This window comes from Sphingomonas parva (ex Maeng et al. 2020), assembly GCF_004564275.1.
In the GTDB taxonomy this organism is placed as follows: Bacteria; Pseudomonadota; Alphaproteobacteria; order Sphingomonadales; family Sphingomonadaceae; genus Allosphingosinicella; species Allosphingosinicella parva.
In genome coordinates this window covers 57672-151894 of sequence record NZ_SPDV01000010.1, presented here as the reverse complement: position 1 = coordinate 151894, position 94223 = coordinate 57672, and the positions used below count along the sequence as shown (strand labels likewise).

General features: G+C 68.4%; 75 protein-coding genes and 1 tRNA gene (1 of these 76 only partly in view). 36 read left to right on the top strand and 40 right to left on the bottom strand.

What is annotated here, in order from left to right:
* The 10 genes from E2493_RS07265 to E2493_RS21145 all read right to left on the bottom strand — a co-directional run.
* On the bottom strand, positions 1-389 hold a 389-nt coding region (locus tag E2493_RS07265; RefSeq protein WP_225421201.1), incomplete at its 3' end, for a hypothetical protein.
* Positions 390-403: 14 nt separating this feature from the next.
* Entirely contained in the window at positions 404-877 is a 474-nt protein-coding gene (locus E2493_RS07260; RefSeq protein ID WP_135085207.1) for a hypothetical protein, read from the bottom strand.
* Positions 874-2694, bottom strand: coding sequence for an OmpA family protein (locus E2493_RS07255; RefSeq protein ID WP_167737436.1), 1821 nt, complete (start codon positions 2692-2694; stop codon positions 874-876). The genes E2493_RS07260 and E2493_RS07255 overlap by 4 nt, the downstream gene beginning before the upstream one ends.
* Positions 2684-3253, bottom strand: a complete 570-nt coding sequence (locus E2493_RS07250; RefSeq protein WP_135085203.1) for a peptidylprolyl isomerase — start codon at positions 3251-3253, stop codon at positions 2684-2686. The genes E2493_RS07255 and E2493_RS07250 overlap by 11 nt, the downstream gene beginning before the upstream one ends.
* Positions 3250-4287, bottom strand: a complete 1038-nt coding sequence (locus E2493_RS07245; protein WP_225421200.1) for a hypothetical protein — start codon at positions 4285-4287, stop codon at positions 3250-3252. The genes E2493_RS07250 and E2493_RS07245 overlap by 4 nt, the downstream gene beginning before the upstream one ends.
* A 416-nt stretch (positions 4288-4703) precedes the next feature.
* Positions 4704-5315 carry a GyrI-like domain-containing protein gene (locus tag E2493_RS07240; RefSeq protein ID WP_135085199.1) on the bottom strand — a complete coding sequence of 204 codons (612 nt, stop codon included), beginning with the start codon at positions 5313-5315 and terminating at the stop codon, positions 4704-4706.
* A gap of 95 nt (positions 5316-5410) precedes the next feature.
* Positions 5411-6604, bottom strand: coding sequence for a mechanosensitive ion channel family protein (locus tag E2493_RS07235; RefSeq protein ID WP_135085197.1), 1194 nt, complete (start codon positions 6602-6604; stop codon positions 5411-5413).
* Positions 6605-6655: 51 nt separating this feature from the next.
* The gene (locus E2493_RS07230) at positions 6656-7756 is read right to left on the bottom strand and encodes a DNA topoisomerase IB (RefSeq protein ID WP_135085195.1); all 1101 of its coding nucleotides are present in this window, start codon (positions 7754-7756) and stop codon (positions 6656-6658) included.
* A gap of 70 nt (positions 7757-7826) precedes the next feature.
* Positions 7827-9263, bottom strand: a complete 1437-nt coding sequence (locus tag E2493_RS07225; protein ID WP_135085193.1) for a DUF5935 domain-containing protein — start codon at positions 9261-9263, stop codon at positions 7827-7829.
* Positions 9256-9426, bottom strand: coding sequence for a hypothetical protein (locus E2493_RS21145; RefSeq protein ID WP_167737426.1), 171 nt, complete (start codon positions 9424-9426; stop codon positions 9256-9258). The genes E2493_RS07225 and E2493_RS21145 overlap by 8 nt, the downstream gene beginning before the upstream one ends.
* 115 nt (positions 9427-9541) lie before the next feature.
* Here E2493_RS21145 and E2493_RS07220 point away from each other — a divergent pair, with 115 nt between their 5' ends.
* Positions 9542-11293 carry an asparagine synthetase B family protein gene (locus E2493_RS07220; protein ID WP_135085191.1) on the top strand — a complete coding sequence of 584 codons (1752 nt, stop codon included), beginning with the start codon at positions 9542-9544 and terminating at the stop codon, positions 11291-11293.
* Here the strand turns inward: E2493_RS07220 and E2493_RS07215 are convergent.
* Positions 11290-12237 carry a right-handed parallel beta-helix repeat-containing protein gene (locus E2493_RS07215; RefSeq protein WP_135085189.1) on the bottom strand — a complete coding sequence of 316 codons (948 nt, stop codon included), beginning with the start codon at positions 12235-12237 and terminating at the stop codon, positions 11290-11292. The genes E2493_RS07220 and E2493_RS07215 overlap by 4 nt on opposite strands.
* An 86-nt stretch (positions 12238-12323) precedes the next feature.
* Between E2493_RS07215 and E2493_RS07210 the strand changes: the two genes are divergently transcribed.
* Positions 12324-13526 carry a TIGR04063 family PEP-CTERM/XrtA system glycosyltransferase gene (locus E2493_RS07210; protein ID WP_135085187.1) on the top strand — a complete coding sequence of 401 codons (1203 nt, stop codon included), beginning with the start codon at positions 12324-12326 and terminating at the stop codon, positions 13524-13526.
* Positions 13526-14452 carry a hypothetical protein gene (locus tag E2493_RS07205; protein ID WP_135085185.1) on the top strand — a complete coding sequence of 309 codons (927 nt, stop codon included), beginning with the start codon at positions 13526-13528 and terminating at the stop codon, positions 14450-14452. Before E2493_RS07210 ends, E2493_RS07205 begins: the two co-directional genes overlap by 1 nt.
* A 19-nt stretch (positions 14453-14471) precedes the next feature.
* Here the strand turns inward: E2493_RS07205 and E2493_RS21140 are convergent, their stop codons facing one another.
* The gene (locus E2493_RS21140) at positions 14472-14642 is read right to left on the bottom strand and encodes a hypothetical protein (protein ID WP_167737435.1); all 171 of its coding nucleotides are present in this window, start codon (positions 14640-14642) and stop codon (positions 14472-14474) included.
* Positions 14643-14796: 154 nt separating this feature from the next.
* On the opposite strand from E2493_RS21140, the gene E2493_RS07200 reads away from it, so the two are divergent.
* The 5 genes from E2493_RS07200 to E2493_RS07180 all read left to right on the top strand — a co-directional run bounded on the left by E2493_RS07200 (position 14797) and on the right by E2493_RS07180 (position 24589).
* Positions 14797-15009, top strand: coding sequence for a hypothetical protein (locus E2493_RS07200; RefSeq protein ID WP_135085183.1), 213 nt, complete (start codon positions 14797-14799; stop codon positions 15007-15009).
* 43 nt (positions 15010-15052) lie between these two features.
* Entirely contained in the window at positions 15053-17050 is a 1998-nt protein-coding gene (locus E2493_RS07195; protein ID WP_135085181.1) for an autotransporter assembly complex protein TamA, read from the top strand.
* Entirely contained in the window at positions 17050-21273 is a 4224-nt protein-coding gene (locus tag E2493_RS07190) for a translocation/assembly module TamB domain-containing protein (RefSeq protein WP_135085179.1), read from the top strand. The genes E2493_RS07195 and E2493_RS07190 overlap by 1 nt, the downstream gene beginning before the upstream one ends.
* A gap of 73 nt (positions 21274-21346) precedes the next feature.
* The gene (locus E2493_RS07185; RefSeq protein WP_135085177.1) at positions 21347-21775 is read left to right on the top strand and encodes a PilZ domain-containing protein; all 429 of its coding nucleotides are present in this window, start codon (positions 21347-21349) and stop codon (positions 21773-21775) included.
* Between the two features lie 147 nt (positions 21776-21922).
* Entirely contained in the window at positions 21923-24589 is a 2667-nt protein-coding gene (locus E2493_RS07180) for an EAL domain-containing protein (RefSeq protein WP_135085175.1), read from the top strand.
* A 79-nt stretch (positions 24590-24668) separates the two neighbouring features.
* On the opposite strand, the gene glnA is transcribed toward E2493_RS07180, so the two are convergent.
* From glnA to map, 3 genes are all read right to left on the bottom strand, one after another.
* Positions 24669-26081, bottom strand: coding sequence for a type I glutamate--ammonia ligase (glnA, locus tag E2493_RS07175; protein WP_135085173.1), 1413 nt, complete (start codon positions 26079-26081; stop codon positions 24669-24671).
* 143 nt (positions 26082-26224) lie between these two features.
* Positions 26225-26563 (bottom strand): P-II family nitrogen regulator, encoded by a 339-nt coding sequence (locus tag E2493_RS07170; RefSeq protein ID WP_135085171.1) that lies wholly within the window; start codon positions 26561-26563, stop codon positions 26225-26227.
* A gap of 305 nt (positions 26564-26868) precedes the next feature.
* Positions 26869-27696, bottom strand: a complete 828-nt coding sequence (gene map / locus E2493_RS07165) for a type I methionyl aminopeptidase (RefSeq protein ID WP_135085169.1) — start codon at positions 27694-27696, stop codon at positions 26869-26871.
* A gap of 110 nt (positions 27697-27806) precedes the next feature.
* Here map and E2493_RS07160 point away from each other — a divergent pair, with 110 nt between their 5' ends.
* Positions 27807-28565 carry a competence/damage-inducible protein A gene (locus E2493_RS07160; RefSeq protein ID WP_135085167.1) on the top strand — a complete coding sequence of 253 codons (759 nt, stop codon included), beginning with the start codon at positions 27807-27809 and terminating at the stop codon, positions 28563-28565.
* Between the two features lie 39 nt (positions 28566-28604).
* Complete coding sequence (locus E2493_RS07155) at positions 28605-29006, top strand: hypothetical protein (protein WP_135085165.1); 402 nt, start codon at positions 28605-28607, stop codon at positions 29004-29006.
* 32 nt (positions 29007-29038) lie between these two features.
* On the opposite strand, the gene E2493_RS07150 is transcribed toward E2493_RS07155, so the two are convergent.
* On the bottom strand, positions 29039-29725 hold the full coding sequence (locus tag E2493_RS07150) for an HAD family hydrolase (protein ID WP_135085163.1): 687 nt from the start codon (positions 29723-29725) through the stop codon (positions 29039-29041).
* Between the two features lie 95 nt (positions 29726-29820).
* Here E2493_RS07150 and E2493_RS21135 point away from each other — a divergent pair, with 95 nt between their 5' ends.
* Both E2493_RS21135 and E2493_RS07145 read left to right on the top strand, forming a co-directional pair.
* Positions 29821-29976, top strand: coding sequence for a hypothetical protein (locus tag E2493_RS21135; RefSeq protein WP_167737432.1), 156 nt, complete (start codon positions 29821-29823; stop codon positions 29974-29976).
* 97 nt (positions 29977-30073) lie between these two features.
* Entirely contained in the window at positions 30074-30457 is a 384-nt protein-coding gene (locus tag E2493_RS07145) for an acyl-CoA thioesterase (RefSeq protein ID WP_135085161.1), read from the top strand.
* Between the two features lie 21 nt (positions 30458-30478).
* Here E2493_RS07145 and E2493_RS07140 read toward each other — a convergent pair whose 3' ends face one another.
* From E2493_RS07140 to E2493_RS07100, 9 genes are all read right to left on the bottom strand, one after another.
* Positions 30479-31003, bottom strand: coding sequence for a phosphoribosyltransferase (locus tag E2493_RS07140; RefSeq protein ID WP_135085159.1), 525 nt, complete (start codon positions 31001-31003; stop codon positions 30479-30481).
* A 61-nt stretch (positions 31004-31064) separates the two neighbouring features.
* On the bottom strand, positions 31065-31721 hold the full coding sequence (locus E2493_RS07135; protein WP_167737431.1) for a DUF4893 domain-containing protein: 657 nt from the start codon (positions 31719-31721) through the stop codon (positions 31065-31067).
* 104 nt (positions 31722-31825) lie between these two features.
* The gene (locus tag E2493_RS07130; protein WP_135085155.1) at positions 31826-32911 is read right to left on the bottom strand and encodes a 3-deoxy-7-phosphoheptulonate synthase; all 1086 of its coding nucleotides are present in this window, start codon (positions 32909-32911) and stop codon (positions 31826-31828) included.
* Positions 32908-33858, bottom strand: a complete 951-nt coding sequence (locus E2493_RS07125; RefSeq protein ID WP_135085153.1) for a prephenate/arogenate dehydrogenase family protein — start codon at positions 33856-33858, stop codon at positions 32908-32910. The genes E2493_RS07130 and E2493_RS07125 overlap by 4 nt, the downstream gene beginning before the upstream one ends.
* 343 nt (positions 33859-34201) lie before the next feature.
* The gene (locus E2493_RS07120) at positions 34202-34891 is read right to left on the bottom strand and encodes a 4'-phosphopantetheinyl transferase family protein (RefSeq protein ID WP_135085151.1); all 690 of its coding nucleotides are present in this window, start codon (positions 34889-34891) and stop codon (positions 34202-34204) included.
* A gap of 49 nt (positions 34892-34940) precedes the next feature.
* Positions 34941-38981, bottom strand: a complete 4041-nt coding sequence (locus E2493_RS07115; RefSeq protein ID WP_135085149.1) for a non-ribosomal peptide synthetase — start codon at positions 38979-38981, stop codon at positions 34941-34943.
* Positions 38978-40234, bottom strand: a complete 1257-nt coding sequence (locus E2493_RS07110; protein WP_135085146.1) for a cytochrome P450 — start codon at positions 40232-40234, stop codon at positions 38978-38980. The genes E2493_RS07115 and E2493_RS07110 overlap by 4 nt, the downstream gene beginning before the upstream one ends.
* 10 nt (positions 40235-40244) lie before the next feature.
* Positions 40245-42122 (bottom strand): non-ribosomal peptide synthetase, encoded by a 1878-nt coding sequence (locus E2493_RS07105; RefSeq protein ID WP_135085144.1) that lies wholly within the window; start codon positions 42120-42122, stop codon positions 40245-40247.
* 118 nt (positions 42123-42240) lie between these two features.
* Complete coding sequence (locus tag E2493_RS07100; RefSeq protein ID WP_135085142.1) at positions 42241-43524, bottom strand: SAM-dependent methyltransferase; 1284 nt, start codon at positions 43522-43524, stop codon at positions 42241-42243.
* Between the two features lie 315 nt (positions 43525-43839).
* On the opposite strand from E2493_RS07100, the gene E2493_RS07095 reads away from it, so the two are divergent.
* Positions 43840-44862 carry a membrane dipeptidase gene (locus tag E2493_RS07095; protein ID WP_225421199.1) on the top strand — a complete coding sequence of 341 codons (1023 nt, stop codon included), beginning with the start codon at positions 43840-43842 and terminating at the stop codon, positions 44860-44862.
* 75 nt (positions 44863-44937) lie between these two features.
* Here E2493_RS07095 and E2493_RS07090 read toward each other — a convergent pair whose 3' ends face one another.
* Positions 44938-47856, bottom strand: a complete 2919-nt coding sequence (locus tag E2493_RS07090; RefSeq protein ID WP_135085138.1) for a TonB-dependent receptor domain-containing protein — start codon at positions 47854-47856, stop codon at positions 44938-44940.
* Positions 47857-48332: 476 nt separating this feature from the next.
* A tRNA-Gly gene (locus E2493_RS07085) sits at positions 48333-48406 on the bottom strand.
* Between the two features lie 116 nt (positions 48407-48522).
* Here E2493_RS07085 and E2493_RS07080 point away from each other — a divergent pair.
* The 5 genes from E2493_RS07080 (at position 48523) to E2493_RS07060 (ending at position 53567) form a co-directional block, all read left to right on the top strand.
* Entirely contained in the window at positions 48523-49323 is an 801-nt protein-coding gene (locus E2493_RS07080; protein WP_135085136.1) for a DUF1499 domain-containing protein, read from the top strand.
* A 61-nt stretch (positions 49324-49384) separates the two neighbouring features.
* Positions 49385-49828 carry a MarR family winged helix-turn-helix transcriptional regulator gene (locus tag E2493_RS07075; protein ID WP_135085134.1) on the top strand — a complete coding sequence of 148 codons (444 nt, stop codon included), beginning with the start codon at positions 49385-49387 and terminating at the stop codon, positions 49826-49828.
* On the top strand, positions 49825-50961 hold the full coding sequence (locus tag E2493_RS07070; RefSeq protein WP_135085132.1) for an HlyD family secretion protein: 1137 nt from the start codon (positions 49825-49827) through the stop codon (positions 50959-50961). Before E2493_RS07075 ends, E2493_RS07070 begins: the two co-directional genes overlap by 4 nt.
* A gap of 1 nt (position 50962) precedes the next feature.
* Positions 50963-52519 carry a DHA2 family efflux MFS transporter permease subunit gene (locus tag E2493_RS07065; RefSeq protein ID WP_225421198.1) on the top strand — a complete coding sequence of 519 codons (1557 nt, stop codon included), beginning with the start codon at positions 50963-50965 and terminating at the stop codon, positions 52517-52519.
* A gap of 61 nt (positions 52520-52580) precedes the next feature.
* Positions 52581-53567, top strand: a complete 987-nt coding sequence (locus E2493_RS07060; protein ID WP_135085232.1) for an aldo/keto reductase — start codon at positions 52581-52583, stop codon at positions 53565-53567.
* Here the strand turns inward: E2493_RS07060 and E2493_RS07055 are convergent.
* The 6 genes from E2493_RS07055 to E2493_RS07030 form a co-directional block, all read right to left on the bottom strand.
* Complete coding sequence (locus E2493_RS07055; protein ID WP_135085128.1) at positions 53557-54378, bottom strand: class I SAM-dependent methyltransferase; 822 nt, start codon at positions 54376-54378, stop codon at positions 53557-53559. The two genes, E2493_RS07060 and E2493_RS07055, sit on opposite strands and share 11 nt — an antisense overlap.
* A gap of 81 nt (positions 54379-54459) precedes the next feature.
* Positions 54460-55464, bottom strand: coding sequence for an alpha/beta hydrolase (locus E2493_RS07050; protein WP_135085126.1), 1005 nt, complete (start codon positions 55462-55464; stop codon positions 54460-54462).
* A 332-nt stretch (positions 55465-55796) separates the two neighbouring features.
* The gene (gene rpsI, locus E2493_RS07045; protein WP_135085124.1) at positions 55797-56360 is read right to left on the bottom strand and encodes a 30S ribosomal protein S9; all 564 of its coding nucleotides are present in this window, start codon (positions 56358-56360) and stop codon (positions 55797-55799) included.
* Entirely contained in the window at positions 56360-56839 is a 480-nt protein-coding gene (gene rplM, locus E2493_RS07040) for a 50S ribosomal protein L13 (RefSeq protein ID WP_135085122.1), read from the bottom strand. The genes rpsI and rplM overlap by 1 nt, the downstream gene beginning before the upstream one ends.
* Positions 56840-57151: 312 nt before the next feature.
* Positions 57152-57487: a divalent-cation tolerance protein CutA gene (cutA, locus tag E2493_RS07035; RefSeq protein WP_225421197.1), complete on the bottom strand. Its 336-nt coding sequence runs from the start codon at positions 57485-57487 to the stop codon at positions 57152-57154.
* Positions 57484-58533 (bottom strand): COX15/CtaA family protein, encoded by a 1050-nt coding sequence (locus E2493_RS07030; RefSeq protein WP_135085120.1) that lies wholly within the window; start codon positions 58531-58533, stop codon positions 57484-57486. Before E2493_RS07030 ends, cutA begins: the two co-directional genes overlap by 4 nt.
* A 121-nt stretch (positions 58534-58654) precedes the next feature.
* Between E2493_RS07030 and E2493_RS07025 the strand changes: the two genes are divergently transcribed.
* The 8 genes from E2493_RS07025 to E2493_RS06990 all read left to right on the top strand — a co-directional run bounded on the left by E2493_RS07025 (position 58655) and on the right by E2493_RS06990 (position 68094).
* Positions 58655-59023: a MerC domain-containing protein gene (locus E2493_RS07025; RefSeq protein WP_191992976.1), complete on the top strand. Its 369-nt coding sequence runs from the start codon at positions 58655-58657 to the stop codon at positions 59021-59023.
* 90 nt (positions 59024-59113) lie between these two features.
* Positions 59114-59590 (top strand): Fur family transcriptional regulator, encoded by a 477-nt coding sequence (locus E2493_RS07020; protein WP_135085118.1) that lies wholly within the window; start codon positions 59114-59116, stop codon positions 59588-59590.
* A 96-nt stretch (positions 59591-59686) separates the two neighbouring features.
* Positions 59687-61612: a 1-deoxy-D-xylulose-5-phosphate synthase gene (gene dxs / locus E2493_RS07015; RefSeq protein WP_135085116.1), complete on the top strand. Its 1926-nt coding sequence runs from the start codon at positions 59687-59689 to the stop codon at positions 61610-61612.
* Positions 61613-61677: 65 nt separating this feature from the next.
* Complete coding sequence (locus E2493_RS07010) at positions 61678-62415, top strand: TlyA family RNA methyltransferase (protein ID WP_135085114.1); 738 nt, start codon at positions 61678-61680, stop codon at positions 62413-62415.
* 143 nt (positions 62416-62558) lie between these two features.
* Positions 62559-65099 carry a glycoside hydrolase family 3 protein gene (locus E2493_RS07005; RefSeq protein WP_135085112.1) on the top strand — a complete coding sequence of 847 codons (2541 nt, stop codon included), beginning with the start codon at positions 62559-62561 and terminating at the stop codon, positions 65097-65099.
* A 150-nt stretch (positions 65100-65249) separates the two neighbouring features.
* Positions 65250-66257 carry a LacI family DNA-binding transcriptional regulator gene (locus E2493_RS07000; protein WP_225421196.1) on the top strand — a complete coding sequence of 336 codons (1008 nt, stop codon included), beginning with the start codon at positions 65250-65252 and terminating at the stop codon, positions 66255-66257.
* On the top strand, positions 66254-67234 hold the full coding sequence (locus E2493_RS06995; RefSeq protein ID WP_225421195.1) for a Gfo/Idh/MocA family oxidoreductase: 981 nt from the start codon (positions 66254-66256) through the stop codon (positions 67232-67234). Before E2493_RS07000 ends, E2493_RS06995 begins: the two co-directional genes overlap by 4 nt.
* A gap of 14 nt (positions 67235-67248) precedes the next feature.
* On the top strand, positions 67249-68094 hold the full coding sequence (locus E2493_RS06990) for an RraA family protein (protein WP_318531684.1): 846 nt from the start codon (positions 67249-67251) through the stop codon (positions 68092-68094).
* Between the two features lie 9 nt (positions 68095-68103).
* On the opposite strand, the gene E2493_RS22040 is transcribed toward E2493_RS06990, so the two are convergent.
* Both E2493_RS22040 and E2493_RS06985 read right to left on the bottom strand, forming a co-directional pair.
* A complete protein-coding gene (locus tag E2493_RS22040; protein WP_263854059.1) occupies positions 68104-68238 on the bottom strand; it encodes a hypothetical protein in 135 nt (44 codons plus the stop codon).
* A 160-nt stretch (positions 68239-68398) separates the two neighbouring features.
* Complete coding sequence (locus E2493_RS06985; protein ID WP_135085108.1) at positions 68399-70624, bottom strand: beta-glucosidase family protein; 2226 nt, start codon at positions 70622-70624, stop codon at positions 68399-68401.
* Positions 70625-70798: 174 nt separating this feature from the next.
* Between E2493_RS06985 and E2493_RS06980 the strand changes: the two genes are divergently transcribed.
* From E2493_RS06980 to E2493_RS06965, 4 genes are read left to right on the top strand one after another with little or no spacing between them, the layout of a single operon-like run.
* Positions 70799-71941, top strand: a complete 1143-nt coding sequence (locus tag E2493_RS06980; RefSeq protein WP_135085222.1) for a fumarylacetoacetate hydrolase family protein — start codon at positions 70799-70801, stop codon at positions 71939-71941.
* 47 nt (positions 71942-71988) lie between these two features.
* Entirely contained in the window at positions 71989-72747 is a 759-nt protein-coding gene (locus E2493_RS06975) for an SDR family NAD(P)-dependent oxidoreductase (RefSeq protein ID WP_135085106.1), read from the top strand.
* Positions 72747-73619 carry an SMP-30/gluconolactonase/LRE family protein gene (locus E2493_RS06970; protein ID WP_191992975.1) on the top strand — a complete coding sequence of 291 codons (873 nt, stop codon included), beginning with the start codon at positions 72747-72749 and terminating at the stop codon, positions 73617-73619. The genes E2493_RS06975 and E2493_RS06970 overlap by 1 nt, the downstream gene beginning before the upstream one ends.
* Before the next feature lie 19 nt (positions 73620-73638).
* A complete protein-coding gene (locus E2493_RS06965; protein ID WP_135085102.1) occupies positions 73639-75558 on the top strand; it encodes a sialate O-acetylesterase in 1920 nt (639 codons plus the stop codon).
* Between the two features lies 1 nt (position 75559).
* On the opposite strand, the gene E2493_RS06960 is transcribed toward E2493_RS06965, so the two are convergent.
* Positions 75560-78322, bottom strand: coding sequence for a sensor histidine kinase (locus tag E2493_RS06960; protein ID WP_167737429.1), 2763 nt, complete (start codon positions 78320-78322; stop codon positions 75560-75562).
* 316 nt (positions 78323-78638) lie between these two features.
* Here E2493_RS06960 and E2493_RS06955 point away from each other — a divergent pair, with 316 nt between their 5' ends.
* Positions 78639-78968, top strand: a complete 330-nt coding sequence (locus tag E2493_RS06955) for a PspC domain-containing protein (RefSeq protein WP_135085098.1) — start codon at positions 78639-78641, stop codon at positions 78966-78968.
* Between the two features lie 137 nt (positions 78969-79105).
* Positions 79106-80074: a phosphatase PAP2 family protein gene (locus E2493_RS06950; RefSeq protein WP_225421194.1), complete on the top strand. Its 969-nt coding sequence runs from the start codon at positions 79106-79108 to the stop codon at positions 80072-80074.
* Positions 80075-80316: 242 nt separating this feature from the next.
* Here the strand turns inward: E2493_RS06950 and E2493_RS06945 are convergent, their stop codons facing one another.
* The 3 genes from E2493_RS06945 to E2493_RS06935 form a co-directional block, all read right to left on the bottom strand.
* A complete protein-coding gene (locus tag E2493_RS06945) occupies positions 80317-82098 on the bottom strand; it encodes an IlvD/Edd family dehydratase (protein ID WP_263854058.1) in 1782 nt (593 codons plus the stop codon).
* A gap of 72 nt (positions 82099-82170) precedes the next feature.
* A complete protein-coding gene (locus E2493_RS06940; RefSeq protein ID WP_135085093.1) occupies positions 82171-83574 on the bottom strand; it encodes a sugar porter family MFS transporter in 1404 nt (467 codons plus the stop codon).
* Between the two features lie 95 nt (positions 83575-83669).
* On the bottom strand, positions 83670-84779 hold the full coding sequence (locus tag E2493_RS06935; protein ID WP_135085091.1) for a LacI family DNA-binding transcriptional regulator: 1110 nt from the start codon (positions 84777-84779) through the stop codon (positions 83670-83672).
* Between the two features lie 168 nt (positions 84780-84947).
* On the opposite strand from E2493_RS06935, the gene E2493_RS06930 reads away from it, so the two are divergent.
* Complete coding sequence (locus E2493_RS06930; protein ID WP_135085089.1) at positions 84948-87398, top strand: glycoside hydrolase family 3 N-terminal domain-containing protein; 2451 nt, start codon at positions 84948-84950, stop codon at positions 87396-87398.
* A gap of 143 nt (positions 87399-87541) precedes the next feature.
* A complete protein-coding gene (locus tag E2493_RS06925) occupies positions 87542-88210 on the top strand; it encodes a DUF6445 family protein (RefSeq protein WP_135085087.1) in 669 nt (222 codons plus the stop codon).
* A gap of 18 nt (positions 88211-88228) precedes the next feature.
* Here E2493_RS06925 and E2493_RS06920 read toward each other — a convergent pair whose 3' ends face one another.
* Entirely contained in the window at positions 88229-90022 is a 1794-nt protein-coding gene (locus E2493_RS06920; protein ID WP_135085085.1) for a glycosyl hydrolase family 28-related protein, read from the bottom strand.
* Positions 90023-90425: 403 nt separating this feature from the next.
* Here E2493_RS06920 and E2493_RS06915 point away from each other — a divergent pair, with 403 nt between their 5' ends.
* Positions 90426-93818: a TonB-dependent receptor gene (locus E2493_RS06915; protein ID WP_135085083.1), complete on the top strand. Its 3393-nt coding sequence runs from the start codon at positions 90426-90428 to the stop codon at positions 93816-93818.
* A gap of 137 nt (positions 93819-93955) precedes the next feature.
* Positions 93956-94223, top strand: the beginning of a protein-coding gene (locus E2493_RS06910) for a tryptophan halogenase family protein (RefSeq protein WP_135085081.1). 1271 nt of this gene lie beyond the right edge of the window; only the first 268 of its 1539 coding nucleotides appear in the window; its start codon is at positions 93956-93958; its stop codon lies off the right edge, out of view.

The following is a 94223-nucleotide window of genomic DNA, read 5'->3' as shown; positions in this document are numbered from 1 at the left end:
TCGACGAACTGGTAGAAGGTCGGCGTGAAGCCCAGCTCGAGCATCGACAGCCGGGTCGGCACCCGGATAAGGCCGGTCGTCCCGGCGCCCGGTTTCTGATCGTTGATGATCTTGGTGAGCGCGCTCTTGTCGCCGCCGGTCATTGCCTCGTCCGCGGCGATATAGGCCTCGGCTTCCGCCACCGTCATCAGCTCGAAGCCGAAGAAGATCCGGCTGTCGTCGAACGTCTGGTTGCCCTTCTCGTCGTAGATGAGGCGCAACCCGCCCATCATCTCCGCGACCTCGATCGAGCTCGCGTCCAGCTGGACCTGACCCTCCGCAATGGCCAGTGCCATCTGTCGGATCATGTCGCCCATCGGGACGTTCAGTAGTTCCTGGCCGATTGCCATGTCGGTCTCCTTCCTCAGGCGGGAGCTTGTGGGGGTTCACTCAATTTGCGCAGGATCTTGTCGAGCTGGTCGGGCACCGGCAGCGAGACGAGCCGCGCCGCGATCGAGCTCGTCCCTTCTGCGCCGACCGAGAATTTGCGGGCGTAGGAGACGTTGACGGTGGCCGCCGCCATCACCACGCCGACGTTGACCCCGACGGTGGCGCCCGCGCTGATCGCGAAGTCGGTCGTCTCCGTCATCGAGAAGCTGAGCTTCGCCTCCACCGTCGCCTCGGTGAAAGCGTAGAAGGTCGGCGTGAAGCCGAGGGTGAGCAGATTGTAGCTCTCCTCGCCGATCTCGACCTCGCTGGTCGCCATCGCCGCCGCGGTCTTGATGCTGTTCTCGTCCAGCGCGCGCTGGGCGTCGGCGACGGCGATACCGAGGCGCTCGATGATCTGCGGCAGCGGCGCCGAGATCAGCTGCTGGGTGACGGAGACGGTCTCGGTCATGGCGTCGGCGCCGGCGACGGAGTGGGCGTCGGAGTCGGACTAGGAGCCGGCGTCGGGGTCGGCTCGAGGAACTTCTTGATCTCGTCCAGGAACTCGACGGGCGCCGGGACGGCCACCAGGCGGGCGGTGATCGAGCTGTTGCCGTTGACCGATTGCTCGAACTGGCGGCTGGTGCGGTAATCTACCGCGACGCCGACGGCGAGAGTGACGTTCGGCTTGTCCTTGCTGGCGGTCGGGCCCGCCGGCGTGATCGCGGCAAGCGGCTTCGTCACCGACGCGCCGTCCGCGGCGGAGAGCTTGATGTCGTCCGAGGAGAGGGTGAGCAGGTCGATCGTGACGACGTCGTCGGCCCTCGCCAGCAGCACGACCGAGCCGCGCCGGGTGGCGCGCGCCTTGTGGGTGTCGCTGCCGTCGTTGATCGCCTTGGCGAGGTTGAAGGCGAACGCCTGGGGCGAGCCCGCCGCGAAATTGTCGGTGCCGTTGTTGACCGCGTCGGGCTTGATGTCGATCGCGGTCAGGGGATCGCCGATCTTGAGCTTGGTCGCGTCGACGGCCTGGGCGGTGAACGCCCTCACCAGGATGAAGCCGTTGCCTTCGCCGCTGCTGGTCTTGTCCGGCAGCGGCGTCGCCTGCAGCTGGCTGGTATCGCTGTCGACGATGATGAACAGGTCCGTGCTGCCGGCCAGCGTGATCTCGGCGCGGCGGAACTGCGCATTGTCGGTGTTCTGCGGCGCATCGTTCCAATGCGTTTCGCCGCCGCTGGTGACCGACTTGATCTGTGCGTCGGTGACCTTGAACGCGCGAAGCTGCTTGGCGACGGCGTTGGCGCGGTTCTGGCCCAGGTCCTTGTTGTTCTTTTCCGTATCCCGGGTGTCGGCGTAACCGGTGATGTCGACGTTGAGATTGCCGGCCTGGATCAGCCGCGCGACGAGCTCGAGCTCTTCCAGCGCCGCCTTCTTGATCACCGAGCTGCCGGTGTCGAACAATGCGATACCGAGTGCGCCTGGAGCGTCCGGCGCGTTCGAGCTGCCGCCGGGATCGCGCGAGAGCTTGGCCTTGAAGCCGCCGAGCGCGTTGATCTGCGTCACCACCTTGCGGGCGTAGAGGAGCTTGTTGGCCTCGCTCGACACCTCGGTCGACTTGTCGGCGGCGAGGACGAACGTCTCCTTCTGATTGGGCGCCGGAGTCTCGATGATGCGGATGATTCCCGAGCTGCTCGCCGCGGTCGGCAGGAACGCGACCGCACCCGGCGTCAGGATCGGGTTCTTGGCGCTGGCCGGGTCGAGCTCGGCGGCGACCGATTTGTGCGTGCTGTTGACATAGGCCCGTTCGAACTTGCCGGTCGGGCTGCGCAGCTTGACGGCGAGTGCCTCCCCTGCGGCCTCGAGGTCGGCGCCGGCGGCATCGGTCTTGGTCCCGTCGACGGTGACGCTCGCCGGCAGCTTCTTCAGCGTGACCTGCGCCTCGCGTGCCTTGGCCGAGCCGGAGGTGCCGCCGCCGAGGCCGAAATCGACCTTGGCCCCGATCCCGAACGCGCTCGCCTTGCCCACCTTCATGGTGAGCTGCATCGAGACCGAGAGATCGGCATGCTGATAATGGTAGAAGGGCGGGGAGAGGCCGAGCTGGAGCAGCGACTTGTTGTCGAGGCCCTCCCGCTTCTCGGCATATTCGCCGATCTGGGAGATCGAGTTCACGTCGAGCGCCTTCTGCGCGTCGGCGATGCTCAGGCCCAGCGCCTTGATGAAATCGGCGACGCTCGCCTCGGCGAGAATCTGGCCGGGGGTCATCGTCTCGATCGGATTGACGTCATCCGCCATGGAAAATCTCCCTGCTCGATACCGGCACATCGATGGCGCGGGTGGCGTCGACCGTGTCGGGACGCACCGCCCAATAAGCGTGTCTGCGCTGCGCCTCCGCCAGCCGGCCCGGGCTGATCTCGAAGCCGCGCTTCATCCAGTCGAGCAGCAGCGCGGACAGGGGCTGCCCTTCGGGGCCGGCGAGCTCGATCACCTGCTGGAGGGTGGCCTCGGCCTCTGCGCGCAGGCCGGCCTTGAGCTGGGCGACGCCGACCCGCTCGAGCAGGGACGCGCGGTCGCGCCTGTGGAACGGCGTGTCTCCGGCCTCGGCGGCGGCATCCGCCGCGCGACCGGCCAGATCCTGCACGTTAACATGGTCGGAGAGATGCTCCAGGCTTTCGAGCACGCATTGAAGGTAATGGCGGCCGAACAGCTGCGGCGCCTGCGCGGAGTGTGCGAGGCGCAAAGCCTCGCGATAGCGGTTCAGCGCTTCCTTGTGCCTGCCGTTGACCGCAAGCAGCTTGCCGGCCTCCGCAATCCCCATGTGCAGCCGGTGACGGTCGGGATTGGGATCGTTCATGCCGCGCGATCCGGAGCCTGGAACTGGCTGACGTCGGCGCCGGCGGCTTCAAGGCGGTGCCGCGCCAGCCGGGCGCGCGGCGCGGGGAGCGGCGGGAGGCGGAGCGGCAGCGCCGCGGCCGTGTCGATGCCGAGCAACGCCAGCGCTTCCGGCGGCCCGCTGTCGACGACCAGCACCTGTTCGGCGAAGGTGGCGAGGCGGGCGGTCACCGCGAGTCCGTGGGCGGCATAATCGAGCAGCCGCGCCTCGACTCTCTCGTGGGGAATACCGTCCTCGACGACGACCGGAAGCAATCCGGCGAGCTCCGGAAGCGCCTCGGCGGGGACGCCGGCCAGCGTCTCGAGCGCCGCCGCGGTCGGCTCGTCCACCGCCGCGATGCCGGTCAGCACCATTTCGAAGCGGAGGAACGCCTGGTTGACCAGCCGCGCCCCGGGCGTTCCGGCCAGCCGTCGCCACAGCCGGTTCGAATCCTCGTGATTGAGGTCGAGCGCGACGAGCCCGCCGTTGTCGGCCGTGCCTGATGCGCCGACCACCGCCTCGACCGCGGCCCGGGTGCCGGCGTCGAGCCCGCCGGCGAACAGCGCGTAACGCGAGGTCGCCGGATCGGCGGTGGCGAGCCGCAGCGCGCCGGGCGGCAGGCGCCGCGCGAACGCCTCTACCGTCGCTGCGCTGACATTGCCCATGATCACGCCGGGCGGCGTCATCAGGAGTTCGAGCGCCTCTTCCTGCGGGAGGCCGAGGAACTCGGCGATCACGGCAGTGGCGGCATCCGCCAAGGCCGGATCGTCGATCTCGGCGGCAAGATCGAGCGCCGGGCCGGCGTCCAGCGCGCCGCCGCCGGGTACGATGTCGAGCGTCAGGCCGAGCTCGGCGAGGGAGGCGACCAGCCGACGGGCGGTGCCAGGCTCCAAGCCGGCGAGCAGCCGTGCAGGCGCGCGGTAGATTGCGGCGACCACCGCCTCGATCGGAACGCCGAAGAGCTCGGCCATCACGGATGCGGCGCGCGGCTTCGCACGGCCAACGTCGCGGATCACGATGTCGACGACGCCGGTCGACGTGCCCTCCGTGGCGGGACCGAGAGCCGGGGGGTGCCCGGGCAGGTCGCTTGTGCTGCGCGCATCCGCTGGGTTTCCAGGCCCTTCAGCCGATGCGATACTCAATTCTACCTGATCCATGCGACTAATTACCCCGCGCGCCGACAATAGCTCGTTGTTCCGGCGCATCCTTCAAAGGACGTCCGGGAATGTCATAGACGATGACATTCATCTATTGTCTGAAACTCGACAGGTCCCCGCCTGTGACTTCCCCAGCCGCATCAATTCGGCGCTGGACGAGCCACGTAGCTAGCCCATGATTATCATGAGGTCTGGAATGACCATAAGGCAGATTGGTCCAGAGTGGCGCCGCCTCGGTCCAACTTCACTCTGGCAAAGCAAATAGCTTCGCGGAATCAGACCTTTCGAACCGGCTGGCGAAGCAGCGTCCTCAGCTTCGAAGCGTGCGTCCGGCGGGGATCGCTGAGGTAGATCTCGTGGTGAGGGCCGGCGAAGCCGTAGCCCCCTTCAGGCATGATCTCGTCGTGCAGCCGCGCGAGCAATGGTCCTTCGTCGTCGTAGCTGCCGATGTGCAGCGCCTGCAGTGAAAGCCCCTCGTGCAGAGTCTTCAGCCGGAGCGTGGCGGAGACCTTGCCCAGCTTCGCCTCGCTCGCCGCCCTGGCGCGATCGAAATCCGCCTCTTCGACATGGTCGGGGACCATGATCATCATCGTCCAGTCCCATTCGTCCTTGCGGCGGGCCGTGAAGCTGGCCGGGTCCGTTGCCGACCAGAGACCCTCGAGAGGCGGCACGACGAAGTCGCGACGGCGTGCCTTGCAGGCGAACTTGATCGCAAAAGCGGTGGCGAACAGGCTCTGGACGGCAAGCGGATAGTCCGGGGTGCCGTTCGGATCACCATGACCGTCGGCCATCAGGTAGCGGACAGGCGGGACGTCGAGCGCCACGAAACGGCCGACCGGCGCCGTGAACAGCGGCTTGCGGGCCTTCTTGAGGTCGATCTTCTCCATCGCCGCCACCCCTTTCCCGCGGCGCCCGGCGGCACCGCTCCTGCTGCGGGCGCAGGGACATTGCCCATCCGCCGGAGCGGGGGCAAGCGAGGCGTTCAGGCGCCCGCCGCCGGCTCCGCGGCGCAGTCACCCTCGGCCAGCACCTTGACGTGCGGATAGGGCATCACGAGCTTGCCGTCCGGTGCCGCCGTGAAGGTCACCTGGGTTGGATAGGCGAACTCGACGCCCATCTCGGCGAAGCGGCGCATCATAGCGATCATGATCGCCTCGCGTACCGCCATGAACACGGCCATGTCGGCCGCGTCGACGTGGAAGATGAACTCGAAATCGATCGACGAGGCGCCGAACTGGAAGGCGTGGGCGCGGTCGAAGGCGGCCAGCGGCTGGCGCTCGACGATCGCCTTCAGCTCGCTCCCGATCTGCGCGATCGTGTCGGGCGGCGTCTGGTAGGTGATGCCGAACACCATGACGGCACGCCGCCGTTCGAGCTTGGCCCAGTTCTGCAGCTGCGTCTTGAGCAGCTCGGTATTGGAGACGACGATCTGCTCGCCGTTGAGCGCGCGGATCCGGGTGCTCTTGAGGCCGATCTTCTCGACGGTTCCCGTGAAGGTCGCGAAGGTGATCGTGTCGCCGCGCCGGAACGGGCGGTCGAAGATGATCGACAAGGCCGCGAACAGATCGCTGAAGATTCCCTGCGCGGCGAGGCCGATGGCGATGCCGCCGATGCCGAGGCCGGCGACCAGGCCGGTGACGTTGACGCCGAGATTGTCCAGGATGACGATGATGGCGATCGCGAACAGCGCGACCGTTACCAGCAGCCGCACGATCCCCATCGCGGAGGAGAGGGTGGAATGCTCGTCGTCCACGCCGGCGCGATGCTGGACGTAGCCGAGGATGAGCTCGCGGCCCCAGATCGCCGCCTGGATCGCCGCGGCGATGACGAACAGGAAGTGGATCGCGCCGAGGATCGCCGGCGGAGTCTCGGCGTGTTCGGCGACCAGCTCGAACGCCGAGAGGACGATGAAATAGCCTTTGGTTTGCACCACCACCCTGGCGAAGATCACCGGCCAATGCGCCTCGCCTTCGCGGGTCGTCATGCGCCGCACCAGCCGTGCGCCGAGCGCGCGCACGCCGAACAGGGCAAGCGCGATGAGCAGCCCGACCGTTCCGGCGATCAGAATGTCTACGGCGTTGTTCGAGATCCAGCTGCTCGCCTCGTTGGCAAGGTTGCCGGTGGTCTGGCTGAGGTTCTGCGCGGCTTCGCTGACGCCGTTGCTCTGGTTGCTCATGGGGGCGGCTTTAGCGGGAAGATCGGGCAGGGTCCAAGCGCGCGATGCGCGTCAGGCGGCCTCGGCTTCCGTCTTCCTCCGTGTCTCGGCCGCGACCTCGGCCTCGGCGGCGGCCTTGCTCTTGCCCTTGGCGCGCGACCGGCGCTGCACCTTCGCGTCCACCTTGACCTGCTCCTTGGGCAAAGCGTCGAGAAACTCGATCAGCCCGCGCTCGGCGGCCGACAGGTGGCGGGTGGCACGGGGCAGCTTCGTCTCGCCGATCGCCCCGGCATCCTTCGCCGCCTCGATCAGCGCCGGATGGACGTAGGACTTGCGGCTGATCGCGGGTGTGTTGCCGAGCGCCTCGGCGACCGGCTCGATCACGCTCTTGAGCTTGACCGTGCCGTGCTTCTCGATCCGCTTCAGCATCTCCTCGAACGCGATCACGCTGGCGCCCCAGGTGCGAAAGTCCTTGGCGGTGAAATCGTCGCCCATCGCCTCCTTGATATAGGCGTTGACGTCGCTCGAGGTGACCGGACAGACCGCGCCGTCCTCACCGAGATATTCGAACAGATTCTGCCCGGGCAGGTCCTGCGTCCGCTTGGCGATCCGGCTGAGGTTGCGATCGGCAATCGTCACCGTCCGCTTGATGCCATGCTTGCCCGTGTAGGTGATCTTCAGCCGCCCCCGCTCCACCCGGGCATGGCGGTTGCGCAGGGTCGTCGCGCCGAAGCTCTTGTTCTCCTTGGCATATTCCTCGTTGCCCACGCGCATCCGAGTTTCGTCGATCAGCCGCACGACGGCGGCGAGGACGGTCTCCCGCGCCGTGGGTTTGCCGGCGAGATCGGCCTCGACCCGCTTGCGCAGCTTGGGCAGCGCGCGACCGAAATGGGCGAGCCGTTCATATTTGCGGCTCTCCTGCTGCTCGCGGAAGGCGGGGTGATAGCGATATTGCTTGCGGCCGCGCGCGTCCCAGCCGACCGCCTGGATGTGCCCTTCGGGATTAGGGCAGAACCAGCAGCGCTCATAGGCCGGCGGCATGCCGACCGCGTTTAGCCGGTCGATCTCGTCGCGGTCGGTGATGCGGCTGCCGTCCGGCGCGAAGTACATCCAGTAGCGCCCCTGCCGCTTGCGCGTGATGCCGGGGCTGCTGTCGTCGACGTATCGGATCATCCCGCCCTAAGCGCCCCGCCGCGGGCTTCGTTCCGCCGGCGCGCGTGCGACGAGCCCCGGAAAGGCGCCCTCACACCGTCGCGGGCTGGTCGAGCGTGGTCGGACGCCCCCAGCCGCGCGCCTTCGCTCCGGCGCGTTCCGCCTGCTCGCGCCGGGCGACGACCAGGGCGAAGCCGGTCTGCACGCCGAGCATCAGCAGCACGAACGGAATGAGGGCGATGGCCGAGAACAGGGCGCCGACCAGATAGATGATCTGGAAGTGCTGGAGGGCCGTGGCGAGCGAACCGATCCACGCCTTGTCGCCTGCCGCTTTCGCATAGCGGCGGCGGATCCTCTCCATCTTCAGCAAGGCGGACGCATGGATGATCAGGAACAGGAGCAGGCCGGGATAGCCTTGCTCCCCCAGCATCTCGAAATAGGCGCTGTGCCAGGCGCGACCCTCGTCGACCAGCTTCATCTGGACGACGCGCTCGACCCCGCCCTCGTGGACGACCTGGGTCGTCTCCACCTCGAGCCGGTTGATGTGATAGGCCGCGAAACCGCCGCCGGTCGGATGCTCGCGGGCGAAGTCGATCGTCCATTTCCACACCGCGAGGCGCGAGCCGGCCGAGCTGTCGGAAGCATAGCCTTGGATGAGGCCCATCCGCTCCTGGAAGCTCTGCGGCAGCAGCGGCACCGACAGCATGCCGGCGAAGGCGACGAGGCCGAGGTAGACGAACCGGCGTTTGACGTCGCGCAGCATCAGCACGGCGAGCGCGGCGATGCAGACGAGGCCGGTGCGCGCCTCGGTGCCGATCGGGATCAGCAGGCAGGCGAAGATCAGGGCCCAGCAGAAGTATTTCATCATCAGACCGGGGCCGCGCGCGGTGCGCGTCGGCGGGATGCCGGCGGCGGTTTTCACCGCGGCCGGCGCCGGCGGGAAGATCGTGCCGTGCCGGGTGAACCAGACGATGATCGGCACCAAGGCGATCGCGAAGGTGGAAATGATGCTTCCTTCGTAGAGCCCGGTATTGTTGTCGACCATCAGGTTCAGCCGCCCGTAGCCGCCGCCGCCGGCGAGCGTCTTGATGCCGGCCGAGATGATGATCACGCCGGCCGAGAGGACCAGGAAGAGGAGGGCCGCCTCGATGCGCAGACGGGTGCGGACCACGAAGGGGAGGAAGGCGGCGAACAGCAAGGCCTTCCATACCCAGTCCCATTTGTGGAGCGCCGCCTCGGCGGGTCCCACCGCGTTCTGCGTGGTCCACCAGGCGTAGACGACGAGCAGCCCCGCCAGGGCCTGGAACAGGGTGATGCGAGTGCCCTTCTTGCCGTCGAGGAGCAGCCAGCCGCCGATCGCGAGGGCGGCGACGATCATCGACAGCGGCAGGCTGTTCAGCAGGTAATAAGAGATGCGCTGGGGCGAGACCGTGTCTACGTAGATGTAGGCGAGCGTGAACAGGAACGGCCGTCGCGCGCCGAGCGTCAGCAGACCGAGCAGGAAGAGGACGATGGCGACGTCACGCACGGTCGGCGTTCGCCTTTCCGCGCAGCTTCGCCCAGGCGGCGGCCGGGCCACGTGTCGTCTCCGCCGGCGCGCCGTCGTCGTCGAGATCGCGGCGGAAGAGGATCCGCCAGGCGCCGAGCAGCATCAGCCCGTGGGTCAGCGCCAGGACGAAATTGTCGATCACTCTCTCTGCCCTCGGCTGTCTGTCCCATGGCGGTGTAGAGGCGCGCGGTTGACGGCCCGTTAAGCCTGGCCGGCCGGACGCCAAATCTTAAGCTTCGCGCGCTAGGAGCCACGCCATGGGTGCCCTCTTCGTCGTCAGGACCAGCGACCCCGGATTCGCGGCTTCGGCGCTCGCCGGCGCCCGCGACCAGTTCGCGCGCCATGGCCTTGCTGCACCGGCCGAGCGTGCGGTGCCCGGCTGGCGCGTGCTCCACGCGCCTCACGTCCTCGGCGGACCCGAGACCTTCCTCGAGCAGGGCGAGGATTTCGTTGCGGTGGCCGGCACGCTGACCTGCGACGGGAGGATCGGGCGCCCGGCGCTCGCGGCGCTGCTCTCCATGGATCTTTCCCACGGGCCGGACTGGGCGCGGCTGGGCGGTCAGTTCGCCGCGCTCGTCCATCGTCGCGGACGAACCTTCCTGTTCACCGACTATTTCGCCGCCTTCCAGCTCTTCCGCGATGACGACGCGCGGCTCTTCTCGACTTCCTTCCTCGCCGCCGCGGGCGCGCTGCCGACCCTCAGCTTCGATGCCCAGGCGGTGTACGAAATGGCCTTCAACGTCGTGCCGATCGGCGACGACACCGTCTTCAACGAGCTGAAGCTGCTCGGCCCGGAGGCGATGGTCGAGCTCGGCCGCGACGCGGCGCATGTTCATCCCCTCGCCAAGCCGCTGCCGGACGCGCCGGTCGAAACGGCGGAGAGCGGCCGGATCGAGGCGCATCGCGATCGGCTGTCCGCGGTGGTGCAGGCCCATAGCGAGCCGTTCGGCGATCGGATCTGCTGCCCGCTGTCGGGCGGGCTCGATTCCCGCCTCGTCCTGGCCGCGCTGCGCGCGGCCGGCCGCAAACCCAACGTCTATGTCTACGGCCGCCCCGGCAGCGAGGATGTCGACATCGCCCTGAGGATCGGAGCGTCCCAGGGCTTCGAGGTCGAGTGGGTCGACAAGGGCGCGTTCCGCCGACTCCTACCCGACGCCTTTCCCGAGCAGGTGGAGCGCAACTTCCAGGACTATGACGGCCTGCCCGTCTATGGCGAGATCTTCGAAAGCGGCGCCAACGCCGCGGCGCGGGACGCGCGGCACCCCGGCGGCGCGCTCTCCGCCTCCGGAGGTTGCGGCGAGATCTATCGCAATTTCTTCTATCTGCCCGACCGGCCGGCGCCAGCGGCAGCGATAGCCCGCACCTTCTTCGCCCGTTACGACCGCCGCGACCTGACCGAAGCGTTCGGCGAAGCCGGCTTCCTCCGGGCTGTGGAGGACAAGATCCTCGCGGCGCTCGGCCGGCCCGGCGATCGAGGCGCGCTGCCGCGTCCGCTGATCGAGCAGATCTACCCGCGCGTACGCTGCCGCTCCTTTTTCGGCCGCGAGATCAGCCTGGAAGGGCGGCATGGGCCCTATCTGATGCCCTTCCTCGACCATCGTGTCGTCGCCGAGGCCATGACCCTGCCGATGCGAATGAAGCATGCCGGCCGGTTCGAGGCGAAGCTGCTCGCCGCGATCGATCCCGATCTGGCGCGGCTGCCCTCCGCCTACGGCCACCATTTCGCCGAGCCGCCCGGCGCGCGCCATCTCTTCTCCGAATGGTCGAGCCGTATCCGCCCGGCCTGGCTGCGCCAGAAGAGCTACGCCCTCCAGCGCCGCCTCCGCCGTGCGGCGCCGCAGCGCAGCGGTTACCTCGCCGACGACTTCCTCGGCCGCGTCATCGATCTCGATTTCCCGGCGATGCGCCGCTTCTTCCGCATCGGGAACGTCGCCGACGACGGCATGCTGATGCGTATCGCCAACCTGGAATATCTGGCGGCGCGGCTCGGCTCCAGGGTGCGGGGCTAGCGCCCCTCGACGCCGCTCACGCCGCGGCCGAGCCGGTTGTTGCGCACCACCAGCCGGTCCCCGGCCCAATCGCCGACGAAGGCCGTCTCGTAGGTCACTCCAGGGGCGAGCGAGACGTCATTGTCCTCGATCACCAGGCCGTCCGAGGAATGCGCCTTTCCTTCCGCGGCAACGGCGATCATCGTGCTGTAATTCTCCTTGCCGCGGCCGTTCACGAAGGTGTTGCGGGCGATGCGCCCGGTCGCGCCGCCGGAAAGGTCGATCATGTAGTTGGTCGCGCTTCCCTGGCTGTCGTCGAAGCTGTTGCCGATCACCTCGATCTGCGGTGCGCGGCTCTTCAGATAATGGCCGCCGGTGCCGCGCTCGAAGCGCGAGTTGGTCACCTTCAGAGCACCATATTCGCCGATATAGAGGGCGTGCGCGCCGGTGCCGTCGGGATGCTTGCCAAGACCGCTGAACGTCGCATGGTCGATGGTGATGCGGCTCCCGCCGTCATTGGCCGAGAGGATGCCGCACTGGCCGTTCGAGAAGACGGTCCAGGCGACGCTGAGATTGCCCTGCTCGATGCGGATGCCGGCGCCGTTGCCGTCCGGCACCCTGGCGTTGGTGAATACCAGGCCCTCGACATGGGCTTCGCGACCGCGCAGCACGAGCGCCGCCTTGCCTTCGCACATCGTGCCGTCGAACACCGCCTTGCCGCGCTCGTCGGCAACATAGGCGATCCGCCCCGCCTCCTGCACCGCGCATTCGCGGTAGCGGCCCGGCGCGATGTAGATCGTGCCGTCGCCGTCGCCGATCGCCGCGACCGCCTCCTGGAGGCTGCCGAAGCGCTGTCCGGTCTCGTAGATGCTGAACGGCGCCGCGCCCTGGGCGAGGACGGGCGCGGCGTTGAGGACCGCGAAAGCGGCACCGGCGGCGATCAGGGGACGGGCAGGGACGGGCATCGTGTCGGCCTCCGCAAGGATGTTCGCGCGAAGCCTAGAGGGGGGCGGTTGACGGGCCGTTAAGCCTTGGATGGCAGAGAGGCGGGATGCGCATCCTCCACGTGCTCGACCATAGCCTGCCCCTGCAGAGCGGCTACACGTTCCGGACTCGCGCGATCGTCACCGCCCAGCAGGCGCTCGGGCTCGAAGTCGCGTGCCTCACCGGCGCGCGCCACAGCCGCGGCGGCCCCGATCCCGAGACGATCGACGGCATCACCTTCTATCGCACGCCCTTGCCGGCACCGGCCCCGTCACCCCTGCGCGAGTGGCGGGAGATTCGCGCCCTGTCGAAGCGACTCGATGCGCTCGTCACGGCCTGGCAACCGGATCAGCTCCATGTCCATTCGCCGGTGCTCGGCGCGCTGGCCGCCTTGCCGGTCGCGCGGCGGCGGCGCGTGCCGATGCTGTACGAGATCCGCGCCTTCTGGGAGGATGCCGCGGTCGGCAACGGCACCGGACGCGAGGGCACGCTTCGCTACCGCGCCACCCGCGCGCTGGAGACGCTGGCGGCGCGGCGCGCCGACGCAGTGGCGGTGATCTGCGACGGGCTCCGCCGGGATCTCATCGCACGCGGCATCACGCCGCAGAAGATCATCGTCTCGCCCAACGGCGTCGATCTCGGCCTGTTCGGGCGTCCGGTGGCGAGCGATCCCGATCTCGCCCGCAGTCTCGGAATCGAGGGCGGCGACGTGATCGGCTTCATCGGCTCCTTCTACGATTACGAGGGCCTGGACGACCTGATCGCGGCGATGCCGATGCTGCTCCGCGTCCGGCCCAGGGCCCACCTGCTGCTCGTCGGCGGCGGCCCGATGGAGGCCGCGCTCAAGGCGCAGGCCGAGGCGTCGCCGGCCCGCGACCGGATCCATTTCGCCGGCCGCGTGCCTCACGATCGGGTCGAACATTATTACGGGCTGATCGACGTCCTCGCCTATCCGCGCAAGCGGATGCGGCTGACCGAGCTGGTGACCCCGCTCAAGCCGCTCGAGGCGATGGCCCAGCTCAAGATGGTCGCCGCTTCGGACGTCGGCGGTCACCGCGAGCTGATCGAGGACGGCGTTACCGGCACGCTCTTCCCCGCCGGAGATCCTGCCGCGCTTGCCGAGGCGCTCGCCGGGCTGTTTGCGAACCGCCAGGGCTGGGACGTCCGACGCAGGGCGGCGCGGGAATTCGTCGAGCGCGATCGTAACTGGTCCTCAAATATTTCCAGATACATGCCCACCTACCAGAGGCTCACAGGCAAGGCGCTCTAATGGCTCGTCCTACTTCGCGAATCGGTCTGTTCGACCTCGGAATCTCCGCCTTTGCCGCACTTGCCGTCGGTTTCGCCGCCGCCGCCATGCCGGAGTGGCGGCTGTTCTCGCTGCTTCAGATGACCGGCCTGCCGGACATCCTCGCCGCGGCCAATCCGCCGCTCGGCCTCAAGGCCCGGTTCGGAGTCGCCGCCCTTCTCTCGGCCGGCGCGTTCGCCGGCGTCTTCCTGCTGATGCGGCTGCTCGACCGGCTTCCGGCGCGGCGCACGGCCGAGGATTTCGACGAGCAAGCGCAGGCGGTGAACCTGCCGATCAGGCTTCGGCGCGCCGATGCGCATCCCGACAATCCCGCGCGCCGGCCGCTGATCGCCGGGCGGGAGCTCGGCGAGCCGTTCGACGAGCTGCTGCTCGATAGCCCGGCCGAGGCCGTGCCCGGGCCGGAGACCACGCCGCGCGGACCCTTGCCGTCCTTCCTGGTGCCCGACGACGAGCCGCTGATTCCGGCGAGCGGCGCCGACGAGCCGCTCGTCCCCGCCGAGCGGGAGGCGGAAACGGTCGAGTTCGTCGAGCTCGCGCCGCCGCTTGCCCCGTCGGTGGACCGCGCTCCGCCGCCGGCGTTCCGGCCGGTCGCCTATCCCGCTCCCGAGCCCGTCGTCCCCGAGGTTCCTCCGCGCGAGGCGGTGATCGTCGCGCCGGTCGAGACGCAGCAGACCGCCGAAAGGCCGGCTGCTCCGGCGCCCCGCGAGGCACCTGCGGCCTCTGCCGACGAGAGCATCTCGGACCTGATGGCGCGGCTCGAAAGCGGGCTGCGCCGTCGTGAGCGGCCCGGCGCGGGACCCCAGACCGCCCCTGCCGCGGACGACACTGTCGCCGACCGTCTGCGCAGCGCAATGACCGATCTCCAGAGGCTTGCCTCGCGCGGGTGAGGGCGCTCCGGCGGCGCCGTCAGCGGCGCCGTTCGTGCCGCCAGAACAGGAACGCGAGCAGCGCCCCGGCGGCTGCGCCGACCAGAAATCCGATGCTCGGCTGGCGCACGATGATGCCCGCAACCGTTCCGGCGATGATGCTGATCGCGAGGATCGAGCCCCCCGCCTGCGTATACCGGCCGTTTCCCATGCGGGCCTAATGACAGGCGTGGATCGGGAGTTCCAGCCTCCTCTTCGCGCCTGTCTTGCGTCAAGCCAGCGGCGTTCGCGGTAGCCGCGTCAGCACTTCCTCAACTCTCGTCCTGTAGGCGGGCTGCAACAAACGAAGGCTTCCGGGGGGAAGATTGAATCACCAGGTTTTTTTTGCCCATCGTGCGACCTTTGCAGAGGCGGACGATCTCATCGCGCGCTTCGGCGCCGAGGCTGCCGGCGAGGCCAAGCTTCGCGCCAGCCGAAGCCGCGATCTCGGCAACGTCATCCTCTTCTGCCACTGGCGTGAGATCGAGCGCCTGATCGGCACGATCGGCCGAGAGAGCACGGACGGCCCCCTTCAGTAGATTCCCGGTGGCGGCGGCCGTCCGCCCCGGCTAAATTCGCGGCATGTTTCGCTTTTCCGCGGGGTGGGGTGCGGCGGCTGCTCTGGCTGCCGGATGCCTCCCGCTGTGCCCTGCTCCCGCGGCCGCGCAGGACGCGCCCGAGCCGGCGCCGCCGCCCGCACCGGATCCGTTCGCCGAGATCGATGCGCCGCTCGATCCTTCCGCGCCGCTCGACCCGATGCCGGACATCGGGGTCGATTGGCCGGAGATGGAGGGGCAGGACTCGGCGATTCCGGAGGCACCGCAGGCGGGTGTCGCCGACGCCGCCTCGGAACGTCTTTACGCCATCGATCTCGCGGGGCTCGAAACCGAGCTGGAGCAGGCGCTGAGGCCGCGCTTCGACGCGCTGTCGACGCTGGCCCAGAACCGGGACGATCCCGCCAATGCGGCGCAGATCGATCGGCGCGCGCGCGAGGATGCGGACCTGCTGGCCGAGCTGCTGCGCAGCCGCGGCTATTATGACGCGCTGGTTCAGCCCCGGGTGGAGGCACCGGTGTCGGCGGGCGGGCCGGTGCGCGTGACGCTGGAGGCCGAGCCCGGCCCCCTCTACCGCTTCGCCGACGTCCGACTCCCCGGTCTCGACGAGGCCGGCGCTGACGCGGCCGCGCTTCGCGACGCGTTCGGCGTGCGCGCCCAGGATCCGGTCGATGCCGGCAAGGTGACCGAAGGCGAGGCGGCGCTACGGACCGAGCTCGGCCGGCGCGGCTACGCCTTCGCCGATGTCGGCGAACTCGACGTCGCGGTCGATCACGAGGCGCGCACGGCGGTGCTGACGCTGCCGGTCGAGCCGAACGGGGCGCGCGCTTTCGGACGGATCATCGTCGAGGGCCGGCCGCTGTTTAGCGCAGGCCACATCCAGACCATCGCCCGCTTCGATCCGGGACAGGGCTATACCGCGGCGATGGTGGAGGACCTCCGCCGCGCGCTGATCGCGACCGGCCTCGTCTCGTCGGTGGCAATCCGGCCGGTGGAGAGCGCGGACCGCAAGACCGTCGACCTGGCCGTCGCGCTCGAGCCCGCACCGATGCGCACGATCGCCGGCGAGGCCGGCTACGGGACGGGCGAAGGCATCAGGGTCGAGGCGAGCTGGCAGCATCGCAATCTGATCCCGCCCGAAGGCGCGGTCACCTTCCGGGGCGTCGCCGGAACGCGCGAGCAGCTCGTCGGCGCGGTTCTTCGCCGCAACAATTTCCTGCGGCGCGACCAGGTCCTGACCGCGCAGATCGCGGCCAGCCACGTCGATCGGCCCGGCTTCGAGGCGCGCAGCTTCTTCCTGGCCGGTGCTCTCGAACGCCAGACCAACATCATCTGGCAGAAGAAGTGGACCTGGTCGGTCGGCGGCGAGCTGATCGCCTCGGATGAGCGCGACGTGCGCCTCGACACCGGGACGACGCGCAGCCGCACCTTCTTCATCGGTGCCCTGCCGGCCACCCTGTCCTATGACGGCTCGAACGACCTGCTCGATCCGACCGAGGGCTTCCGCCTCTCCGGCCGCTTCTCGCCGGAAGCGTCGTTCCAGGGCAGCCCGTTCGGCTATTCGCGCGCGCAGATCGACGCGACCTTCTACCAGCCGGTTACCGACACCGTGACCATTGCGGGCCGCACCCGCCTCGGCACGATCTTCGGCGCCAGCCGCGACCGAATCGCGCCGTCCCGGCGCTTCTACGCCGGCGGCGGCGGCTCGGTCCGGGGCTATGGCTTCCAGCGGCTCGGTCCGCGCGATCCGGTGTTCGACGATCCGATCGGCGGGCGCAGCCTCGCCGAATTCTCGATCGAGGCGCGCGTCCGCTGGGGCGATTGGGGCTTCGTCCCTTTCCTCGACGCCGGCAACATCTATACCTCGCCGCTGCCGGAGATCGACGATCTGCGCTTCGGCGCCGGCCTCGGCCTGCGCTACCATACGCGTTTCGGGCCGATCCGCGTCGACGTGGGGACGCCGCTCGACCGCCGCTCCGGTGACGACCGCATCGCCGTCTACGTCTCGCTCGGCCAGGCCTTTTGATGGACGAAGTCGTCCCGCCGACCGACGTGGCGCCGCCGGAAGCTGACCCGCCCGTCGCCGACAGGGCGAGACCCCGCCGCCGCCGCTGGCTGTCGCGCCTCGCGAAGATCATCGTCGGACTCCTGCTCGCGCTGCTGGTGCTCGCCGCCGGGGCGGCGATCCTGCTCGATACCGGCGCCGGCCACCGCTTCCTCGCCGATCGCATCGCCGCGCTCGCGCCGAACTCCGGTCTGCGGATCCACATCGGGCGGATCGAAGGATCGATCTGGAACGACACGAAGCTGCGCGACGTACGCCTTTATGATCCCGATGGACTGTTCGCGGAATCACCGCTGATCGAGGTCGACTGGCAGCCGCTCGGCTGGATCACCAACCGGCTGATCATCCACGATCTCCAGGCGGATCTCGCCACGCTCCACCGGCTGCCGAAACTGCGGCCATCGAAAGAGCCGAAGCCTGTCCTGCCGGGCTTCGACATCCACGTCGGCCGGCTCGAGATCGCCCAGATGCGTCTCGGCAAGGCGATCGCGGGGGAGGCGCGCACTGCCCGCCTGTCCGGCGAGGCGGACATCCGCGCCGGACGCGCCCTGGTCCGGCTCGACGGCGTGGTCCGGGGCGGCGGCGACCGTCTCGTCCTGCTGCTGGACGCGGAGCCTGATCGCAACCGCTTCGATCTCGATCTTCGGCTGGCGGCGCCGGAGAAAGGGGTCGTCGGAGCCCTGCTCGGCACCCAGCGTCCGATCGGGCTGATCGTCGAGGGCGACGGCAGCTGGCGGGCCTGGCGCGGCACTGCGCGCCTCGATCTTTCCGGCCGCCGCACGGCCGAGCTCGCGCTCCGCGCCGACGAAGGGCGCTACGGCCTTTCCGGCTGGGCGGCGCCCGCGCCGTTCTGGACGGGCAAGAAGGCGCGGTTGACGACGCCGCGGGTCGACGTCGCCGGCCAGGCCACCTTCGCCAATCGCCGCCTGGACGGACGCGTGTCGCTGCGGTCGCCGGCGTTGAAGGTCGAGGCGGCCGGAGCGCTCGATCTCGGCCGGAACCGATTCGAAACGGTCCGGATCGGGGCCGATCTGCTCCGTCCGCGCGCCATGTTCCCGAACATGAGCGGGCAAAGGGTGCGGCTGACGGCCCTGCTGAACGGCGCTTTCGACCGGTTCAACTTCGCCTATCGGGTGACCTCCCCCCGGGTCGCCTTCAACAGCACCGGCTTCGAGGACGTTCGGCTGGAAGGGCGCGGCCGCTGGTCCAGGGCGCCGGTCAGCGTGCCTGCCATCCTGGTCGCGCGGCGCGTCACCGGCGTCGGCGACGTGGCCGGCGGCATCCTCGCCAACCTTCGCGTCCAAGGCGTGCTCAAGGTCACGGCGAAGCAGCTGAGAGGCGAGGGGCTCGCCTTCACCTCCGACAAGTTGAAGGGCAAGCTCAGCCTGCTCGTCGATCTCGTCACCGGCCGCTACGACGTGGTGCTCTCGGGCGGCGTCACTCGCTATTTCATTCCCGGGCTGGGCCTGGTCGACGTGACGAGCGAGCTGAAGGTCGTCCCCAATCCGGCCGGGCGCGGAACGCTGGTGACCGGCAAGGGCCGCGCCTGGGTCCGGCGCTTCGACAACCGCTTCCTCGCCGGTCTTGCGGGCGGGCTGCCGCAGCTCGAAGCGGATCTCGTTCGCGGCAACGACATGGTCCTCCACTTCCGCAACCTGCGGCTGACAGCGCCGGCGATCCGCATCGTTGGCAACGGCTATCGTCGGCGCGACGGCACCTTCTTCTTCGAGGGCAACGGGCGGCAGGCCACCTACGGCCCGTTCGCCATGTCGCTCGATGGCCGGATCGACCGGCCGCGGCTCGCAATTCGCCTCGCCAGCCCCAATGCGGCGCTCGGTCTCGCCAGTGTGCTCCTCCAGCTGGATCCGACGGCGGAGGGCTATTCCTATCGGGCCGTCGGCGGCTCGCATCTCGGACCATTCACATCGGCCGGCGCGATCCTGCTGCCGCGCAACGCGCCGGCGCTGATCAGGATCGCATCGCTCGATGTCTCGAACAGCCGCGCCTCGGGCATGCTGCGGTCCGATCCGGGCGGCTTCACCGGCCAGTTGGACGTCGCAGGCGGCGGGCTCGCCGGCCGGCTGGTCTTCACGCCCTGGAACGGCATGCAGCGCATCGCCGCCGACATCCGCGCCGACAACGCCCGCTTTGCCGGCCCGCCGCCGATCGCAATTCGCAGCGGCCGGCTTCAGGGCGTGGCGATCCTCGATCCGGCGGGAACCTCGCTCGAAGGCAGCCTGACCGCACGCGGCGTCAGCCGCGGCGCCGTGTCGATCGCCAACGTCTCCGCCACCGGCAGCATGCGCGGCGGGGTGGGGCAGGTGAAGACGCAGATCTCGGGGACCCGCGGCCGCAATTTCAGCTTCGCGGCCACCGCGGATTTCGCCCCGGGACAGATCAGGCTGAGCGGCCGCGGCTCGGTCGATCGCCGCGACCTCGAGCTGACCCGTCCGGCGCTGCTCACCCGCGAAGGCGACGGCTGGCGGCTGCACGACGCCTCGCTACGCTTCGCCGGAGGCAGCGCTTCCGTCGCCGGCTTGTGGGGAAGCGCGGGCACCGAGCTTCGCGCGCGCATGGAGGCGATGCCGCTTTCGGTGCTCGACATCGGCTGGCCGGAGCTGGGCCTCGGCGGCAGCGCGTCCGGCACCCTCAACTATCGCTTCCCCGCGGACGGCGGCCAGCCGAGCGGCGATGCGAATCTTCGCGTGCGCGGCCTCACGCGCTCGGGTCTCGTCCTCTCGTCGCGACCGGTCGACATCGGCGTCGCCGCGCGTCTGCAGGACGGCAACGCCGGCATTCGCGCCATCGCCGTCAGCGAGGGCCGGACGATCGGCCGCGCCCAGGCCCGGCTTTCGCCGATCGGGACCCACGGCGACATCACGGCACGCCTCGCCGCCGCCCCGATGGCGGCGCAGCTGCGCTACAATGGCCCCGCCGACACCTTGTGGCGCCTGACCGGTGTCGAGCTGCTCGACGTCAGCGGACCGGTGGCGGTCGGCGCCGATGCCGGCGGCACGCTCTCCAGCCCGCAGATCCGCGGTTCGCTTCGCACCGAAGGGGCACGGGTCGAGAGCGCCGTCACCGGCATGGTGATCGAAAAACTGAGCGCCGCCGGCCGCTTCGGCGGATCGCGCCTGGTGCTCGACAGCTTCAAGGGCGCAACCAAGCGGGGCGGAACGGTCAGCGGACGGGCCGTGTTCGACCTTGCCGGTCCGAAGGGCTTCGGCATGGACATCGCCCTCGACGCCGAGGCCGCGCAGCTGCTCGATCGCGACGATATCCGCGCCCAGGTGACCGGCCCGATCGCGATCCGCTCGGACGGGGAGGACGGCAGCATCTCCGGCAAGGTCCGGCTGGTGAGCGGCAGCTTCCGCCTGGGCAGCGTCACCGCCGCGGCGCAACTGCCCAGGCTTCCGGTGCGGGAGGTCAACCGACCGGCCGACGAGCGCCCGGTGGCGCGGCGGCTCACGCCCTGGCGGCTGGACCTCGACGTCGACGCGCCGAATCGTCTGAGCGTGACCGGGCTCGGCATCAACAGCGAGTGGAGCGCCGATCTTGAGGTAGCCGGCACCGTCACCGAGCCGCGGATCAGCGGCCATGCCGATCTCGTGCGGGGCACGTACGATTTCGCCGGCCGGCGCTTCGATCTGGCGCGGGGCCAGATCCGCTTCCTCGGCGAGAGCCCGGTTAATCCCGTGCTCGACATCACCGCCGAAGGCGGCGTGCAGGGACTGAACGCCGTCATCCGCGTCACCGGGCGTGGACAGAGGCCGGAGATCAGCTTCACCAGCACGCCGGCCTTGCCGCAGGACGAGCTGCTCAGCCGCCTGCTGTTCGGAACCTCGATCACCAACCTCTCGGCCCCAGAGGCGCTTCAGCTCGCCGCCGCAGTCGCCTCGCTGAACAGCAGCGGCGGCAATCTCGATCCGATCAACGCCGTCCGCGCCGCGACCGGGCTCGACCGGCTGCGGATCGTGCCGGCGGACATCACCACCGGCCAGGGAACGGCGATCGCCGCCGGCAAATACCTCGGCCGCAGGGTCTATGTGGAGGTGGTGACCGATGCGCGCGGCTATTCGGCGACGCTGGTGGAATATCAGATCACCCGCTGGCTCTCCTTGCTGTCCAGCATTTCGACGATCGGCCGCGAGAGCGTCAACGTTCGCATATCGAAGGATTATTGAGCGGCGCTCCGGCGCGCTCAGCACTTCATTAACGGCTCGCCGCTAGACTCGCTTCGCACGCACGAGGTGGTTCATGGCATCTGGCATTGCGGGGGACAGGACAAGGGAAGCGGAGCGCCTGCGGGTGAATGCCGAGGCGCGGCTGCGGCCCAACGACTGGAGCAGCGTCGAGATGACCATGCTCGATCTCTCTACCAATGGATTTCGCGCGTCCTGCGAAGCGCGGGTACAGCCGGGCAGCGCCGTGTCGCTGGACATTCCCGGCCTCGGTTCGGTCGATGCGCAGGTCGAATGGCAACGGGGCCGCAACTTTGGCGCCCGCTTCTTCGTGCCGATCGACCTCTCGCTCTGCTCCTGGACTCTGCACGAGCGCAGCCACGCCCTCGCGGAGCTTCTCGTCGAACGCGCGCAGGCGAAGCAGGCCGGCCGCGATCATGCCGAGCAGCAGCTGCGCCGCCGGATCCTGAATGCTCTTCCGATGCAGAAGGATGACGCCGCCTGAACGCCTGGTGCGGGGCCAGTGCACGCGCGTGGAATCGGCCCTCAGATCAGATTTTCTTAACGGATGTCGGCCTAGGCTGAGGCCGCCCCGCGCGCGTTCGCGCGGTGATCGAGGGGAAGGCTGTTGCGAAAGGGCCGTTTTGCCGGGTTGAGCGATGCAGGGAGCGAAGCCTCCACGCGCCTCGGCTTCGGCACGCTCCTTTCGTTCGACGTCGCCGCACCGGCGTCCTCCCAGGACAGGAAGGTCGCTGCCGACCGCGCCGACGGCGTGGCCGTGTCCGTGCCGTTCCTGATCGGATCGCACCTCTTGTGGGTGGCCTTGCTGGTCGGCACATTCCTGATCGAAGGGCGGCCGCTCGGCCTGTTGCCGGCGCCGCTCGGCGGCCTCGTGCTGGCCGATCTTTGTCTGTGGTCGCTGTTCCGGCGCCCGTCGCTCGCGCCCCATGCCAAGCTGCGCTTCGCCTGCCTGCACAGCCTGGTGGTGGCCGGGCTGGTCTTCTGGGCGCTGTCGATGGTCACGGCGAGCGACTCGCTCGCCGCCAAGGCTGCGCTGGTCGCCGCGCTCGGCGCAGGTATCGCCGCCTATTTCACGGTCCCGCTGCTCCTCATCCTGGCCTGCGCCGCCACCGTTTGCGGACTCGCTTTCGCCAGCGCCGCGGCGGAGATGATCTGCGTCGCCGCGGCGGCGACCAGCTTCCTCGTCTTCCTCGGAATTTCGCGTGCCGGCGATCTGATCACGACCGCCCGGGAGCAGCTCGCCGCGCAATGGGAGCTGAGCAAGGCCCGGCGCTTCGTCTCCGAGTTCGAGGAATGCGGCCGCGGCTGGTTCTGGGAGACCAATGCCGACGGCCTGATCACCTATCTTTCGGCCGATCTGGCGCGCGAGATCGCCGGCGATCCGGATGCGGTGATCGGCAGCCGCTTCGAGACCCTGCTTCGGGTCGCCGAGAGCGAGGAGGCGGCGGACGCCCGCCGCAGCCTCGGTTTCCACCTCGCCGCGCGTTTTCCTTTCACCGATGTGGTCGTCCGCGCCCCGGGCCGCGACGACGTCTGGTGGTCGGTCTCCGGCACGCCGAATTTCGACGAATTCGGACGCTTCATGGGCTTCCGCGGCATCGGCGCCAACCTTTCGGAGGAGCGCCGCTCGGAAGCCGAGAAGAGCAAGCTCGCCCGCTTCGACAGCCTGACCGGCCTTCCCAACCGCCCGACCATGCGCGCCATGCTCGACCAGGCGCTCGCCAACGCGGAGGAGCGTCGACAGGGCTGTGCGCTGATGATGATCGATCTCGACCGGTTCAAGCACGTCAACGACACGCTCGGCCATCCGGTCGGCGACAAGCTGCTCAAGCTCGTGTCCCAGCGGCTGAGCGACGTGCTCGGCCAGGACGGGCAGGTGGGCAGGCTCGGCGGAGACGAGTTCGAGGCGATCCTCCCCGGAGTGGGCGAGGAGACGCGGCTCTCCGACATCGCGGGCCGAATGATCGCCGAAGTGTGCAAGCCCTATGAGATCGAGGGACATCGGGTCGAGGTCGGCACGTCGATCGGCATTGCCGTTGCCTGGCCCGGCCAGGCCGATCCCGCCGAGCTCATCCGCGACGCCGATCTTGCACTCTACGCCTCGAAGGCTGCGGGCCGCGGCACCTTCCGTTTCTTCGCGCCGGAGATGCGCACGCAGGCGACGGAGCGGCAGATCCTCGAGCGGGATCTTCGTGAGGCGCTCGCCAAGGACCAGTTCCGCTTGCTGTTCCAACCGGTCGTGGAGTCGGTTTCGGAAGAAGTGGTCGCCTTCGAGGCGCTGCTTCGCTGGCACCATCCGGTGCGCAGCGTGCTGCCGCCGGCGGTGATCGTCCCGCTGGCCGAAGAATGCGGGCTGATGCCCCGGATCGGCGAATGGGTGCTGCGCACCGCCTGCGCCGAGGCCGCCACCTGGCCGGAGCACATCCGGATCGCCGTCAACCTGTCGCCGAGCCAGTTCGCCGATCCGTCGCTCCCGGCGATGGTGACCAGCGCTTTGGCGTCGTCCGGGCTCGCCGCCGAGCGCCTCGAGCTGGAGATCACCGAGGGCGTGTTCCCGGTCGACGGCGCCGCGCCTGAGCAGATCCTGGCCGGCCTCAAGGGTCTCGGCGTGCGCCTGGCGCTCGACAATTTCGGCACCGGCCGCTCGGGCCTCGGCCATCTGCGTGACGCGCCCCTCGACAAGATCAAGATCGACCAGAGCTTCGTGCGCGGCGCGGCCAATGCCCGCAGCCGCAACGCGGCGATCATCAGGGCGATCGTCGTGCTCGCGGAGAGCCTGGGCATGGACACCACGGCCGAGGGCGCGGAGACGCTGGAGGAGCTGACGCTCATCCGCAGCCTCGGCTGCAGCCAGGTTCAGGGCTTCATCTTCGGCAAGCCGATGCCGGCGCAGGAAGCCCATGCGCTCGCCGCGACCAGCAAGCCGACCAGCGAGGTCGTTGCCTTCAGCCGGCCGCCGCGCCACCGCCTGATCCGGATGGGCAGGATCCACGTCGCCGACGAGGAGCTCGCCGTCCGCCTGCGCAACATCTCCGCCGGCGGCGCGATGATCGAGTGCGATCGCGACCTTGCTCCGGAGACGAAGCTTCTTCTCGATCTGGACGAGGCCGGGCAGCTCCCCGCGCAGGTTCGCTGGTGCCAAAGCGGTCAGGTCGGCCTGTGCTTCGAGGACGAGTTCGAGCTGCGCCGGCTGGCGCGGCTACGACCCGCCGCAACCACGCCCGGCGGGAAGATGCTCACGCCAAGCTATCTGAAGCCGGCGGGGGCCGCATCGCGCTCCGGCCGCAAGGCCGGCTGACGGCTCCGCGCCGCAACACGAAAAAACCCCCGCCCGGCGATCCGGACGGGGGCTTCGGCACGCTCTCGAGCGGCAACGATCAGCTCGAATAGTACATGTCGTATTCGACCGGGCTCGGCGTCGTCTCCCAGCGCAGCTGCTCCTGCCACTTGATCTCGATATAGGCGTCGATCTGATCGTCGGTGAAGACGTCACCCTTGGTCAGGAAGGCGCGATCCGCCTCGAGCGCATTCAGCGCCTCGCGCAGCGAGCCGCAGACGGTGGGAACCTGGACGAGCTCCTGCGGCGGCAGGTCGTAGAGGTTCTTGTCCATCGGATCGCCGGGGTGGATGCGGTTCTGGATGCCGTCGAGCCCGGCCATCAGCAGCGCCGCATAAGCCAGGTACGGATTGGCGAGCGCATCGGGGAAGCGGAATTCCACGCGCTTCGCCTTTTCGCCGGTGCCGTAAGGGATGCGGCACGACGCCGAGCGGTTCCGGCTCGAGTAAGCGAGCAGCACCGGCGCCTCGAAGCCCGGGACCAGGCGCTTGTAGCTGTTGGTCGTCGGGTTGGTGAAGGCGTTGAGCGCCTTGGCGTGCTTGATCACGCCGCCGATGAAGAACAGAGCCGTTTCGGAGAGGCCGGCATAGCCGTTGCCGGCGAAGAGCGGCTTGCCGCCGTTCCAGATCGACATGTGCGTGTGCATGCCCGAGCCGTTGTCCGCCTTGACCGGCTTCGGCATGAACGTCGCCGTCTTGCCATAGGCATTGGCGACCATGTGCACGACGTACTTGTAGATCTGCATCCGGTCCGCGGTCTCGACCAGCTTGCCGTAGGTGAGGCCGAGCTCGTGCTGCGCGGCCGCGACCTCATGGTGATGCTTGTCGCACGGCAGACCCATCTCGAGCATGGTCGAGACCATCTCGCCGCGGATGTCGACGGCGCTGTCGACCGGCGCGACCGGGAAATAGCCGCCCTTTGCGCGCGGGCGGTGGCCGAGATTGCCGACGTCATATTCGCGGCCGGTGTTGGTCGGCAGCTCGATATCGTCGATGCGATAATAAGAGCTGTTGTAGCCGTCCTCGAAACGGACGTCGTCGAACATGAAGAATTCGGCTTCCGGACCGACGAAGATCGTGTCGCCGATGCCGGTGGTCTGCAAATAGGCTTCGGCCCGCTTCGCGGTCGAGCGCGGATCGCGGGCATAGAGCTCGCCGCTCGCCGGATCGACCACGTCGCAGAACAGGATCAGCATCGGGGTCGCCGAGAAGGGATCGACATAGGCCGCGTCGAGATCGGGACGCAGGATCATGTCCGACTCGTTGATCGCCTTCCAGCCTTCGATCGACGAGCCGTCGAACATGAAGCCGTCGGTCAGCTGGTCCTCGTCGATCGCGGAGGCGACCATCGAGAGGTGCTGCCACTTGCCCTTGGGATCGGTGAAGCGGAGGTCGACCCATTCGATCTCCTCGTCCTTGATCCGGCTCAGAATCTTGCCCGCGTCGCTCGCCATCTCGATCAGTCCTTTGCTTCGCGCGCCGACGACCGCCGGCGCTCATGATGTTCGCGCCCACCGACATGCCGAAGCCGGCTGAAAGCCGGAACGTCCTGCTGGTAAGCAGCCTCTCGCTCGGCACCGGACATCCGATGCGGGAGCTAGATCGCGTCCGAGCCCCGCTCCCCCGTGCGGATCCGGAGCACTTCCTCGACATTGCTGACGAAGATCTTGCCGTCCCCGATCCGGCCGGTGCGCGCGGCGGCGGCAATCGCCTCCACCACCCGCTCGGCCAGACCGTCTTCCACGACCACCTCGAGCTTCACCTTCGGCAGGAAATCGACGACATATTCGGCGCCCCGATAGAGCTCGGTATGTCCCTTCTGCCGGCCAAAACCCTTGGCCTCGGTGACCGTGATTCCGGAGACGCCGACATCGTGCAGCGCTTCCTTCACTTCATCGAGCTTGAACGGCTTGATGATGGCTTCGATCTTCTTCACGCGAATCCCTCGGCTGCAAGTTCCTTCCCCTGATTATCCCCACCCGTCCACCCCGGCGAGGCGAAAGGTGAAGATTTCACGCTGCAGAGCAGCATGGCACGGGGCCTGCTTCGGCGCGGATGCGACGAAGCTGGCCCTGGTCTCCCCGCTTGCGCGAGGGGGGCATGCGCAGCACGGTGGGAAGGGGCCATTGCAGGCCGCAGAGTTCGTAGAGCACCGAGTGGGTCTCAAGACCCCCTCCACCAGCCTCGCCTTCGCCTACGGCTGGTTCCCTCCCCGCGAGCGGGGAGGAACGCCGCCTTACGCTACGCGTAAGGCGGCTTGTCGAAGCCGCCGGGGCTCTTGGTAAAAATCTCGCAGCCGTCCTCGGTGATGCCGACCGAATGCTCGAACTGGGCGCTCAGGGTGCGGTCCCGGGTCACGGCCGTCCAGCCGTCGTCGAGCACCTTCACCGCCGGCTTGCCGATGTTGATCATCGGCTCGATCGTGAAGAACATCCCGGGCTTCAGCTCCGGCCCGGTGCCGGGGCGGCCGGCGTGGATCACCTCGGGCGCGTCGTGGAAGACACGGCCGACGCCGTGTCCGCAGAAGTCGCGGACCACGCCGTAGCGATGCTTTTCCGCATAGGTCTGGATCGCATGGGCGATGTCGCCGAGCCGGTTGCCGGGCCGCGCCTGCTCGATCCCGAGCATCAGGCAATCATAGGTGACGTCGACCAGCCGCCTCGCCTTCACCCCCACGTCGCCGACCAGGAACATGCGGCTGGTGTCGCCATGCCAGCCGTCGAGCAGGATGGTGACGTCGATGTTGACGATGTCGCCGTCCTTCAGCACCCGATCGCCGGGAATGCCGTGGCACACCACGTGGTTGATCGAAAGGCAGGAGGAGCCGGTGAAGCCGCGATAGCCCAGCGTCGCCGGCACGCCGCCGCGGGCGCGCATCTCGCGATAGACGATGTCGTCGATTTCCTGGGTGGTGACGCCCGGCACGACGTGGGGCACGAGCGTGTCCAGCACCTCGGCGGCAGCGCGGCCGGCGCGGCGCATCCCTTCGAACCCCTCGGGGCCGTGCAGGCGGATAGCGCCCGAGCGGGAGTGGACCTCGTCGGCGGAAACGGCTTCGTACTGGGTCATCGCCTTCATATAGGCGGCGGCGGCTCGAACCACAAACCTCCCCGGCTTGTCCCGCGCCCTGTCTTCCTGCAGGGACGGGCAGGGGGCGGCTGCGGAGCAGGCGAGCGCGAATGACGACCGAACGCATCTACACGGCGGCGCTGCTGGTGATCGGCGACGAGATCCTGTCCGGCAGGGTCCAGGATCGGAACATCGCCCAGGTCGCCGGTTGGCTGAACCTGCAGGGCATCCGCCTCCAGGAAGTGCGCGTCGTTCCGGACGTGATCGAGACGATCGCGCAGGCGGTGAACGCGCTGCGCGACCACTTCGATTATCTGTTCACCACCGGCGGCATCGGCCCGACCCATGACGACGTCACGGTAGATGCGATTTCGCATGCGCTGGGCGTGCCGGCGGTCGTTCATCCCGCCGCCCGTGCTGCGCTGGAAGCCTATTACGCGGAACGCGGAGGGCTGACCGAGGCGCGGCTCCGGATGGCCCGGGTTCCCGAGGGCGCGGAGCTGATCGAGAACAGGATGTCGGGCGCACCTGGCATCCGGGTCGGGAATGTCTTCATCCTCGCCGGAGTGCCGCACATCGCCGGCCTGATGCTGGAGGCGCTGTCCGGCACGCTCGAAGGAGGCAGGCCGTTGCTCTCGCGCACGGTCGGCGGCCTGGTGCCCGAGAGCGAGGTGGCCGATCTCCTGCGGCAGGTGGAAGCGGACTATGAAGGCTGCCAGATCGGCTCCTACCCCTTTTTCAGGGACGGCAGGGTCGGCGCGAACTTCGTGATCCGATCGACCGACGAGACCGTGCTCGAGGCGTGCGAGGCTGAGCTTGTCCGGCGCCTGGAGGAAGAGGGGCGGGAGGTCGTCCGCGGCGGAGTTTGACGCATGCTCCCTGAGCAGCTTCATCGTGCCCTGGGCGAGGTGGCGGAGATGATGCGCCCGGCGGCTGAGCCTTGGTGGCTGATCGGCAGTGCGGCCATGGCGCTGCACGGCGCGCGGGTAACGGTGGAGGACGTGGATCTGCTGATCGCTCCTGGAGACGCGCGGAAGTTGTTCGGCGACAGTGTTGCGCCCGGACGACCCTCGGCGCTGTTTCGTTCCGCGCTGTTCGGCTGCCGGGATGCGGCGGGGCTCCGGCTGGAGGTGATGGCCGGATTGGAAGTGCGGCGAAAAGGCGCCTGGTACCCGGTTCGCCCGCAGGATCGTGAGGCGGTGCCGCTCGGCGACCATCTGCTGTTCACCCCAGGGCGCGACGGGCTGATCGCCATGTGCCGGCTCTTCGATCGTCCGAAGGATCGCGAGCGTGCGGTGCTGATGCATTAAGTCCGAGCGGCGTAGCCACCCGACAGGTGGTCTCAGGGTCTCCGGCGCTGGCCGAGCTCCCGGTCGATCAGCTCGGCAGCATCGTCGAGCGAACGCAGGGTCGCGGCGGCCAGCCGGCGAGTCTCCTCGGTCGGCGGAAGAAGATCCGGGATCATGATCGTCACCATTCCGGCCGAGGCCGCCGCGCGGACGCCATTATGTGAATCCTCGAATGCCACGCAGCGGTCGGGCCGGACGCCGAGCCGCTCCGCTGCGGTGAGATATGGGTCCGGCGCCGGCTTCGGTCTGGCGACGTCGCTCAACGTCACGACGATGTCGAACCTGTCGAATATGCCGGCGGCGCGCAGCCTCTCCTCCGCCCAGGGCGACGCGGTGGAGGTCACCACCGCGCGCTTCACACGCAGCGCATCGAGGGTCGCGAGCAGCCGATCGAGGCCGGGCCGGAGCGGTGCGCCACGCGAGAGGATCTCCTCGAAGCGCGCATCCGACCGCTCGTAGAAAAGGTCCAGTGGGAATTCCGGTCCGTAATGCTCGCGGAGCGTGACCCGGTTCTGCGGCCGGTGGACTCCGACGGTCTCGAGAAAGAGCCAGTCCGGAAGCTCGTAGCCGAGCTCGGCAGCGGCCTCGCGCATCGTGTCCCAATGGGCGGACTCGGTGTCGAGGAGCAGGCCGTCCATGTCGCATATGACGGCATCGAGAGGGTAAGGGAGGATGGGCATCGTGCCACAACGCCTTCTCCGCGCGAGCGTTCGATCCTGAAAGCACGATGGTCCTGGTAAACGCTTCTTCAACCAGGATCGGGCAAGCAGGCGGGATGAGCGTGCAGCTGAAATCGGTGCTGATTGCGGTGGCGGTGTTCACCGTGTTCGACGCCGCCGTCTGGGGCGGGCGGTATCGTACGGTGACCGTCGAGACGGCCATCCATACCGCGCACTGGATCATGAACCAGAACTGGCACCAGGCCGATTGAAGCGTGGACGAGCTGACGCTGCGCAGGACGCCTCACAGCCGCCCGAGTTGTTGACATTCATGTCAGCAAGGGGCAGCTTCCTGTGCAGGAGGCAAGGATGTTCCGCCACGCCATCGGCATCGTGCCCGCCGACATCGATCACATGGGCCACGTCAACAATTCGGTCTATCTGCGCTGGGTGCAGGAGGCGGTGATCGGCTATTGGGAGAAGGTCGCTCCGGCCGAGGCCGTCGCAGCCCACCTCTGGGTCGCGCTGAAGCACGAGATCACCTATCGTCGACCTGCGTTCCTCGACGACGTGGTGGTCGCGGATGTCTTCGCCGAGGGCGTCCAGGGCGCCCGCGCCTTCTTCAGCACCGTCATCAAGCGCGGCGAAGACGTCGTCGCGGAGGTGAAGAGCTGCTGGTGCTGCCTCGATTCGGCCACCAAGCGCCCCGCGCGGCTTGCCAGGGACGTCGTCAAACGCTTCCTTCCCGATTGAGCGTGCGCCCGGCCGCTCAGGCTAGGCGAGCCTCTCCGGCACTTCCTCGGCTTCTTCCTTCAGGGTCTCGCGCGGCGCCACCGCTTCCCAGGGGAATACGAACCAGCGCTTGTCCGTCTGCCGGTCGATCTCCTCCGCGGCATATTCCGCGACGGCGCGCGAGCGCAGGTTGTTGATCAGAACCGCCACCCGAACCTCGTCGGACGCGCCGCCGTGCGCCGCGATCGAGGCGCGCAGATGGGCGATGGTCGAGCCGCTGTCGTTGATGTCGTCGACGATCAGGATGCGGATGCCGTTCTTGCTCTTGGCGGCGAGCTTGACCAGCAACTCGTCGGCAAACGCGGCCTCGCCGGAGCTGTGGTCGACGGACAGCATGGCGATGCCGGTGCGGTGCGAGAGATAGGCGGCCGGGACGAGCCCGCCGCGCCCCACTCCGACGATGAAATCGGGCTGCCAGTCGTCGGCCTCGAGACGGCACGCCAGAACCTCGACCCCCGTCAGGAAGTGGTCATGGGGTATGTAGAAGAGCTGGGGTTCGTCCGCCATGGGCCATCCGTGGTTGGAAGCGATGCCCATAGAGGGCCGCTCCGCACTGGGCAATCGACCGTCACTCCGGGTTCGGCGCTGCGAGCAGCTCGACCACTGCCAGCCGCGCCTCACCCTCCCGCGCCGGCAGAACCAGGCGGAACCGGTAGTCGCCGATCCGCTCGAAGATGCCGATCCGGTCTGCAGCCGTATCTTCTCCGTAGGCGCCCGCCGTCCGTGCCCGAGCGGCGGTTGCCGCGCCGAGGAAGACGAGCCGTCTGGTCTCTCTGTCATCCCAGAGATAGCCGCCGAAGCGAAGGCCCGGAATCTCGCTGGTGAGGCTCAGCTGATCACCTTCGATGCCGACGTAGCAAAAGCCTGATCGGGTGGTGGACCAGGGGCGTGCAGTGGCGACCCGGGCGCCGATGCGGACGGCGCGGCAGCGATAGGGCCCCGGCGTCGGCGCCGCCCGGGAAAGGCCGCTGTCGGGCTCGAGAAGCGCGCCCTCGACGGCCACCGCGCGACGGTAGCGCCTGCGGGTCTCGGTGAGCGCCTGCGTCCATGCCGCCGGAAGACCGTCGAGGAGGGCTGCGTCGGCTACGGTGGCGGCGCTCCGCCATTCCTCGGTCTCCTCGATCTGCACCGAAGGTCGGCCTGCGGGGCTTTGCGGCGCTGCCGTCTGGCACGCGGCGAGCGCGGGCAGCAGGAGGAATGGCAGCACAGGAAGGAGCCTGGACATCGCACCTCCGATTACGCGAACAGGGGCGGACCATAGACCAGCCCGGACGCGCGCGCAAAAGGGCCGCAAATCGGCCAGCGGCGCCGGGCGCCGCCGGGTCGCGATCAGACGATGGCGGCCTGGGGTCGCGGAGGCTTCGCCGCGCGGCGGAACGAGACGGCGTCGGCGAGCCGGTCGAGCATCTCGATCGTCTCGTCCCATCCCGCGCAACCGTCGGTGATGCTCTGGCCGTAGATGAGAGGAGCGTCCGGCACGAGCTCCTGCCGCCCGGCCACCAGATGGCTCTCGATCATCATCCCGAAGATCGCGCGGTCGCCGCCGGCAATCTGCTCGGCGACATCGGCGACGACGAGCCGCTGGTTCCCCGGATCCTTGAGGCTGTTGCCGTGGCTGGCGTCGATCATCAGCCGGCAGGGAAGGCCGGCCGCCTCCGACGCGCTGCAGGCGGCCGCGACGCTCTCGCGATCGTAGTTCGGCCGGCTGCCGCCGCGCAGGATCACGTGGCAATCCTCGTTGCCCACGGTGGAGACGATCGCCGAGTGGCCGCCCTTGGTGACCGACAGGAAATGGTGCGGCTGCGAGGCCGCCTTGATCGCGTCGAACGCGATGCGAAGGCTGCCGTCGGTTCCGTTCTTGAAGCCGACCGGGCAGGAGAGGCCGGAGGCGAGCTCCCGATGGACCTGCGATTCGGTTGTCCGCGCGCCGATCGCGCCCCACGATACGAGATCCGCGATATACTGGGGCGTGATCATGTCGAGGAACTCGGTCCCTGCAGGCAGGCCGAGGCCGTTGATGTCGAGCAGCAGCTCGCGCGCGATCTTCAGGCCCTTGTTGATCTGGAAGCTGCCATCGAGATCGGGATCGTTGATCAACCCCTTCCAGCCCACGGTGGTACGCGGCTTTTCGAAATAGACGCGCATCACGATCTCAAGGCGATCGCCAAGGCGTCGCCGCTCGGCGGCAAGGCGCGCGGCATAGTCGCGTGCGGCGGCCGGGTCGTGGATCGAGCAGGGGCCGACCACGACGAGCAGACGGTCGTCCTCGCCGGCCAGAATGCGATGGATCGCGGCTCGGGCGGCGAACACCGAATCGCTGATCGCGCTGCTGATTCCCAGCTCCCGCAAGAGATGCGCGGGCGGCGAGAGCTCCTTGATCTCGCGGATCCTGGTATCGTCGACCTGGTGGGTCATGGCTCTTTCTGTTCGTCTCGGGCAGGGGCGCCCGCTTCCATTTGCCGCCCGAAGTCAGGCCTGGCAACGTCCTGGCCCTGCTCGACGATGCCGCGGCGGATGGCGCGGGTCCGGGTGAACAGGTTGAACAGGGTTTCCCCGTCGTCGTCGCGGATCGCCCGCTGCAGCAGGAACAGGTCTTCGGAGAAGCGCTGCAGAGTCTCGAGCACCGCCTGCTTGTTCGACAGGAAGATGTCCCGCCACATCGTCGGATTGGACGCCGCGATGCGGGTGAAGTCGCGAAATCCGCCGGCCGAATATTTGATCACCTCTCCCTCGGTGACCCGCTCGATGTCCGAGGCGGTGCCGACGATCGTGTAGGCGATCAGATGCGGGAGGTGGCTCGTCACCGCGAGAACGAGATCGTGGTGCGCGGCATCCATCACCTCGACGCGGGCGCCGAGCGCCGACCAGAATGCGGAGAGCCGCGCGACGGCGCCCGGGTCCGTTCCTTCCTCCGGGGTGAGAATGCACCAGCGGCCGCGAAAGAGGCTGGCGAAGCCGGCGTCGGGACCGCTGTTCTCCGTCCCTGCGACCGGGTGGGCCGGAACGATGGTGGCGTCGGAAAGCGCATGCCGCAGCGCCGCCGCGACGCCGCTCTTCGAAGAGCCGACGTCGCTGATCACGGCGCCGGGTGCGAGATGGCCGGCCGTCGCTTCTGCGGCAGCCGCCATCGCGCCGACCGGCACGCAGAAGATGACGAGGTCCGCGCCTTCGACGGCGGCGCCGGCGGTCTCGGCGACTGCGTCGACCAGCCCGATCTCCGCAGCCCGGGCACGAACCGCAGGATCGGCGTCATGGCCACGCAACGCGGTTTCGGGCAAGGTCTCCCTAACGGCGCGAGCGATCGACGAGCCGATCAGGCCGAGCCCGATCAGAGCGACCGTATTGAACCGCGAGTCCGCCAAATCGAATTCCCGGCCTGCCGGGAGTGTCAGCGAGAGCCGGTGCGGCTCAGCGCCCGTGTCTCGTAAATCGGTGCCGCCGGCGCCCAGCGCGTCTCGGGCAGTCTTTCGAGCGGCGCCGCGCAATCCTCGCACAATGCGGCATAGCCGTGCTCCCGCTTGGCAATCGAAGCCAGCAGAGGACGGTGCATTCCGAGAAGGCAGCGGAGACTCATAAACCCGACGTTAACGGTTTTGGGCGGCTTGGTCATCCCGTATCGCGGCCACCCGCGAAACAAATTCAAACTGTTGCCGCATTGCAGCATCGTGATCGAGCAGGCAGCCCTGCGCCGCCCGCTCCACGAATCTAGGCCGCGCGCGCCGTCGGCTGGAGCCCGCGGCAGGCCAGCGCCCCGACATCGGCGGCTTCGCCGCGCAGGACGACCGCCGCCTGATAGCGCGGTGCCGGCGCGAAGGAGCACAAGCTCCAGCCAGGCTCGGCGTCGATCAGACGACCGCTCTCGCCCGGAGCGACCGAGACGGTGAACCCGTCGAGCGGACAGGAAAGACCGAGGCCGAGCGCCTTCACATAGGCTTCCTTGCGCGTCCAGCAGTTGAAGAAGCCGTCCACCCATTGCTCATCCGCCAGGGACGCCAAGGCTTCCTGTTCCGCCGGGGAAAAGAAGCGCTGCGCCACGCCGGGAAGGGCGAGCGCCGGATCCTTGCGCTCGATATCGCAGCCGACCTCGCGTCCCCAGGCGGATGCGAAAAGCGCGAGCTCGCCTGAAGAGGAAAGGCTGAAATGCAGCGACGGCTGCTCGGCGAGGAACGGCTTTCCCCACGGATTGGACCGGAACTGCAGCCGGTGCGGCATGCCGCCGAGCCGTTCCGCCAGCAGCCGGCGCAGCTGGCCGCGACGCGCGATGAAGCGTCGCCGGTCGCGCGGCGAGCGATAGGCGGCTGCCCGGACCTGCTCGCCCTCGTCGAGCGAGGCGGCGAGGCTCTCGATCTCGCGAGCGGGAAGATCGAGCTCGAACAGCACGAGGTCGAGGCTCACGGCAGCGTCCCGGCCCCCGGCCGGCGCTGCCGCCCCGAGCTTTCCATGATCACGATCCCGCCCGGCAGAGGATGCGTTCGGGCCGCGCCCGCTCCCGTCCGAACGGAGAAGAGCCCGCCCGGCCGCCGTTGCGGGCCTCGATGATCGCCTCCCGCAGCCGCGCTCCGAAACTGGCGAGGTTCGGCTGGTCCCACATGGTGCCGTGTTCCCCGGGGATGTCGTAGGCGGTGAGCGCGCCGGTCACCAGGTCCGCCCAGCCAGGCCGCGTGTCGTGCACCGCGGGGCGGTCGATCGGCTGGAAGAGCGCCACGTCGCCGCCATAGGCGCCGGGCCGGTAGCCGTAAGCGGCACGTTCGAGCGCTCCGCGCAGCTGCCGATAACGGGTCTCCGGACGATCCGGCTCGGCGACGCCCGCTTCCTCGAGCATGCCGAACGCGCGCGCCTTCGCATAGTCGAGCCGTTCCCGGAGCGGCAGGCGAAGCCACACGCCCGCGTGGAATCGCGCCTTGCTGGCTGCCATCCGCAGCGGACCGATGCGCTGGAACGCCACCGGATTGAAGGCATGGCCGAGTGCCAGCAACGGCACCTCCTCGCCGGCTTCGCGGAGCTGCCGGGCAACCTCGTAGGCGAGGATTCCGGCCGTGCACCAGCCGCCGATCAGATAGGGTCCGGCGGGCTGCGCCTGGCGCAATGTGCCGACCACCTCGCGGGCCACCGCTTCGAACGGCGGCTGCGTCTCGAACAGCCGCTCGAGGATCGGGTCCAGCGGCAGGCCGAGAAAGGGGATGTCGATGCCAACCTCCCGGGCCAGCGCCATCATTGCGGGACCGCCGTCCAGCCATATCATGGGCGTACCGGCGCCGAGCGGCTGCAGGGGCACGAGCCCGCCGCAATCGGCCGAGTCGAGCCTGTCGATCCTGCCGGCAAGTTCGGCAAGCCGATGGGCTCGGAAGAATTCGGCCATCCCGATCCGGCGATCCCATTGCATCTCAATGCGGTGGAGCAGGCGCGCGACGAGCAGCGAATGACCGCCGAGCTCGAAGAAGCTGTCCTCCCTGCCGACGCCGCCGACGCCGAGCAGATCGGCCCAGATCGCGGCGAGCCGGGTTTCCGTCTCGCCGACCGGCGGCGCCGATCGACCCGCGCTGTCCGCCTTGTCAGGGGAAGGCAGGGCGTTGCGATCGATCTTGCCGTTCGGAGTCATCGGCAAGGCCGCCAGAGCCTGGAAGCGCGAGGGGATCATGTACTCGGGAAGCGTCCGGCCGAGATGCGCTCGCAACTCGCCGGGCGAGGGCATTTGACCGCGCGGCACCAGATAGGCGGCGAGCGCGCGCTCGCCGGAGGCGTCCGGCCAGCTTCGCACCGCCGCCGCGGCGATTTCCGGGTGCTCGGCGAGTGCACCCTCGATTTCCTCCACTGCGACGCGGAAGCCGCGGATCTTCTGATCGTTGTCGGTGCGGCCGAGGCAGAAGAGCGTACCGTCCGCCGCGTAGCGGGCGAGATCGCCGGTGCGATAGAGCCGCACGCCAGGAACGCCGGGTTGCTCCGCGAAGCGTTCGGCCGTGAGATCGGGGCGGTTGCGATAGCCGCGGGCCAGCCCGGCGCCGCCGATGTAAAGCTCGCCGGTCACGCCGGCGGGCACGGGCCCGCCACGCTTGTCGAGCACATGGGTGAGGGTGTTCGCGATCGGCCGCCCGATGGGTACGGGTCCGTCCTCGGGCGTGACACGATGCATCGTCGACCAGATCGTCGTCTCGGTCGGGCCGTACATGTTCCAGACCGTGCCGGCGCGCGCGAGCAGCTCGAGCGCAAGCTCGCGCGGCAGCGCCTCGCCACCGCAAAGCAGGGTGAGGTTCGGATCGCCGCGCCACCCGGTTTCGATCAGCGCCCGCCAGGTCGCGGGTGTCGCCTGCATCATCGTCGGACGCGTCTCGCGCAGCAGCGCGGCCAGACGCACTGGATCGGTAGCGACCGCGCGGGGGGCGAGGACCAGGGTTCCGCCGCAGATCAGCGGCAGGAAGATCTCGAGAGCGGCGATGTCGAAGGACAGCGTGGTGACGGCGAGCAGGCTGTCTTCCGCCGCGAAGCCCGGCCGGACGCGCATCGACTCCAGCAGGTTCGCCAGCGCGCCGTGGCCGATCTCGACCCCTTTCGGTCGGCCGGTCGAACCCGACGTGTAGAGGACGTAGGCGAGATCCTCCGGAGCCACTGTCACGGCGTCAGCAGGGGTCAGCTCGGCAGCCTCCTCGACCAACAACACCGGCCCTTCCCATGCGGGCAGCGTTCCGAGGAGGCGGCGCTCGGTAAGCAGCGCCGCGATGCCGGCGTCGCGGACGATGTAATCGAGCCTTTGCGCCGGAAAATCCAGGTCGAGCGGAAGATAGGCGGCGCCGCATTTCATGACGGCGAGCAGGGCGGCGACCATGTCCGGCGAGCGATCGAGGCAGAGCGCCACCAGAGCGCCTCTTCCAACGCCCCGGGCCTGCAGCGCCGCCGCGATCCGGCCGGCGCGGAGGTCCAGCTCGGCATAGGTGCAGCGATCCTCGCCGCAGCGGACCGCGATCGCCTCCGGCCGTGCCCGCACCGACGCCGCGATCGCGTCCGGCAGCGGCGGCCCCACTGGCGTCGAGGTGTCGTTGATCGCGACAATCAGCGCCGTCTCTTCGCGTGTGAGCAACGGGAGATCGCCGATCGGGCGCCCGGCATCCTCGGCAATCCCTTCCAGCATATTGAGCCAATGACCGATCATCCGCCGGATCGTCGCCGGATCGAACAGTTCGGTGCTGTAGAGAAAGCGGCCAATCATCCCGTCAGGCCGCTCGTCGAGCTCGAGGTAGAGATCGAACTTGGCGCCGCCGACGACCACGTCCATCTGGGTGAGGTCCCAGCCCTCGGGAAATGGATCGACCGGTGGCTCGATCGAGAAGAGCGTGTTGAACAGGGGATGGGCGCCGGGCTGCCGGCGGATGCCGAGATCGCGCACCACTTCGTCGAACGGCACTTCGCTGGCGGCAAGTGCGCCGAGGACGCTGTCCCGAACCTGGTGTAGATACTCGCGAACCGGCAGCGACGCGGTCGGCCGCGAGCGCATCGCGATCGTGTTCAGGAAATAGCCGACGACCCGCTCCAGCTCCGGGCGCCGTCTGAGGTCGGTCACGCCTCCGACGACGATGTCCTCCTCCCCGGTGTAGAGGTGGAGCATCGCCTTGTAGGCGGCGAGCAGCGTCATGTAGAGTGTCACGCCTTCGCGGCGGCTGACCGCCTTCAAGGCCTCGGTGAGGCCATGGGAGATCGGGAAGGTCTCCATCGATCCGGCGTGGGTCGGATGCGTCGGCTTCGCGCGGTCGCCGGTCAGCTCGAGCTTCGAGGGCGCGTCGGCGAGGGTCGCGCGCCAATGGTCGAGCTGACGGGCGATCGCCGGAGACGCGAGATGCGCCTGCTGCCAGACAGCATAATCGCCATATTGCAGCACCGGCTCGGGAAGGGGCGAGGGCGCGCCCGTCGAGAACGCCTGGTAGAGGGCGGCGAGCTCCGGAACGATCACCCGGTAGATCGAGACCCCATCGAAGATGATGTGGTGCAGCGTCAGGTAGAGTCGGTGATTGTCCTCGGCCAGCCTGACCACGCGGGCGCGGAACAGCGGCGCCTCGGCGAGGTCGATCGGCCGGCGGGCGTCGTCGCTTCCGATCGCGATCGCTGCCGCGTCCCGCTCCTCGGCCGGCAGATGGCTCACGTCGTCGAGCAGCAGCCGGATACTTACGTCGGACCGGATCCGCTGGACCAGCTCTCCGTCGACCTCGGCGAAGCAGGTCCGCCAGGCCTCGTGTCGCCTCACGATCTCTTCGAGGCTCCTCTCCAGCGCCGCGAGATCGAACGCGCCCAGCCGGTGGATGGTGATCGATTCGTTGTAGAGGGGCACGTCCGGCGCCATCATCGCGTGCAGCCACACCTGCCGCTGGTCGGCGGTCAGCGGCACGATCGTGCCGGGCGGACGCGGCCGCACGCCGGCGACAGGCGCGGCTGCCTCGCCGCCGCCGCGCAGCATCTTTTCGAGGAGCTGTCGCTTGGCGTCGGAAAGGGCCGCCGTCATGCAGGCGCTCCCGGGGTGCGGAAGGTGATCGGCAGCGCCTTGAGCCCGCGAAGGCCGGAATTCGGTCTCCACTCCAGCCGGTCGGCGGCAAGCGTGATGTCGTCGAGCCGGCGAAGCAGAGTGGTGAAGGCGATCCGCGCCTCCATTCGCGCCAAAGCGGCACCGAAGCAGAAATGCGCGGCCCACCCGAAGGCGAGGTGGCGATTGTCAGTGCGCCGCAGGTCGAGGCGATCCGGATCGGGAAAGCGCAGCGGATCGCGATTGGCCGCTGCCATCACCGCCATCACCGCGTCACCCTTGCGGATCGGGGTGCCGCCGATCTCTGTATCCATGGGCGCGATGCGCGCGGTGTGCTGGCTCGGGGTCTCGTAGCGCAGCAGCTCCTCGACGGCGCTGGCGATGATGTCGGGCTGCTCGCGCAGCTCCTGCATCGTCTCCGGCTTGCGAATGAGCGTGAGGAGCCCGTTGCCGATCAGGTTGGTCGTGGTTTCCTGGCCGCCGACCATCGTCACGATGGTGTTGGCGATCACCTCATCCTCGGTGAGCCGCGATCCGTCGACCTCCGCTTCAACCAGCGAGCGGACCAGCCCGGGGCGGTCACCGTGATTCCGGATCGCGTCGCGGAAATAGTCGGTGAGCTCGGCGACGCTCTTCAGCACGCCGTGCACGCGATCGGGATTGTGCTGGAAGTTGCCGAGCATCTCCGCGAAATCCGCCGACTTGGCCTTCAGCCAGCCATGGTCGTCGAGCGGAACGCCGAGCAGCCCCGCCGTCACGATGGCGGGGAAGGGCTCGGCGAAATCGGCGATGACGTCCATTCGTCCGGAGGCGATGCGGGCGTCGATCAGGCGCTCGGCAATGCCCTGGATCTGCTCTTCCATCGCTTCGACCCGCCGCGGCGTGAAGGCGCTGGAGCAAAGCTTGCGCAGGCGCGTGTGCGCGGGCGCATCGAGAAACAGCATCTGCCGGGCCATGACGTCGGCGACCGGTCCGAGCGAGGGCAGACCCAGCGCCTTCATCTGGTCCGGATCGGGCGTGCGATCGGCCGAGAATTGATGCAGCACGGTCATCACGTCGGCGTAACGAGTGACGACCCAGGTGTGCATGAACGGATCCCAATGAACCGGCGCCTCCTCCCGCAGCCTGCGATAGAAGGGGTAGGGATCGGCATGGACGGCGGGATCGAGCAGCTGGAAAAGGCTGAGGCTCGGATCGATCGCGCGCGTGTGCGTCGGTGCCGGCTGGATGGTCATCTTGGCCCCCTTATTCGGCTGCGCGCTGCTGCGCCTCGTCGTCGCTCATCGCCTCGATCATCCGCATCAGCAGCGCTTCCACATGCGCGGCGAGCTGACGGATGGTGGGGGCGAGGAAGAGGTCGCGCAGGGTAAGCTCGATCCCGAACGCCTCGCCGGCGCGGAGCACCACCTGGGTCCCGAGCAGCGAATGGCCGCCGAGGAGGAAGAAATTGTCGTCGATGCCGACCGGCCCGCGGCCCAGCACCTCGGCCAGGATCTCGGCGAGCCTCTGCTCGGCGAGCGTCGTCGCGGCGCTGAAGCCTGCCGTCTCGAGCGCGTTTTCTTCCGCAGGGTCCGGGAGCGCCGCCTTGTCGAGCTTGCCGTTGGCGGTGAGCGGAAGCGCGTCCAGCCGGACGAAGCTTGCCGGAACCATATAGTCGGGAAGCTGCTCGGCGAGAAAGCTCCGCAGCTCCTCGGCGGTCAGCGTTCGCTGCGGCACGACGTAGCCCACCAGCGCATCGCCGCCGTCGGCTGCGCGCCGCGCGACCACGGTGCAGGCGCCGACCGCGGGATGACGGCCCAGGACGCTCGCCACCTCGTCGGGCTCGACGCGATGACCGCGGATCTTCACCTGATCGTCGATCCGGCCGCGGAACGCGATCTGACCGTCGGCGAGCAGAATGCCGAGATCCCCCGTCCTGTAGAGCCTGTCGCCGGCGCCGCCGAACGGATCGGCGACGAAGCGCTGCGCGGTCAGATCGGGTCGGCCGCGATAGCCGCGCCCGACCATCGGGCCGCCGATGTGGATCTCCCCGACCTCTCCGGTCGGGACGAGATGGCCGTTCCCGTCGAGGATGTGAATGCGGGCCGCGCCGATCGGACGCCCGATCGGCGGCAGCTCCGCGTCGCCGCCCGGCGCTACGATCGCGGACGTGGCGACGACCGTGCACTCCGTCGGCCCGTAATTGTTGACGAAGGCGAAGGGGAGGCCCGGCCGTGGACGGGCGACCAGGCGGTCTGCGCCGGTCAGGAGAATCCGCAGCGGCGCGTCGGCCGGCCAATCTGCGGCGATCAGCTCCTCGGCGATTGCCGTGGGGGCGAACGCGATGGTGATGCCGCGCTCGATCAGCGCCGCGCGCAGCCGTTCCGAGGCGACGCGCGCCGCGTCCTCGATCAAGGTCACCGACGCGCCGGCGCAGAGGTACGGCCAAATCTCCCAAGCGGCCGCGTCGAAGCCGAGGCCGGCAAGATGGCTCGCCCGATCGCGGCACGTGATCCCGAAGGCATCGACATGCCAGGCGATCAGGTGGGAGAGATTGGCGTGGGTGATCTCGACACCTTTCGGCGTGCCGGTCGTCCCGGAGGTGTAGATCACATAAGCGAGCGCCCGCGGGTCCTCGCCGAGTCCGGGCCCGCGCACCGCGTCCGCGGGCACGGCGGCCCAATCAAGGGTCTCGACCGGCGCCGCGCTGCCGGCCAGCCGGCGGGCCGTCTCGTCGCGGCCGAGCACGATGGCGCAGCGCGCATCGGCAACGATCGTGCTCAGGCGAGCGTCCGGCCAGGCGGGATCGAGCGGCAGATAGGCGGCGCCTGTCTTCCACGCGGCCAGCGCCGCGACGATCTGATCGAACGATCGCTCCAGGCACAGGCCGACGAGCCCGCCGCTGCCGATGCCGCGGCCCCGCAGCCAGGACGCAAGCCGCTCGGCGCGGCTGTCGAGCTCGCGGTAGCTGAGCGTGCCGCAGGTGGCGACGAGCGCCGTCGCGTCCGGCTGCACGCGCGCGATCTCGGCGACCTTTGCGGCGACCGAAAAGGGTGGGGAGAGTTGCGACTCCGTAAGGGAGGCGGCGTCCAGGGCCGGCGCGCTGTCGAACGCGGGCGAGAATTGCGGGTCGACGTTTTCCATGCCGCCACCCAGATCACAAAGAGGTGAGAAAGTGTTTAATCGCGCCTTCAGACCGGATCGATCCACCGTATCGCAGCGGGACAATCGTTGAACCGGGCGGCTTTGTACCCGACGTGGCTCATCCGGGCGTACTTTCGCCGCGCAGCCGTGCTTCCGCCTCGTGGCGGTAGTCCCGGACGAGCGGCAAGGCGCTGCGCTCGCGCACGAACTGGATCTGGTAGTTGCAGAGGCCGCCGAAGCGAAACGAGATGAGCGCGCCGGCGAGATAGTAGAGCCACATGCGGAAGAAGCGCGCGTCGTAAAGGCCCTCGATCTCCTCCCGATGCGCCCAGGCATTGAGATACCAATGATGGAGCGTGTGGGCGTAATGGAGGCGCAAGGTCTCGACGTCGGCCGCGATCAGCCGCGCCGTCTCGCTCGCGCGGACGATCTGCGACAGGGCGGGCGTATGACCGCCAGGGAAGATGTACTTGCGCAGCCATGCATCGGTGAGGACCGGGGTGCCGAGCCGGCCGATCGTGTGGAGCAGCATCACGCCGTCCGGGGCGAGCAGGCGCCGGCACGCATCGAAGAAGGTGCGGTAATGAAGCGGGCCGACATGCTCGAACATGCCGATCGAAACGATCCTGTCGAACCGCCCCTGGATCTCGCGATAGTCGCGCAGCTCGAAGCGGACCCGATCCGCGACCCCCGCCGCCGCGGCACGGCGGCGTGCGATCTCCACCTGGCGCTCGGACAGAGTGACGCCGAGAACGTCCACGCCTGCGACGCGGTGGAGGTAGAGGGCGAGCCCGCCCCAGCCGCAGCCGATGTCCAGCACGCGCTGCCCCGGCCGCAGCAGCAGCTTCGCGGCGATATGCGCCCTCTTGTCGGCCTGCGCCTGGTCGAGGGTCGCGTCGGGATTCCGGAAATAGGCGCAGCTATATTCCAGCTCGTCCCCTAGAAAGAGCGGGAAGAGCCCGTCGGCGAGATCGTAGTGATGCGCGACGTTCCGCCGTGCGCGCGCCGGCCAGTTGATCCGGTCCAGCCTGGCCCGGATCCGGCGGCTGCGCGGGAAGCCGCCGCCTTCTTCCCATGGCGAGTTGCCGCGAATGATCGTTGCGACGTCCAGGACGTCGCCGTGCTCGATGACGGCACGCCCGGCCATATAGGCTTCGCCGAGGCCGAGCACCGGGTCGCGCAGCATCGCCGCCGGTACGCGCCTGTCGAGGAACCGCAACCTGGCCTCGGGCCATCCAGGTACCTTCGCGCCGATGACATGGCTGCGCCCCTTGTGGTCGACGATCGTGAGCTCTCCATTGCGGATGAAGCGCCGCAGGACTCGCACCAGCAACGCCGTGGCCGGCGAAGCGCTGCTCGGGACGCCGCCCGCAAGGCTCCTGTTTCGAGACGTCTGATCCATTGGGCGCCTCATTTGCCGGCACTGCCGTCCGTGGCGGCATCCTACCATGACTCGAGGCCGGCCGCGCCTCGCGCCGTGCCAAGCCGCCTTACGTGCTCGGGCGACTCAACTGCCCGAGCACCGCCGAGCGCGTTGCCCCGAAACTGCCCCGGGGACGGGTTGATCGCGCGCCTGCGACGCCGCAAACCCGCCCTTCACCGACTGCGAGGATCCATGACCGACGCTCTACCCGCCTGCTCCCGCAGATCCGTGCTCGGAGCGCTCGCCGTGGCCCCGCTTGCCGCTTGTGCGACCGTTCCAGCCGCGTCGCCCGACTTGCCCAAGCCCGGTTTTGTAGACGGCCTGAGCTTCCTTCCCGACGATCTCGAGGAGATTCGCCGAGCAGGGCTCGTGGCGATGATCTGCGATGTTTCGGAGGTCGGGGAGGTGCGCGATCCGGACGGCACGCCGCGCTATCGCCGGACCTTCGAGACGAACGTCAAGGCGATCGACGCGGCAGCCGCGAGACTGAGCGGCAGCGACCTGGCCTTCGTGGCCGAGCGCGGCAGCGACATCGGCCGTCGCACCGGCTGCGCCGCATTCCTCCAGTTCCAGTCGTGCGAACCCGTTGCCGACGATCTCGCCCGCATTTCCTATTTCTATGGCAAAGGGCTGCGCGTCCTCCAGTTCACCCATCACAACGACACCGCCTTCGCCGGCGGCGCCCTCGAGCGGGTCCAGCGCGGACTAACCCGGCTGGGTGTCGAGGGCCTGGACGAGATGAACCGCCTCCGGATCCTGCCGGACGTCTCGCATGGCTCGGTCGCGACGATGCTGGAGGCGGCGCGGCTCAGCCGCTCGCCGATCGTCTACTCCCACGGCGCATGCCGGGCGATCCTCGATCATCCGCGGTGCATTCCGGACGAGGCGATCCGCGCCATCGCCGATCGAGGCGGCGTGATCGGCATCTTCATGATGAGCTTCTGGCTCACGCGTGACCCGCAACCGCGGGTCGAGCATCTGATCGCCCATATCCGCCATGTCATCCAGGTGGGCGGCATCGAGGCCGTGGGCATCTCCAACGACTTTCCGATGGCCGGTCAGCCGAACCTGTTGAAGCTCGGCAACGACAATCGCGAAGGCGTGAAGGAGTATCTCGAATGGTGGCTGGCGATGCGCGCGCTCGGCATCCCCGGCTTCGAATGGACGCCTGAGCATGTCGTCGTTCCGGAACTCAACACGCTCGATCGGATGGTGAAAATCCGCCGGGCGCTCGAAGCGGACGGGTTCCGGCCGCGCGACGTCGACCGCATCATGGGAGGGAATTTTGCCCGTGTGCTGACCGACGTCCTCGGCTGATTTGCACGAAAAAGGGGCGGAGCCATCGGCTCCGCCCCTGAGGATCGCTTCCGCCGGAGCGGAAACCCGGTCTCGTCAGAACCGGAAGTCGACGCCGGCGTAGAGCATCCGGCCAAAAAGATCGTAGGTGTTCGCGGACGTCTGGGTGCCCGGGAACGTCACGAGGTTCGTGTCGCCGAACAGCGGCGGCTTCTTGTCGAAGATGTTGTTCACGCCGAGGTAGAACTCGAGCTTCTGCGCGTCGCCGGCGGTGAAGCGCAGCTGGGCGTCGTGGTACCAGAAGTCACCCGTCTTGATCGGGTCCGGATCGGTGAGGTCGTCGACCACCGAGCTGTACCAGTTGGTGCGCCAGTTAAGCGACCAATTCTCCATCGCAACGGTCGCCGAAGCGAAGACCTTGTCCTTGAAGCCGGTGCCTAGACGGCCGCAATTGTAGCAGTCGAGCTGGCCGACTTCGCCCTGGGTCGGGCCGCCCGGGACCGAGGTCTGCTCCTGCTCGAGCAGATGGTTCCAGTAGACGGACAGATCCAAACGCGCCGGGCCGATGTTCTGGTTGTAGCGGGCCTGGGTGTCGATGCCCTCGACGAAGAACGATCCGGTGTTGAGGTTCAGCGCATTGACGGTGACCACCCGGCCGGTCGCGTCGCGAACGATGTTGCCGCAGAAGATCGCCTCGCCGCTGCCGGTGATGCATTCGTCGAGCGAGGTCTGCTGGCCGATGATGCCGATCGCGTCCTGCACCTTGATCCGGTAGTAATCTACCGAGAGGGTGAAGTTGCGCAGGAACGTCGGCGTGAACACCGCGCCGGCGGTCAGCGTCTTCGCAGTCTCTTCCTGGAGGTTCGGGTTGCCGCCGAGGAAGCCGTTGATGTTCTGCAGCTGCGCCGTCGAGTAGACGAAGCCGCCGGCCGTCTGCGACGCCGCCGCGATCGCGGGAACGGCGAGACAGGCGGCCGGAAGCTGGCCGGCCGGAATCGCGATCGGCGCGTTGTCACCCTCGCCGGCGCGCTGGTCGCACGGGTCGATGACCGACAGGAACGTCTCGCTCTGCGCCGAGAACAGCTCGGAGATGCTCGGTGCGCGGGTCGCCTCGGAGTAGATGGCGCGGAAGCGGATGTCGCGGGTCGGGGCATATTCGCCGCCCGCCTTCCAGCTCCAGACGCCGCCGACGGTCGAGTAATCGGCGTAGCGAACCGCGCCCTCGAGGCCGAGGTAATGGAAGCCGGTCCTGTCGGCGAGGATCGGCGCGACGATTTCGACGAAGCCTTCCTTGACGTTGTACTTGCCGCGCGTGTCCGACAGGAAGTTGCCGAGGGTCAGGCCGAGGTTCGTCGCCTCGTCGAAATCCTCGGTGCTCTTCTCGCGGCGGTATTCCACACCGGTCGCGAAGCCGAGCGGGCCGCCGGGCAGGTCGAGGACCGAGCCCGAGATCGTCGCGGCAACGACGTCCTGCTTGACCTTGGCATCGTAGGTCGAGAGCAGGCCGCCCGCGGTGACGTAGTTGGATGCGGCGGGCGTCGCGGTGTTGAAGCCGAAGATGTTGATCGGCACGCAATTGGGATCGTTGTTCGTCGGGTCAGCATCGACGTTGATCGAGCAGACGGGACCATTCGGGCCGGCGACGGCGTTGAGGCTGTTCACATAGTTCGGACCGAGGATCGTCTCGGACGCGGTGTGATCCTTCGACTCGCCGTGGTTGTAGTAGACGTCCCACTTGTAGCCGTTGCCGAGCTCCCCGCGCAGACCGATGACCCCGCGCCACAGCTCACGATCGTTGCGGTTGCTGCGATCGAAGATGTCGTTCGAACGCCGACGGAACGGGATCGCCGTGACGTCATTGTCGGGATCGGCGTCGGTGTTCAACGCATTCACCGCATTGCGGATGCCCAGCGGAATGAACGGGTTGGTAAGCGGAATGCCGGCGTAGACCGAGCCGTCCGGGTTGGTGAGATCGGTATTGGCGACGGCCTGCGGCTCGAGGCTCGAGCGCGACTTGGTCTTCGCATATTCGCCTTCGACGAACAGCTCGATCCCGTCGGTGACCTCGAACTTGCCAAGCAAGGTGCCGAGATAGCGCTCGACCGGCACCGCAAGGTAGCGATCGTAGTTGCGGTTGTAGCCGTTGATGTTGGCGCTCTGGTACGGGATCAGATTGTTCGCCTGATCGAAGGTGAAGGTCGAGGCGCCCGGCGCGAAGCTGCCGTCCGGGCTGAACAGACCCTGGGCGGAGAACGAGCTGCGGTTCGGCACGTCGGTGGCGGAGAAGGCGCGGTTGCGCGACCGCAGGCCCTCGTCGCGATCGTACTGGCCGTAGGCGATGATGTTGCCGCGGCCGCCGGCGAAGCCGGTGCCCGCCGTCACCGAGACGTACTGGCGCGCTGCATCGCCCTCGTCGGAGATGGTGCCCTGGCCGCGGACGCGGACGCCCTCGAAATCGTCATTGAGCACGAAGTTGACCACGCCGGCGATCGCTTCCGAGCCGTAGACGGCGGAAGCGCCGCCGGTGACGACCTCGACCCGCTCGATCAGATCGGTCGGGATGGTGTTGATGTCGACAATCGAGGTGCCCGGCAGGCCGGCGACGAAGCGACGGCCGTCGACGAGAACGAGCGTGCGGGCCGATCCCAGGTTGCGCAGGTTCACGCTCGCCTGGCCGTTGGCGGTCGTCGAGAAGTTGGTGGAGGTGCGGCTGATGTTCTGGCCGACCGACGGCAGCTCGGAGAGTGCGTCCTGGAGGTTGGCCGCACCGCTCGCCTGGATGCCCTCGTCGGAGAGCACTGCGACGGGGACCGATGCCGAAACCTCGGGACGGACGATGCGCGAGCCGGTGACGACGATCGATCCCTGATCCTCGCCGGCGGTGTCGGTGGCGCTCTGGCCGGCGGGGTTCTCGGATTCCACCGGGCCGGTCTGGGCGAAGGCCGGGGCCGCGAAGGACGCAGCACCGATCAACAGGCTGGACGTCAGCAGACGTGCCTTGGAAGCAAATGACATTGAAGTCCCCTACGTTTTACCCGCCACGGCGGGAGTTAATCATCCCGGGACAGGCCCTACCGAGGGGCGGTGAGCGGAGGCAAGCCGCGGGTCCGTCCGGGCAACGGGATGCAAAGTGCCTGTGCTGTTTCTGCAACACACCATTTTGGTGCAATCTTGCGCAGTGTGGATCGCGGCTTGTCGCGCCGAAGACGCCGCTTGGCTGCGCTACACGGTAGCGCTGGCACCGTCGGTGATGGGATCCCAATAGTGGGGGAGCTGCGGCGCCCCTCCGACAAAGCCATGGCTTAGCGTGGCCGGGCAGTCGCCCCCACGCTGCGCGAGTGCGCTCCGACAGAATCCGGCTCCCGGCATGTTGGGGCAGTCGCCCCTCGCGCTCGTGCGCTCCACAAAAACCATGCCCCCGGCATGGGAGGTCGCCCCTCGCGCTGCGCGCTCGTGCGCTCCACAAAAACCATGCCCCGGCATGGTTTTCGTGGAGCGGGTGAAGGGAATCGAACCCTCGTCGTAAGCTTGGGAAGCTTCTGCTCTACCATTGAGCTACACCCGCCCGGCGCTTCCTATCTAGAAAGCAGCCGCAGGCTTGTCGAGCGGGTTCCGGCGCCGCGCGGCCGGCTTGCCCGACTGCTGCCATGGGCGCACCATGCGGAAAAGGGGAGAGCGACGATGGCGACACAGACGTCCGGAGCGGCTCGGGCAAACAGCCTCTGGGCTCGACGGGTGACCTGGGCAGCGGTGGTGCTTGGCGTCGGCAGCGTGATCGTGGCGCTTGCCGCCGCGCTGGGCGCCGGCCAGGGCATGTGGCATTTCCGCGGCGCCTTCGGCGTGCTGCGCTATGCCTTTTTCGTGGCGATCGCCGGCGCCGTCCTCGGCCTCGTCGGGCTGGTCATGGCGCAGCGCGCCCGTCGTGGGCGGCTGCTGCTCGCCAATCTCGCGGCTCTGGTCGCGGCGCTCGGCTTCCTGCTCTTCCTCGGGTCCCTGGTTCGCCAGGCGCGCAGCGTTCCCGCGATTCATGACGTCGCCACCGACCTCGACGATCTGCCGCAATTCACGCGGCTGAAGGTCCGCGCGGACAATCTCGAGAATGTGCCCGACATGGACCGGACGGCGCTGAAGGCGCTCTCGCCGGAGCAACGGTGGAAGGCCCTCCACCGGGAGGCTTATGGCGATCTGCGCACGATCAAGGTCTCGACCAGCGTCGAGGACACCGTGAGGCGCGCAGAGGCCCTGGCGCGCGAGCGGGGCTGGGACGTCGCGCTGTCCGATCCTGCGGGCGGTACGCTGGAGGTGACGGCGACCAGCCTGTTCTTCCGCTTCAAGGACGACGCGATCGTTCGCGTCCGCCCAGCCCCGGGCGGCGGCAGCCTGGTGGACATGCGCTCGATCAGCCGTGTCGGCGGCAGCGACGTCGGGATGAACGCGAAGCGGGTCCGCGCGTTCCTGGCGGACCTTTCTGCCGGCACCTGAAGACACAGGCGGATGAGGCTGCCAGCTTGCTTATGATAAGCACTGCTACTATATCTGTTCCATGGACGACAATTTCGCGATCGAGGTCGCCGACACGGCGCACGCGCTGCGGCGCGCCTTCGATCGGCGTGCCTGCGCATTGGGCGCGACTCGGGCCCAGTGGCGGGTGCTCGCCCGGCTGTCGCGTGAGGACGGCCAGCGACAGATAGCGCTGGCGGAAGCGATCGACGTCGAGCCGATCACTCTGTCCAGGATGGTCGACCGCCTCTCCGAAGCCGGGCTGGTCGAGCGCCGCCCGGACGGGGACGATCGCCGCGCCTGGCGGATCCATCTCACCGCCAAGGCGGGCCCTCTGCTCGACCAGTTGCACGTTCTTGCGGACGATTTCCTCGCCGATGCGTTGAACGGTGTCGGCGCGGACGAGCAGCGGATCGTCCTGGAATCTCTCCGCCGCGTGCGGGCGAATCTCGGCTGCGGGGCAGCCGGAACAGGGAAGCAGTCATGAAGCAGGGCGCCATCGCCGCCAACGACGTCGCCGCCGCGCCGGCGGAAGCCGCAGCCATCGCACCGCGCAGGACGAAGGGCAGGCTGCTGCTGATGCTGTCCGTGCCGCTGCTGCTGGCCGCGGTCGGAGCCTATTTGTGGCTGACGTCGGGCCGCTTCGTCTCGACCGACAATGCCTATGTCCAGCAGGACAAGGTGGCCGTGGCGGCCGAGATCTCGGGCACGATCGCCGAGGTCGCGGTGCGCGAAAACCAGCAGGTCAAGAAGGGCGATCTGCTCTTCAGGATCGATCCGAGCAACTATCGGATCGCGCTCGCCCAGGCGGAGGCGCAGATCGCCGCAGCGCAGGTGCAGGTCAATCGCACTCAGGCAGAGGTCGCCGGCAGCGGCGCCGATATCAAGGGCGCCGAGGCGAATCTCACCTACGCCCAGCGCGCATTCGATCGCCAGGCGGAGCTGCTGGAGCGCGGCTTCACCACCCGGGCGCGCTACGACGAGGCTCTGCACGAGGTGCAGGAAGCGCGCGAGCGGCTCGCCAACGCCCGATCCGAGGCCGAGGTGACGCAGGCGCAGCTGCGCAGCGGGCCCGACACCAACCAGCCCGCTTTGCTCGCCGCGCGCGCCGCGCGCGACAAGGCGCTGCTCGATCTCAAGCGGACAGAGATCCGGGCGCCCGCCGACGGGTACGTCACCCAGACCGATCGCCTCCAGGTCGGCAACGCCGTCATCCAGGGTATGTCGGTGGTGACCGTCGTGCGCAGCGGCGACGTCTGGGTCGAGGCGAACTACAAGGAGACCGATCTCGCCAAGATGGCGCCGGGCCAGCCCGCCGAGGTGAAGCTCGACGCCTATCCGAGCCGCAAGCTGCACGGCCACGTTGCAAGCATCGGCCGCGGCACGGGCTCCGAATTCTCGGTGCTGCCAGCGCAGAACGCGTCGGGCAATTGGGTGAAGGTCACCCAGCGCGTGCCGGTCCGCATCGTGCTCGATGAGGACGCCGGGCGGCCGCTGCTCGCCGGCCTCTCGGCGGAGGTGAGCGTCGACACCCAGGAGACGCCGCCGCCGGCCCGGTCCGCCGGCTCGGCGCATGCGTCGGCCACGATCCCGCAGCCCCGGGCCGCCGCCAGGCGCTGACGTGGCGAGCGTTGCCGCCGCCGCGCCGCCGCCGGAGCGGCTGGCCCTCGACCGCGTCGAGCACGCCATCGTCAGCGTTGCGCTGATGATGGCGGTGCTGCTGCAGGTGCTCGACACGACGATCGCCAACGTCGCGCTGCCGCACATGATGGCGAGCATGTCCGCCACCCAGGAGACGATCAACTGGGTGCTGACCTCCTACATCGTCGCCTCGGCCATCGCGATTCCGATCACCGGCTGGCTTGCGGACCGGGTCGGGCGCCGCCGCCTGTTCATCTGGTCGGTGGTGACCTTCACCGCCGCCTCGGTGCTCTGCGCGATGGCGCAGAACCTTCCCGAGATGGTCGCCTTCCGGGCGCTGCAGGGTGTCTCCGGCGCCTTCCTGGTGCCGATCGCCCAGGCCGTGCTGTTCGACATCAACCCGCCCGAGAAGCACGCCCGGGCAATGGCGATGTTCGGCATGGGCGTGATGATCGGGCCGATCCTCGGGCCCGTGCTCGGCGGATGGCTGACCGACAATTTCAGCTGGCGCTGGGTGTTCCTGGTCAACCTCCCGGTCGGCGTGCTCTGCACCTTGATCCTGCTGCGCTACATGCCGGCGTTCCCGGTCAACCGGCGGCGGTTCGACCTGTTCGGCTTCGCCCTGCTCGCGCTCGCATTGGGCAGCCTGCAGATGATGCTCGACCGCGGCGAGCAGCTCGACTGGTTCGCAAGCTGGGAGGTGCGCATCGAGCTCGGCCTCGCCATTGCCGGCGCATGGATGTTCGTCGTCCATCTGGTGACGGCACGCGAGCCGATCTTCGAGCCGAAGATGTTCACCGACCGCACCTTCGCCGTGTCGCTGCTGTTCATGGCCGTCACCGGCGTGCTGCTGTTAGCCGGCCTTGCCCTGCTGCCGCCCCTGCTCCAGCGCCTGCTCGGCTATTCGGTGCTCGATTCCGGCTTCCTCACCGCGCCGCGCGGGATCGGGACGTTGATCTCGATGATGGCGGCCGGCCGGCTCACCGGGAAGATCGATCCCCGGCTGCTGATCTTCGGCGGCATCGGGCTGATGGCGCTGTCGCTCTGGCAGATGTCAGGCTTCTCGCTTCAGATGGACTCGCGCCCGGTGATCGTCAGCGGTTTCGTCCAGGGGTTGGGACTGGGCCTGATCTTCGTTCCGCTCCAGTCGCTCGCCTTCTCCTCGCTGCCGGCCCAATACCGCACCACCGCCGCGGCATTGTTCAACCTGGCGCGCAACATCGGCGGATCGATCGGCATCTCGGCGGTCACCTTCCTGCTCGCGCGCAACCTCCAGGTCAGCCATGCCGATCTTGCGGCGCATGTGACGCCCTATACGCTGACGGCCGATCCCGCGCTGCTGCAGATGCTCGGCGGCCTCGGCGACAGCGTGGCGGCGATGCTCGACGCCGAGATCAACCGTCAGGCGCTGATGATCGCCTATCTCGACGATTTCCATGCGATGATGCTGGTGACGCTTGCCGCGCTGCCGCTCGTCCTGCTGCTCCGGCGGCCGAAAGGGGGCGCCGCCGCCGGTCCGCCGGTGATCGCCGACTGATGCGCAACCGTGGCGCATTCCGTCCGTTGGGCGGGCGAGTGCGGGAAGGAGATTCCAGATGATCGAACGGCGGCGCCTCGGCGCGAGCGGCCTCGAGGTGTCTGCCCTCGGCCTCGGCTGCATGGGCATGTCCGAATTCTACGGCAGCGGCGACGAAGGGGAATCGATCGCGACGATCCATCACGCGATCGAGCGCGGCGTCGATTTCCTCGACACGGCCGACATGTACGGCGTCGGCCGCAATGAGGAGCTGGTCGGCCGCGCCATCGCCGATCGGCGCGATCGGGTGGTGCTCGCCACCAAGTTCGGCAACGTTCGGGGAGAGGACGGCAGCTTCGGCGGCGTCTGCGGCCGCCCTGACTACGTCCGCTCCGCCTGCGAGGCGAGCCTGCGGCGGCTCGGCATCGAGACGATCGATCTCTATTACCAGCACAGGGTCGATCCGGACGTGCCGATCGAGGATACGGTCGGCGCGATGGCCGAGCTGGTTCGCGAGGGCAAGGTGCGCTTCCTCGGGCTCAGCGAGGCCGCGCCGGAGACCGTACGCCGCGCCCACGCCGTGCACCCGATCGCGGCGCTGCAGACCGAATATTCGCTGTGGAGCCGTGATCCGGAGGAGGCGCTCCTCCCGACCGTGCGGGAGCTCGGCATCGGCTATGTCGCGTACAGCCCGCTGGGCCGCGGCTTCCTGACCGGCCAGTTCCGCAGTCCCGAGGATTTCGAGCCCGACGATACCCGGCGTCGCCACCCGCGCTTCACCGGCGACAACTTCCAGAAGAACCTCGACCTCGTCGGCGAGATCGAGGCGATGGCCCGCGGGAAGGGGTGCACGGCCGCCCAGCTCGCACTCGCCTGGGTGCTGGGGCAGGGAGGGGACATCGTTCCGATCCCCGGCACCCGCCGCCGCGCCCGGCTCGACGAGAATATCGGCGCCCTCGACATTCGCCTGACGGAGGAGGAGCGCGCCCGCATCGACCGCATCCTTCCTCCCGGTGCCGCCGCCGGCGACCGCTATCACGCCCAGGGCATGCAGACGATCAACCGCTAGGGCGGTCACCTGGCTTGCGGACGACCACCTCCGCGACCAGCGGCGTGATCAGCCGGGCGCCCTCCGGCGCACGGTCCAGCGCCGTCGCCATCAGCTCGGCTTCGTCCGCCGTGGCATAACCAAGGTCGCGAAGCCGGGAGGAGTTCACGCGCATGAACGAGGCCGGCCATTGCCAGGTGAAATCGTCACGTCCGACGATCTCGACCAGCGGCCGGATCTCCACCACCTCGAGCCCCTCCGCCTGAGCCCAGAGGGGGAGATGGAGGGCGATGTCGGGCTCGCCGCCGGCATCGCGCCAACTCTTCATCACCAGATCACGGAAGCGGTCGAGCTCCTCGCTCGGCGGCATCATCTGCCAACCGCCGTAATCGGCATATTCGTGGAAGATCGCCGTCCCGCCCGGCTTCAGCGCGCGGGCAATGTTGGCGAGGGCACGCCGCGGTTCCGGCACGAAGCAGAGCAGCCACCGGCACCAGGCCGCGTCGGCGATTTCCTCGCCGAACGGCTCGGTGACGTCCTGCTCCAGCGTCACCAAATTCGTCAGGCGGCGGGCCGCCGCCCGCTCGGCGAGGCTGTCCAGGAAGCGCCGCGAGCGCTCGAGCGCGATCACCTGCCCGGCAGGACCGACCAGCTCCGCCAGGTCCATGCTCGCCCAGCCAGGGCCAGCGCCGACGTCGAGCACGGTCTTTGCCGGTCCGATGCCGGCGCGGCGCCAGCCGTCGAGCATCCGGGCGCGCCAGACGCGATGCTGCAGCCCCAGCCGTTCGATCTCTTCGTCTTCGGTGCCGAGCACGTAGTCGCGGTCCGCCATCGTTCCTCTTTCGCTGTCGAGCGGCCGCTTCAGCAGCAAAAGCGGCGGCGCGCCACCCCGGCGCTTGCGGTCAAAGCAGGATCAGCCGCCGTGCTTCCGCAGCCAGAGGCCGAACAGCTCCGGCCAGCGCGAGCCCGGCAGGTCACGCGGAAGATGGAGACCGAAGCCGTGGCCGCCCTCGCCGAAGATATGGGCGTCGCATTTCACCCCGTTCGCGCGGCAGGCGGCAAGCCAGTCGAGCGTATTCTCCAGCGGCACGACCGGATCGTCGCTGGCGTGAACGAGGAAGGACGGCGGCGTGTCCTTGCCGACGCGGAGCAGCGGCGAGCGCGCGTCCACCCTTTGGCGCGACGGGGCCGGGCCGAGCAGGAACTCGCCGGAGCGGCTGTTCGGGGCGCGATCGCGGAGGCTGGTCACCGGATAAACGAGCCCGGCATAGGCAGGTCGGGCGCTCTCGCGATCCGCCGCGTCGACCGGCTCGTAGATCCGGTCGCCGTGCGCGACCGAAAGATCGGCGGCGAGATGGCCGCCGGCCGAAAAACCGACGATTCCGAGCCGCGCCGGATCGATCCGCAGCTCGCGGGCATTGGCCCGGATCAGGCGCATCGCCCGCTGGGCGTCCTGCAGCGCCACCAGATCGCGCTGCGCCCATCCCTCGCCGGCGAGGCGATAGGCAAGAACGAAGACGGTGGTGCCGCCGGCATTGAAATGCTGGGCGACGTCGAGACCTTCGTTCTGGACCGAGAGGAACTGGTATCCGCCGCCGGGAAGCGAGAGCAGGGCGGAGCCGTCGGGCCGCGCCGGCCGGAAGACGTGGACCTCCGGCGTCGCGACACCGCGCAGCCACAATTCGCGCCCGCCCTTGGGGCCGTTCATCGTGTTGTTGGCGGCGATCGGCTTGGACGGTGCCCCCGGCGGCCGGCCCGGCCAAAGCTGGATCCGCTCCTTCGCCGGCCACAAAGGCGCGTCGGGATCGCTCGCCGCCGGAGTCGGCGGATCGCCCCAGCCCTGTGCCGAGGCCGATGTCGCCGCCAACACCCCCGCGCCCAGCGCCCCGCCCAGCAGACTTCTCCGGCCGATCTTCATGCCCATCCTCCCTGTTCTTTCGGGACGATGTGCCAGCGGAGCGGCGAAGAGGCTAGGGGGATGAAGCCCTGACCAGGCGACATACGTCATACGGTTCGGTCCATCAGGTGCGGCCTGCTTCCGGCACGCCGCAGCCGCGGCGGGGCGCGCGGACCCTGATCAGGATCTCACGGAGGGTCTGCAAAGACGCTTCTGCCTCGCGTGCCCTGTTCTACCCGGGATCCCGGCCTTCGCCGGGATGCTTTGGGCTGCGCCCAAAGCAAAAGGGCCGCCCCGAAGGACGGCCCTCTCGTTTTGCCCGGCACGAAGCGCGAAGCTTCGTGACGTTCGCCTTAGCGCTTCGAGAACTGGAAGCTGCGGCGGGCCTTGGCGCGGCCGTACTTCTTGCGCTCGACGACGCGCGGATCGCGGGTCAGGAAGCCGGCGCGCTTGACGGCGCTGCGCAGCACCGGCTCGTAGCGGGTGAGCGCGGTCGAGATACCGTGGCGAACCGCACCGGCCTGGCCGGAGAGGCCGCCGCCCTTGACGGTGGCGACGACGTCATACTGATCGCGGCGCTCGGTGATGTCGAACACCTGGTTGATGATCAGGCGCAGCGTCGGACGCGCGAAATAGACGGTCTGGTCGCGGCCATTGACCGTGATCTTGCCGGTGCCAGGCTTCAGCCACACGCGGGCGACAGCGTCCTTGCGGCGGCCGGTCGCGTAGGCGCGGCCCTGCTTGTCGATCTGCTGCTCGCGCAGCACGGCCTGGATCTGCGGGCCCTGGGTCGACACGCCCTGCGTGTCTTCGGCAGGCGCCTCGTTCGCAGCGGCGGGAGCCTCGGCAGCCGCAGGCGCGGCAGCCGCACCGGTCAGGTTGGCGAGGTCGGAAAGCGATTGACGATTGTCGGACATCAGGCACCCACCTTGTTCTTGCGGTTCATGCCCGCGACGTCGAGGGTTTCGGGGTTCTGGCCGGCGTGCGGATGCTCGGTGCCGGCATAGAGGTGGAGGTGGCGCATCTGCTCGCGACCGAGCGGCCCGCGCGGGATCATGCGCTCGACGGCCTTCTCGAGGACGCGCTCCGGGAAGCGGCCTTCGAGGACCTTGCCGGCCGTGACACCCTTGATGCCGCCGGCATAGCCGGTGTGGCGGTAATAGACCTTGTCGGCCAGCTTCTTGCCGGTGAACCGAACCTTGTCGGCGTTGATCACCACGACATGATCGCCGATGTCGGCGTGCGGGGTGAACAGCGGCTTGTGCTTGCCGCGCAGCAGGTTGGCGATGATCGTGGCGACGCGCCCGACGACGAGCCCGTCAGCATCAATCAGATGCCATTTCTTCTCCACCTCGGAGGCCTTGGCGGCCTTGGTGGTCTTCATCAGCGCCTTCATGGGCCCCAACTCCGTAACCAGCGGACGCCGGGAAGGCGCCCCTCATCTGAAATGAACCGCGCCGCCCCACGGCTTCTGCCACGGGCGGCGCTGACGAGCGGCCAAATGGCAGGAGAGGCCGATTAAGTCAAGAAAAAGCGCGGGTTTGACGGGAGGTAAAATAATACCTCGATCAAATCACGCTCGATCAGGGAAGGTGCTCTCCCGATCCGGCCACGGGCGTGGACGCCATGTTCGATGTCGATGCCGAAATCGCCGACGACCGTACCTTCGGGCCGGCGCGGCGCTCCCGGAAAAGCATCGGCGCGAAGATCAGCCCTGGGCCGTCTCGTCGAGGACCCATTTGGCGAAGCCTGGCGTGGAGGCGGCGATCGGCCAGGCCACGGCGGCGGGAAGATCGTAGCTGTGGAGCTCGGCGAGACGGGCGATCAGCGCGTCCGCCCTGTCGGCCGCCGTCTTGAACAGGGCTGCAGTCTCCTCGCCGTCCGCGATCCTGCCTTCCCATCGATAGATCGAGCGGCAGGTGCCGAAAATGTTGGCGCAGGCGGCGAGCCGCTCCTCGACGAGCGCGCGGGCGACTCGCTCAGCCTCTTCGTGCGAGGCGAAGGTGGCGTAGACCGTCGCGATGGTCTGATGCGTCTCGGTCACGCGCGCCGCTCGCCCAGCCGATGCGCGGTGGCGACCATTGCGCCGAGCAGGACCACCGCCATCGCCTGGTGGCCTGCCGCGATGTTGATGCGCACGCCGGACAGCAGGGTGAGGATACCCAGCACGATCTGAGCGGTCACCGCGGTAACGAGAGCGACTGCCTCGACCTTGAACCCGCGCCGCCAGGCCGTTCCGGCGAGCAGGGCGGCCGCGAGCGCCACGCCCCAGGCGAGCCAGCGATGGACGAACTGCACGACGATCGGATTGTCCGCGAAGTTGCGCACGAACGGCTCGAGCATCGGCGTCGCGGCGGGGAACCATTCATCGCCCATCCTGGGCCAGCTGGAGTAAGCGTAGCCGGCCTCGAGGCCGGCGACATAGGCCCCGAACAGCAATTGCAGGGCCAGGATCGACAGGGCCCAGATCGCGAGCGTCGGCATGCGCGCCGGCCGCCCTTCGGCGTCATTGGCGAGCTGTCGCAGATCCAGCGCAACCCAGAGCAGGGAGGCGAAGATCAGCAGCGCGGTGAGCAGGTGAACCGCTAGGCGGATGTGGCTGACCTCCGGGCGATCGACCAGTCCGGACGCCACCATCCACCATCCGATCGCCCCCTGCAGGCCGCCCAGCGCCAGCAAGGCGACGAGCTTTCGCCCGTAGCCCGCCGGGATCGCCCGCCGCGCGGCGAACCAGAGCAGGGGAAGCGCGAAGGCGAGCCCGATCACGCGCCCGAGCAGCCGGTGCACATATTCCCAGAAATAGATGTTCTTGAACTCGGCCAGCGTCATGCCGGCGTTGACCTTCTGGTATTGCGGGCTCTGGCGGTAGAGATCGAACTCGTCCTGCCAGGCCTGCTCGCCGATCGGCGGGATCGCGCCCGAGACCGGCTCCCACCGCACGATCGACAGGCCGGACTCGGTCAGGCGGGTGATCCCGCCGACGACGACCATCAGGAACACGAGGGCGGCGACGCAGAGCAGCCAGGTGGAAATCGGACCTGGACGGGAGCGGCGCGGCTGGCGGGGCGGGGAAGCGGCTGCGGTGGCCATGATGCGCCCCATATGGCCGCTGAACGGATCAAATCCAATGCAACTTTTTGTTACATGTTATGTTGTAACTTCTCCGTTACGGGCCTATACAAGGCTGCGTGAAAGGAGGGGCGTAGGACCGATGTTCGCCAATGTGGCGCGTAATGGAACGATGGACCGGATGGCGATCGCGCTCTCCGGCCTGTGCCTCGTTCACTGTCTCGCGAGCGCGATCTTCCTCGCCATGCTCTCCGCGGCGGGTGGCCTGCTGCTCGATCCGATCATCCACGAGATCGGCCTGATGCTCGCCATCGGGCTGGGCGTGCTCGCGCTCGGCCGGGGTATCGTGGAGCACGGTTTCATGATGCCATCGGCGGTGGGAGGCCTCGGTCTCGGCGTGATGGCGGGTTCCCTGATGATCCCGCACGGGGGCGGCAGCACGGTCTATTCGGTGATCGGCGTGCTGCTCCTCGCGATGGGCCATGATCTCAACCGCCGCGCGGTGATCTGAACCGTTTCGGACGGTTCGATATTCCAGTCTCCCGCGCTCCGCTCGGCCCCGACAGTTGCCCCTACGCGCGCGAAGTCCTACCTAGGGGCCATGGCCGACCATGAGCACCATCACGACCACCATGAGCATCACGGCGAGTCGCTGACCAGCGCCGCGCAGGCGACGATGGAGCGATCGGGCGAGCAATGGACGGCGATGCGCCAGGCCGTCTTCGAGGCGCTCGCCAGCTTCGATCGCCCCGCCTCGGCCTACGATATCGCCGACAAGGTGAGCCAGGCGCAGGGGCGTCGCGTCGCGGCCAACAGCGTCTATCGGATCCTCGATCTGTTCGTCGGCTCGAACCTCGCGCGCCGCGTGGAGAGCGCCAACGCCTATGTCGCCAACGACCATCCGGACTGCCTGCACGATTGCATCTTCCTGATCTGCGACACCTGCGGCCAGACCACTCATCTCGACGACGACACCTTGTCCGGCGGCGTACGCGCGGTCGCGAAGGCCGCCGGCTTCGCGCCGGATCGGCCGGTGATCGAGGTGCGCGGCACCTGCCACGACTGCAAGGAAGGCTGAGGCGGAGGCCCCGGCCTGCACGGACCCTGCACTATTTGCTCATTCGACACTGCGCAGGCTTTGGAGTAGCGGGGCGCAAAGGGATTATTGCGTAACATGACCGAGCGCCCGAACACGCCGCTTCTCGACACAGTGCCGACGCCGCGAGAGCTTCGCCGGCTGCGCAGCGACCAGCTCCGCCAGCTCGCCGACGAGTTGCGCGCGGAGACGATTTCGGCCGTCTCGGTGACCGGCGGCCATCTCGGCGCCGGGCTCGGCGTGGTCGAGCTCACCGTCGCGCTCCACTATGTCTTCAACACGCCCGACGATCGGCTGATCTGGGACGTCGGCCACCAGGCCTATCCGCACAAGATCCTGACCGGCCGGCGCGACCGGATCCGGACCCTGCGCCAGGGCGGCGGTCTCAGCGGCTTCACCAAGCGCAGCGAGAGCGAATACGATCCGTTCGGCGCGGCGCACAGCTCCACCTCGATCTCCGCCGCGCTCGGCTTCGCGGTGGCGAACAAGCTCGCCGGCACGCCGGGTCGGGCGATCGCGGTGATCGGCGACGGCGCGATGTCGGCCGGCATGGCCTATGAGGCGATGAACAACGCCCAGGCCGCGGGCAACCGCCTGATCGTGATCCTCAACGACAACGACATGTCGATCGCGCCGCCGGTTGGCGGCCTTTCCGCCTATCTCGCGCGATTGGTCTCCTCCAGCCCGTTCCTCGGCCTGCGTGACTTCGCGCGGCGGGTCGCGCGGCGGCTGCCCGATCCGCTCCACCGCGCGGCGCGCAAGGCTGACGAATATACCCGCGGCTGGGTGACGGGCGGGACGCTGTTCGAGGAGCTCGGCTTCTATTACGTCGGCCCGGTGGACGGTCACGATCTCGATGCCTTGATCCCGATCCTCGAGAACGTCCGCGACGCGGGCGAGGGGCCGATGCTGGTCCACGTCGTCACCAAGAAGGGCAAGGGCTACGGCCCGGCCGAAGCGGCGGCGGACAAATATCATGGCGTCCAGAAGTTCGATGTGGTCTCCGGCGAGCAGGCCAAGGCGCCGGCCGGGCCGCCAAGCTATACCGGCGTCTTCGCCAAGGCGCTGATCGCCGAGGCGGAACGGGACCAGGCGGTGGTCGCGATCACCGCAGCGATGCCGTCAGGCACCGGCCTCGACAAGTTCGAGGCGCGCTTTCCCGATCGCACCTTCGACGTCGGCATTGCCGAGCAGCATGCCGTCACCTTCGCAGCCGGCCTCGCCGCGCAGGGTCTCCGGCCGTTCGTCGCCATCTATTCGACCTTCCTTCAGCGCGCCTATGATCAGGTCGTCCACGACGTCGCCCTGCAGAACCTGCCGGTGCGCTTCGCCATGGACCGCGCCGGGCTGGTCGGCGCCGACGGCGCCACCCATGCGGGCAGCTTCGATCTCGCCTATCTTTGCACCCTGCCCAACATGGTGGTGATGGCGGCGGCCGACGAAGCCGAGCTGGTCCACATGGTCCATACGATGGCGCTGCACGACAGCGGGCCGATCGCGCTCCGCTATCCGCGCGGCAACGGCACGGGCATCGCTCTGCCGGCCTCTCCCGAGCGGCTCGAGATCGGCAAGGGGCGGGTCGTCCGCGAAGGCAAGAAGGTGGCGATCCTGTCGCTCGGAACCCGGCTGGAGGAGGCGCTCAAGGCCGCCGACATCCTGGACGCGCGCGGCCTCTCCGCGACCGTCGCCGACCTGCGTTTCGCCAAGCCGCTGGACGAGGCGCTGATCCGCCGCCTGCTGGCAAGCCATGAGGTCGCGGTGACGGTCGAGGAAGCTGCGGTCGGCGGCTTCGGTGCGCACGTCCTCACCATGGCCAGCGATCAGGGGCTCATCGACGCCGGTCTGAAGCTCAGGACGATGCGCCTGCCGGACATCTATCAGGACCACGACAAGCCCGAGAAGCAATATGAGGAAGCGGGGCTCGACGCGGCGGGAATCGTCGACACCGTGCTGAAGGCGCTGCGCCACAACAGCGCCGGCGTTTCGGAAGGCGCGCGCGCCTGATCCGGGCGATCGCCCGCAGACCAGCCTCATTGTCCGGGCCGCGGCGCCTGCGCTAGGGGCGGTCCATGGCGAAGATGCGTGCAGACCAGATGCTCGTCGATCGCGGGCTCGTCGAATCCCGCGCCAAGGCGCAGGCGCTGATCCTCGCCGGCCTGGTCTTTTCGGGTGAAAGGAAGATCGACAAGGCGGGACAGCCTCTCGCGTCCGACGCTGCGCTCGAGGTGCGCGGGCGCGAGCACCCATGGGTGTCGCGTGGCGGGATCAAGCTTGCCCATGCCCTCGATCATTTCGGCTGGGACGTCGGCGGGGCGGTCGCGCTGGACGTAGGCTCGTCGACCGGCGGCTTCACCGACGTTCTCCTCCAGCGCGGAGCAGCCAAGGTGTTCGCGATCGACGTCGGCACCAACCAGCTGGCCTGGAAGCTCCGCCAGGACCCGCGCGTCGTCGTCCATGAGCAGACCAACGCCCGCTACCTGACCGCCGAGATCGTCCCTGAGCCGATCGACATCGTGGTCTGCGACGCGAGCTTCATCTCCCTCGCCAAGGTGCTCGATGCCGCGATCGATCTGGCGAAGCCGGGCGCGCGGCTGGTCGCGCTGGTGAAGCCGCAATTCGAGGCGGAGCGGCACGAGATTGGCAAGGGCGGCGTCGTCCGCGATCCGGCCGTGCACAGCCGCGTCTGCGATGCGGCCGCCGCATGGATCGTGTCGCGCGGCTGGCGGCTGGAGGGGATCGAGACGAGTCCGATCACCGGCCCGGAGGGCAATGTCGAGTTCCTGCTCGGTGCGACCCGGGCGAACTGACCCTTTCCCTCTTTGCTTGCGCCCTGACAGCGCTGTCAGATATGGACGTCCGTGAACCGGCACCAAGGGCTCGACAGAAGCTGCGGCGCGCCGGCCACGGGGATGACTGAGGGAAAGCGATGATTTCTTCCGACACTGGCCGCATGTTCGCCCGCGCCATCACCGCCGCGCTGCTTCTCGGCACTGCCGCCTGCGCAAGCACCGTCGCCGGAACGGGGAGCGAGGCCGCCGCCACGCCGGCCGCAGGGCAGGTCTCCGACGGCCAGGTGCGCTGGCCGGACGTTCAGAGCCGGGTTCGCCGCGATGCGGCGCAGGAAGCGCGGGTGGAGGCGATCCTCGCCCGCATGTCACTGGAGGAGAAGGTCGCCCAGACGATCCAGCCCGACATCGCCTCGGTCACGCCCGAAGACATGCGCCGCTACAAGTTCGGCTCGATCCTGAACGGCGGGAATTCGGCCCCGGGCGGGACCGAGACTGCGCCGGCGCGGGAATGGCTCGCCCTCGCCGATGCCTTCTGGGAGGCGTCGATGAACGCCGACTGGGCCGGCGAGAAGATCCCGATGATCTGGGGCTCCGACGCCGTCCATGGCCACACCAACGTGGTCGGCGCGACCATCTTCCCGCACAACATCGGCCTCGGCGCGATGCGCAACCCCGATCTGATCGGCAAGATCGGCGAGGTCACCGCTCGCGAGATGGCGATCACCGGCATCGACTGGGACTTCTCGCCGACGCTCGCCGTCGTTCGCGACGACCGTTGGGGCCGCAGCTACGAGGGCTTCTCCGAGGATCCGGAGATCGTCGCATCCTATGCGGGGCGCATGGTCGAGGGTCTTCAGGGCCGTCCCGGCACGCCCGGCTTCCTCGGCGCGGGGAAGGTGATCTCGTCCGCCAAGCACTTTGTCGGTGACGGCGGCACGCTCAACGGCAAGGACCAGGGCGACAATCCTTCCACGCCCGAGCAACTGCGCGACATTCACGGCGCCGGCTATCCGCCCGCGATCGAGGCGGGCGTGCAGGCGATCATGGCATCCTTCTCGTCGGTGCGCGGCGAGAAGACCACGGGCGACCGCGATCTTCTCACCGTTGCGCTGAAGGAGGACATGAACTTCGACGGCTTCGTCGTTGGTGACTGGAACGCCCACGGCCAGGTGCCGGGCTGCTCCAACACCTCGTGTTCGGCGGCGATGAACGCGGGCCTCGACATGTTCATGGCCCCCGACAGCTGGAAAGGCCTTTACGAATCCACTCTCGCGCAGGCGCGATCGGGCGAGATCCCGCTGGCGCGGCTCGACGAGGCGGTTCGCCGCATCCTGCGCGTGAAGGTGCGCGCCGGAATGTTCGAGAAGCCCAAGCCGTCGGCGCGGCCGATGGCCGGTGAATTCAACCGTCTCGGCGCGCCGGAGCATCGCGCCATCGCTCGCCAGGCGGTGCGTGAATCGCTCGTCCTGCTCAAGAACCAGAACGCTCTGCTGCCGCTCTCGCCGCGCAAGACCATCCTCGTTGCCGGGGACGGCGCGGACAGCATCGCTAAGCAGTCGGGCGGCTGGACGATCACCTGGCAGGGGACGGGCATCAGCAACAAGGACTTCCCGAACGGCCAGTCGATCTACGGCGGCATCGCCGAGACTGTGAAGGCAGCCGGCGGCACGGCGACGCTCAGCGTCGACGGCAGCTACACGGCGAAGCCCGACGCCGCGATCGTGGTGTTCGGCGAGGAGCCCTATGCCGAATTCGTCGGCGATCGGCAGACGCTGGAATACAGTCCGGCCGACAAGAAGGACCTCGAGCTGCTGCGGCGGCTGCAGAAGGCCGGCATTCCCGTCGTCGCCGTCTTCCTCTCGGGGCGGCCGATGTGGGTCAATCCGGAGATAAATGCCTCCGATGCCTTCGTCGCCGCCTTCCTGCCCGGATCGGAGGGCGGAGGAGTCGCCGACGTCCTATTCGCGGATGCGGCCGGCAAGCCGCGCTACGATTTCAAGGGCAAGCTCTCTTATTCCTGGCCGAAGCGAGTCGACCAGACGCCGCTCAACCGGGGCGACGCCGATTACGATCCGCTCTTCGCTTACGGCTACGGCCTGACCTATGCGGCCGCGGGCAATCTGCCGCGCCTCTCGGAGGAGCGCCCGGCGGGCGCCAGCGCCGGGGCGGACGGCGTGCTGTTCGGCCGCGGCGCGCTGCCGCCCGGCTGGTCGCTCGCCCTGCGGGAACAAGGCGGGCCCGCCTCGCCGGTCACCGGCAACGCCGGCGCGACCGGCACCGGGCGGCTGCGCGTGGCCGGCGTCGATCGCCGCGCGCAGGAGGATGCGCGCCGTCTGACGTGGAACGGCAGCGGCTGGTCCGCCGCGCAGATCCTTGCCGCCCAGCCGCTCGACATCTCTCGCGAGGCCAATGGAGAGCTCAGCCTGGTGGTCGACTATCTGGTCGATCGCGCTCCGACCGCGCCGGTGACTGTCGGGATGGAGAGTGCGACGCTGCCGATCGGCGGCATCCTGCGCACTGCGCCGGCCGGGCAATGGGCCACGCTGGCCGTGCCGCTGCGCTGCTTCGCCCGCGCCGGAGTCGATATGAGCCGGGTTGCGACGCCGTTCTCGATCGCGACGGCGGGCACGCTCGAGCTGTCGATCTCGGACGTGCGTATCGCCAGCGCGGCCGTTCCGCAGGATCGCTGCGGGCAGGAGTGAGCCGGAAAGGCGGGCGCAGCTGCCGTTTCGCCGGCGCCGTGCTTGGGATACAGGTAATCCGGGAGGCATGACGGTGCGGACGCGATCGATCGACCGAAAGGGCGCCCCGCCGAAGGCAGTGCCTCCGCTGCCGGCGGGGAATGGCGCCTGATGGCACGGACGACGATCGACGATGTCGCGGCCCGGGCCGGCGTATCGATCAAGACGGTGTCGCGCGTCCTGAACGACGAGCCGGGGGTGCGCAGCGAAACGCGCGGCCGGGTTCGCGAGGCGATCTCCGCCCTCAGCTACCGTCCGAGCCTGCCGGCGCGGAGCCTTGCCGGCCGCCGCTCGAACCTTCTCGGCCTGGTCTACGCCAATCCGAGCGCGAACTACGTCTTCGACGTCCAGAGCGGCGCAATGGCGCGCTGCCGAGATGCTCATCTTCGCCTGTTCATCCAGTCGTGCAACGACCGCGGCGACGAGACGGTGGAGGACGTGCTCGCCATGGTCGACCAGACCCATGTCGACGGCCTGGTCGTCACCCCGCCGCTCTCTTCCGACGCGGAGCTGATCGCCGCCCTGGAGGAGAGGCGCGTGCCGTTCGTCCGCCTCGCGCCGGACGTGGTCGGAACCCGCAGTCCCGCCGTGGTGATGGACGATGAGGAGGCGGCACGCGAGATGACCGAGCATCTCCTTGCCCTCGGCCACAAGCGCATCGGCTTCGTCGAAGGCCATCCCGACCATCCCTCCAGCCGGCTTCGCCGCAGCGGCTTCGAAGCCGCGCTGGCCTTGGCCGGGCTCGACGAGGATCAGCCCGTCGAGCAGGGCCACAACGACGTTGCCTCCGGCCTCAAGGCCGGGCGTCGGCTGCTCACCCGCGTCGACCGCCCGACGGCGATCTTCGCGTCCAACGACGACATGGCGGCCGGCGTCATTCAGGCGGCGCGCGAGCTTGGTCTCGACGTGCCGCGACAGCTCTCGGTCGCCGGTTTTGACGACAGCCAGATCGCGAGCATCGTCTGGCCGGCGCTGACCACGATCCGGCAGCCAACCTACGACATGGCCTTCGCCGCCGCCGGCCTGCTGATCGATCTGGTCCGCGGACGCCAGGTGCCCGCGGTGACGCGGCTCGACCATCAGCTCGTCCTCCGCAATTCGACCGGGGAGGCACCGTGATCCGGGTGGGTCTCATCGGCCGCGGCGCTGCCGGCAAGGTCTTCCATGCGCCTCTGATCCGCGCCGTCGCCGAGATGGAGCTCGTTGCGGAGGCGGGATCGGCCGACGCCGCCGACCTGATCGCGCGCGGTGACATCGACCTGCTCGTCGTAGCAGCGCCGAACCACGCCCATTTCGCGCTTGCGGAAGCCGCGCTTTCGGCCGGCAAGCACGTGGTCGTCGACAAGCCGTTCACCGTCACCACCGCGGAGGCCGATGTCCTGCTGGCCCTCGCCGCAGCGCGGCAACGGATGCTGACCGTGTTCCAGAACCGCCGCTGGGACGGAGATTTCCTCACGGTCCGCGCGATGATCGAGAGCGGCAGGCTCGGCGAGATCCTGCTGTTCGAAGCTCATTGGGACCGCTTTCGGCCGGCGATCAAGCCGGGCTGGCGGGAGCGCCCGTCGGAGGGCGGCGGCCTGTTCGTCGATCTCGGCGCACACCTGGTGGATCAGGCGCTGGTCCTGTTCGGCCGCCCCGAGGCGCTGAGCGCCGATCTCGTGCGGCAGCGGCAGCAGGCGGAGGTCGACGATTATTTCGATCTCATCCTGCACTACGGCCGAATGCGCGCGCGCCTCTCCGCCTCAACTCTGGTCACGGCGCCGCGGCCGCGGTTCGCCCTCTACGGAACCGAGGGAGCCTTGGTGAAGCATGGGCTCGATCCGCAGGAAGCGCGGCTGCGCGACGGGGGGGACGTGCTCGACCCCGGCTTCGGCATCGAGGACGAGGCCGATTATGCGCTGTTCACGCCGGCGGACGGCCCGGCGGAGCGGATCGCGACCGTCCCCGGCTGCTACCGGACCTTCTACGAAGAGGTCGCCGAAGCCCTGCTCCGCGGCGGTCCTCCGCCCGTCGATCCGCGCAGCGCGCGCAATGGGCTCCTGGTTCTCGAGCTTGCCCGGGAAAGCGCCCGGGAAGGAAAACGCCTGACGCTTTGACCAAGGGAGGAAGGATGAAGCTGTGGATGAACACGGCGCTGCTCGCGCTGTCGATAGTGGCAACGGGAGACGCCGTCGCGCAGACCCCCGCTCAGGCAGAGGCGCTTCGCGCCGGCAAGTCGTTCATTCCGACGCGGACCTTCTCCGCCGAGGATGATCGCCGCGTTCTCGAGGCCTTCGAGGGTCTTCGCGTCGCCGATGTCAGCGACGGCATGGACTTTGTCGGTCTCCCCAACGTCGGCCTGATGGATCCGGAGATTCACGCCCTCTGGAAGGACAGCAAGGACTTCTCCCATCGCTTCATCGGCATCGCCGTCACCGCCCGCTACGTGCCGACCCAGCGGCCGCACGCCGGCGGCGGGCGCAGCTACGAGGATTTTCGCGCCTGGGAGGGCAAATGGTACAATGAGCTCTCGTCCGAGCCTTTTCAGGCGCTGCTGCGGCCGGGCTCGGCGCTGGTGATCGACGAGGCGCCTGACGCCGACGTCGGTTCGATCGGATCGGCGAACATCCTCGGCTGGAAGCTAGCAGGCGCGGTCGGGATCGTCACCGACGCCACCAGCCGCGACACCGACGAGATCATCACCGAGGGCATCCCGCTCTACCTGCGCAAGCCCGGCCGCGGCATCCGTCCCGGTCGCAACGAGATCGAGTCGGTCAACCGGCCGGTCGTCGTCGGCGGCGTGCTGGTCAATCCCGGCGACGTCATCGTTGCCGATGGAGACGGCGTGATCGTCGTGCCGCGCGATGTCGCGCTGCGCGTCGCCGAGTTCGCGCACAAGATCATCGAAGGCGACAAGGCCGCCCGCCGCGACCTCTACAAGCGCGCAGGGCTGAAGGAAGACGCCTCGGTCAAATAGCGCGCGGCGTCATTCGTCCTCGAACTCGAGCGGGGCTGCCGCCCCGCCCGAGAGGGTGCTGGGCCGGTTCGGCTCCACCGGCACGCCGCCGTCGTCCCGATCCCGCTTCTTCGCGCCGCGCCGGTCTGCGCTCCCCCAGCGCATCGATCCACGGGAGGTAGGCGAAGCCCGGCGCGAACGGACGGCCGCCGAGCTCGCGGCGGAGGGGGCGGCGGGGGATGTCCGGAGTCGGCATCCCTCCTTTGTACCACCAGAATGACCCGGCGCGCAGAGCGGTGCACTGCGGCCCTACGAGCGAAGCGCCCTAGGGGCGCCAGCTCACCGGCAGGGTCTTCGCGGGGATCCGGACCGACTCCGTCTCGCGAATGTCGCGGGACGATCGGCCGAGCATGACCTTGTACTCGCCCTCCGCAATCCGCCACTCCTTCGCACCCTCGTTCCAGGTGGCGAGAAGCCGCGGATCGACCGTCAGGGTTACGACGGTCTCGGTGCCGGGCGCCAGATCGATCTTCTTGAAGCCGGCCAACCGCTTCGGTGCTTCCCATCCGCCTGCGGCCGGAGCGACGTAGACCTGCGGAACGTCCATGCCCCGGGCGGAGCCGTCGTTCTTCACCCGGAAGCTGATCGAGAGATCGCCGGACGACGCGTCGGCGCGCAGGCCGCCATAATCGAAATCGGTGTAGGAGAGGCCGTGACCGAACGGGAACAGCGGCTCGTGGCCCTTCGCGTCGAACCATTTGTACCCGACGGCCGCACCTTCCGGATGGTCGATCGCGAACATCTCGCCATTGGCAAGGCCGGTGCCGGGCCGCACCGACCGCGGCAGCTGGCTCTCGTCCCGCGGGAACGTCACCGGCAGCTTGCCGGAGGGATTGACCTTGCCGAAGAGGACGTTGGCGATTGCCTCGCCGCCGGCGGTCCCGGGATACCAGGCTTCGACGATGCCGGCGACGCGGTCCGCCCATGGCATCAGCACTGGACCGCCCGTCTCCAGCACCGCGACGGTCTTCGGGTTGGCGCCCGCGACCGCCTCGACCAGCGCGTCCTGATTGTTGGGGAGGGTCAGCGAGGTGTCGATCGATTCGCTGGTCCACTGGGTGACGAAGACGAGCGCAACGTCGGCATCGGCCGCAGCCCTCGCGGCGGCGGCGGGATCGCTGCCGTCCACGAACGTCACCTGCGCCCCGGGCGCGAGCGCCTGGATCGCCCGGAGAGGCGCATTGGGATAATAGACGACCGGCCCCGGCCAGCTGGTCGGCTCCAGCCCCGGAACGGCATTGCCGCCCACCGGATAGGTCTGGGACGAGCCGCCGCCCGAAAGCACGCCGCGGTCGGCATGGCCGCCGATGATGACGATCCGCTTTGCGCCGGTGCTCAGCGGAAGGACCTTGTCGCGGTTCTTGAGCAGGACGATGCCCTGCTCCGCATCCGCTCTGGTCACGGCGGCGTGCGCGGCATAGTCGATCGGCGCGATCGCGACCGGATTGTCGACCAGGCCGTGCGCGAACATCGAACGCAGGATGCGGCTCGCCATCTCGTCGAGCCTGCGTTCGGACACGTCGCCCTTGCGGACCGCCTCGCGCAGCATCGCTCCGAAATAGTCTTCCTTGTCGAACGGATAGCCCGATTGCTGATCGAGTCCGGTGTTGGCGGCCTGCGCGCTGCTGTGCGTCGCGCCCCAATCGGACATCACATAGCCCTTCCAGCCCCAGTCCTTGCGGAGCACGTCGGTCAGCAGCCACGGATTCTCGCAGGCATAGATGCCGTTGACGCGATTGTAGGCGCACATCACCGAACCCGGGTCCGAGCGTTCGATGGCGAACTGGAAGGCGAGCAGGTCCGACATCCGGGCGGCAGCCGGATCGATCCGGGCGTCATGATAGTCGCGGCCGGTCTCGAGATCGTTCAGCGCATAGTGCTTCACCGTCGAGATGATCTTGTTGGACTGGATACCGGCGATCTGGGCGCCGACCATCGTGCCGGCCAGCAGGGGGTCCTCGCCGCCATATTCGAAGTTGCGGCCGTTCCGCGGATCGCGGATCAGGTTCACGCCGCCGGCGAGCATGACGTTGAAGCCGGAAAGGCGCGCCTCGCGGCCGATCATCGCGCCGCCCTGGAAGGCGAGGTCCGGGTTCCAGGTGGCGGTGGTGGCGAGGCCGGAGGGGAGGGCGGTGCGCTCGCGCTTGGTCGGAGCACCGCCCTGCGTCGCCACGCCGATTCCGGCATCGGTCTGCCACTGCGCCGGAATGCCGAGCCGCGGAATGCCGGGAATGTAGCCGGCCGAGCCGTAGCGCGCTTCCTTCGGCGCCTTGAAGTTCTTCGGGGCAAAGTCGGTGCCGAAAAATCCCTTCACCAGTCGCAGCTTCTCCTCGCGCGTCATCTTCGCGACCACCAGGGCCGTGCGCTGGTCGGGCGTGAGGGCGGTGTTCATCCAAGGCCGGGCGGCCGGCACGGCGGTTGCGGCCGGGCCGCCCGTGGTGAGCGCGAGCATCGACGCGGCGAGCGCGAGGGCGGTGAAGCGCTTGGACATGGATCGTCTCTCCCGTTCGTTCTTTTCTGTACGGCGCACGGGCGCCGATGCGTCGCAATGCACCGATGCGGACTCGTGAGCGGCTTGACTCTAGGGCCTCTCGGGGCCGATTGGTAGCGCTACCAACAAGAACCAAAACGGGCGAGAGGCGTGCAACAGACATTCTCGGCAGCGATGCTGCCCTCCGACCTCGACCGAGCCGTGCTGGCGGGCCGCCTGTTGCTCGAGGAGGGGCCGACTCCGGTGCTGATCCGGGGCGGAGAGGTGCTCGACGTCTCGGCCGTCGCGCCGACCGTCGCGGACCTGCTCGAGCTGCCCAACCCCGCGGAAGCGGAGGGGCAGCGGCTGTTCTCCGTTTCGGCTCTGGTCGACCGGGTGCTCGCATCGGCGCCGGGCTCGTTCCTGCTGTCGCCGGTCGATCTTCAGGTGGTGAAGGCGGCGGGTGTCACCTTCGCGGTGTCGGCGGTGGAGCGGGTGATCGAGGAGCGGGCGCGCGGCGATTCGGACAAGGCGGCCGAGATCCGCTCCGGGCTCGAGGCGCGCATCGGCGGCGGCATCCGGTCGGTCGTGCCCGGCTCCGAAGACGCCATGCGGCTGAAGGCCGCGCTGATCGAGGATGGGATGTGGTCCCAATATCTCGAAGTGGCGATCGGCCCGGACGCGGAGATTTTCACCAAGTCCCCCGTCCTCTCCACCGTCGGCTGGGGCGGGGACATTGGCGTGCGTTCCGATTCGACCTGGAACAATCCGGAACCCGAGGTGGTGCTCGTCGCGGACAGCCGCGGGCGCGTGCTCGGCGCGACGCTTGGAAACGACGTCAACCTGCGCGACTTCGAGGGTCGCAGCGCATTGCTGCTCAGCAAGGCGAAGGACAATAACGCCTCGTGCTCGATCGGTCCGTTCATCCGCCTGTTCGATGACGCATTCACGATGGACGACGTGCGCTCGGCCGTGGTCGAGCTGGTCGTCGAGGGGCGGGACAATTTCCGGCTGGAAGGCGAAAGCTCGATGCGCGAGATCAGCCGCGATCCGACCGAGCTGGTCCGCCAGGCGCAGAGCGAGCATCATTATCCGGACGGCTTCACCCTGTTCCTCGGAACGCTGTTCGCCCCGGTTCAGGACCGGGACGAGCCCGGCCGCGGCTTCACCCACAAGGAAGGCGACATCGTTCGCATATCGACGCCGCGGATCGGCGCCCTGATCAACCGCGTGACCACGTCGAAGGCGGCGCCGCCCTGGACGTTCGGAGTCCGCGCGCTGATGCAGAACCTCGCGGCGCGGGGACTGCTTGCAGGACGCGGCGGCGGCGGCGCATGACGCGACCGGACCAGATTCAAGCACATCGATAGAAATGGGGGAGTAACGTGGCGGAAGCGAGCGGCGGGCGCGCAATCTATCCGAGCCTGAAAGGCAAGAGGGTCCTGATCACCGGCGGCGGCTCCGGCATCGGCGCGGGCATCGTCGAAGGTTTCGCTCGCCAGGGCGCGGACGTGACCTTTTTCGATGTCGCGGAGGAGGATAGCCGCGCGCTGGCCGAAACGCTCGGCGCGCGCTTCGAGCGCGTCGATCTGATGGACGTCAAGGGCGCCCAGGCCACGATCGCGCGGCTGATCTCGGAAGGCGGCGCGTTCGACGTCCTCGTCAACAACGCCGCCAACGACGATCGCCATACGATCGACGAGGTGACCGAGGAATATTGGGACAACCGTCTCAACGTGAACCTCAAACACCTGTTCTTCTGCGCGCAGTCGGTGATACCGGGAATGCGCGAGAGAAAGGCGGGCGCGATCGTCAATCTCGGGTCCATTTCCTGGCACCTCGGCCTCCCGGAGCTCACCCTCTATCAGACGGCCAAGGCGGCGATCGAGGGCCTCACCCGCTCGCTCGCCCGCGAGCTCGGCGAAGACGGCATTCGTGTCACCTGCGTGGTCCCCGGCAACGTGCGCACGCCGCGGCAGCTCAAATGGTATACGCCCGAGGGCGAGCAGGAGATCGTCGACGCCCAGTGCCTGAAGGGCCGGCTGGTGCCGGAGGACGTGGCCGCTTTGGTCCTGTTCCTCGCTTCCGATGACGCCCGGCTGATCACCGGCCACGAATATTTCGTCGACGCGGGCTGGCGCTGATGTCGGCCGCGCCGGAGAGCGTCTGGGGCGTCGGCGCCGAGCTCGGCGAGGGGCCGGTCTGGGTCGAGCGGGATCGGGCCCTCTGGTTCGTCGACATCAAGCGGCAGAAGATCCACCGGTTCGACCCGGCGAGCGGCGCCAAGCGGAGCTGGGACAGCCCGGAGCAGATCGGCTTCCTGCTTCCCGCCAGCCGCGGCGGCTTCGTCGCCGGCCTGCAAAGCGGCCTTCACCATTTCTCCGAGCAATCGGGCGCTTTCTCGCTCCTCGCCTCGGTTGAAGGCGATCTGCCCGGCAACCGGATCAATGATGGGGTCGTCGATCCGTTTGGGCGCCTGTGGTTCGGCACGATGGACAATTCGGAGGAAGCGCCGACGGGCCGCTTCTACCGCCTGAACGACGGGCGGGTGGGTGACGCGGGCCTTCCCGCGGTCACGATCACCAACGGGCCGGCCGTGTCTCCGGACGGCCGCATCCTCTATCATGTCGACACCCTCGCCGGGCTCATCCACGCCTGCGACATTGCCGAAGACGGCAGCCTTGGCGCTTCGCGGCCGTTCGTCCGGATCGACGGCAAGGACGGATTCCCCGACGGGCCGACGGTCGATGCGGAGGGCTGCGTCTGGATCGGGCTGTACTTCGGCTGGGAAGCGCGGCGCTACTCCCCCGCGGGCGAGCTGATCGACCGGATCCGCTTCCCGACCTCGAACATCACCAAGGTCGCGTTCGGCGGCGAGGACCTGCGAACGCTCTATGCGACGAGCGCGCAGCAGGGATTGAAGCCGCAGGACCTCGCCGACCAGCCGGAGGCCGGCAATCTGTTCGCCGTTCGCGTCGACGTCCCGGGGACGCCGGGAGCGCTCATCTCTCTCTGATCCTTAGACCGGGGCCGCCATGACTCGACGCTTGAGCCTGTTCCTCGCCGCCGCTCTCGTTCCTGCCGCCGCGGGCGCGGCGCCGGTGCTCGATCCGCTCTTCTCCGATCATGCCGTGCTCCAGCGCGGAAAGCCGATCGCCGTCTGGGGAACGGCCGATCCGGGCGAGAAGGTCACCGTGACGCTCGCGGCTGTTAGCCGCACCGCCACCACCGGCAAGGATGGACGGTGGCGCGTCGACCTGCCGTCGATGCAGGCCGGAGGACCCTATACGCTGGTAGCGTCCGGCAAAGACGCCGCCGCGGCGCGCGCAAGCGATCTGCTGGTCGGCGACGTCTGGCTCTGCTCCGGTCAGTCGAACATGGAATATCCCGTCCGCCGCGCGCTCAACGCCGATACGGACATCGCCGCCGCGAACGATCCCGAGGTGCGGCTGCTGACGGTGCAGAGAAGGACCAGCCTCTCGCCCCAATCGAAGTTCGCGGATGCGATCGCCTGGTCGCTGCTGACGCCGGAGAGCGTCCCCGGCTTCTCCGCCGCCTGCTATTTCATGGCCCGCGACCTTCGCGCCTCCGAAAAGGTGCCGCTGGGCCTGATTCATTCGAGTTGGGGCGGCACCCAGATCTCGCCCTGGATCGACCTCACGTCGGCCGAGCCTTTCGAAAAGGAGAATGCCGGCCTGCTGGCGCTCTACCAGCGGGATCCGCTCGCGGCGAACCTTCGGTTCGGCACGCGCTGGGAGAGCTGGTGGAAGGAACGGACCGGCACCGAGCCGTGGCGTGACAGCAGGGCGTTGGCCTGGAAGCCGATGCCGACGGCCGCTTACTGGGAGGGCTGGGGCGATCCGGCGTTCAAGGACTATAACGGCCTGGTCTGGGCGCGGCGCAAGGTGACGCTCACCGCCGCGGAAGCCGCCTGGGGCGCGACCCTCTCGCTGGGCGTCATCGACGATGCCGACGAGACATTCGTCAACGGCGTTCCGGTCGGCAACAGCTTCGGCTGGGATCTGAAGCGCCAGTACAAGCTGCCCGCTCGGCTGCTCCGCGCGGGGGAGAACGAGATCCTCGTCGCGATCGCCGACAGCTGGGGCTACGGCGGGTTCCAGGGCCCCGCAAGCGTGCTCAGCCTCGCGATTGCCGGCGGCGAAACGAAGAGCCTCGGGGACGGCTGGGAATATTCCGTCGCACCGGCGGGCGTGACCGATCCGCCGCGGCCGCCGTGGGACAGCAATGCCGGCGCATCGTTGATCTACAACGCGATGATCGCGCCGCTCGGCCCCTATGGCCTCAAGGGTGCGGCCTGGTACCAGGGCGAGTCCGATGTCGGCAACAATCGTCCCTACGCCGCCAAGCTCGGCGCGCTGATGGCGAGCTGGCGCAAGCAGTTCGAGGCGCCGAAGCTGCCGTTCCTGATCGTCAGCCTCGCCAATTACGGCGCGCCGCAGACCGGGCCGCGCCCGAGCGGCTGGGCGGAGCTGCGCGAGCAGCAGCGGATCGGCGCGCGACGCGATCCCGACGCGGCGCTGGTGGTTGCGATGGACCTTGGTGAGCGGACCGACATCCACCCGGCCAACAAGCAGGAGGTCGGCCGCCGCCTGGCGCGCGCCGCCCGCCATGCCGCTTACGGTCATGACGAACCGGTCGGGCCCGCCGCGGCGACCGCCGAGCGCAGCGCAGGCGCCATCCTCGTTCGCTTCACCGGGGTGACCGGCAAGCTCGTGCCGTGGAGCGGAACCCGGGCGCTCGCATTCGAGCTTTGCGGCGAAGACCAGCAGAGCTGCCGCTACGCAGACGCGATTCCGGACGGGAACGTCGTCCGCCTCGCCGACGACGGACGGCCCGCGACCCGCGTCCGCTACGCCTGGAGCGAAGCGCCGGTCACCAATCTCTACGACGAGGCGCTGCTGCCGCCGGGGCCGTTCGAGCTGCCGATCCGCTGAGCTAGCCGAGCGCGGCGGCAAGTGCTTCGATCGGCCGTGGTGCGGCCGCCCGGGCGTCGGCTCTCTCCCGCACCGCCTTGATCTCTTCCTCGCTGGCGCTGGCGAGGCTGCCGAGGGCATCGGCCCCGAACATGCCTGCGCTGCCGGCCAGGATATGCGCGATGGCCTGGGCCTCGGCGAGAAGCGCGTCGACCTCGTCCGCAGCGGCCTCCGGCAAGGCGGCCGTGATCGTGGCGAGGCGGTGGGCAGACTCCCGGCAGCGGTCGGCAAAACGCTGCGCGAGCGACGACATGGCGACGTCCTCGGCCGGCGCGGGCACCGGTGTCGGGGTGGCCAGCCAGCGGGCCACCGCCGCGGCGAGATCGAGGATCGCGATCGGTTTGGCCAGATGATCGTCCATGCCGGCATCGCGGCATTCCTGGATCTCGGCGGCGAAGGCGCTGGCGGTCAGCGCGACGATCGGGATGGTCCTGGCGCGGCCGCCCAGGGCGCGGATCGCGCGGGTGGCGGTGAGGCCGTCCATGACCGGCATCTGCACGTCCATCAGGATCAGGTCCCAGGCGTCAGGGTCGTCGGTGAGGCGGGCGGCGCGGTGCAGCGCCTCTTCGCCGTTCGAGACGACCTCGACGCGGTGCCCCAGGCGCCCGAGCATGCCGGTCACGAGCTCCTGGTTGATGTCGATGTCCTCGACGAGAAGGATCGATCCGCTGCGCACCGGCCCGTCCGGGGCGAGGGGGAGAAGCCCATCGCCCGTCGCGGCGCGGGCAGGGGCTTCGGTCAACGGGAGAGTCAGGGTTACGGTGGTGCCGCGCCCGAGCTTGCTCTCGAGCGCGATGGCGCCGCCCATCAGCCCCGCCAGGTGCCGGCTGATGCTCAGGCCCAGCCCCGATCCGCCGAAGCGCCGCGAGATCGAAATGTCGGCCTGCACGAAGGCGTCGAAAATGGCTGCCATCCGCTCCTCGGCGATGCCGACGCCGGTGTCCGCGACCTTGATCACGATCGTGCGCAGGCCGTTCATGTCGGCGCCCTCGCCGAGGGAGACGGTAACCGATCCCCGCTGCGTGAACTTCACCGCGTTGCCGAGCAGATTGAGGACGATCTGGCGCAGGCGCAGGCCGTCCACGACGATGTCGGAAGGGAAGCTGGAGTCGAGCGCAGCGCGCAGCGTCAGCCCCTTCTGCTCAGCCATCGGCGTCATCAGCCGGATACATTGCCGAAGGCCGTGGCGCACGTTGAACGGCTCCTCGGCGATCTCGAGCTGGCCGGCGTCGATCTTGGAGATGTCGAGGATGTCGTTGAGCAGCTTCAGCAGCGCCTGGGCCGATTCGCGGATCAGCGTCACATGACGCCTCTGTTCGCTGGCCAGCTCCGTGTCGAGCAGCAGCTCCGAGAAGCCGAGTACGCCGTTCATCGGGGTACGGATCTCATGGCTCATGTTCGCGAGGAAGGAGGCTTTGGATGCGGTCGCCGCCTCGGCTTCCTGGCGGGCGAGCTCGAGCTCGGTGACGTCGACGAACACGCCGAACACCGCCCTGACCGCGCCGTCCTCGCCGCGCTCGCACGCGCCGTGCGATCGGATGAAGCGGAGCTCCCCATCCGGTCGATAGATCCGGCGGGTCGTGTCCCAGCCGCAGCCCTCTCGCAGCGCCTGCTCGACGACGCTGCGCGCGGCGGCGGCGTCATCGGGGTGGTAGAGATCGAAGGCGGTGTCGAGCGACGGCTCGGTACCGACCGGCAGTCCGCAGATGACGCGAAGCTCGTCCGACCAGTCGACCGTTCCCGTCTCGAAGTCGTAGCGCCAATGGCCGACCCGTCCGATACGCTCCGCCAGGCGATAGCGATCTTCGCTGCGGGCCACTGCGGCCTCGCGCGCGCGGCGCGACTGATCGCTGCGGTGAAGCGCGACGATGCTGCTCATCAGCAGCGCGAAGGTGACCAGAACATTGGCGAACACCTGGATGGCGACGCCGTGCTGCGTCCCGTAGAAGCCGAAGCTCTCGCCGCTGACGCGCAACATGCCGACGAGGACAGGCACCAGAAGCACGAAAGGGAGCAGGTTGCGGGCAAGCGCTCCGGCCGGGCCCTTGTCTCCGAGGATCCGCACCACGCCGACGTCGGGGTTGATGCTGATGATGCCGGCCGCGATGCTGAAGAGCGCAATGGCGGCGTGCAGGGCCATCGCGTTGAAGGTGCGCACCTCATAAAGCGCAACGAGGTTCAGGATGTAGCCGATCATCGCGAAGAGCGTGATCGCGATGATCAGGATGCTCGCGGCCTGCGAGAGCAGGATCGCGCGCGCATTTCGGGCGCCGCTGGCGATCAGGGCTCCGCCGGTCAGGACCAGGGCAAACGCGGTGTTGGGCGCCATGCGACTGGGAGGAAGATCGACTGCGCGCCCGAGTTGATCGGGGAACAGAAGCTGATCGACGCCGGCCGGAAGGCCAAGCCCGAGCTGCGCGAGCTTGGCCGCGCCTGTCGCGACGATCAGGCTTGCAAGCACGCGAATCCAGCGCGCGTCCGGTCGCGGCCGCAAGGCGAGGGCGGCCGCCGCCAGAATGACGCAGATCGCCGTCATTGGGTTCATCGCGCTGAGTTTCGGAAAGATCCGGGTCAGAGAGTCGTAGCCCGCGGCCCAACCGAACAGGACGAGCGTCCCCATCACGGCACCGAAAGCGGCGGCCGTGAGGCGGATGCGGACTGCAGTCGGGCTCTGGCGGAGATGCCGGGTCGGCACGGTGTAGATATCCTCGAAAGCGGACGCCATCCGGCGCCGACGCGGGTGCCCGTTGGCGGCCGCTGCAATCATTATAGAGCGATTAACCTCGATCGTTCGGCGGCGGCGTTCGGAGGGTGCAGCTTGCCCGGGGGCATTTCGGCGGTGAACGGCGCGGGCCTGGGGGGGCGGCCGCTTGGGGATTTCCGCCAACATTTGGGAATGCTCTCGTCGCCGTGCCCCGGTGGCGGGGAGTTCATGTCCCGCTAAGTCGCTGAAATCCAAGGGACGCCTGATTTTGGCACGAGTCCTGCTGAGGGATCTGCATCAACCCCCGGCCGAGCCGGTGCCGCCAAGGAGTTCTTCGATGCCCGCTTCCAATCCTGCCGTGCTCTTCCGTGAGGACACCATGCTCGGCGTCTGCCAGGCCCTCGGCGACGATTTTGGCTTCAATCCGCTCTATCTGCGCATGGCGTTCGCGGTGCCCGTCCTGTTCAGCCCGCTGTGGACCTTCGCCGCCTACCTCGGCCTCGGCGTGCTCGTCGCCATCTCCCGCCTGCTCGTCCCCGCCCGCCCCCGTAGCTGGACGCTGCGCAGCGCGGCCGCCGCCGCGACGGCGCTGGTTCGGCGCCGTCCGGCCAAGCCGGAGGTGGTGGAATGCTCTGCGGAGCCGGAGAGGATGCCGCTCGCCGCCTGATCTCCCTGCCGGGCGGCGAGGGTTCGCGCCTTGCAGTCCTGCCCTGAAATCACTCGTTAACCACTCTTTGCCACTCTGCCTCCTCTAACGTGCGCCCTTGGGACGGAGCCCGGGGAGGCGGAGCAGGAAGCGCGATGGTGGTCGAGCAGACACGCAGGATGTTGTGGGCGGGCGTGCTGGCATGCACGGCGGTTGCCTGGCTCGGCTGCTGGCGGCTGGGGATCGGCGTCGGCCTGTCTTCCGCTCCGATCGCGCTGTCGATGATCAGCCTTGCCGGTCTCGCCTATCTGCGCAAGCCGACCTGGGCGTTGTGGGTGAGGCGCCTGCTGGACCTGCTCGAGCTGCTTTTTCTGCTCGCCGCCGTCGGCTATTCTGGCGCGCTGCTCAGCTATGCCGCCATGGGCTCGACCAGCGGCTATACCGACGATCTGCTTGTGCGGCTGGACGCGATGCTCGGCTTCGACTGGCTGAAGATCAGGCTCGCGGCCGAGCAGCACGGCTGGATGATGGAGCTGGGCCGTGCCGCCTACGCGTCCTTCTTCCTCAGCCCGTTGATCCTCCTTCCCGCGCTCGTCCTGACGGGCCGATCGTCCGACGCCTATCGCTTCCTGCTCGCCTATGCGCTCGCCGTGCTGCTCACCAACCTGCTGTTCGCCGCCTTCCCTGCCGAATCGGCGTTCCAGCACTTCATGCCCGATCGCCGACACGCGTGGGGCGACGGACCTTTGCGCTACCTCGAGGCGATCCACCAATTGCGCGCCGGCACCATGGCGCATGTCCACATCGATCGGCTGCAGGGGATCGTCACGTTTCCCAGCTTCCATGCCAGCGCCGCCTTCCTGTTCATCTGGGGCGCATGGCCGCTCAGGCCGCTGCGCGCGCCGATGTTCGCCATCAACAGCGCCATGCTCGTTTCCGCGACCTTCTTCGGCGGCCATTATGTGGTCGATATTCTGGGCGGTGTCGCGCTCGCCTGGTTCTCGATCCAGCTGGTCGCAATCATCGAGCGCCGCATCGGCGCAGCCACGCCGGCCGCGAGCCTCGCCGACGGCGAAAGCGCTCCGGCAGACGTTTCCGGGGGAGCAACCGCACCGGCGGTGCGCTGACCTTCGGCAATAAGCGACCGATCCGAAATTCTCGGGTCAGGCGAAGTGAGCGCGCCGCGGTCTAGGCGGAGCGGGACTCGGCTTGGCGCGAACCGCACCGTCCCAGAGCCGCGCCGTCCACTCGACCGCATCGGCGGTGGCCCGTCCTTTGCTCGCGTCCGATGACGCGCAGATCCAAGGTCGGCGCCGTTCGTGCGTGACGCGGATCGGCCTCCCGCCGAAGCAGCCCGGCGGCCCCGACCTCAATGGTTGTGGCGCGGCACCTTCTTCGAGGTACCGCGATAGTCGATCGCGAACTCGAGCACGCCGCCCTCCGACAGCTGCCCGGTCTTCTCGCGATAGAGCGCTTCCCAGGGCGTGTTGCTGGCCGGCGTTTCCGGGATGCCCTCGCCCTCGCGTCGGGCGATCTCGGCCTCTTCGACCAAGGCATCGCAGCGGCCGGTGTTGAGATCGATGCGGATGGTGTCGCCGGTGCGCAGCCAGGCGAGGCCGCCGCCGACCGCGCTCTCCGGGGAGGCGTTGAGGATCGAGGGGCTGTCGGACGTCCCCGACTGGCGGCCGTCGCCGAGCGTCGGAAGGCTGGTGATGCCGCGCTGGAGAAGGGCGTCCGGCGGCTGCATGTTCACCACCTCCGCCGATCCCGGCCAGCCCTGTGGGCCCGAGCCGCGGATGACGAGGATGCAATGCTCGTCGATGTCGAGCCCTGGATCGTTGATGCGGTGGTGGTAGTCGTCGGATCCGTCGAACACGATCGCCCGCGCCTCGAAAATTCCTTCGCGGCCCGGCTCGGCCAGGTAGCGCCGCCGGAACTCCTCCGAGATCACGCTCGTCTTCATGATCGCGAAGTCGAACAGGTTGCCCTTGAGCACCAGGAATCCCGCGCGCTCCTTCAGCGGCTTGTCGAACGGCAGGATCACCTCCCGGTCCTTCGCTTCCCGGCCTTCGAGATTCTCGGCCTGGGTGCGGCCGGTCACCGTCATCTGGCCGCCGTCGAGCTTGCCGGCCTTGAGCAGCTCCCACATCACGGCGGGGACGCCACCAGCCCGGTGGAAGCGCTCCGAGAGATATTTGCCCGCCGGCTGCATGTTGACGAGCAGCGGCAGGTCGTAGCCGTGCTCCATCCAGTCCTCGTGACGGATCTCGACGCCGGCGTGGCGGGCCATGGCGACGATGTGCGGCTGGGCGTTGCTCGATCCGCCGATCGCGGTCGTGACGCGGATCGCGTTGAGGAACGACTCCCGCGTCAGGATCTTCGACGGGCGCAGGTCGTCATAGGCGATCTCGACGGCGCGGCGGCCGGTCTCATAGGCCATCTGGCCGCGCTCGCGGTACGGCGCGGGAATGGCGGCATTGCCCGGCAGCGACATGCCGAGCGCCTCGGAGATCGCGTTCATCGTGGAGGCCGTCCCCATGGTGTTGCAATGCCCCGCGGAAGGCGCGCTGTCGGCGGCACGGCGGAGGAACTCCTCCTCGTCGATCTTGCCCGCGCCGAGCAGGCGGCGCGAGCGCCAGATCACGGTGCCGGAGCCGACCAGCTCGTTCTCGTGCCACCCGTCGAGCATCGGCCCGCCGTTGAGCGTAATCGCCGGGATGTCGACGGTCGACGCGGCCATGATGCCCGCCGGCGTGGTCTTGTCGCAGCCGGTGGTGATCACCACGCCGTCGATCGGATAGCCGTTCAGGATCTCGACCAGGGTCATGTAGGAGAGGTTGCGGTCGAGCGCCGCGGTCGGGCGCCGGCAATTCTCGAAGATCGGGTGCATCGGGAATTCCATCGGAATTCCGCCGGCGTCCCGGATGCCCGCGCGGATCCGGTCGGCGAGCTCGAGATGGATGCGGTTGCACGGCGCGATGTCGGAACCGGATTGGGCGATGCCGATGATCGGCTTGCCGCAGCGCAGCTCATCGGGGGTGATGCCGTAGTTCATGAACCGCTCGAGGTAGAGCGCCGTCATGTCGCTCCGGCCGGGCGCATCGAACCATTCGCGGGAGCGGAAGGGGCGGGCGGGCGTGCGGGTCATCATCGTCTCCGGATGGAATGGGGGCGCGAACCGCCGGAACGGCCGCGCCCCCGTTAGGCTCTGGGTGGAGGGCTGTCAGCCTTCCATCTGCTCCAGCTCCTTGCCCTTGGTCTCGTGGATGAACTTCTGCACGAGGAAGAAGCTGATCACCGCGGACACGGCGTAGAAGGTGTAGCTGCCCGCCAGGCTCCATCCCGCCATGATCGGGAAGGTCTGCGCGATCAGATAGTTGGAGAACCACTGGGCGAAGCCGCACACCGCCAGCGCGGACCCGCGGATCTGGTTCGGGAACATTTCGCCCAGCATGACCCACATGATCGGGCCCCAGCTGACGTTGAAGAAGATCACGTAGAGGTTCGCCGCGACCAGCGCGAGCGTACCGAGGCTGCTGGAAAGCTGCAGGTTGCCCTCCGCGTCGAGCGTGCCGTTGGCGAAGGCATAGACCAAGGCGAACAGGGTCACGGCCATGCCGGCCGATCCGATCAGCAGCAGCGGCTTGCGGCCGATCTTGTCGACCAGCGCGACGGTGACGAAGCAGGCCGCGATCGAGACCGCGCCCGAGACGATGTTGATCTGGAGCGACTGATCCTCGGTGAAGCCGGCGAGCTGCCAGAGCGTCGCGCCGTAATAGAAGATCACGTTGATGCCGACGAGCTGCTGGAAAACGGCGAGCAGCAGGCCCGCCCAGACGATCGGGCGAATGCCGCCGCCGGGCGCCTTGAGATCGCTGAGCCGCGGGCGGTGATCGGCGCTGAAGCTCGCACGGATCTCCTCCAGCTTGGCGCGAGCGACGTCGGCGCCGAACAGCGCGGTGAGCACGTCGCGCGCCTTCTCGTCCCGCCCCTTGGAGACGAGGTAGCGGGGGCTCTCCGGGATGAACAGCAGCGCGACGAGGAACACCGCCGCGGGGATCGCCTGCATCAGGTACATCCAGCGCCACGCCTCGATTCCGCCCCAGAAGCTTGCCGTGGATTCGCCCGCTGCGGCGGCGAGGAAATAGTTCACCACGAACGCCGCGGTCAGGCCGGTGATGATCATGATCTGCTGCACGGTGGTCATCCGGCCGCGGATGCTCGCCGGTGCGACCTCGGAAATGTAGGCAGGCGAGAGGACGCTGGCGGCGCCGACCGCCATTCCGCCGAGGATGCGGGCGACGACGAAGATCGCCTGCTCGTGCGCGAAGCCCTGAATGAGCGCGCCGACCAGGAACAGGAGGGCGGCGAGCATCATCACGTTGCGGCGGCCCATCAGGTCGGCGAGGCGACCGGCAAGGAACGCGCCGATGAAGCAGCCGATCAGAAGCGAACCCACGGTGAAGCCGAGACCGCCCTCGCTCAGCTGGAACGCCTGCTTGAGGCCTTCCTGCGTGCCGTTCACGGCGCCGCTGTCATAGCCGAACAACAGGCCGCCGATCGTCGCCACGGCCACGATCGCGCCGATGAAACCCATGTTCGCCCGGGCCGGGCTTGCTTCGGTCATTCGCTGATCCTCCCTCTTCCCGGAGTCCCCCGGGTCATTTTTGTCGGCGGATGTTAGCGGTAACGGTGACGAAATCCCAAGCGGAAAATCCGTGGTCAGGCGCGCTGCCCCGCGGACGCGGCCGGCGCCTGCAATCGCCCCCGGCTCTGCCAGGACACGGACGGTGGTCCGGCCGACTCCCGCAGCACGAGCTCGTGCTCCAGCACCTTCTCGTTCACCTCGCTCCTGCCGCCGCCGCGGCGGGCCCGGATGTCGACGAGCAACAGCTCGAGCGCCGACGCGGCCATGCTGGAGATCGGCTGGCGCACAGTGGTCAGCTCCGGCCAGACGGAGGTGGCGAGCGACGTATCGTCGAAGCCGACGACGCTGAGGTCGCCCGGGACCGTCAGCCCACGCCGGTGCGCGACGCTGATCGTCGCCGCAGCCATGTCGTCGTTGGCGGCGAAAATCGCGGTCGGCGGCTCCGCCCGTGCCAGCAGCCTTTCGGCGGCGGTGAGCCCCGAGCGATAGGTGAAATAGCCCTGCTCGATCGTCGCCTCTTCGGCGGCAACGCCGTATTCGGCGAGCGCCGCGAGGAAGCCGCGCTCGCGATCGTGGCTGGCGATATGGTTGGGGTGGCCCTTGATCATGCCGAGGCGGCGATGGCCGAGGCTCAGCAGGTGACGGGTGATCTCGGCCGCGGCGGTGAAATCGTCGATCTTGATGTTCGGATTGTCGTGGTCCGGGACGCCCATCGCCACCGTGACGAACGGGATGCCCATCTGGCGCAGCTCGGCCATGATCGGCTGCGACTCCGAAAGCGGCGGCGGGAGGATCACTCCCTCGACGTCGCTGGTCACGAAGCGTCGGATGAGCTCCGCCTGCTCGCCGCCGTCCTCGGACTCGCAGCTCTCGATGACGAGATGGCAGCCTGCCCGCCGAGCGGCTTCGAGCGCTCCGATCAGGAACAGGCTGAGATAGGCCGCAGAAGGGTTCGCGTAGAGCAGGCCGATGTGGGTCGCCTCGCCGGCGGCGAGGTTACGCGCGGCGGTGTTCGGCGTGTAGTTGAGCCTGTTCACGGCTTCGAGCACGGAGGCGCGTGTGCTCTCGCGGACGTTCTTGCCGCCGTTGATCACCCGGGACACCGTCATGGCGGAGACGCCCGCGGCGCGGGCGACATCCTCGATCGTCACGGTGCCACGGCTTCGGCGGGTTGGCTTGTTCATCTCGTCCCCTTTGTGGGCGAGCCTATGACCCTCCTCAGGCCATTGCAAACTGGAACTCACCCATGGCCGTTGACCCGCCGAAGCGCGCGTGTCACTTCAGTGATAGCGCTACCATAAGCGAGGAGAATGTCGGCCGAGGCATCGGACCGGCTCCAGCGGGAGAGGAAGATGACCAGCATTCCGGGGCGTGCCGCCAGCCTTCGTACCGCCGCGAGGATCGCGGCTATCGGCCTCCTTGTCGGCGCCGCCACGGCGTCGCTGTCGAGCGCTGCCGCCCAGCCCGCGCCGACGAGAGCCTCTGCGGAGCGGCCGCTCTACAAGGATCCCTCGCAACCGGTCGGCCGCCGCGTGGAGGATCTTCTCCAGCGCATGACGCTCGAGGAGAAGGTCGCGCAGATGGTCGCGATCTGGGAGCACAAGGACAAGATCCAGACCGACCGCGGCGATTTCTCGCCGGCCGAAGCCTCCCGGAATTTCCCGCACGGGCTCGGCCAGATTTCGCGCCCGTACGACTTTCGCGGCGTGAAGGCGGAGAATGCGCCGGGCGGCGCCGGCGCTGCCGGCGCGACCGCCGCCGCCGTCAACCGGACGGCGCGCCAGACCGCCGAATATGCCAATGCCGCGCAGCGCTGGGCCGTCGAGAAGACTCGCCTCGGCATTCCGCTGCTGCTGCACGAGGAGGCGCTGCACGGCTACGTCGCGCGCGGCGCCACCAGCTTCCCGCAGTCGATCGGCCTCGCCAGCACATGGGACCCTCAGCTGCTCGAGCGTGTCTTCTCCGTGGCCTCGCGTGAGATGCGCGCGGCCGGCGCGAACCTGGCGCTCGCGCCGGTGGTCGACGTCGCCCGTGATCCCCGCTGGGGCCGGATCGAGGAAACCTATGGCGAGGATCCCTATCTCGTCGGCACCATGGGCCTCGCGGTGATCCGCGGATTTCAGGGGACGATGCTGCCGCTCGCCAAGGACAAGGTGTTCGTCACGCTGAAGCACCTCACCGGCCACGGTCAGCCGGAGAACGGCACCAACGTCGGCCCGGCTGATGTCTCGGAGCGCAATCTCCGGTCCAATTTCTTCCCGCCGTTCGAGCGCGCGGTGAAGGAGCTTCCGGTGCTGTCGGTGATGGCGTCGTACAACGAGATCGACGGCATCCCGTCGCACACCAACAAGTGGCTGCTGACCGACGTGCTGCGCGGCGAGTGGGGCTTCAAGGGCGCGGTGATCAGCGATTATTTCGCGATCAAGGAGCTGATCGGCCGTCACCGGATGACCGACGATCTCAGGGTTGCGGCGGAGATGGCAATCAAGGCCGGCGTCGATGCGGAGACACCCGACGGAGAGGCCTACAATCACCTGCCCGAGCTCGTCCGCAGCGGCCGGGTTCCGCAGGCGCTGATCGATGATGCGGTTCGCCGGATCCTGACCATGAAGTTTCAGGCCGGGTTGTTCGAAAACCCCTATGTCGACGCGGCGAGCGCAGACGCGAAGACGGCGACGCCGGACGCGGTCGCGCTCGCGCGTGAAGCCGCGCAGCGCGCGATGGTGCTGCTCAAGAACGACAAGGGCGTGCTGCCGCTCGACGCCGGCAAGATCAAGCGGCTCGCGGTGCTCGGCACCCATGCCCGCGACACGCCGATCGGCGGTTATTCGGACGTGCCGCGTCACGTCGTCAGCGTGCTCGAGGGGCTGCAGAAGGAAGGGCAGGGCAGGTTCGCCGTCGATTATGCCGAGGCGGTGCGGATCACGCGCAGCCGCTCCTGGTCCGCCGACGCTGTCGACCTCGTGCCCGCCGAGGAGAATCGCCGCCTGATCGCCGAGGCGGTCGAGACCGCGCGCAAAGCGGACGTCGTGGTGATGGTGCTCGGCGACAACGAGCAGACCAGCCGCGAGGCCTGGGCGGACGCGCATCTCGGCGACCGCGCGTCGCTCGACCTGATCGGCCAGCAGGAGGAACTCGCCCGCGCCGTGTTCGCGCTCGGCAAGCCGACGGTGGTCCTGCTGCTCAACGGCCGTCCGCTCTCGGTGAATTACCTCGCCGAGAATGCGCCGGCGCTGATCGAGGGCTGGTACCTCGGCCAGGAGACCGGACATGCGGTGGCCGACGTCCTGTTCGGCCGAGTCAACCCGGGCGGGAAGCTGCCGGTCTCGATCGCCCGAAACGTCGGCCAGCTGCCGATCTACTACAATCACAAGCCGACCGCGCGCCGCGGCTATCTGTTCGAGACGACCAAGCCGCTCTATCCGTTCGGCTACGGCCTCTCCTACACCAGCTTCTCCATGTCGGCGCCGCGGCTCGCCGATGCACGGGTCAAGATGGGGCGCAACGTGCGGGTCAGCGTCGACGTCGCCAACACCGGCAGGCGCGCGGGCGACGAGGTCGTGCAGCTCTACGTGCGCGACGACGAAGCGTCGGTGACGCGGCCGGTGATCGAGCTGAAGCGGTTCGAGCGAGTGACGCTGAAGCCCGGCGAGCGCCGCACCGTCACCTTCGAGCTGAAGCCGGACGATCTCGCCTTCTGGAACCGCGAGATGAAGAAGGTGGTGGAGCCCGGCAGCTTCACCATCTCGGCAGGTCCGAACTCGGCCGAGCTGAAGAGCGCGAAGCTCGTCGTCGAGGACTGATCACCGGGAGCGCGCCTGCGCCCGGTCGGGCAAGCCCGGGCTGCACGAGGTCATTCCTAGGCGGCGATGGCGACCGGCGGAAATGCCGGTCCGGTCGCCGCGCCTCGGTTGCGGTGGTCGCTACCGGCGGCTATCCGCACCCGATGGTTTTGGAAGAAAACCTTTTCGCGATCTCACCGCACGCGACGGCCCGGTTCGAGCTGCTGGCGGGGGTCGTGCCGGTCGTCATCGTCGACAATTTCTATGCTCAGCCGGAGGCAATCCGGGAAGTCGCCCTTGGGCTCTCTTATGCGCCGCCGCCTTATCCCTATCCGGGGAGAGTCGCCTCCATCCCTGAGCCGAACCGCTCGCTGGCAGCCGTTCGCGCCGACGTTCTGCGCCTCGTCAACGACCATTATCTGCCGCGGGTGCCGCTAATCCAGCATGAAGGCGGCCGCCTCTCGTCGATCCGGCAGCTTCACACCGATTTCGCGGTGGTGGACGTGCACCCCGACGCGCTGCATCCGGTGCAGCAGCTCCCCCATGTCGATCCAGTGCCCATCTTCGGGCTCGTCTATCTGAACCCCGAGCCGCGCGGCGGGACCTTGTTCTTCAACCAGAAGGGGCCGGCGATCGCGCCGAGCGGCCAGGGCTATCCGGTTTCGGGCAACGAGAGCTTCGAGCTCCTCGATCGGATCGCTCCGGCTTATAATCGGATGGCGATCTACCCGGGCTTCGTGCCGCATTCCGCCGAAATCGACGGGGACTGGATCCGCGGCGAGGCGCGGTTCAGCAGCCCGCGCCTGACCCAGCGGTTCGTCTTTCTTCCCTGAAGCCCGGCGTCTGCATCGTTATTGGCCCAGGCTCTGCTCACGGCAGTCGCGCGGCAAGCCTGGGGCGAGCGGCAGGGCTTGATCGGGCGACACGGCCTTCTCCGTCCACCCAGAATTCCCGCCGGCATCGATCGGTTTGAAGCCGTCGCCGCAGGCCAGGATGCCGGCGCCCCGCACGCCGACCGCCGCGACGTCTTGGAACGAGGCGGCGCCGGGCGACTGCAGCTGCAAGGCGTGGCCCGCGGCGCCCGTGATATGGACGTTCTCGGCCTGCACGCCCTCGATCCGCTGACCAATGAATTGCAGCGCGGGGAGGGTGCTGTCGACGATGCGCATATTCCGCAGCCGAATCGACGCCCTGATCGGTGCGTCGAGCGCATAGAGCCACAATGCGCCCACCCCGAAGCGCCAGTTCGGATCGAAGCTGCCGCCGCGAACGATGAGATTGTCCGCAATCGTGATGGTGCCGGAGAGCGGCACCGCGTCGAAGCGATTGCCGAGATGAATGCCCCCGCCTTGCGTCACGCTGTCGGCGACGACATTGCCGGTCACGCTGATGTCGCGGCCGCCGTAGATGGCGATGCCGTTGGCAAGGACCGGCGCGACGACGACATTGTCGCGATAGGCGAGGTTGTGATTGGCCTCGCGGTGCGACCAGGCGGCGAGACCGTCGTCGCCGGAGTTGCGGACGAAATTCCCTTCCACCACCGCGTCGCTGACGCCGCGCCGCAGGTTGAGCCCGTCCGCCGTGTTGTCGAGGATGCGAAGGCCGCGAATGGCGAGGCTGCGCAATGGCCCGTCCAGCCAGACTCCCACCTTGTGATGCTGCAGCCACAGGTTGCGCAGCTCGGAGCCCTCGCCGAGCGACCCGCCGACACCCGCGCGCTGCAGGGCGTCGACGCGCTCCTTGACCTCGCCGAGGATCGCAAAGTCGCGGAGAACCACCCGGCGCGAGCCGCGCGGCGCCTTGCGGCCGTAGAGCCCTACTCCGTTTCCGCGCAGCACCGAATGCCATAAGCCCGCGCCGGCGATCGTCACCCGATCGACGATGATCTGCCGGTCGATCCGGAAGGTGCCGGGCGGTATCCAGACGGGCACGCCGCGTCGCCGCGCCTGTGCGATCGCCTGGGCAAGCGCTGTCGACGAGTCGCGCGCGCCGAAAGGGTCGGCCCCGAAAGCCAGGATCGAGAGGGCATCGGCAGGCGCGGTTGCGGGCGGCGCGACCAGTTCGAAATCGGCAAGGTCGACGACGGTCCACGGCACCGGCGCTGCCTGGTCGATGCTCAGGCGAATTTGGGTGCCGGCGGGCAACGTGCGGCCAAGCAGCAGGCGCGTCTCGTCATAGAAATGGTGCGCAGCGCCGTCGGACGGATTGTTGGTGAACGGATAGCGCCCGTAGAACCAGCCGTAGCGCGACGTGACGGCGAGGGTGCCGATCCGCTCCTCGCCGACGTGAACGGCGAGGGCGGCGTCGCGTCCTTCGCCGCCCGGCCCGTCCGGGATTGCGGCGCGGACGATGACGGCGTTCGCGGGGGCGGGCAGGGTGAATTCGACATGGTCGTCCGGCCCGGCGAGCAGGACGGCGCGGCGACCCGAGGCCTCGGCGGCCAGGCTCGTGAACGTCCGATCGGGCCCGATCGCGCGGCCGGCGAAGGCGGCATCTTCGGCCTCGATCTCCACGAACGGGAGCCCCGCGGGCGCTTCGGCCGCGGGCAACGCGGCAATCGTGCCGAGCGGTGTCGTCTCGGCCGCAGGTGGCTGGGCGAACAGCAGTCCCGCCAGCAATGCCGTCCTGCCGCTTCGCCCTCGCAAGCAATTTCTCCGGACCGTGCGACAGAAATCGCTCCCGGTCGGGACTTACTGCAGGGGCACCCTGCAGCGAAAGTGTTGTCGGCTTGCCACAGCTGCCGACAAAGCCAATGTGCGCGGGCTCCGCTAACGCAAAGCAATTGACCGTCTCGTCGGCCGCCACTTACAACGCCTGTCAAGTTCGAGTCATACGAACGGGCGAGGATGCGCCATGGCAGGGGCATGAATCGCAGGGGGGGAGTGGAGCCCGAGGCTCCGATCGCTTCTTGCGAATTTTTATACCCTCCGTTGTTAACGCTACCACGCCCATTCGTCGCTCGGCGATAACAGGCCTGCACCCGCTTTGGCGGAGACGGGCGAACCGAGGGGCGGCCGTGATGTCGCCTCCGGCTTGGGGAGGTGGTGAATGAACGTGTCTATCGGTAGGTTTTCGGCTCAGGCCCGCATGCTGCGCGGCGGTGCCTCCACAATGGCTCTCGGTCTCGCCCTGATCGGCCTTGCCCCTGCGGCTCATGCGCAGGACCAGGACGCGCAGCCCGAAGACACGACGACGCAGGTCAGCGCCTCGACCGATCCGTCGGCCGCCGGCAATCCGGATGATGCGTCGGACAGCGACATCATCGTCACCGGTCAGCGGCGCGCTCTGCAGACGTCTGCGACGATCAAGCGCAACGCCGACACCGTCGTCGATTCGATCACGGCGACCGACATCGGCGCCTTCCCCGACAAGTCGGTTGCGGAAGCGCTGCAGCGCGTCCCCGGCATCACCGTCAACCGCTTCGCGGCGAGCAGCGATACCGCCCACTTCTCGGCCGAGCCGTCGGGCGTCATCGTTCGCGGCCTTCCGCAGGTCCGCTCCGAGTTCAACGGTCGCGACACGTTCAGCGCCAACTCGTCGCGCGGCCTGAGCTGGGGCGACGTCACGCCGGAGCTGATGGCCGGCGTCGACACCTACAAGAACCAGACCGCCGAGATGATCGAGGGCGGCATCGCCGGCTCGATCAACCTGCGCACCCGCGTTCCGTTCGACGCGCCCGGGCAGCTGATCCAGTTCGGCGCCAACCTCAACTACAACGATCTGTCCGGCGCAATCACGCCGGACGCGAACGTCTTCTACTCGAACCGTTGGGAGACGGGCCTCGGCGAGTTCGGCCTGATGGGCAATCTCGCTTACTCGCGCGTCCGTACCGCCTCCCAGGGCATCCAGTACGGCCGTGTCGCGATCATCGACGATGCCAACACCGCCAGCCTGCTCGGCACCGGGGCGCCGGACACCGCCTATATTCCGGCGTCGGTCAATTTCCTCGACAACGAATATCGTCGTGAGCGCAAGGGTATCGCCCTCGCGGCCCAGTGGCGCGACCTCGATCACAAGTGGCTGGTCACCGCCCAGTTCAACCGCTCGACCTACGAGAACGCGTGGCAGGAGCGCACCTTCGGATCGTTCGGCATCGGCCCGGATCTGTACAGCTTCAACGTCCGGACGCGGGTCAGCGATACCAATCTGAGCGACCGCATCCCCGTTCCGATGGCGGGTGCGGGCGCCTTCACCTTCGACGAGGACGGCTTCTTCCAGTCGGGCACGATCGTCCGCCAGGGCCAGAACATGTGGTGGGGCCAGCCCGGCGCCAATCCGGGCTACGGCGTCAACCAGGCCGGTCAGCCGATGTTCAACGCTTGCTACAACTGGACGACGCCGCCGTTCGCGGGCTGCAAGGTTGATGCCTTCGGCCGGCCGACCTACGGCGTCGACGTCGGCACCGGCAGCCGCATCAACCAGAACCGCAACATGACCCAGGATGCGGGCCTGAACATCAAGTGGGAGGCGACCGACCGGCTGCGCTTCAACTTCGACGGCCAGTATGTCGATTCCACGGTCGACAATTACGATCTGTCGGTCGAGCATCACTCGTTCGCCAACGTCGCGCTGGACGCGAGCGGCCGCTATCCGCGGATCTCGCTGCTTCCGCCGGACAACATCAACCAGTCGCCGGGCGGCCTCGCCAATCCGAACAACTGGTATCTCCGCTCGGTCATGGATCACCTCGAGGACAGCGAAGGCAACCAGTGGGCGTTCCGCGGCGACGTGGAATACGATCTCGGCACCAACTGGCTCGACTCGATCAAGCTCGGCGGCCGCTACGCGAAGCGCGAGCAGACGGTGCAGTGGAGCACCTACAACTGGGCGAACGTCGCCAACACCTGGACGGACACCGGCACGGCGCATCCGTACTGGAACCTCGACAGCTATGCGCCGTCGGGTGATTTCAAGGGCTATCCGACCGGCATGATCGAGGTCTCGCCGTTCGGCGCGCCGTTCTTCGGCGGCCAGCTTGGCACCTTCCCGTTCGTTCCGTTCAACGCGCTGAAGAACCACGATGCCGATCGCTACAGCCGCGACCTTATCGGGGTGGGCGAGTTCCGCCCGATCTGCACCCGCTTGAACGAGCTCCCGGACAGCTGCTTCGTCGACAACGAAATCGCCGACGTGTCCGAGGACGTGCGCTCGGTCTATGCCATGCTCCGCTTCGGCGGCGACGATGCGACCGTGGGCAGCCTGCGGGTTTCGGGTAACCTCGGCGTGCGCTACGTCGAGACGCGCAACGAAAGCCGCGGCTTCGTCCGTTATCCAGTCGACAACTTCCAGCGGTTCGACATCAACGGGCGGCCGGTCTGCGACGGCCTGCCGCCGGCACAGCAGCCCGGCCAGCCGGCTCCGCCGCCGCAGGCCAACGATCCGGCATTCTGCTACCTCTCGCCCCAGGATGCCTCGTTTATCAGCGGCGGCGGTGAAGAGAGCGTCGCGAAGGCCAAGCACCGTCACTGGTTGCCGAGCTTCAACATGCGGGTCGATCTCACCGACAGCTGGCTCGTCAGATTCGCCGCGTCGCGCGCCCTGTCGCGGCCCGATATCGGCTTCCTGAAGAACTTCGTTTCGATCTCGGCCGGCCTGCCAAACCCGATCGAGGTCAACGATCCCCGCTGGGTCAAGAACTCGGCAGGCGTGATCACCGGCGTCAACCCGACCTACGAGGCGAGCGCGTACAACCCGTACCTGAAGCCGACCACGGCCTGGCAGTTCGACGTCAGCCTGGAGAACTATTTCGGGAATGCGGGTCAGTTTTCGCTCGCCGGCTTCTACAAGACGTTCTCCAACTACATCCAGTACGGCACGTTCGTGCAGTCGTTCACCCGCGGCGACGTCACCCGCGACGTCTTCGTCCGCGGTCCGGCGAACGGATCTGGCGCCAAGATCTACGGCTTCGAAGCGGCCTATCAGCGCTTCTTCGACTTCCTGCCCAAGCCGCTCGATGGTCTCGGCATCCAGACGAACTACACCTACGTGAAGAACAGCGGCGTGCCGAACTCGAACCTGACGCCGGTCGGAAGCACCGGGGAGACCACCAACGCCGGCAACGCCGGTACGTCGCTCAACCCCGGCTCGCTCGAGGGCCTGTCGAAGCACAGCTTCAACGTGGTCGGCATGTACGAAAAGGGCCCGCTCGCCATGCGCCTCGCCTACAACTGGCGGTCGCGCTACCTGGTGACGGCGGTGGACTGTTGCGTCTACCTGCCGGTCTGGCAGGAGGGCGCGGGCTTCCTCGACGGCTCGATCCGCTACGGCATCACCGAGAACATCGAGCTCAGCCTGCAGGGCAGCAACCTGCTCAACACCAAGACGGTGCTGAGGACGCAGGTTGCCGACGAGGAGAGCCCGGAGGGCCGGCGTACGCTGATGCCGAACGGCTGGTTCCAGAACGACCGGCGCTTCACCGCAGGCGTCCGCGTCCGCTTCTGATCGGAACGGTAAGCAACTGGGAGGCGTCGCCGCAGGCGGCGCCTCCTTTTTCTTGACCTGACGTCGGGCCGCTCCACCGCGCGTCTCTTGCCAGCCGGCGCGCACTTGGAGAGGTTGCGCCACTTCGGAATGGATGGGTGAAGCCTGTGAAGCAGCCACTGAACCTGGTCATCGTCGGCGGCGGCACGGCAGGCTGGATGGCGGCAGCCGCCTTCTCTCGCGTCCTCGGTCCCGGCGTGTGCCGCATCCGGCTGATCGAATCCGAGGAAATCGGCACGGTCGGCGTCGGCGAAGCGACGCTGCCGCACATGAAGTCGTTCAACGATCTGATCGGCCTCGACGAGGTCGAGATGATGCGGGAGACCAGCGCCACCTTCAAGCTCGGCATCGACTTCGTCGACTGGG

Coding starts and splice junctions, on each gene's coding strand:
- E2493_RS07260 (WP_135085207.1), bottom strand. CDS start 877: ATGACCGAGACCGTCTCCGTCACCCAGCAGCTGATCTCGGCGCCGCTG.
- E2493_RS07255 (WP_167737436.1), bottom strand. CDS start 2,694: ATGGCGGATGACGTCAATCCGATCGAGACGATGACCCCCGGCCAGATT.
- E2493_RS07250 (WP_135085203.1), bottom strand. CDS start 3,253: ATGAACGATCCCAATCCCGACCGTCACCGGCTGCACATGGGGATTGCG.
- E2493_RS07240 (WP_135085199.1), bottom strand. CDS start 5,315: ATGGAGAAGATCGACCTCAAGAAGGCCCGCAAGCCGCTGTTCACGGCG.
- E2493_RS07235 (WP_135085197.1), bottom strand. CDS start 6,604: ATGAGCAACCAGAGCAACGGCGTCAGCGAAGCCGCGCAGAACCTCAGC.
- E2493_RS07230 (WP_135085195.1), bottom strand. CDS start 7,756: ATGATCCGATACGTCGACGACAGCAGCCCCGGCATCACGCGCAAGCGG.
- E2493_RS07220 (WP_135085191.1), top strand. CDS start 9,542: ATGGGTGCCCTCTTCGTCGTCAGGACCAGCGACCCCGGATTCGCGGCT.
- E2493_RS07215 (WP_135085189.1), bottom strand. CDS start 12,237: ATGCCCGTCCCTGCCCGTCCCCTGATCGCCGCCGGTGCCGCTTTCGCG.
- E2493_RS07210 (WP_135085187.1), top strand. CDS start 12,324: ATGCGCATCCTCCACGTGCTCGACCATAGCCTGCCCCTGCAGAGCGGC.
- E2493_RS07205 (WP_135085185.1), top strand. CDS start 13,526: ATGGCTCGTCCTACTTCGCGAATCGGTCTGTTCGACCTCGGAATCTCC.
- E2493_RS21140 (WP_167737435.1), bottom strand. CDS start 14,642: ATGGGAAACGGCCGGTATACGCAGGCGGGGGGCTCGATCCTCGCGATC.
- E2493_RS07195 (WP_135085181.1), top strand. CDS start 15,053: ATGTTTCGCTTTTCCGCGGGGTGGGGTGCGGCGGCTGCTCTGGCTGCC.
- E2493_RS07190 (WP_135085179.1), top strand. CDS start 17,050: ATGGACGAAGTCGTCCCGCCGACCGACGTGGCGCCGCCGGAAGCTGAC.
- E2493_RS07185 (WP_135085177.1), top strand. CDS start 21,347: ATGGCATCTGGCATTGCGGGGGACAGGACAAGGGAAGCGGAGCGCCTG.
- glnA (WP_135085173.1), bottom strand. CDS start 26,081: ATGGCGAGCGACGCGGGCAAGATTCTGAGCCGGATCAAGGACGAGGAG.
- map (WP_135085169.1), bottom strand. CDS start 27,696: ATGACCCAGTACGAAGCCGTTTCCGCCGACGAGGTCCACTCCCGCTCG.
- E2493_RS07160 (WP_135085167.1), top strand. CDS start 27,807: ATGACGACCGAACGCATCTACACGGCGGCGCTGCTGGTGATCGGCGAC.
- E2493_RS07150 (WP_135085163.1), bottom strand. CDS start 29,725: ATGCCCATCCTCCCTTACCCTCTCGATGCCGTCATATGCGACATGGAC.
- E2493_RS21135 (WP_167737432.1), top strand. CDS start 29,821: ATGAGCGTGCAGCTGAAATCGGTGCTGATTGCGGTGGCGGTGTTCACC.
- E2493_RS07145 (WP_135085161.1), top strand. CDS start 30,074: ATGTTCCGCCACGCCATCGGCATCGTGCCCGCCGACATCGATCACATG.
- E2493_RS07140 (WP_135085159.1), bottom strand. CDS start 31,003: ATGGCGGACGAACCCCAGCTCTTCTACATACCCCATGACCACTTCCTG.
- E2493_RS07135 (WP_167737431.1), bottom strand. CDS start 31,721: ATGTCCAGGCTCCTTCCTGTGCTGCCATTCCTCCTGCTGCCCGCGCTC.
- E2493_RS07130 (WP_135085155.1), bottom strand. CDS start 32,911: ATGACCCACCAGGTCGACGATACCAGGATCCGCGAGATCAAGGAGCTC.
- E2493_RS07115 (WP_135085149.1), bottom strand. CDS start 38,981: ATGACGGCGGCCCTTTCCGACGCCAAGCGACAGCTCCTCGAAAAGATG.
- E2493_RS07110 (WP_135085146.1), bottom strand. CDS start 40,234: ATGACCATCCAGCCGGCACCGACGCACACGCGCGCGATCGATCCGAGC.
- E2493_RS07105 (WP_135085144.1), bottom strand. CDS start 42,122: ATGGAAAACGTCGACCCGCAATTCTCGCCCGCGTTCGACAGCGCGCCG.
- E2493_RS07100 (WP_135085142.1), bottom strand. CDS start 43,524: ATGGATCAGACGTCTCGAAACAGGAGCCTTGCGGGCGGCGTCCCGAGC.
- E2493_RS07090 (WP_135085138.1), bottom strand. CDS start 47,856: ATGTCATTTGCTTCCAAGGCACGTCTGCTGACGTCCAGCCTGTTGATC.
- E2493_RS07080 (WP_135085136.1), top strand. CDS start 48,523: ATGGCGACACAGACGTCCGGAGCGGCTCGGGCAAACAGCCTCTGGGCT.
- E2493_RS07075 (WP_135085134.1), top strand. CDS start 49,385: ATGGACGACAATTTCGCGATCGAGGTCGCCGACACGGCGCACGCGCTG.
- E2493_RS07070 (WP_135085132.1), top strand. CDS start 49,825: ATGAAGCAGGGCGCCATCGCCGCCAACGACGTCGCCGCCGCGCCGGCG.
- E2493_RS07055 (WP_135085128.1), bottom strand. CDS start 54,378: ATGGCGGACCGCGACTACGTGCTCGGCACCGAAGACGAAGAGATCGAA.
- E2493_RS07050 (WP_135085126.1), bottom strand. CDS start 55,464: ATGAAGATCGGCCGGAGAAGTCTGCTGGGCGGGGCGCTGGGCGCGGGG.
- rpsI (WP_135085124.1), bottom strand. CDS start 56,360: ATGTCCGACAATCGTCAATCGCTTTCCGACCTCGCCAACCTGACCGGT.
- rplM (WP_135085122.1), bottom strand. CDS start 56,839: ATGAAGGCGCTGATGAAGACCACCAAGGCCGCCAAGGCCTCCGAGGTG.
- E2493_RS07030 (WP_135085120.1), bottom strand. CDS start 58,533: ATGGCCACCGCAGCCGCTTCCCCGCCCCGCCAGCCGCGCCGCTCCCGT.
- E2493_RS07025 (WP_191992976.1), top strand. CDS start 58,655: ATGTTCGCCAATGTGGCGCGTAATGGAACGATGGACCGGATGGCGATC.
- E2493_RS07020 (WP_135085118.1), top strand. CDS start 59,114: ATGGCCGACCATGAGCACCATCACGACCACCATGAGCATCACGGCGAG.
- dxs (WP_135085116.1), top strand. CDS start 59,687: ATGACCGAGCGCCCGAACACGCCGCTTCTCGACACAGTGCCGACGCCG.
- E2493_RS07010 (WP_135085114.1), top strand. CDS start 61,678: ATGGCGAAGATGCGTGCAGACCAGATGCTCGTCGATCGCGGGCTCGTC.
- E2493_RS07005 (WP_135085112.1), top strand. CDS start 62,559: ATGTTCGCCCGCGCCATCACCGCCGCGCTGCTTCTCGGCACTGCCGCC.
- E2493_RS07000 (WP_225421196.1), top strand. CDS start 65,250: ATGGCACGGACGACGATCGACGATGTCGCGGCCCGGGCCGGCGTATCG.
- E2493_RS06990 (WP_318531684.1), top strand. CDS start 67,249: ATGAAGCTGTGGATGAACACGGCGCTGCTCGCGCTGTCGATAGTGGCA.
- E2493_RS22040 (WP_263854059.1), bottom strand. CDS start 68,238: ATGCGCTGGGGGAGCGCAGACCGGCGCGGCGCGAAGAAGCGGGATCGG.
- E2493_RS06985 (WP_135085108.1), bottom strand. CDS start 70,624: ATGTCCAAGCGCTTCACCGCCCTCGCGCTCGCCGCGTCGATGCTCGCG.
- E2493_RS06980 (WP_135085222.1), top strand. CDS start 70,799: ATGCTGCCCTCCGACCTCGACCGAGCCGTGCTGGCGGGCCGCCTGTTG.
- E2493_RS06970 (WP_191992975.1), top strand. CDS start 72,747: ATGTCGGCCGCGCCGGAGAGCGTCTGGGGCGTCGGCGCCGAGCTCGGC.
- E2493_RS06965 (WP_135085102.1), top strand. CDS start 73,639: ATGACTCGACGCTTGAGCCTGTTCCTCGCCGCCGCTCTCGTTCCTGCC.
- E2493_RS06960 (WP_167737429.1), bottom strand. CDS start 78,322: ATGGCGTCCGCTTTCGAGGATATCTACACCGTGCCGACCCGGCATCTC.
- E2493_RS06955 (WP_135085098.1), top strand. CDS start 78,639: ATGCCCGCTTCCAATCCTGCCGTGCTCTTCCGTGAGGACACCATGCTC.
- E2493_RS06945 (WP_263854058.1), bottom strand. CDS start 82,098: ATGATGACCCGCACGCCCGCCCGCCCCTTCCGCTCCCGCGAATGGTTC.
- E2493_RS06940 (WP_135085093.1), bottom strand. CDS start 83,574: ATGACCGAAGCAAGCCCGGCCCGGGCGAACATGGGTTTCATCGGCGCG.
- E2493_RS06935 (WP_135085091.1), bottom strand. CDS start 84,779: ATGAACAAGCCAACCCGCCGAAGCCGTGGCACCGTGACGATCGAGGAT.
- E2493_RS06930 (WP_135085089.1), top strand. CDS start 84,948: ATGACCAGCATTCCGGGGCGTGCCGCCAGCCTTCGTACCGCCGCGAGG.
- E2493_RS06925 (WP_135085087.1), top strand. CDS start 87,542: ATGGTTTTGGAAGAAAACCTTTTCGCGATCTCACCGCACGCGACGGCC.
- E2493_RS06915 (WP_135085083.1), top strand. CDS start 90,426: ATGAACGTGTCTATCGGTAGGTTTTCGGCTCAGGCCCGCATGCTGCGC.